The 86,159-nt window shown below is 56.2% G+C and carries 50 protein-coding genes, 1 tRNA gene and 23 pseudogenes; 35 read left to right on the forward strand and 39 right to left on the reverse strand.

Annotated elements, in window-relative coordinates; genetic code table 11:
- On the reverse strand, nucleotides 1-403 hold a 403-nt coding region (locus GM30_RS05990; protein WP_155483932.1), incomplete at its 3' end, for a YbfB/YjiJ family MFS transporter.
- A 139-nt stretch (nucleotides 404-542) separates the two neighbouring features.
- On the opposite strand from GM30_RS05990, the gene fghA reads away from it, so the two are divergent.
- Nucleotides 543-1,379, forward strand: coding sequence for an S-formylglutathione hydrolase (gene fghA, locus GM30_RS05995; RefSeq protein WP_049847884.1), 837 nt, complete (start codon nucleotides 543-545; stop codon nucleotides 1,377-1,379).
- Nucleotides 1,380-1,420: 41 nt separating this feature from the next.
- Here fghA and cirA read toward each other — a convergent pair.
- The 3 genes and pseudogenes from cirA to yieE all read right to left on the reverse strand — a co-directional run bounded on the left by cirA (nucleotide 1,421) and on the right by yieE (nucleotide 6,089).
- Nucleotides 1,421-3,347: pseudogene (gene cirA, locus GM30_RS06000) on the reverse strand (catecholate siderophore receptor CirA).
- A gap of 275 nt (nucleotides 3,348-3,622) precedes the next feature.
- Nucleotides 3,623-5,075, reverse strand: a pseudogene (locus tag GM30_RS06005) (amino acid permease).
- Nucleotides 5,076-5,222: 147 nt separating this feature from the next.
- Nucleotides 5,223-6,089 (reverse strand): DNA-binding transcriptional regulator YeiE, encoded by an 867-nt coding sequence (gene yieE / locus GM30_RS06010; protein ID WP_049847885.1) that lies wholly within the window; start codon nucleotides 6,087-6,089, stop codon nucleotides 5,223-5,225.
- Between the two features lie 102 nt (nucleotides 6,090-6,191).
- On the opposite strand from yieE, the pseudogene GM30_RS06015 reads away from it, so the two are divergent.
- Together GM30_RS06015 and nfo are read left to right on the forward strand one after the other, a co-directional pair.
- Nucleotides 6,192-7,219: pseudogene (locus GM30_RS06015) on the forward strand (YeiH family protein).
- A 72-nt stretch (nucleotides 7,220-7,291) separates the two neighbouring features.
- A pseudogene (nfo, locus tag GM30_RS06020) lies at nucleotides 7,292-8,139 on the forward strand (deoxyribonuclease IV).
- 87 nt (nucleotides 8,140-8,226) lie between these two features.
- On the opposite strand, the pseudogene fruA reads toward nfo, so the two are convergent.
- The 3 genes and pseudogenes from fruA to fruB form a co-directional block, all read right to left on the reverse strand.
- Nucleotides 8,227-9,660, reverse strand: a pseudogene (gene fruA, locus GM30_RS06025) (PTS fructose transporter subunit IIBC); the annotation flags it as partial.
- A gap of 16 nt (nucleotides 9,661-9,676) precedes the next feature.
- A complete protein-coding gene (gene fruK / locus GM30_RS06030; protein ID WP_049847886.1) occupies nucleotides 9,677-10,615 on the reverse strand; it encodes a 1-phosphofructokinase in 939 nt (312 codons plus the stop codon).
- Nucleotides 10,615-11,718, reverse strand: coding sequence for a fused PTS fructose transporter subunit IIA/HPr protein (fruB, locus tag GM30_RS06035; protein ID WP_049847887.1), 1,104 nt, complete (start codon nucleotides 11,716-11,718; stop codon nucleotides 10,615-10,617). Before fruB ends, fruK begins: the two co-directional genes overlap by 1 nt.
- 372 nt (nucleotides 11,719-12,090) lie before the next feature.
- On the opposite strand from fruB, the gene setB reads away from it, so the two are divergent.
- A complete protein-coding gene (setB, locus tag GM30_RS06040) occupies nucleotides 12,091-13,272 on the forward strand; it encodes a sugar efflux transporter SetB (protein WP_049847888.1) in 1,182 nt (393 codons plus the stop codon).
- A gap of 2 nt (nucleotides 13,273-13,274) precedes the next feature.
- Here setB and GM30_RS27075 read toward each other — a convergent pair whose 3' ends face one another.
- The 4 genes from GM30_RS27075 to GM30_RS06055 all read right to left on the reverse strand — a co-directional run bounded on the left by GM30_RS27075 (nucleotide 13,275) and on the right by GM30_RS06055 (nucleotide 15,910).
- Entirely contained in the window at nucleotides 13,275-13,685 is a 411-nt protein-coding gene (locus GM30_RS27075; RefSeq protein ID WP_238582610.1) for a sensor histidine kinase, read from the reverse strand.
- Between the two features lie 32 nt (nucleotides 13,686-13,717).
- Nucleotides 13,718-14,488, reverse strand: a complete 771-nt coding sequence (locus tag GM30_RS27080; RefSeq protein ID WP_238582611.1) for a HAMP domain-containing protein — start codon at nucleotides 14,486-14,488, stop codon at nucleotides 13,718-13,720.
- Nucleotides 14,457-15,143, reverse strand: a complete 687-nt coding sequence (locus GM30_RS06050; protein ID WP_049847889.1) for a response regulator transcription factor — start codon at nucleotides 15,141-15,143, stop codon at nucleotides 14,457-14,459. Before GM30_RS06050 ends, GM30_RS27080 begins: the two co-directional genes overlap by 32 nt.
- Nucleotides 15,143-15,910: a MipA/OmpV family protein gene (locus GM30_RS06055; protein WP_049847890.1), complete on the reverse strand. Its 768-nt coding sequence runs from the start codon at nucleotides 15,908-15,910 to the stop codon at nucleotides 15,143-15,145. The genes GM30_RS06050 and GM30_RS06055 overlap by 1 nt, the downstream gene beginning before the upstream one ends.
- Before the next feature lie 468 nt (nucleotides 15,911-16,378).
- On the opposite strand from GM30_RS06055, the gene GM30_RS06060 reads away from it, so the two are divergent.
- The gene (locus tag GM30_RS06060; RefSeq protein ID WP_049847891.1) at nucleotides 16,379-17,101 is read left to right on the forward strand and encodes a helix-turn-helix transcriptional regulator; all 723 of its coding nucleotides are present in this window, start codon (nucleotides 16,379-16,381) and stop codon (nucleotides 17,099-17,101) included.
- Here GM30_RS06060 and GM30_RS06065 read toward each other — a convergent pair whose 3' ends face one another.
- Nucleotides 17,102-17,746: an acyl-homoserine-lactone synthase gene (locus tag GM30_RS06065; protein WP_049847892.1), complete on the reverse strand. Its 645-nt coding sequence runs from the start codon at nucleotides 17,744-17,746 to the stop codon at nucleotides 17,102-17,104.
- A 169-nt stretch (nucleotides 17,747-17,915) separates the two neighbouring features.
- Nucleotides 17,916-18,170 carry a YkgJ family cysteine cluster protein gene (locus tag GM30_RS23885; RefSeq protein ID WP_072092071.1) on the reverse strand — a complete coding sequence of 85 codons (255 nt, stop codon included), beginning with the start codon at nucleotides 18,168-18,170 and terminating at the stop codon, nucleotides 17,916-17,918.
- Between the two features lie 135 nt (nucleotides 18,171-18,305).
- Here GM30_RS23885 and yeiP point away from each other — a divergent pair, with 135 nt between their 5' ends.
- On the forward strand, nucleotides 18,306-18,878 hold the full coding sequence (yeiP, locus tag GM30_RS06070) for an elongation factor P-like protein YeiP (protein ID WP_049847893.1): 573 nt from the start codon (nucleotides 18,306-18,308) through the stop codon (nucleotides 18,876-18,878).
- Nucleotides 18,879-18,933: 55 nt separating this feature from the next.
- On the opposite strand, the gene uxuA is transcribed toward yeiP, so the two are convergent.
- Nucleotides 18,934-20,124, reverse strand: a complete 1,191-nt coding sequence (gene uxuA / locus GM30_RS06075; RefSeq protein ID WP_049847894.1) for a mannonate dehydratase — start codon at nucleotides 20,122-20,124, stop codon at nucleotides 18,934-18,936.
- A gap of 206 nt (nucleotides 20,125-20,330) precedes the next feature.
- Between uxuA and GM30_RS06080 the strand changes: the two are divergent.
- The 9 genes and pseudogenes from GM30_RS06080 (at nucleotide 20,331) to yejF (ending at nucleotide 31,752) form a co-directional block, all read left to right on the forward strand.
- Nucleotides 20,331-21,657: pseudogene (locus GM30_RS06080) on the forward strand (mannitol dehydrogenase family protein).
- Between the two features lie 118 nt (nucleotides 21,658-21,775).
- A complete protein-coding gene (locus GM30_RS06085) occupies nucleotides 21,776-22,753 on the forward strand; it encodes a CobW family GTP-binding protein (RefSeq protein ID WP_049847895.1) in 978 nt (325 codons plus the stop codon).
- Nucleotides 22,754-22,796: 43 nt separating this feature from the next.
- Complete coding sequence (locus GM30_RS06090) at nucleotides 22,797-23,510, forward strand: phosphatase PAP2 family protein (protein ID WP_049847896.1); 714 nt, start codon at nucleotides 22,797-22,799, stop codon at nucleotides 23,508-23,510.
- 418 nt (nucleotides 23,511-23,928) lie between these two features.
- Nucleotides 23,929-24,498: a bifunctional murein DD-endopeptidase/murein LD-carboxypeptidase gene (gene mepS / locus GM30_RS06095; RefSeq protein ID WP_049847897.1), complete on the forward strand. Its 570-nt coding sequence runs from the start codon at nucleotides 23,929-23,931 to the stop codon at nucleotides 24,496-24,498.
- Nucleotides 24,499-24,662: 164 nt separating this feature from the next.
- Nucleotides 24,663-26,225, forward strand: coding sequence for a cyclic di-GMP phosphodiesterase (locus GM30_RS06100; RefSeq protein WP_049847898.1), 1,563 nt, complete (start codon nucleotides 24,663-24,665; stop codon nucleotides 26,223-26,225).
- Between the two features lie 55 nt (nucleotides 26,226-26,280).
- Nucleotides 26,281-28,086, forward strand: coding sequence for an extracellular solute-binding protein (locus GM30_RS06105; protein WP_049847899.1), 1,806 nt, complete (start codon nucleotides 26,281-26,283; stop codon nucleotides 28,084-28,086).
- Nucleotides 28,087-28,094: 8 nt separating this feature from the next.
- Nucleotides 28,095-29,183: a microcin C ABC transporter permease YejB gene (locus GM30_RS06110; RefSeq protein WP_049847900.1), complete on the forward strand. Its 1,089-nt coding sequence runs from the start codon at nucleotides 28,095-28,097 to the stop codon at nucleotides 29,181-29,183.
- Nucleotides 29,183-30,161 (forward strand): annotated as a pseudogene (locus tag GM30_RS06115) (microcin C ABC transporter permease). Before GM30_RS06110 ends, GM30_RS06115 begins: the two are co-directional and overlap by 1 nt.
- Nucleotide 30,162: 1 nt before the next feature.
- Nucleotides 30,163-31,752, forward strand: a complete 1,590-nt coding sequence (gene yejF, locus GM30_RS06120; RefSeq protein ID WP_049847901.1) for a microcin C ABC transporter ATP-binding protein YejF — start codon at nucleotides 30,163-30,165, stop codon at nucleotides 31,750-31,752.
- Nucleotides 31,753-31,755: 3 nt separating this feature from the next.
- On the opposite strand, the gene GM30_RS06125 is transcribed toward yejF, so the two are convergent.
- The 3 genes from GM30_RS06125 to rsuA form a co-directional block, all read right to left on the reverse strand.
- Nucleotides 31,756-32,100 carry a YejG family protein gene (locus GM30_RS06125; protein WP_049847902.1) on the reverse strand — a complete coding sequence of 115 codons (345 nt, stop codon included), beginning with the start codon at nucleotides 32,098-32,100 and terminating at the stop codon, nucleotides 31,756-31,758.
- A 335-nt stretch (nucleotides 32,101-32,435) separates the two neighbouring features.
- Nucleotides 32,436-33,632 carry a Bcr/CflA family multidrug efflux MFS transporter gene (locus GM30_RS06130; protein WP_049847903.1) on the reverse strand — a complete coding sequence of 399 codons (1,197 nt, stop codon included), beginning with the start codon at nucleotides 33,630-33,632 and terminating at the stop codon, nucleotides 32,436-32,438.
- Nucleotides 33,633-33,647: 15 nt separating this feature from the next.
- On the reverse strand, nucleotides 33,648-34,355 hold the full coding sequence (rsuA, locus tag GM30_RS06135) for a 16S rRNA pseudouridine(516) synthase RsuA (protein ID WP_049847904.1): 708 nt from the start codon (nucleotides 34,353-34,355) through the stop codon (nucleotides 33,648-33,650).
- 150 nt (nucleotides 34,356-34,505) lie between these two features.
- Between rsuA and radD the strand changes: the two are divergent.
- Nucleotides 34,506-36,250, forward strand: a pseudogene (radD, locus tag GM30_RS06140) (DNA repair helicase RadD).
- On the opposite strand, the gene GM30_RS06145 reads toward radD, so the two are convergent.
- Nucleotides 36,242-37,132 (reverse strand): SDR family oxidoreductase, encoded by an 891-nt coding sequence (locus tag GM30_RS06145; RefSeq protein ID WP_049847905.1) that lies wholly within the window; start codon nucleotides 37,130-37,132, stop codon nucleotides 36,242-36,244. The pseudogene radD and the gene GM30_RS06145 sit on opposite strands and share 9 nt — an antisense overlap.
- A 97-nt stretch (nucleotides 37,133-37,229) precedes the next feature.
- Between GM30_RS06145 and GM30_RS06150 the strand changes: the two genes are divergently transcribed.
- Both GM30_RS06150 and rplY read left to right on the forward strand, forming a co-directional pair.
- Complete coding sequence (locus GM30_RS06150; protein WP_049847906.1) at nucleotides 37,230-38,063, forward strand: helix-turn-helix transcriptional regulator; 834 nt, start codon at nucleotides 37,230-37,232, stop codon at nucleotides 38,061-38,063.
- Nucleotides 38,064-38,164: 101 nt separating this feature from the next.
- Complete coding sequence (rplY, locus tag GM30_RS06155) at nucleotides 38,165-38,449, forward strand: 50S ribosomal protein L25 (protein WP_049847907.1); 285 nt, start codon at nucleotides 38,165-38,167, stop codon at nucleotides 38,447-38,449.
- Nucleotides 38,450-38,500: 51 nt separating this feature from the next.
- Here rplY and yejK read toward each other — a convergent pair whose 3' ends face one another.
- Entirely contained in the window at nucleotides 38,501-39,508 is a 1,008-nt protein-coding gene (yejK, locus tag GM30_RS06160; protein WP_049847908.1) for a nucleoid-associated protein YejK, read from the reverse strand.
- Between the two features lie 133 nt (nucleotides 39,509-39,641).
- On the opposite strand from yejK, the gene GM30_RS06165 reads away from it, so the two are divergent.
- The 3 genes and pseudogenes from GM30_RS06165 (at nucleotide 39,642) to GM30_RS06175 (ending at nucleotide 41,749) form a co-directional block, all read left to right on the forward strand.
- The gene (locus GM30_RS06165; protein ID WP_049847909.1) at nucleotides 39,642-39,869 is read left to right on the forward strand and encodes a YejL family protein; all 228 of its coding nucleotides are present in this window, start codon (nucleotides 39,642-39,644) and stop codon (nucleotides 39,867-39,869) included.
- A 19-nt stretch (nucleotides 39,870-39,888) separates the two neighbouring features.
- Nucleotides 39,889-41,597 (forward strand): annotated as a pseudogene (gene yejM / locus GM30_RS06170) (LPS biosynthesis-modulating metalloenzyme YejM).
- A 75-nt stretch (nucleotides 41,598-41,672) separates the two neighbouring features.
- A tRNA-Pro gene (locus GM30_RS06175) sits at nucleotides 41,673-41,749 on the forward strand.
- 54 nt (nucleotides 41,750-41,803) lie between these two features.
- On the opposite strand, the gene GM30_RS06180 is transcribed toward GM30_RS06175, so the two are convergent.
- Nucleotides 41,804-43,372, reverse strand: a complete 1,569-nt coding sequence (locus GM30_RS06180) for a methyl-accepting chemotaxis protein (protein ID WP_049847910.1) — start codon at nucleotides 43,370-43,372, stop codon at nucleotides 41,804-41,806.
- Between the two features lie 234 nt (nucleotides 43,373-43,606).
- On the opposite strand from GM30_RS06180, the gene GM30_RS06185 reads away from it, so the two are divergent.
- The 3 genes and pseudogenes from GM30_RS06185 to eco all read left to right on the forward strand — a co-directional run.
- Nucleotides 43,607-43,846: a DinI family protein gene (locus GM30_RS06185; protein ID WP_049847911.1), complete on the forward strand. Its 240-nt coding sequence runs from the start codon at nucleotides 43,607-43,609 to the stop codon at nucleotides 43,844-43,846.
- A gap of 151 nt (nucleotides 43,847-43,997) precedes the next feature.
- Nucleotides 43,998-45,044, forward strand: a complete 1,047-nt coding sequence (gene ansB, locus GM30_RS06190; RefSeq protein ID WP_049847912.1) for an L-asparaginase 2 — start codon at nucleotides 43,998-44,000, stop codon at nucleotides 45,042-45,044.
- Nucleotides 45,045-45,170: 126 nt separating this feature from the next.
- A pseudogene (eco, locus tag GM30_RS23895) lies at nucleotides 45,171-45,674 on the forward strand (serine protease inhibitor ecotin); the annotation flags it as partial.
- On the opposite strand, the pseudogene mqo reads toward eco, so the two are convergent.
- Nucleotides 45,658-47,268: pseudogene (gene mqo, locus GM30_RS06195) on the reverse strand (malate dehydrogenase (quinone)); the annotation flags it as partial. The pseudogenes eco and mqo sit on opposite strands and share 17 nt — an antisense overlap.
- A gap of 255 nt (nucleotides 47,269-47,523) precedes the next feature.
- On the opposite strand from mqo, the gene GM30_RS06200 reads away from it, so the two are divergent.
- Nucleotides 47,524-48,771, forward strand: coding sequence for a SulP family inorganic anion transporter (locus GM30_RS06200; protein WP_049847913.1), 1,248 nt, complete (start codon nucleotides 47,524-47,526; stop codon nucleotides 48,769-48,771).
- Here GM30_RS06200 and GM30_RS06205 read toward each other — a convergent pair.
- The 6 genes and pseudogenes from GM30_RS06205 to GM30_RS06230 all read right to left on the reverse strand — a co-directional run bounded on the left by GM30_RS06205 (nucleotide 48,734) and on the right by GM30_RS06230 (nucleotide 55,836).
- Nucleotides 48,734-50,051, reverse strand: a pseudogene (locus GM30_RS06205) (magnesium transporter). The gene GM30_RS06200 and the pseudogene GM30_RS06205 sit on opposite strands and share 38 nt — an antisense overlap.
- Before the next feature lie 21 nt (nucleotides 50,052-50,072).
- A complete protein-coding gene (locus tag GM30_RS06210) occupies nucleotides 50,073-51,716 on the reverse strand; it encodes a multidrug ABC transporter permease/ATP-binding protein (protein WP_049847914.1) in 1,644 nt (547 codons plus the stop codon).
- Between the two features lie 74 nt (nucleotides 51,717-51,790).
- Nucleotides 51,791-52,441, reverse strand: a complete 651-nt coding sequence (gene alkB / locus GM30_RS06215; RefSeq protein ID WP_049847915.1) for a DNA oxidative demethylase AlkB — start codon at nucleotides 52,439-52,441, stop codon at nucleotides 51,791-51,793.
- Nucleotides 52,441-53,505 carry a bifunctional DNA-binding transcriptional regulator/O6-methylguanine-DNA methyltransferase Ada gene (ada, locus tag GM30_RS06220; RefSeq protein WP_049847916.1) on the reverse strand — a complete coding sequence of 355 codons (1,065 nt, stop codon included), beginning with the start codon at nucleotides 53,503-53,505 and terminating at the stop codon, nucleotides 52,441-52,443. Before ada ends, alkB begins: the two co-directional genes overlap by 1 nt.
- Before the next feature lie 74 nt (nucleotides 53,506-53,579).
- Nucleotides 53,580-54,632 (reverse strand): FAD:protein FMN transferase ApbE, encoded by a 1,053-nt coding sequence (gene apbE, locus GM30_RS06225; RefSeq protein WP_049847917.1) that lies wholly within the window; start codon nucleotides 54,630-54,632, stop codon nucleotides 53,580-53,582.
- Between the two features lie 103 nt (nucleotides 54,633-54,735).
- A complete protein-coding gene (locus GM30_RS06230; protein WP_049847918.1) occupies nucleotides 54,736-55,836 on the reverse strand; it encodes a porin OmpC in 1,101 nt (366 codons plus the stop codon).
- Nucleotides 55,837-56,630: 794 nt separating this feature from the next.
- Between GM30_RS06230 and rcsD the strand changes: the two genes are divergently transcribed.
- A complete protein-coding gene (gene rcsD, locus GM30_RS06235; protein ID WP_080993390.1) occupies nucleotides 56,631-59,159 on the forward strand; it encodes a phosphotransferase RcsD in 2,529 nt (842 codons plus the stop codon).
- 16 nt (nucleotides 59,160-59,175) lie between these two features.
- Complete coding sequence (rcsB, locus tag GM30_RS06240) at nucleotides 59,176-59,826, forward strand: response regulator transcription factor RcsB (protein ID WP_038156553.1); 651 nt, start codon at nucleotides 59,176-59,178, stop codon at nucleotides 59,824-59,826.
- A gap of 51 nt (nucleotides 59,827-59,877) precedes the next feature.
- On the opposite strand, the pseudogene rcsC reads toward rcsB, so the two are convergent.
- Together rcsC and gyrA are read right to left on the reverse strand one after the other, a co-directional pair.
- Nucleotides 59,878-62,677 (reverse strand): annotated as a pseudogene (gene rcsC / locus GM30_RS06245) (two-component system sensor histidine kinase RcsC).
- Nucleotides 62,678-62,795: 118 nt separating this feature from the next.
- Entirely contained in the window at nucleotides 62,796-65,429 is a 2,634-nt protein-coding gene (gene gyrA / locus GM30_RS06250) for a DNA topoisomerase (ATP-hydrolyzing) subunit A (protein ID WP_049847919.1), read from the reverse strand.
- A gap of 146 nt (nucleotides 65,430-65,575) precedes the next feature.
- On the opposite strand from gyrA, the gene ubiG reads away from it, so the two are divergent.
- The 4 genes and pseudogenes from ubiG to GM30_RS23905 all read left to right on the forward strand — a co-directional run.
- A complete protein-coding gene (ubiG, locus tag GM30_RS06255) occupies nucleotides 65,576-66,304 on the forward strand; it encodes a bifunctional 2-polyprenyl-6-hydroxyphenol methylase/3-demethylubiquinol 3-O-methyltransferase UbiG (RefSeq protein WP_049847920.1) in 729 nt (242 codons plus the stop codon).
- Between the two features lie 346 nt (nucleotides 66,305-66,650).
- Nucleotides 66,651-68,936 (forward strand): class 1a ribonucleoside-diphosphate reductase subunit alpha, encoded by a 2,286-nt coding sequence (gene nrdA, locus GM30_RS06260; protein WP_049847921.1) that lies wholly within the window; start codon nucleotides 66,651-66,653, stop codon nucleotides 68,934-68,936.
- A gap of 98 nt (nucleotides 68,937-69,034) precedes the next feature.
- Nucleotides 69,035-70,165 (forward strand): class Ia ribonucleoside-diphosphate reductase subunit beta, encoded by a 1,131-nt coding sequence (nrdB, locus tag GM30_RS06265; RefSeq protein WP_049847922.1) that lies wholly within the window; start codon nucleotides 69,035-69,037, stop codon nucleotides 70,163-70,165.
- Nucleotides 70,165-70,323 (forward strand): annotated as a pseudogene (locus tag GM30_RS23905) (2Fe-2S iron-sulfur cluster-binding protein); the annotation flags it as partial. The gene nrdB and the pseudogene GM30_RS23905, both read left to right, overlap by 1 nt.
- 97 nt (nucleotides 70,324-70,420) lie before the next feature.
- Here the strand turns inward: GM30_RS23905 and glpQ are convergent.
- Both glpQ and glpT read right to left on the reverse strand, forming a co-directional pair.
- Nucleotides 70,421-71,491, reverse strand: coding sequence for a glycerophosphodiester phosphodiesterase (gene glpQ, locus GM30_RS06270; protein WP_049847923.1), 1,071 nt, complete (start codon nucleotides 71,489-71,491; stop codon nucleotides 70,421-70,423).
- 9 nt (nucleotides 71,492-71,500) lie between these two features.
- Nucleotides 71,501-72,856, reverse strand: coding sequence for a glycerol-3-phosphate transporter (gene glpT / locus GM30_RS06275; protein WP_049847924.1), 1,356 nt, complete (start codon nucleotides 72,854-72,856; stop codon nucleotides 71,501-71,503).
- A 278-nt stretch (nucleotides 72,857-73,134) separates the two neighbouring features.
- Here glpT and glpA point away from each other — a divergent pair.
- From glpA to glpC, 3 genes and pseudogenes are all read left to right on the forward strand, one after another.
- Nucleotides 73,135-74,476: pseudogene (gene glpA, locus GM30_RS06280) on the forward strand (anaerobic glycerol-3-phosphate dehydrogenase subunit A).
- Nucleotides 74,466-75,677: a glycerol-3-phosphate dehydrogenase subunit GlpB gene (gene glpB / locus GM30_RS06285; protein WP_049847925.1), complete on the forward strand. Its 1,212-nt coding sequence runs from the start codon at nucleotides 74,466-74,468 to the stop codon at nucleotides 75,675-75,677. The pseudogene glpA and the gene glpB overlap by 11 nt, the downstream one beginning before the upstream one ends.
- A pseudogene (gene glpC / locus GM30_RS06290) lies at nucleotides 75,674-76,808 on the forward strand (anaerobic glycerol-3-phosphate dehydrogenase subunit GlpC). Before glpB ends, glpC begins: the two are co-directional and overlap by 4 nt.
- Nucleotides 76,809-76,848: 40 nt before the next feature.
- Here glpC and yfaU read toward each other — a convergent pair.
- The 6 genes and pseudogenes from yfaU to GM30_RS06320 form a co-directional block, all read right to left on the reverse strand.
- Nucleotides 76,849-77,547: pseudogene (gene yfaU / locus GM30_RS06295) on the reverse strand (2-keto-3-deoxy-L-rhamnonate aldolase); the annotation flags it as partial.
- Nucleotides 77,548-77,576: 29 nt separating this feature from the next.
- Nucleotides 77,577-78,763 (reverse strand): annotated as a pseudogene (locus GM30_RS06300) (MFS transporter).
- Nucleotides 78,764-78,808: 45 nt separating this feature from the next.
- A pseudogene (rhmD, locus tag GM30_RS06305) lies at nucleotides 78,809-80,006 on the reverse strand (L-rhamnonate dehydratase).
- A 13-nt stretch (nucleotides 80,007-80,019) separates the two neighbouring features.
- Nucleotides 80,020-80,802, reverse strand: a complete 783-nt coding sequence (locus tag GM30_RS06310) for an IclR family transcriptional regulator (protein ID WP_049847927.1) — start codon at nucleotides 80,800-80,802, stop codon at nucleotides 80,020-80,022.
- Between the two features lie 182 nt (nucleotides 80,803-80,984).
- A pseudogene (locus GM30_RS06315) lies at nucleotides 80,985-82,043 on the reverse strand (nicotinamide mononucleotide deamidase-related protein YfaY); the annotation flags it as partial.
- 93 nt (nucleotides 82,044-82,136) lie between these two features.
- Nucleotides 82,137-82,679 (reverse strand): YfaZ family outer membrane protein, encoded by a 543-nt coding sequence (locus GM30_RS06320; RefSeq protein WP_049847928.1) that lies wholly within the window; start codon nucleotides 82,677-82,679, stop codon nucleotides 82,137-82,139.
- Between the two features lie 284 nt (nucleotides 82,680-82,963).
- On the opposite strand from GM30_RS06320, the pseudogene GM30_RS06325 reads away from it, so the two are divergent.
- A pseudogene (locus tag GM30_RS06325) lies at nucleotides 82,964-84,371 on the forward strand (catalase).
- A 77-nt stretch (nucleotides 84,372-84,448) separates the two neighbouring features.
- On the opposite strand, the pseudogene menE reads toward GM30_RS06325, so the two are convergent.
- Nucleotides 84,449-85,484, reverse strand: a pseudogene (gene menE, locus GM30_RS23910) (o-succinylbenzoate--CoA ligase); the annotation flags it as partial.
- A 30-nt stretch (nucleotides 85,485-85,514) separates the two neighbouring features.
- Nucleotides 85,515-86,159: pseudogene (gene menC, locus GM30_RS06340) on the reverse strand (o-succinylbenzoate synthase); the annotation flags it as partial.

Consider the following 86,159-nt stretch of genomic DNA (forward strand, 5'->3'; position numbering starts at 1 on the left):
CGGCAAACACGGCGGCGCTGAGCCCCGGTTTCCCGGCGTGCGCCAGCCGTTCGTTGGTCCAGGCTGCCGTCAGCACCAGCGCCCAGCCGCTCATGCAGCCAATCACCAGACGCAGCGCGCCGTGCAGCCAGGCGTTGTCAATTAATGAAGAGAGCAGGGTTAGCGCGACCGCGCCGTAGATCCCGGCGTACAGGCGTCCTTCCACGCCGCGTTGAGCGCGCATTGCGTCCCACGCGCCAATCAGATAGCCGAGATAGTTCATCGCCGCCACCAGGCCCGCACTGGTCAGCGTCAGCTGTTCGTCGGCGATCATCAGCGGAACCTGAGGGGTAAAGGCAAAGCGCCCGATCCCCATCGCCACCACCAGCACAATAAAACCACTCAGGGCGATTCGCAGCGCCATGCACACTCCACTTGTTAATGTAAAGTTATGTTTATGATGCAACATATGAAGTTAATGCGGAAGTGAAAGTTACTCACCGCCGTTGAATTATCTGTATGATGGATATATTCATTTTCCCGATCCCCGAAAGGAGCCTCGCATGGAGATGCTAGAAGAGCACCGCTGTTTCGATGGCTGGCAACAGCGCTGGCGGCACGATTCCACCACCCTGAATTGCCCCATGACGTTCAGCATTTTTTTACCGCCTGCGCGTGAGACCACCCCGCCTCCGGTGCTTTACTGGCTGTCGGGGCTGACCTGTAACGATGAAAACTTCACCACCAAAGCGGGTGCGCAGCGGGTTGCCGCTGAGTTGGGCATCGTACTGGTGATGGCGGACACCAGCCCACGCGGTGACGCGGTGGCCGATGACGACGGTTATGATCTCGGCAAAGGCGCGGGTTTTTACCTCAATGCCCGTCAGGCCCCCTGGGCCAGTCATTACCGCATGTATGACTATATTCGCGACGAACTGCCGGCGCTTATCCAGTCGCAGTTTAAGGTCAGCGATCGCTGCGCCATCAGCGGTCATTCAATGGGCGGTCACGGGGCGCTGATCATGGCGCTGAAAAACCCGGGCAAATACACCAGCGTGTCGGCGTTTTCCCCGATTGTGAACCCGTGCCGCGTGCCGTGGGGCAAAAAAGCCTTCACCGCCTATCTCGGCGAGGACGAACAGCGGTGGCAGGAATGGGACAGCTGTCAGTTGATGCTCGCCAGCAACAGCAACGATGCTATCCCGACGCTCATCGATCAGGGCGATAACGATCAGTTCCTTGCCGATCAGTTGCAACCTGCGGTACTGGCGGAAGCCGCACGACAGAAGGCCTGGCCGCTGACGTTACGCATCCAGCCGGGTTACGATCACAGCTACTATTTTATTGCGTCCTTTATTGAGGACCATCTCCGCTTCCATGCGGCGCATTTGCTGAAATAAGCCCTTTACCCGGCGGCGTTCGCTGCCGGGTTCGTTGTGACTCAGAAGCGGTAATCCACCGCCATAAAGTAGCGACGCCCTTCTTCGTTGTAGCTGTAATCGTCACGCTGCAGATCTTTGTCACCCACGTTCAGCACACCCGCGCGCAGCTTGATGTCTTTGGTGGCCTGCCAGGCACCGCCGATGTCCCAGGTAGTGTAGCCGCCCGGTGTTTTCGACGTGGCGCTGACGGCGCGTTGTTCTCCGGTATAATTCGCCGCCACGTAGAACGACCAGTCCTGCCACGGTGCCCAGTCCACGCGGCCGTTTGCGGTATGGAACGGACGCTCTTTCAGCGGCTTATCGCCGCCGTTGCTGAGGTCACGACCGTCGGTATAGGTGTAATTCATCGTCAGTTTCCACGCGTCGCTGAACGGCACTTTCAGCTCGGTTTCCAGCCCGGTGATCCGCGCTTTATCAACATTGTAATAAGCAAATACCGGCACGCGCTTACCGCTGGCATTGGTGTACCAGCCGACGAAATTCGGATAGCCCGGCGCGTCGCTGGCGCTCGATGTGCGGTTAACATTGATCATGTCGTCGACGTTGTTCTGGAACGCGGTCACGCTGCCCTGTACGCCCTCAAGCCAGCCCTCTTCGCCGCTGTAGTACAGCCCCAGCTCGAAACTTTCACTGGTTTCCGGCTTCAGATCCTGGCTTCCCACGATGCGGCAGGCGCCCGCNNAAGGCGGTGGCCCAGCCGCCTTTCACTGTTACCGTGTCGGTGGCGGTATACACCAGATAAGCGCGCGGGCTCCAGTGGTCGCCGTAAGTTTCGTGGTCATCCATACGGATGCCGGTGGTGAGCGCCAGCGGTTCGAAAATGCGCCATTCATCTTCCAGAAACAGCGCGTACTGGTTTGCCGAGGTTGAGGCGCTGTTGCCGCCGGTCAGGTTAACCGGATCTTTCAGCTTGTCGTGACGCCACTCGCCGCCGACGGTCACCAGTTGGTTAATCATCCCCAACGGCAGCACGTATTTGCCGTCGAGAGTAGTGCTTTCGGAGGTGATTTCACCCGCATTGCCTGGGTTTTTGTTATCGACTTTTTCGCCGTACAGACGCAGTTCGCTGTTACCGGTGCCCCAGCGGCCATTGTGACTCAGGGCGTAGTTCTGCCGCTCGATGCGGTTCTGATCTAACGAATCTGAATCGCGATCCTGACGGTCGAAGCCGTACCCGGCGCTGAAGTCGTGATTCTCATCCGGCGTCCAGGCAAATTCGACGTTGGCATCGCGGCTGGTAAAGCCTTCGATGCGCGGCGTATCGGTGCCGCTGTCGGAGATCTGCTTGTCATCTTTTGCACGCTTCGCCACACTGCCGTAGGCTTTCATCCCCAGCAGCCCGTCGACCAGCGGACCGCTGGTGTAGAACTGCCCGTTGTATGTGTCGCCGCGATCACGATGCTCCTGCAGCGTGGTGTCGGCACTCAGCGTACCGTTCCACGTCTGCCCTACTTTTTTGGTGATGATGTTCACTACCCCACCCAGCGCGTCTGAACCGTACAGCGAAGACATCGGGCCGCGCACCACTTCGATGCGTTCGATGGCGTCGACCGGGATCCAGTTGAGGTCGAAATCGTTATGGCGGAAGACGACGTTGCGGGAATTGACGCGTTTGCCGTCGATCAGAATCAGCGTGTAGCTGCTGTCGAGCCCGCGCAGGCTGACGCCTTTGCGGTTATCCCCTTCGTTGGTCAACTGAACGCCAGGAACGTCTTTCAGCACATCTTTCAGGTTGTTCACCGGACGACGCTGCAAATCTTCCTGGGTAATGACGCTGATACTGGCAGGCGCATCTTTCACGCTCTGTTCCGTCGCGGCGGCAGTGACCACCAGCGTTTCGCCATCATCGGCAGCGATAACCGGTAACGCCAGTGACAGTGCGGACGCGCAGAGCCCGCCCCGGACGAAGGGGTTTAGCTTAAACATTCCAACTCTCCATGAGATAAACAGTCATAAAAACAAAAAGGTGTTGCTCACACGCTCAGAAGGCACCCGCTACACTGGCGAGTGCTGTTTAGCAGATGTGGCTGGCCGCTTATCGCCTGACGCGACAGGGAGGAATGGCTTCATCCTGAAATTGCGGGGAGATGATAAAGAGAATGATAACAATTATCAATTAAATTGTGAGAAAATGTGATCGGCACTAACGTATTGACGGGCATAAAAAAACCCTCCCGATGGGAGGGTTTCATACAGCAGGATTACTGCTTAAATCGTTCCGGGAACTGCATATCGCTGTAGTGAACGAAATGGGTGCCTTTCACCAGCTTATAGCCGAACCAGATCACGAGGAACAGCGGGATACCGATATAGGTTGCCGCAACGCCGCCCCAGTCAATGGTGTCTTTCAGGAACGCTTCGTAGTTCTGGCCCAGGGTGATGATCAGACACAGCACGAAGGCGAAGATCGGCCCCAGCGGGAAAAATCCAGAACGGTATGGCAGGGGGGTGGGCATAGCCGCGGCGGAAACGATAATGGCTTACCGCAATGCCCAGCCAGGCAATGAAACCGGTCATCCCGGAGGTGTTCAGCAGCCACAGGTAAACGGTCTGGTTACCGAACATCGACGTCAGGAAGCACAGCGCCGCAATCACGGTGGTGGCATACAGTGCGTTGCGCGGCACGCCGCCTTTGGAGAGCTTCGCGAAAATACGCGGAGCTTTACCGTCGCAGGCCAGGGTGTAGAGCATACGGGTAGAGGCGTACATGCCGGAGTTACCCGCCGACAGCACCGCCGTCAGGATCACCGCGTTCATCACCGCCGCCGCTGACAGCAGACCGGCATGCTGGAACACCAGGGTGAACGGGCTGACGCTGATGTCTTTCACATCGTTACGCAGCAGGCTCGGATCGGTGTACGGAATGATCAAGCTGATAATCAGAATCGCGAATACATAGAACAGCAGAATACGCCAGAACACCTGACGTACCGCGCGCGGAATGTTCTTCTCAGGATCCTCAGATTCACCCGCCGCGATACCAATCAGCTCGGTTCCCTGGAAGGAGAAGCCAACAATCATCGCCACGCCAATCATCGCCGCAAAGCCACCGGCAAACGGCGCATCCCCCGTCGTCCAGTTGCTCCAGCCGACCGGCTGCGCGCCTTTGAAAATACCGAGGATCATCGCCAGGCCGACGATGATAAAGATAATCACGGTGGCGACTTTGATCAGCGAGAACCAGTATTCTGATTCACCGAAACCGCGTACAGAGATGTAGTTCATGAGGAAGATCAGGCCGAGGAACAGCGCACTCCAGATCCAGCCTGGCGTGTCCGGGAACCACCAGCTCATCACCAGTTGCGCGGCGACCAGGTCGACGGCGATAGTCACCGCCCAGTTGTACCAATAGTTCCAGCCCAGCGCGAAGCCAAAGCCTTCTTCCACATAGTTCTGGCCATAAGTGGCGAACGAGCCGGAAACCGGCATAAAGGCCGCCAGTTCACCGAGGCTGGTCATCAGGAAATAGACCATCAGACCGATCAGAATGTAGGAGAACAGCGCACCGCCCGGGCCTGCCTGAGAAATCGTTGCCCCTGATGCAACAAACAACCCTGTACCGATAGAACCGCCGATGGCGATCATGGTCAGGTGACGCGCCTTCAGTTCACGGCGCAGGCCGGGCGCTTCTGTAGTTTTAGTTTCTGAAACCATGTGAAAAAACTGTCCATCCAAAAAATGAGGCGCGATTGTAGCAGAGGAAATCCGATCCTTCCGGCTCAAATGCGCAGTTATAAGAGACCTTCATGATGGGTCGGGGATTATTAGTAAAGTCCTTATCGACCAGTCCTGCCACCCCGATTAGCTGTTACAGTAACGCAAAAAACGGTTTAACGCATTTGAGATATGTTTCTGGCGGTGATGAATTCGCCATAATGTGCGTGTAAGCCGGGGTAACGGCACGGAAAGTTCCTTCAGTGAGCCGTTTTCCAGCTGTTCAGCAATGACCCGCCGGGAAAGGCAGCTGATACCAAGGCCATGACGCACCGCGTGCTTGATGGCCTCCGAGTTGCCCAGTTCCATGCCAAGATGAAATTCCGGCAGATGCGACAGCAGCAGGTAATCCACCAGCTCACGGGTGCCGGAGCCTTTTTCACGCAGGATCCACGGCGCCGACGCCAGCCGCGCCAGCGTGACCTTCCCTTCCAGCAGTGGCGAATCCGGAGCGGCAAACACCACCAGCTCATCTTCAAGCCAGGGCTCCGCCACAATTTCTGCCGCGTGGCACGGGCCTTCAATCAGGCCGATATCGACACGAAAATCGGCGACGGCGTTAATCACGTCCTGGCTGTTGCCAACGCTCAGCTCGAGCGGCAAATCAGGGAAGTCGCGACGATAGCGGGCAATCACTTCCGGCAAAATATAGTTGCCGATGGTGCTGCTCGCCGCCACGCGAATCGCGCCGTTATCTTCGCGAAACAGCTGTTCGATTTCCGTCGCCTGCTCCAGTAGCGCCAGCGCGCGCGGATACAGCAGCCGACCATGCTCATTCACTACCAGCCGTTTGCCGACGCGATCGAACAACTGCACGCCGAGCTGCCCCTCGAGATCGGTGAGCGCGGCGCTGACCGCCGACTGCGACAGCGCCAGCATCTGCGAGGCCTGAGTGGTAGAGCCGCTTTTCAGCACCTCGGCGAAGACGTCGAGCTGGCGTAATGTGATGTGCATAAAACCCTCATTACCAGATATTCCGATAGGTTATAAATATATAATCAATTTTATTTTTAAGCCAGCGGTGAGTAACCTTTTACCCAGATAAAGGAGAAGGATATGGCAGAACTCACCATTCATACGCATCGTCATACGTTATGGCATTTTATTCCCGGTCTGGCGCTGAGCGCCGTGATTACCGGTGCCGCACTGTGGGGCGGGAGCATTCCGGCGGTGGCCGGGGCGGGCTTCAGCGCGCTGACGCTGGCCATCCTGTTTGGTATGGTGCTTGGCAATACGGTTTACCCGAAAATCTGGCAGCGCTGCGATGGCGGCGTCCTGTTTGCCAAACAGCACCTTTTACGTCTCGGCATTATTCTTTATGGCTTTCGCCTGACGTTTTCGCAAATTGCTGACGTGGGCGTCAGCGGGATCGCCATCGATGTCCTGACGCTGTCCAGTACCTTCCTGCTGACCTGTTTTCTCGGTCAGAAAGTATTTGGTCTCGATAAGCACACCAGTTGGCTGATTGGCGCAGGCAGCAGCATTTGTGGCGCGGCGGCAGTGCTGGCGACCGAGCCGGTGGTGAAAGCGGAAGCCAGTAAAGTCACCGTGGCGGTACCATTGCCATTTTCCTCTACCCGGCTATGTACCCGCTTTTCGCCCACTGGTTCAGCCCGGAAACCTATGGCATTTACATCGGCTCAACGATGCACGAAGTGGCGCAGGTGGTGGCGGCCGGTCACGCCATCAGTCCGGAGGCCGAAAACGCGGCAGTGATAGCCAAAATGCTGCGCGTGATGATGCTGGCGCCATTCCTGCTGTTGCTGGCGGGTCGCGTGAAGCAACTGGCACCTGCGAGCCAGGGCCAGAACAGCAAAATCACCATTCCATGGTTTGCCATTCTGTTCATTGTGGTGGCGATTTTTAACTCGTTCCATCTGCTGCCGAAAGCGGTAGTAGATATGCTGGTGACGCTGGATACCGTCCTGCTGGCGATGGCGATGGCGGCGCTTGGGTTAACCACCCACGTCAGCGCGCTGAAAAAAGCTGGGGCGAAACCGCTGCTGATGGCGCTGTTGCTGTTCGTCTGGCTGATTGTTGGCGGCGGGATGATCAACCTGCTGGTGCAGGGCCTGATGGCATAAACCACTACATTCTGCCTCTGTTAACCCGCTATACTTGCCCTTTTCCCGTGGCGGGCTTAACAGGAGTCTTTTATGAAATACATCGGAGCGCACGTCAGCGCGGCTGGGGGGNGGCAATCCGCGCCGCCGAAATTGACGCGACCGCCTTCGCCCTGTTCACCAAAAATCAGCGCCAGTGGCGCGCCGCCCCGCTCACCGACGAGATCGTCAGTGAATTTAAAGCCGCCTGTGAAAAATATCACTACGGGCCGGGTCAAATTCTTCCACACGACAGTTACCTGATTAACCTCGGCCACCCGGCAGCTGAAGCGCTGGAAAAATCTCGCGACGCCTTTATTGATGAGATGTCCCGCTGCCAGCAACTGGGCTTAACGCTGTTGAACTTCCACCCCGGCAGCCATCTGGTGCAGATCCCGGAAGAGGAGTGTCTGGCGCGCATTGCTGAATCCATCAACATCGCGCTGGCGCAGACCGAAGGGGTCACGGCGGTGATTGAAAATACCGCCGGTCAGGGCAGCAATCTGGGCTTTAAGTTTGAGCATCTGGCGGCGATCATTGATGGCGTTGAGGATAAATCCCGCGTTGGCGTGTGCATCGATACCTGTCACGCTTTCGCTGCCGGGTATGACCTGCGCACCACCGCCGCCTGTGAAGAGACGTTTGCGGAATTTGAGCGCATCGTCGGGTTTCAGTATCTGCGTGGTATGCACCTGAACGATGCGAAAAGCGCGTTCGGCAGTCGCGTTGACCGTCACCACAGCCTCGGCGAAGGCAACATCGGTCACGATGCGTTCCGTTGGATCATGCAGGACAAACGCTTCGATGGCATTCCGTTAATTCTGGAAACCATTAACCCTGATATCTGGGCCGAAGAGATTGCCTGGTTGAAAGCGCAGCAAAACGCGGAAGCCGTGGCATAAAAAAACCGGGGTTATCCCCGGCCTGAATGCGGTTTCAAAAGCCCGGCACGCCATGTGCCGGGCTTTTTTATTATGCCGCTTTGGNNCCGGGATCAGCAGCACGAACAGCCCGCCGTGCGGTGCCATCAGCTTCGCGCCAATCGCCATCGAGATCGCGCCAGTGACCGCGCCGCCGACGATACAGCACGGCAGTACGCGCATCGGGTCACGCGCCGCGAACGGAATCGCCCCTTCAGTGATGAAGCACAGCCCCAGCACCAGCGCCGCTTTGCCGCCTTCCTGCTGCGCTTTGTCGAATTTACGCCGTGCGACAATGGTTGCCAGACCGAGTGCCAGCGGTGGCACCATACCGGCAGCCACCCCGAACGCGTACGCCGCTTTGTTCACCGGCCCGCCCATGTCGGTACACATCATGCCGCCAAGGATAGCGCCCAGCAGTACCGCATTCGCCGTGCCCATGGTTTGCAGCCAGTGGGTCAGGCCCGCCAGGATGCCGGCAACCGGTTTACCGATCAGGTAGATCATCGCCAGACCGACAATCAGGCTGGAAAGCAACGGAATGATCAGAATCGGTTTCAGCGCTTCCATACTCGGCGGCAGCTTCACTTTCGTGCTGATCAGTTTCGCGATATAACCGGCCAGGAAACCGGCGATGATCCCGCCGATAAAGCCAGAGCCGGTACTCACGGCGAGCATGCCGCCAATCAGACCCGGCGTCAGGCCAGGACGGTCAGCGATGGAAAACGCAATATAACCGGCCAACACCGGCACCATCAGAGCAAACGCCGAGCCGCCGCCGATTTGCATCAGCGCTGCCGCCAGCGTCCCCTCTTCTTTAAACGCCGTAATACCAAAGGCGAAGGAAAGCGCGATACAAAGACCGCCCGCCACCACCATCGGCAGCATGTAAGACACCCCGGTCAGCAGGTGACGATACGCGCCACCGCCNNCGCCACCGCCTTCTTTCTTCGCGTCTTTCACGGTGGTTTGCGCAGGCTGGAACGGCGTCGCTTCCGCCAGCGCCTTATCAAACTCCTGCGCGGTTTTCTTCAGCGCCAGCCCGGTGGAGGTGCGGTACATCGGTTTACCGGCAAACTTCGCCAGATCCACTTCGATATCCGCCGCCACCAGCACCAGATCCGCCTGTTCCACCTCTTCCGGCGTAATGGCGTTACCGGCACCTACGGAGCCGCGGGTTTCCACTTTCACCCACCAGCCGCGTTTTTTGGCTTCGGTTTCAATGGCTTCAGCGGCCATAAAGGTATGCGCGACGCCTNTCGCTTCACTGAGGAACAGTTCCGGATGGCCCACTGCGCGATTGATATCGCCCAGGTAAACCTGTTTTCCATTCAGCGCGCTGTCTTCCGGCAGAACGCTTCCCAGCACGATCGCCAGTTCAGCGTCGTTGGGGTTATCCGTTATTTCGAGGTGTGCTTTTTGCGCGGCCGCACTCAACAGGGTCTTCGCCATGTAAGCGCGGGCCTGTCCAAGTCCGGCATCAATAATCAGCAGCGTTTTCATTATGCCTCTCCTGCTGTTAATTAAAGGGTTTTAAGTCAACACGCGCCATCATCGCGGCTAACTGGGTACGATCGGTAATGCCAACATTACTTTGACTGACCGCCAGTGCTGCGACGGCGGTAGCCAGACGCAGGGTATGTTCGCTGGACTCACGCATCAGCAGGCCATAAATCAGACCGCCAACCATAGAATCCCCTGCACCAACGGTACTCACCACCTCAACAGACGGCGGTTTCGCGATCCATTCGCCAGAGGCGTTTACCCACAACGCCCCTTCTGCGCCCAGTGAAATCACCACGTGAGCGATACCCTGCTCGCGCAGCGCATGGGCCGCCTCGATAACATCTTTCATTTCCGGCAGCTTACGACCCGCCCAGATTTCCAGCTCGCGACGGTTCGGTTTAACCAGCCACGGCGCGGCTTTCAGACCGGCGACCAGCGCTTCACGGCTGCTGTCGAAGATAATGCACGGACACTGGCTGCGCAGGCGCGTCATCCAGTCGGTGAACGCTTCCGGGCTGACGCCGGTGGGCAGACTGCCGCTGACGCACACCATGTCGAACTGACCCAGCCAGCTCAGGGAATCATTCACAAAACGTTCCCAGTCTGCCGGGGTGACGTCGAAACCGGAGAAGTTAAAGTCGGTCACTTCGCCGTCTTTTTCCGTCAGCTTGACGTTGATGCGGGTACGGCCCTGCACGACCTGAAAACGGTTGGCGATGCCCAGCTCGCTGAACAGTTGCTGAAACCCGTCCTGGTTGTCTTTGCCGAGGAAGCCGCCGACCGTGACATCAATGCCCAGATCCTTCAGCACTTTCGCGACGTTAATGCCTTTTCCTGCGGCATGCAGGCCGGTGGTCCGAACCAGGTTCACTTCGCCACGTTCGATTTCCGGGGTAAATCCCACCAGGTCATAGGCCGGGTTCAGGGTAATGGTAGCAACACGTCTGCTCATTACGCGCCCTCCCCAAGACCAGACGCGATGGCTTCACCAATCGCCTCCAGCGCCTGTTGCGCATCCGCACCCTGTGCAGTGAAACGCAGGCGATGGCCTTTCTTCACGCCGAGGGCAACGACTTTCATCAGACTACGGCCGTTGGCCGGTTTACCGCTGCCATCCAGATTGGTGACAGTAATTTCGCTATTAAATTGTTTAATCGTATTCACCAGCATCGTCCCTGGGCGCGCATGCAAGCCATGTTCATTACGCACCACAAATTCCGCACTCAGAACATCATCAGCCACCGCATCGTCGCCGGTCAGCAGCGCCAGAAGCGTGGCGGCGTCTGCGTTCATCAGACGTTCAGCCTTATTATCCATCAGCAGGTTGCTCAGACGGTTCAGCACCGCTACCGGCTGCGCATCCGCCATTGCCCCCGNNACGCTGAATTCTTCTGCCGCGCGGCTCACTGCCACGGCGCTTTTCAGGTTGCCGTCAGCACTGTCGTTCAGCCAGATCCCCTGTCCGAGGTTCAGCGGTCGATCGCTGACCGCGCGGGAGACGAACGCGGTATCCACCGCTCCGGCTTCTTTCAGACGACCGGCATTCAGCGCCTGCAGCGTCACCAGATCGCTGGCAATCACGTCCAGCGTCAGGGTGTCGTTATCCAGCTTCAGCTCGTCACGCTGTTTTTCACCCATCAGCAGCGCACGCAGCTCTTCCGCCGTCGTGGCGGTTTTCAGCTGTTCAGCCACCGCGTCGTCGCTGAGAATATGTGTCAGCTGACGCAACAGGCCGAGGTGTTCATCAGAACTGGCGGCAATGCCGAGGGCGACGTATGCCACCTGATCGGTGCCCCAGGTGACGCCCTGCGGAAACTGATAAACCTGCACGCCGGTTTTTAAGACCTGATCGCGCGTATCGGTAGTGCCGTGCGGAATCGCAATCCCGTTGCCAAGAAACGTGGAGGTTTGCTGTTCTCGCGCCAGCATGCCGTCCACATAACCGTTAGCAACGTTGCCCGCCGCCACCAGCGCGGATGCAATCTGGCGAATCGCCTCTTCTTTACTTCCCGCCTGCTGGCCGGGATGAATATCCTGAACAGATAACTGGAACATGGTTCTCCTCTCCTGCTGATAGTGAATCGTTTCAGCTTGCATGAGAAAAAAGCGTCATCTGTTCTTACAGACATCCGTCAGATGACGCTGAAACGTTTCAAGGAGTGTGTGCCTTTCTGCGGGCGGCTGCAAGAAAAGCTGAATAATTGATCGCGGAAGTTAGAGGTACAGCACATTTTATTAGCAACCTCGCCACATTTGCTGAAAGCAAATTCGCTTTTTTGCCATCGCTTCAGCAGCGTTCAGCTTTATCGCAAATCAGAAGTGAAATAGCTTTTTGATTTTTTCGTGCGGAATTTGATTTAAGTGACTGTTTATTTTTTGATGACCGACGTAAACTCGCGCGTCCCCTTTTTTCACCGATCGAGAAACATGCAAAACAGTTCCGCTGCCGCACCCCGCCGTGGTTTTGATATCACCTCATCCTCATTTCTGTTTGTTGCGTTTTTAACCGGCATTGCTGGCGCACTGCAGACGCCGACGCTGAGCCTGTTCCTGACCAATGAGGTACACGTCCGTCCGGCGATGGTGGGCTTCTTCTTTACTGGCAGCGCGGTGATCGGCATCCTGGTCAGCCAGTTTCTCGCCGGTCGTTCCGACCGCAAAGGGGATCGCAAAACCCTGATCGTTTTTTGCTGTTTATTAGGCGTGCTGGCCTGTGTGCTGTTCGCCTGGAACCGCAACTATTTTATTCTGCTGTTTATAGGCGTCTTCCTGAGCAGTTTCGGCTCCACCGCCAACCCACAGATGTTTGCCCTCGCCCGCGAGCACGCCGACCACACCGGCCGTGAAGCGGTGATGTTCAGCTCAATTTTACGTGCACAGGTGTCGCTGGCCTGGGTGATCGGCCCGCCGCTGGCCTATGCGTTAGCAATGGGGTTTGGTTTCACGGTGATGTATCTCAGCGCCGCCGTGGCGTTCGTGGCCTGTGCGGCGATCGTGTGGATGTTTCTGCCGAGCATGCGCAAAGAGCCGAAAGCCGTCGCCAGCCACCTTGAAGCGCCGCGCCGCAACCGTCGGGATGCACTACTGCTGTTTGTGATATGCACCTTAATGTGGGGCACCAACAGCCTGTACATCATCAACATGCCGCTGTTTATCATTGACGAACTCCATCTGCCGGAGAAACTGGCGGGGCTGATGATGGGTACCGCCGCCGGGCTGGAAATCCCGACCATGCTGATTGCCGGTTATTACGCTAAACGCTTTGGTAAACGCTTTTTAATGCGCATCGCCGCCGTGGCGGGATTGCTGTTTTATGTCGGCATGCTGACCGTCCACACNNCGGTGCTGCTGCTGGCCATGCAGCTGCTGAACGCGATTTACATCGGCATTCTGGCGGGTATTGGCATGCTCTACTTTCAGGATCTGATGCCGGGCCAGGCCGGGTCGGCCACCACTCTGTACACCAATACCACCCGCGTGGGTTGGATTATTGCGGGTTCGATGGCTGGCGTGGTGGCGGAAATCTGGAACTACCATACGGTATTCTGGATTGCGCTGGGCATGTGCGTGCTGACGATAAGCTGTCTGTTACGGATTAAAGACGTTTAAGATCACGCCCTGTTACGATAAACGGTCATCGTCAGCCCCGTCAGGCCATTGCTGGCGGTCAGTGACCAGCCGTGCGCCGTACAAATCTCCTGACAAATCGCCAGCCCCAGCCCCGCGCCGGTATCCCGGCGATGCGCTCCGCGCCAGAAGCGTTCAAAGAGGTGCGACATCTGTTCAGGATCAACCCCAGCCCCCTGGTCGCGTACGCTCAGACTCTCTGCCCGCACGTCTATACTGACGACCGTCCCCACCGGCGCATGCTGAATGGCATTCTCAATCAGATTTTTCAGTAGCGTAAAGAATGCCCCGCGATCGGCATGCCATTTAGCCATGTCTTCGACGCTGTGAATATCGAGTCTGACGCTGGCGTCATCAGCAATTCTGCGCAGATAACCGACGGCATCGCGCGCCACCTCACCCGCATCCACATCACTGAAGCGATAGCTCAGCGGCTCCCNNTGGCGAGAAAATCCTGCTGGCTGCGAAAGCTGGTCTCCAGCCTGCCGAGTGCCTGATTAAAGCTGGTGATAAGCGGGATCAGCTCCGCAGGAACATGGTCTGTCGCAAGCCGATGGCTGAGCGATCGGGGCGAAATTTGCGTAGCGGCCTGCGATACTTTACGCAGTGGCCGCAGGGCATATTTCAGGCTGAGGCAGGCGCAGGCCGCGAAGATAACCAGTAGCACCAGGCTAAACGTAATCACGCCAAGACGAATAAACGGCAGCGCAAAACTCAGATGAAGGAAATCGACAATTCGCGAGCTGACCGTCAGCTCAACAAACCACGTATGGCCGTCATGCAGTCGCGTTTCCCGCGCCCCGTCGTACAGCACTCCCTCGCGAGTAAACGCAAAGCGTCGGTCGGGAAGTTCCCGTATTGCGTCGCTGTCCGGCCAGGTCGCAGCGCCTGGCGAAAGCAGTACCACGTGCCCCTTGCCGTTCAGCACCCGCCAGGCCGTTTCCTGACGCAGGCTGTCGTAGATCCACAGCGGATGATCGTTGCTGTCGGTAAATTCCGTCGGGTTACCCTGCGCGTCGAACTGTAGCCGTGCCGCCAGCGCCTGCGTGCGCTCGGGTAGCGCCATGCCCGGCAGACGGTCTTTCACCAGCGCACCAAACGCCACCAGCAGACCGATACTCAGTAACGCGCCGGCCACATAAGCCAGCAGGATGCGCAGCGACAGGCTATTCATCGCCATCGACATTGTGTAGCGCATAGCCCTGCCCCCTCAGATTAATGATATGCAGGCCGGAGCCCACGGCTGCCAGCTTGCGGCGCAGCCGGTACAGGGCGACATCAAGCGCGTTCGGTGTGACCGCATCACTCAACCCCCAACCAGCGGCTTCCATCGCACTACGGCGCACCACGCCGCCCTGTTTGTGGACGAGCGTCAGCATAATCTGCATTTCAGCCGGAGCGAGGGAAATGCGGTCATCACGACAGCGCATCTCGCCCGCATCAGGCAGTAGCGTGATATCGCCGAAGGTCGGCTCCAGCGTTTGACTAACGACCGGACGACGCAGCAGCGCCCGCACGCGAGCCACCAGCTCCGCCATGGCAAACGGTTTTGCCAGATAGTCATCCGCCCCTGCCTCCAGCCCTTCAACCCGATCGTGCAGGGCATCGCGGGCAGTGAGGATGAGGCAGGGCACGGTGATATTGCACTGGCGCAACTGCTGGAGCAGGAGCAGGCCGTCACCGTCCGGCAGACCACGGTCAAGCACCAGCGCCTGATAGGAAATCAGCTTCAGCGCACTTAATGCGGCTTCCCGACTGCCGACGACATCGACAGAAATTCCGGCGCTGGTCAGCCCTTTCCCGACCAGCTTCGCCAGATGACCGTGGTCTTCAATTAACAGTATTCTGCCCATCAGAAGCGGTACATATACCCCATAAAAAGGCGATCTTCGCGTGAAGCGTCAACCAGTGGACTCTCTTTCACTTCGCTGGAGAGCTGCGTAACTTGCAGATCGAGCATGACGGAATGGTGCGCGTTGAAGCGATAGACGCTCAGCAGGCCGAGTTCCGCGCTCAGCGCCGATGCGCCCTGATAAGCCGATCGCCCGTCGCGGGCTTCATCCGCGCGCACGCCATAGTAATAATCAACATATTTTTTATCATGCCAGCTGGCGACGATGCGCGGCGTGAAGGAAAAGTCGCCCCACTGCCAGCGTCGTTCGGCGCCCAATCGGGTGCGCTGCCCCTTGCTGTTGCCGGAGAGATCGTGCGTCCAGTCAGCGTAAAGCGTGACCCAGGGATTATGCCACTCCGCTTTCGCGCCGCCCCAGAAGCCGCCTTTACGCTTCGCCATGCCGTCAAGAATATCGGCATCGTCAGCATCATATCCCGAGCCGTCGTATCTGCCGATAAGACCCATATTCAACTGCTGAGTTTCACTCAACGTGACGTCTGGAAGTTTTATTTCCGCTTCGGTGCCAAAAAAGTGCAGGTACTGATTATCAAAATAGAGTAGCGGCAGCGGCGTGGTATCGCGCGACATGTCTTTATACGGTTTTTGCGAACTGGCCACACCCGCCCCGATTCCCCATTCGGCTGCAAGCGTGGAGGACGAAACCAGCGTTAATGCGCTGAAGAGTGCCGCTACGGTGATCCGTGCGGCCAGCAGGCGGTATTGCATGTCATTATTCCCCGGGTAATCAAGAAATCATGATTATCCGAAGACGAATCTTACAGAATACTTACTGGTACAGTGCTGGGCCTGAATAGTGACATTTCGTTGAGGGGCGTATCGATAAATAATACTGAACTGTCAGCCACAATAAAAAAGGCACAACCAAATGTGTTGTGCCTGCGAAATTTTGGATAACTATATGAGGAATAATATTCCCTGGTGTCTGGCCACTGGCCTCCCGAACTTTCTGTAAATGCACGTTCGGGTTTTTTATAGTACTAAGTGCTGTGCAGTCTTTACACTGCTGATAGTAATACAAATGTCGGGGGAAAATAATCTGTCTGTAGGTACAGTGTGTTGACTGTACCTCATGACTGTACCCTCACAGGCAAAGGGAAAGGATCGCAGGGAGCATCTTCCCAGGTATGTGTTATATTTATGTCACGCCCGACTCGTACAGACAAGGAGGACAAGATGTTAACGAGAGGTGAGGAAAATGTAGAGTTTGTTATAAGGGAAAAACTCGAAACGGCACTGAATGCGTTAGGGGAATTAACGTGGGCGTATGTCGTTTTATCCAAGAAGAATATGTCATGTATCTTTGGCGTAACAAACTACCCGGACGAATGGGTGACGCAGTACAGAGAGAAAGGACTACAATATACTGATCCGGTGGTGATTACCGCATTAAATAAACTCACTCCGTTCCCGTGGGATGAAACCCTGTTATCACATACCGATTTCAATTTCGGGAAATTATTTAATCAGGCGAGTCAGTTCGGTTTAATTAATGGATATACCTTTCCGTTGCATGATTATAATAATAACCTGGTGACATTATCTTTCATTGTGCCGTCGGTGAAAAGAGCCGAAATAATGCAAACCCTTGCTCAGCATAAAGGCGACATCGCCATATTGCTGGCCTCGGTACATGAGACATACCTGACGTTAATCTCATTATCTGAAAAGAATACGGAAACTACCGATGGCATGAATCAGTTTACCAGCAGGGAAAACGAAATTCTCTACTGGACGAGCGTGGGCAAAACCTATCAGGAAACAGGCATGATCCTGGGAATAAAAGTTCGCACCGTTAAATTTCACATGTCAAACATCGTAAAAAAAATGGGAGTTGCCAATGCCCGGCATGCTGTGCGTCTTGGCGTGGAGCTTCAGCTGATCAAACCGGTTGAATAATTACAAACAGGTATTAACCGGCAAAGGCCAATCATTCAGCCTGTTTTCATCCTCACTATGATACTGCCCGGCAATTCTGTCTTTCAGTGCTTTCTGACTTGCCGGGTCAGCATGACCCAGCAGCAGATAGACAGGTTCATTTTTTTCCGACATGCCGGTTTTCAGCACATCGACGTTCCAGCCTGACTTCCTGATAATTCGCATCATAGGATGGCTTGCCACAGCCAGTACACCATCATAATGATGGCGTTGCGCATAGTTAATTAATGAAAGGAATAAAACCAGCGTCACAGGATACCGCTTCCCCAGCAGCAGGCTGGTTCTTTCTTTATCCACGAAGAAACGTGTGGATTCAAGGAAATTTGCCGAAGGGAGTTCAATATCCTCAAAGAATGCTGAAAAGGTATCGTCCAGCATATTATGGTATTTCATATCGATAATCCTTGTACCACAAATTATCATTCCGTTTATAATTCCGCAAATATAATTCGCAGTTTCATTATCAAAACAATCGAACTCTTTTTCGTCAGTACAACTCACAGCCCATTGCAGGCGATCTTTGAATATGTTCTTCCTTAACATAAAAAACTCTTCTGACTTTTCCTGACTCAGTGATGAGAAATTGGCAATATAAACATTAAACATAATGTCACCTTAATTAATGTATTAAACAATTACATTCGGTAACATCAGTGAAACTTAGCCATCAGCATGCCGGAGCAGGGGAATAATAATTCTTTTTAGCGGAGGGGTGAAAGCAGCTATTAATATTGCGTGTTGAGTCTGGCAGCGTTTAAGCGGAAATATTTTCGCCTCAGGGGGCTGTCTCTTCCTCAAGATTGAGCAGCCAGGTTATCGCCTCATCGCGCGTTGTTGAACACATCTCGAAGGACGGTTGCAGGCTGCCACAGACCTCAGGACGTAATGACGAGCCGAAGATCTGGCACAGGTTGTCGTCCGACAGCTGGACACACCTGACGTTCGCAGGTTTTCCGTCGGGCATACCCGGGATAGGGCTGGAAATTGATGGCGCAATACAACAGGCGCCACAGTCAGGACGGCAATCCATAACGGCATCTCTTAAGAGTCAGGCTGCGCACCTTATCACCTTTTCACAAAACCCGCGAATTCCACTTGCCTGAAAGGCCCGGCACGAGTACTTTGACGCGATATTTTCGACATCTTTTAAGACAGGATTATTGCAATGCCAAGAGCGAACGAAATTAAGAAAGGTATGGTGCTGAATTACAACGGCAAACTGCTGATTGTGAAAGATATTGATATTCAGTCACCGAGCGCCCGTGGCGCCGCGACGCTGTATAAAATGCGCTTCTCCGACGTCCGCACTGGCCTGAAAGTTGAAGAGCGTTTTAAAGGTGACGATATTCTGGATACGGTCACGCTGACCCGTCGTTTCGTTGACTTCTCTTATGTCGATGGCAACGAGTATGTGTTCATGGATAAAGAAGACTATACGCCGTACACCTTTACCAAAGATCAGATTGAAGAAGAGCTGCAGTTTATTCCGGAAGGCGGGATGCCGGATATGCAGGTCCTGACCTGGGATGGCGTCCTGCTGGCGCTGGAACTGCCACAGACCGTCGATCTGGAGATCGTGGAAACGGCACCGGGTATTAAAGGCGCATCCGCTTCCGCACGTAACAAACCCGCGACCCTGACTACCGGTCTGGTGGTTCAGGTGCCGGAATACCTCACCACCGGCGAGAAGATCCGCATCCATATCGAAGAGAAGCGCTATATGGGTCGCGCTGACTAACACATAAAAAAGGACGGTTTTCACCGTCCTTTCTTCATTGCGCCATTGCGCCTGATTACAGCAAATCAGGGTATTTGGTCATTTTCAGCGCCAGCTCAACGCCGCGCACTTCCGCCATCCCTTTCAGTCGGCCAATCGCCGAATATCCCGGGTTCGTTTTCTTTTTCAGATCGTCGAGCATCTGATGCCCGTGGTCCGGGCGGAACGGAATCGGACGCAGATCGCCTGCCCTTTTACGGCGCTGCTCCTCGCGCAGCACCGCATCCACCACCGCCACCATGTTAACGTCGCCGTACAGGTGCGCGCCTTCGTGAAAGGTTTTCGGGTTGTCTTCGCGGCAGGTAGCCCGCAGATGGGTGAAGTGAATACGATCGCCGAAGGTGTCAATCATCTTCACCAGGTCGTTATCAGCGCGCACACCGTAAGAACCGGTGCACATGGTGAAGCCGTTGTTGATGCTGTCGACGGTCTCTTTCAGCCACTGCATATCTTCAATGGTCGAAACAATACGCGGCAGGCCGAGGATCGGGCGCGGCGGATCGTCCGGGTGCACCGCCAGGCGCACGCCCACCTCTTCCGCTACCGGCACAATCGCGCGCAGGAAGCGGGCCATGTTCTCACGTAATGTCTCTTTGCTGATGTGGTCATACTCCGCCAGGCGCGCGCGGAACTGGTCAATGGTGTAACCCTCTTCCGCTCCCGGCAGTCCGGCGATGATATTGCGCGTCAGCTTCTCAACGTCCGCATCGCTCATCGCATGAAAATAGTCCTGCGCCTGACGCTGCTCTTCAGCGCTATAGTCGGCAGCCGCGCCCTCACGCTTCAGGATGTGAAGTTCAAACGCAGCAAAGGCGATCTGATCAAAACGCAGGGCTTTTGAGCCGTCCGGCAACTGATATTCGAGATCGGTGCGGGTCCAGTCGAGGATCGGCATAAAGTTGTAGCACACGGTATCAATGCCGCAGGCCGCCAGGTTACGGATGCTCTGCTGGTAGTTAGCAATCCAGGTATCACACTGCCCGCTGTGGGTTTTGATATCTTCATGTACCGGAATGCTCTCAACCACCGACCAGGTAAGCCCTTTTTCTGCCAGCAGCGCCTGACGCGTCTTGATTTCCTCAACCGGCCAGACATGTCCATTCGGGATATGATGCAGCGCCGTCACGACGCCGGTCGCCCCCGCCTGACGCACATCATCAAGAGATACCGGATCGTTCGGTCCATACCAACGCCAGGTTTGCTCCATGGTCTCACCCTCTCAAGTTGTTATACCAATAATCGAAAGCTTAATGACGACTACCATACAGGCTTGCACGAGATGGTCAAACACCCCGGCAATATTGATTGATCCAGCTCACATTAACCACAGAAACAAGGCACACCAATTTAAATTGTTGTCATATAACTTTACACTAGCGCTTGTTAATTAATCGTTATTCAGGTGTATACAGAATGAAGAACATTGCCACCACCCGACTTCCTGACAGCGTGCAACTGCCCGCGTATGACCGGCAAAAACTGCGATCACGTATTGTGCATTTCGGCTTTGGCGCCTTTCACCGCGCCCATCAGGCGCTGCTGACCGACCGGGTGTTGAATGTTACGGGAGGCGACTGGGGCATTTGCGAGATAAGCCTGTTCAGCGGCGATCGATTAATGACGCAACTGCGTGAACAGGATCATCTTTATACGGTGCTGGAAAAAGGCGCGGCGGGAAATCAGGCTATCGTGGTGGGCGCGGTGCATGAGTGCCTGAACGCGAAGCTGGATTCACTGGCGGCGATTATTGAAAAATTCTGCGAGCCGCAGGTGGNGGCTACCGGTCGGCTCGACGTCACCCAACCGCGCATTATGCACGACCTGGAAAATCCGCACGCGCCCCACTCCGCGCCAGGTATTCTGGTGGAAGCCCTGCATCGCCGTCGCGAACGGGGTCTGTCGCCGTTTACCGTACTCTCCTGCGATAACATTCCGGATAACGGTCACGTCGTGAAGAATGCCGTGCTGGGCATGGCGGAAAGACGTTCCCCGGCGCTGGCGACGTGGATTGCTGAACAGGTCAGCTTCCCGGGCACCATGGTGGATCGCATTGTGCCCGCCGCCACGGACGCTTCGCTGAACGACATCGCCGCCCTGCTCGGCGTGCCCGATCCGTGCGCCATTAGCGGTGAGCCGTTTATTCAGTGGGTGATAGAAGACAATTTTGTTGCCGGTCGCCCGGAATGGGAAGTGGCGGGTGTGCAAATGGTCAGCGATGTGCAGCCGTGGGAGCAGATGAAACTGCGCATGCTGAACGGCAGCCATTCGTTTCTGGCGTATCTTGGCTATCTTGCCGGTTATCAGCACATTAGCGATTGCATGCAGGATGAGGATTTCCGCCAGGCGGCCAAACGCCTGATGCTCACAGAGCAGGCACCGACGCTGCGCATTACCGGCGTTGATCTGCCCGCCTATGCCGACAGCCTGATCGAACGTTTCTCTAACCCTGCGCTGCAGCACCGCACCTGGCAAATAGCGATGGACGGCAGCCAGAAACTGCCCCAGCGCATGCTGGACGGCATTCGCGTGCACCTGGCACGACACAGCGCATGGCNAAATTCGCCATATCGTCACACAGAGCCGCGATGAAGAGCGGGTGACGGCGTTGCTGACGCTGAGTGAAATCTTCGGCAACGACCTGCCCCGCGACGCCCGCTTTGTCGACGCCGTGCAACAGGCGTGGCAGCGCATTGCCGATCACGGCGCGCGGGAAGCGCTTGTCGCGACATTGCATAGTTAGCATTTACTGCGGTTTAGCGGACAAGTTAACCCTTTGTCCGCTTTATAACTTCTCATTTTGATAATTTTTCGCCAGGATAGTCAGCTATCTTATTAGCGTGATCCATTCTGGAGTCGTTGTGACCAAAACTAATCTGATTACCGGCTTCCTCGGTAGCGGAAAAACGACGTCGATTTTGCACCTGCTGGCGCATAAGCCTGCCGATGAAAAGTGGGCCGTGCTGGTCAACGAGTTTGGCGAAGTGGGCATCGATGGCGCGCTGCTGGCGGACAGCGGTGCGTTGCTGAAAGAGATCCCCGGTGGATGCATGTGTTGTGTGAATGGTTTGCCGATGCAGGTGGGGCTGAACACACTGCTGAGACAGGGCAAGCCTGACCGACTGCTGATTGAACCGACCGGGCTGGGCCATCCGAAACAGATCCTCGATATTCTTACCGCGCCGGTCTACGAGCCGTGGATCGATCTGCGCGCCACCCTGTGCGTACTTGATGCACGCCAGCTGCTGGACGACAAGGTGCTCACCAATCAAAACTTCCGCGATCAACTTGCCGCGGCGGATATAGTAATTGCCAATAAAGCCGACCGCGAAACACCGGAAAGCCGCCAGGCACTGGAAAACTGGTGGGCGCAGAATGGCGAAGGCCGTGAACTGCACCACGCCACCCAGGGCGCCATTTCGCCTTCCCTGCTGGATGCCACACGTAAAAATCTGGCGCCGTTGCCGGAAAGCGCCGAGCATTCCCATTCGCACGCCTCTACCAAAGGGCTGGCGGCACTGAGCCTTCCCGAGCACCAGCGCTGGCGTCGCAGCACCAATCACGGTCAGGGGTATCACGCCTGCGGCTGGATTTTTGATGCGGACACCCGCTTCGATACCATTGGTTTGCTGGAGTGGGCGCGGCTCGCACCGGTGACCCGCGTGAAGGGCGTGATGCGTATCCCGGAAGGGCTGGTGCGCATTAATCGCCAGGGTCTGGATCTGCATATTGAAACGCAGAACGTTGCGCCCCCGGACAGCCGCATTGAGCTTATCAATGACGCTGACGTCGACTGGAATCTTTTACAGGCCGCCTTGTTGAAGCTTCGTTTAGATTAACCTCGCTAAGGTTGCCACCATTATTATTGCCAATGATACAACAATGAAAACCCGACTTTCCCTTAACATCCTGCTGACCGTGGCAGGCGTGGCGCTTTTTCTGTCCTGGTATTTGCCGGTCAATCACGGCGTCTGGTCGACGCTGGATTCCGCAATTTTCCACTTTTTTAATCGCGGTCTCGGCGAAAGCCGCGCCTATGTCTGGTTGCTGGCGATCACCAATAACCGCGCTTTTGATGCCTGTTCGCTGCTGGCCATGGGCTGCCTGATGCTGAGTTTCTGGCTGAAGGCCGACGACAGCGGCCGTCGTCGTGTGATGATTATCGGCCTGACCATGCTGCTGGCGGCGGTGGTCATCAACCAGCTGGCACAGCATCTGATGCCGGTGAAGCGCGCCAGCCCGACGCTCTTTTTCACCGATATCTACCGGGTGAGCGATCTGCTGCATATTCCAACGAAAGATGCGTCGAAAGACAGCTTCCCTGGCGACCATGGCATGATGCTGCTCATTTTCGCCGGTTTTATGTGGCGCTATTTCGGCGCGAAAGCGTTCGTTATTTCCCTTGTTATTGTTGTGGTTTTCGCATTCCCTCGCGTAATGATCGGCGCGCACTGGTTTACCGATATTGCGGTGGGTTCAATGACCGCCATTCTGATCGGTTTACCGTGGGTGCTAATGACACCGCTTAGCGATCAGATTATTCATCAGTTTGATAAATATCTTCCGCACATTAAGAAACAAAAATTAAACAACTAAACGAAATTAATTAACATCCAATATCAGGGATCTCAATTGATCCCTGATCGTGACTGATGCTTTTTCATTCAATTCTGTCATCTTACCGTCACATGAAAGTGCCTTAGAAATGAATCAATTGGCTAATTAAGCAGCAAAAATGCCCCTATTTCTCGCTATGCCAATTTGTCACTTTCTGTATCACTTTTTCTTATAAAAAAAGCGCCAAAACCGCTCGCAATGCCACACCCGATCGGGTAACCTCAATCTCGTTTTGCCGTACAGGCGTTAATTATTCGCAATGTGAATAATTTTGTGCGTCAGCCCACAGTTCTGCGGATTTATAATTGTCTGATTGTCTGTCGGTATTTAGTCTCGGTACGTTTGGCATTTTTTATAACGATTTCTTCGTTAAGGACTTCAAGGGAAAATAAACGAAATGGTCAAATCTCAACCGATTTTGAGATATGTTCTGCGGGCGATTCCCGCTGTAGCAGTCGCGATACTGCTTTCTGCATGTAGCTCAACAAATACCGCTAAGAATATGCATCCTGAGACGCGTGTTGTGGGTATGGAAGATCCCTCTTCACTGCAAGCCTCTCAGGATGAATTTGAAACCATGGTGCGTAACCTCGACGTTAAATCACGTCTGATGGATCAATACGCAAGCTGGAAAGGCGTTCGTTACCGTCTGGGTGGCGACACCAAACGCGGCATCGACTGCTCTGCCTTCGTACAGCGCACCTTCCGCGAACAGTTTGGGTTAGAGCTGCCTCGCTCAACCTGGGAACAGCAGGAAACCGGTAAGTCCATTAAGCGCGGCCAGCTGCGCACCGGCGATCTCGTTCTGTTCCGTGCCGGGTCAACCGGTCGTCATGTGGGCATCTACATCGGCAATAATCAGTTCGTCCATGCTTCCACCAGCAGCGGCGTAACGATCTCCAGCATGAATGAGCCATACTGGAATAAGCGCTACAACGAAGCGCGCCGCGTCCTGAGCCGCTCGTAATTTCTTCTGTTGTCGGTTACCCTTGGCCGACGGCAGAACGTAGAAAAACACTGCTGCGGCGGTGTTTTTTTTTGCGCGAATGCGCTGAGCTCCTGTATTTACTGAATCTATACTTAGTGAGCCGTTTGCCCTTCACGACCCACCTTCAGGGAAAAGGTACGTTTATGATTACCCGCTATTTTTCTGTCGGCCGGAAGATTGTGTTATTCAGCTTCCTGGCGGGACTACTGGCTGCAGTGCTGGCCGGAAGTCTTCAGTACACGGTGATCCATCATAAACGTACCGAACAGTTCGATTCGATAATCAAAAACCTGCATAACTACCTGAATACCTACTTTAGCGAGCTGCTGACCACCATCGATTACCTGCAGCCGCTGACCATGAGCCCCTGTAATCAGATTCAACAGGAGCTGACCGCCCGCGCCGCGTTCAGTGTTAACGTCCGCGCCTTTTTACTGGTGATCGACAACCGCGCGGTGTGCTCGTCAGCAACAGGCCCAATGAATGTGCCACTTGACACTCTCTCCACTGATGTCGATGCCGGCAAAGCGTCAGATATGCAACTGCTGCCCGGCACACCGATGATGCCCTCCAGCCCCGCGTTTGCCATCTGGGTGCGCAACCCGCTGATGAAAAATCACGGTGTTTTTGCCTCCGTCAACGCCAACCTGACGCCGTTCCTGCTCTACTCAGCAAAGCAGAATAACTTTTCGGGCATTGCGCTGGTGGTGAACCATCGCGCGCTGACGACCTTCTCCAGCACGCTGGTGGATCCGGATAAACTCAACGTGAAGCCGGTGCGCATTGCGAAAATCGATAACCTGCCGCTGCAGATTTACCTCTACGGCACCATGTGGGGCGTACAGGACACGCAGTACGCGGTGCTGCTGATGATCGTAGTCGGCCTGCTCACCGGCCTGCTGTGCTTTTATATTCTCAGCATCGGCCATCGTCCCGGAAAAGAGATCCTCACCGCCATTAAGCGCAATCAGTTTTATGTGGTTTACCAGCCCGTGGTTGCCGCCAGCGACATGAAAATACGCGGCGTGGAAGTGCTGATGCGCTGGAAGCATCCGACGGCGGGCGAAATTCCCCCGGATGCGTTTATCCATTTTGCCGAAGCGCAAAATCTGATTGTGCCGCTGACGCGGCATCTGTTCGAACTGATCGCCCGCGATGCGGCAGCGCTGCAGAAAATCCTGCCGCCAGGGGCCAAACTTGGCATTAACATCGCACCGGGACACCTGCATACGCCGAGTTTTCAGGATGATATGCGCGCATTCAGCGCGACATTACCGCCGAATTATTTCCAGGTCGTGCTGGAAATTACCGAACGCGACACGCTCCAGCAGCAGGCAGCGATGCGCGTTTTTGAGTGGCTGCATCACGAAGGTTTCGAAATTGCGATTGACGATTTCGGCACCGGGCATAGCGCGCTGATTTATCTCGAACGCTACGCGTTTGACTATCTGAAAATCGATCGCGGGTTTATTAAGGCTATCGGGACGGAAACGGTGACTTCACCCGTGCTCGACGCCGTACTGACGCTGGCGAAACGGATGGATCTGGTCACCGTCGCCGAAGGCGTGGAGACGCAGGAGCAGGCAGAGTGGCTGCGCGATCACGGCGTCAATTTCCTGCAGGGTTACTGGATCAGCCGTCCGATCACCCTGGTCCGCTTTCTTGAGGCCTGGAACGAACCTGCGAAATATTTCACAACCGACTGAGTGTCACTTATTATCAGGGACAAAAGGTTAGCCCGCAAAAGGATGTTACCCGGTGATGATTCTGCGCCTGTGTCTCTTACTGATTGCCCTGTTCAGCCTGCCCGGCCAGGCGCAGACTATCAAAGAAAGCTTTGCGTTTGCCGTGATTGGCGAACCTAAATATGCCGTCAATTTTAGCCACTTTGATTACGTCAACCCGGCCGCGCCCAAAGGCGGTGCGGTGACGTTGTCGGAAATTGGCACCTTTGATAACTTCAACCGTTATGCCCTGCGCGGCAAAGCAGGCGTGCGCACCGAATCGCTGTACGATTCCCTGTTTACCACCTCGGACGATGAGCCAGGCAGCTATTACCCGCTGGTGGCGGAGATGGCCCGCTATGCGGATGATTATTCATGGGCCGAAATCACCCTTAATCCAAAAGCCCGTTTTCATGACGGCTCGCCGATCACCGCGAAAGACGTCGCGTTCACCTTCCAGAAGTTTATGACCGAAGGCGTGCCGCAGTTCCGCTTGTATTACAAAGGCACCACGGTTAAAGCCATCGCGCCGCTCACTGTGCGTATTGAGATGGGTCAGCCGGGCAAAGAGAACCTGCTCAGCCTGTTCACTCTGGCGATTTTCCCGGAATCCTTCTGGCGCAACCATAAGCTCAGCGACCCGCTCGCTATGCCGCCGCTTGCCAGCGGTCCCTATCGCATCACCAGCTGGAAAATGGGTCAGTACATTGTCTATTCCCGGGTGAAGGATTACTGGGGCGCCAACCTGCCGGTCAACCGAGGACGCTGGAACTTCGACACCATTCGCTACGACTATTACCTCGATGATAACGTCGCCTTCGAGGCTTTTAAGGCCGGCGCGTTTGATATGCGCATCGAGGGCAGCGCCAGGAACTGGGCAACCCGCTATATCGGCAAAAACTTTGACAATCACAACATCGTGAAAGATGAGCAGAAGAACACCTCGGCGCAGAATACGCGCTGGCTGGCGTTCAACATCCAGCGCCCGGTATTTGCCGATCGCAACGTGCGGGAAGCAATTACGCTGGCGTTCGATTTCGAGTGGATGAACAAAGCCCTGTTTTATTCGGCCTACAGCCGCGCGAACAGCTATTTCCAGAACACCGAATATGCGGCGCGCAACTACCCCGACGCCGATGAACTGGTCCTGCTGGCGCCTATGAAATCCGATCTGCCGCCAGAAGTGTTCACCAGTATCTACCAGCCGCCGGTATCAGACGGCGGTGGGTTCGACCGCGATAACCTGCTGAAAGCCAGCAAGTTGCTTGACGACGCAGGATGGCCGCTGAAAGGCCAGCAGCGCGTAAATGCGAAAACCGGCAAGCCGCTGCGTTTTGAGCTGTTGCTCGGCTCCGGCGGCAACAACCAGTGGGTGCTTCCCTTCCAGCACAGTCTCAGCCGCCTTGGCGTGACGCTGGAGATTCGTCAGGTGGATAACGCACAGCTCAATAACCGTCTGCGCAGCCGTGATTACGACATGATGCCAGTACTGTGGCCGGCAACGCCATGGCCGGGTTCCGATCTGCAAATCGCCTGGTCATCGCAGTACATCGATTCCACCTACAACGCCCCGGGCGTGCAGAACCCGGTTGTCGATAAACTCATCGCTGACATCATCCGCTGGCAGGGAAACAAAGAGAAACTTCTTCCGCTGGGTCGCGCGCTGGACCGCGTCCTCACATGGAATTACTATCAGTTACCCATGTGGTACATGGCAGAAGATCGCATCGCATACTGGGATAAGCTTTCTCACCCCGCCATGCGCCCCGTTTATTCGCTCGGCTTTGATACCTGGTGGTATGACGTGAACAAAGCCGCGAAGCTGCCCGCAGACAGACGTTAAGGAACCCTATGGGCGCATACCTGATCCGCCGACTATTACTGGTGATCCCGACGCTGTGGGCGATCATCACCATCAACTTTTTTATCGTGCAAATCGCCCCCGGCGGCCCGGTCGATCAGGCCATTGCGGCAATTCAGTCCGGCGACCGTAGCGCCCTGCCCGGCGCGGGCGGCGAAGGGATGGGCGCAACGCATGCGCGCACCGGCGTCGGTAACGTCAGCGATGGTCAGTACCGCGGCGCGCGCGGGCTGGATCCGGAAGTTATCGCTGAAATCACCCATCGCTACGGCTTCGATAAGCCCCTTCATGAACGCTATTTCAACATGCTGAGCGATTACCTGCGCTTTGACTTCGGCAACAGCCTGTTTCGCAGCGCCTCGGTGTTACAGCTGGTAAAAGACAGCCTGCCGGTCTCTATTTCACTCGGCATCTGGAGTACGCTGATTATCTATCTGGTCTCGATTCCACTCGGCATCCGCAAGGCGGTGCAAAACGGCAGCCGGTTCGACATCTGGAGCAGCGCGTTTATCATCATTGGCTACGCGATCCCCGCGTTCGCCATTTTGCTGATCGTCTTTTTCGCCGGTGGCAGCTATTACGATCTCTTCCCGCTGCGCGGGCTGACGTCGGCTAATTTCGATTCCCTGCCGTGGTATAAGCAGATTACCGATTATCTGTGGCACATCACCCTGCCGGTGCTGGCGACGGTGATTGGCGGCTTCGCGGCGCTGACCATGCTGACCAAAAACTCATTCCTTGATGAGATTCGCAAACAGTACGTGGTGACCGCCCGCGCCAAAGGGGTGAGCGAGCATAACATTCTGTGGAAGCACATTTTCCGTAACGCGATGCTGCTGGTGATCGCCGGTTTTCCCGCCACGTTTATCAGCATGTTCTTCACCGGTTCGCTGTTGATTGAGGTGATGTTCTCCCTCAACGGGCTGGGGCTGTTAGGCTACGAAGCCACGCTGTCGCGCGATTATCCGGTGATGTTTGGCACGCTTTATATTTTTACCCTGATTGGTCTGCTGCTGAATATCATCAGCGACATCAGCTACACGCTGGTGGACCCACGCATTGATTTTGAGGGCCGCTGATGCCGCGATTAAGTCCCGTCAACCAGGCCCGCTGGGCACGTTTTCGCCATAACCGTCGCGGTTACTGGTCCCTGTGGCTGTTTCTGATCCTCTTCACCTGCAGCCTGTTTTCAGAGTTACTGGCGAACGACAAGCCGCTGCTGGTGCAGTATCGCGGCAGTTTGTACGTGCCGTTCCTGAAGGACTATACCGAGCAACAGTTTGGCGGCACCTTTTCTACCAGTGCCGACTATCAGGATCCGTGGCTGCAGAAACAGCTGGAAGACAATGGCTGGGTTGTCTGGGCACCCGTGCGTTTTGGCGCTACCAGCATTAACTTCGCCACCGACCGCCCCTTCCCTTCACCGCCCTCGACCACTAACTGGTTGGGCACGGACGCTAACGGCGGCGACGTGCTGGCGCGCATCCTTTATGGCACGCGCATTTCCGTGCTGTTCGGCCTGATGCTGACGCTCTGCTCCAGCGTGATGGGCGTACTGGCGGGGGGGGNTTGAGGTCTGGTCCGGTATGCCGACGCTGTTTTTGATTATCCTGCTGTCGAGCGTGGTGCAGCCTAATTTCTGGTGGCTGCTCGGCATTACCGTGCTGTTTGGCTGGATGGCGCTGGTGGGCGTGGTGCGTGCCGAATTCCTGCGCACACGCAATTTCGACTACATCCGCGCGGCGCAGGCGCTGGGAGTCAACGATCGCGGCATTATCTTTCGCCATATGCTGCCGAATGCGATGGTCGCGACGCTCACCTTCCTGCCGTTTATTTTGTGCAGTTCCATTACCACGCTGACCTCGCTCGATTTCCTTGGCTTCGGGCTGCCGCTGGGCTCGCCGTCGTTGGGCGAGTTGCTGTTACAGGGGAAAAATAACCTGCAGGCCCCGTGGCTCGGCATTACGGCCTTTTTATCGGTAGCAGTGCTGCTGTCGCTGCTGATTTTTATTGGCGAAGCCGTGCGCGATGCCTTCGATCCCAATAAGGCGGTGTAGGATGACGTCTCCGTTACTGACCATTGAAAACCTGTCCATCGCCTTTACCGATCGCGGTGAACGCCGCACGGTGGTGAGCGATCTGTCGTTACAGGTTGCCGCCGGCGAAACGCTGGCACTGGTGGGCGAGTCCGGTTCCGGAAAGAGTGTTTCCGCACTCTCTGTGCTGCGCTTGCTCCCTTCCCCGCCGGTCAGCTACCCGAGCGGCGACATTTTCTTTCACGGCCAGTCATTACTGCATGCCGATGAGCGCACGCTGCGGGGCATTCGCGGCAACCGCATCGCGATGATTTTCCAGGAGCCGATGGTCTCTCTGAACCCGCTGCATACGCTGGAAAAACAGCTGTACGAGGTGCTGTCGCTGCACCGGGGCATGCGCAAAGAGGCCGCGCGGGGGGAAATCCTCGACTGTCTCGAACGCGTCGGCATCCGCAATGCGCCGAAGCGGCTGACGGATTATCCTCACCAGCTTTCCGGCGGCGAGCGCCAGCGCGTGATGATTGCCATGGCGCTGCTGACGCGGCCCGAGCTGCTAATTGCCGACGAACCCACTACTGCGCTGGATGTGTCAGTACAGGCACAAATCCTGCAACTTTTGCGGGAACTGCGCGACGAACTTAACATGGGTCTGCTGTTCATCACTCATAATCTGAGCATCGTGCGCAAGCTGGCCGATAACGTAGCGGTAATGCAGAACGGCCGCTGCGTCGAGCAGAACAGCGCCAGCGCTCTCTTTTCCGCACCGGCGCATCCCTACACCCGCAGGCTTATCGACAGCGAGCCGTCCGGCGATCCTGTCCCGCTCACCGACAATACCGGGCTGCTGCTGCAAATTGATAAACTGAGCGTGGCGTTTCCGGTGCGTAAAGGCGTGCTGCGCCGCGTGGTGGACAACAAGCGTGTGGTGAAAGAGATCAGCTTTTCGCTGCGTCCGGGAGAAACGCTGGGGCTGGTGGGCGAATCAGGTTCCGGTAAAAGCACCACCGGGCTGGCGCTGCTACGGCTGATTGCCTCCGAAGGCTCAATTGTCTTTGACGGACAGGCGTTGCAGGGGCGCAATCGCAAGCAGATGCTGCCGCTGCGTCATCGCATTCAGGTGGTATTTCAGGATCCAAACTCGTCGCTGAACCCGCGGCTTAACGTGCTGCAGATTATCGAAGAGGGATTGCGCGTTCATCAGCCGTCGTTGACGCCTGCGCAGCGCGAACAGGAGGTGATCCGCGTGATGCAGGAGGTGGGGCTGGATCCGGACACCCGTCAACGCTATCCTGCGGCGTTTTCCGGCGGCCAGCGCCAGCGCATTGCCATCGCCCGCGCGCTGATCCTCAAACCCGAGCTGATAGTGCTGGATGAACCGACGTCGTCGCTGGACAGAACCGTGCAGGCACAAATTCTCGCGCTGCTAAAAGCGTTACAGGAGAAGCATCGCCTGGCTTACATCTTCATCAGCCACGATCTGCACGTGGTCCGCTCGCTGTGCCATCAGGTGATTGTCTTGCGTCAGGGGGAAGTTGTGGAGCAGGGAGAGTGTCAGCGCGTCTTTGCCGCACCGCAGCAGGAGTATACCCGTCAACTACTGGCGTTGAGCTGACGGTCAGAAAGGATTGTTACCGGAAAACGGCTCCGCAATGGCCACGCCGAAATTCTTCAGGCGACAGGTCGCGGCATACTCATCCTGACGGTTCACGAACAGGCAGGGTTCGCCTTCGCATTCCAGCACGGAACACGCCACTTCAATATCCGTTAACGCCTGGCTGAGCTTATGCATCACCGGCCAGGCTTTTTCGCCGTCCGGACTCAGCAGTTTGAGGCCAACCAGGCTGTTATCGTTCAGCACGCCGTTTTGCGGAATCGGTTCAACTCTTGAACCTGCAAAACCGGCTAACCAACGATAGCTCTGTGGCAAACGATGTACGATGGAGAGCTGCATGGTATTCACGATTTTTCCCCAGGAAAAAACAAAATTTCACAATAATTTCACATTTATATTAACACATCGTTGACAGGTCGTCCTGCAAGGCGCATGGAAAACGTTTACATCTGCCCCTGGCAAGGTTTAACGATTTATTATCCTGCGCATTACAAAATTGCTACGGATGCATTTCGCGCTATATGTACCCGTTTCTGTGATCTAACACAACCTTTTTGTCTACAACGATGTGACTTTTTACATAAATTGATTTTACATAAAAGAAACATCTATCAGAACAACGAACCGAAACTCCGTTGATATGTGTCAAGAAAGGGGGCCAATTTACCCCCCTGGAGGTAGGATTAGTGAGGGTTTTTCCTGGGGCGACTGGCATACAGGTAGAAAAGCAGCGAGCAACTGGCGCACAGCGCGATGGAAATCAGCATCGGCCATCCGGTGGTAAACGTTGCCAGTGACAGCACCGCGCCGACAATCGCACCGATGCCGAAACGGAAGGTTCCTGCCAGCGATGAGGCGGTACCGGCCATATGCGGAAACTCATCCAGAATGACCGCCATCGCGTTTGACGACACCATCGCCACACAGCCGACAAACACGGCAACGCCCAGCACCAGCGACCAGAATCCCACGCCAAGCAGCGCGCAGACCACCATCCACACCGCCATGGCAAACTGAACCCACAACCCGGCACGGAACATATTCAGCGCCCCAATCCGACGCACGAAGCGGCCGTTAATGATGGTCATAATGAACAGAAAGACCACGTTCAGCGCAAAGTAGTAACCAAAGTGCTGCGGGGAAACATGGTTGAGTTCGATATAGACAAACGGACCGGCGCTCAGGAACGAGAACATTCCGGCGAAACTGAAGCCGCTGGCGAGCATGTAGCTCAGCACGCGTTTATGACGAAACAGCGCTGCGAAGTTGCCTATCGTGGTGCGAATATGAAATTTCTGCCGCCGCTCAACCGGCAGTGTTTCGCGAATAAAAAAGAACACCATAGCCGAGGCCAGCAGCGCGGCAACGGCAAGGATCCAGAAAATCGCATGCCAGCTGAACCACACCAGCACCGCGCCACCGACCATCGGTGCCACCAGCGGCGCAACCGTCGTCACCAGCATGACGAAGGACATCATGCGGGAGAATTCTTCTTTCGGGTAGATATCGCGCATCAGGGCATTAATCACCACGCTTGCCGCCGCCGCGGCGAGACCGTGGAAGAAACGCATCACGATCAGCTGATCGATGGTCTGTGACAGCGCGCAGGCCACCGCCGCCGCCGCGAACACCAGCGTGCCGCCGAGGATCACCGGTTTACGCCCGAGGCTATCCGCCATCGGGCCGTACAGCAACTGGCCCAGCGCAAAACCAAGAATATAGGTGCTGAGGGTCATCTGCGCGCTGCCCGCCGGCACGTTGAACTGCGAGGCAATCACCGGCAACGCGGGCAGATACATATCGATCGACAGCGGCATCAGCATGGCCAGCAGGCCAAGAATAAACACGATACCCAGTGAAGAATTCTGCCTGGATGTCACAAAAAGCTCCTCAGATTAGTGGGAAGGCATGCCGACACTGGCGATTTCTTCTTCGGTAAGCGGGCGATATTCCCCCGGCGCCAGGTGCGGATCGAGCGTAATGCCGCCGATCCGTTCACGATGCAGCGCGACAACGTGGTTGCCAACCGCGGCGAACATCCGCTTCACCTGATGGTAGCGCCCTTCGCTGATGGTTAGACGCACCTCCGTCGGGGTGATCACGTCCAGCTCAGCCGGTTTGGTGAGCGATTTTTCATTGTGAAGCTGAATGCCCTGGGCAAACTGTTCCGCGGTCTCTTCGCTGACCGGTGATTCCAGCGTCACGAGATAGGTTTTTTCGCAATGGTGTTTAGGCGAGGTGATGCGGTGCGACCACTGACCGTCGTCGGTCATCAGCACCAGTCCGGTGGTGTCGATATCCAGACGCCCTGCCGCATGCAGCTTGTGCGCCACCGGCTCGTCGAGAAAATAGAGCACAGTCGGGTGATCCGGATCGTCCGTGGAGCAGACGTAGCCTTCCGGTTTGTTCAGCATGAAATAGCGTGGCCCGTTCTGTTGGGTCAGCGGGTTGCCATCATAATCCACGACGTGCTCAGGAAGCAGTTTAAAAGCGGTGTTTTTAACAATGTCGCCATCCACGGTAACGCGGCTGGCGCGAATTTCACGCCCGGCAATAGCACGGCTGACGCCGAGTTGCTGAGCGATAAACTTATCAAGTCGCATGAAGTTTTTTTAGCCTGTAAGAATGCCGGGGGTCGGGAAAACATCCCGAAAAAGAAGCAATAACTGTGATCAGTATAACGGGCTCCTTTCGTCACTCAAGGAAAAAGATTCGTGGCATACTGTAGCGGTGATAATGACTACAGCAAACTTATGACTTTTACACTTCGCCCTTATCAGCAGGAAGCCGTCGACGCCACCCTCGCCCACTTTCGCCATCACCCTGAACCCGCCGTGATTGTGCTGCCCACCGGCGCCGGGAAAAGTCTGGTGATTGCCGAACTGGCGCGGCTGGCCCGCGGGCGCGTGCTGGTGCTGGCGCACGTCAAAGAACTGGTCGCGCAGAACCACGCCAAATACCGTGCGCTGGGGCTGGAAGCGGACATCTTTGCCGCCGGGCTGAAGCGCAAAGAGAGCCACGGCAAAGTGGTTTTCGGCAGCGTGCAGTCCGTTGCCCGCAATCTGGAAAGCTTTCAGGCTGAGTTTTCACTGCTGATTGTCGATGAGTGCCACCGCATCGGCGATGACGACGAGAGCCAGTATCAGCAAATACTCACACACCTGAAAACGGTCAATCCGCATATTCGGTTGCTGGGGCTGACTGCCACGCCGTTTCGCCTTGGTAAAGGCTGGATCTATCAGTTCCACTACCACGGCATGGTACGCGGTACGGAAAAAGCGCTGTTTCGCGACTGCATTTACGAACTGCCACTGCGCTATATGATTAAGCACGGCTACCTGACCCCGCCGGAACGGCTGGATATGCCGGTGGTGCAGTACGATTTCCGCAAAGCAACGGCCTGTTCAGCGAGGCGGATCTCAATCGCGAGCTGAAAAAACAGCAGCGCATCACGCCGCATATCATCAGCCAGATCGTTGAATTTGCCGAAACGCGCAACGGGGTGATGATTTTTGCCGCCACCGTTGAACATGCGCGGGAAATCACCGGCCTGTTGCCCGCCGACGACGCGCGGCTTATCACCGGCGACACGCCAGGCGCGCAGCGTGACGATTTAATCGAAGCCTTTAAGGCGCAGCAGTTTCGCTTCCTGGTGAACGTTGCGGTGCTGACCACCGGCTTTGATGCACCGCACGTCGATCTGATTGCCATTCTGCGACCGACCGAATCCGTCAGCCTGTATCAGCAGATCGTAGGCCGCGGGCTGCGTCTCGCGCCGGGTAAAACTGACTGTCTGATCCTCGATTACGCCGGGAACCCGCACGATCTCTACACGCCGGAAGTGGGGACGCCGAAGGGAAAAAGTGACAACGTCCCGGTGCAGGTTTTCTGCCCCGACTGCGGCTTTGCCAACACCTTCTGGGGGAAAACCACCGCCGACGGTACGCTGATTGAACACTTCGGTCGCCGCTGTCAGGGCTGGTTTGAAGATGATGATGGTCATCGCGCCCAGTGCGATTACCGTTTCCGCTTTAAAAACTGCCCGCAGTGCAACGCGGAAAATGACATCGCCGCCCGCCGCTGTCGTGAGTGCGACACCGTGCTGGTTGATCCCGACGATATGCTGAAAGCGGCACTGAAACTTAAAGATGCGCTGGTGTTACGCTGCGGCGGCATGGTGTTGCAACAGGGTGCGGACGAAAAAGGGGAATGGCTGAAAGTGACCTATTTTGATGAAGACGGTACCGACGTCAGCGAACGTTTTCGCCTGCAGACGCCTGCACAGCGCACCGCCTTTGAGCAACTGTTTATTCGCCCGCATACCCGCACCCCCGGCGTGCCGCTGCGCTGGATCACCGCCGCGGATATCCTGGCGCAGCAGGCATTGCTGCGCCATCCGGATTTCGTCGTCGCCCGCAAGAAAGGGCAGTTCTGGCAGGTGCGGGAAAAAGTCTTCGATTACGAAGGCCGATTCCGCCGGGCCAACGAATTACGCTGAGTAATCCATCGCGCGTAAGTCGTCTGTCAATGACGGGCCAACAGGCTGCCAGCCCAGGCGTTGCTGTGTCCAGTCTCCCGAGGCGCGTAAATCGAGCGTGGCGAAGGTGGAGAACCAGCCGAAATAGGCCTGCGCGTCGGTCGCCGCCAGCGATACCACCGGAACGCCCAACCCGGCACTCACTACGTCGGCAATCGCACGCGACGTCACCGCCTGCTCGGCAACGGCGTGGTAGCGTTCGCCGCGCGAACCGTTCTCCAGTGCCAGCCGGTAGAGTCGCGCCACGTCGGTCACATGTGCCGCCGACCAGCTGTTCACCCCCTCGCCGATGTACGCCGCGCTGCCCTTTTCCCGGCAGAGCGAAATATAGTACGAAATCAGCCCCTGACGGCGGGTGTCATGCACCTGCGGCAGGCGCAGTACCCGAACATCCACGCCCTGCTCCAGCAGCGCGTTACCTGCCAGTTCCGAGGCAATACGCGGGTTAGGATGCGCAGGGTTAAACACCTGTTCCACCGCCAGCTCGCCATGCCCCGGATCGCCCATCCCGGTGCCCGAGGTGATGATCAGCGGCCGCGAAGAGCCTTTCAGCGCCGTACCAAGCGCGGCGATCACCCGGCTGTCTTTCTGGCAGTTTTCCACAAAGCGGCTGAAGTCATGATCGAACGCGGTATGAATAACGGCGTCGGCCTGCGCCACGCCCGCCAGCAGTGAATCGGGCGCTTCCAGCGATCCGCGATGAACCTCAATTCCCGCGCGGGTCAGTGCGCTGGCGCTGGCGTCGGAACGCGCAAGACCGATGACCTGATGGCCGGCAGCGCGCAGCTCAGGAATAAGATGAGAACCGATAAACCCGGTTGCGCCGGTAAGAAATACTCGCATGAGAGACCTCCTGATAAGTCAGTCATGACATCTTACGCGCGGCGTTATACTATAAAAGTAGTGACTTTATCATGGTATAACGACTAACAGGATAAGCATGTCCGACGATAACATTAATGCCCTCGGTGGTTTTCTGAAGGCCTGCCGCGCACGGCTGGATCCCGTCTCTTTTGGTTTCCGCCCGGAGCGTCGCCGCACGCCAGGCTTGCGACGTGAAGAAGTGGCGCAACTGGCAAACATCAGCCCGACCTGGTACACCTGGCTTGAGCAGGGTCGCGGCGGAACGCCATCGAAAGAGGTATTGAATCGCATCGCCGCGGGTCTGCGACTCACGGCGCCGGAGCGCGATCATGTGTTTATTCTCGCGTTCGGCCATTTACCGGAATCGCATTATCACGGCACCGATGCGATCACCCCTCGCCTGCAACGGGTGCTGGATGCCCTCCCCTCGAGCCCGGCGATCGTGAAGAATATTTTCTGGGATGTGATCGCCTGGAATCCTGCCGCTGCCGTGGTGCTGACCGATTATGCAAAGCTGCCCCGCGACCAGCGCAACATCCTGCGGCGGCTGTTCAGCGACTCGCACACCCGGGCGGCGCAGAAAAACTGGTCCAGCGTGGCGGAAGCGGTGGTCGGCGCGTTTCGTGCAGATGTGGCGCGGGCGGGCGACTCGGCGGAGATGGCGCAGTTGGTCAGTGACCTGCGGCACACCAGCGTTGAGTTTGAGGCACTCTGGCGCCGTAACGACGTGGCAGGCCACGGCGAAGGCATCAAACAACTGCACCACCCGGCGATTGGCGATATCGATCTGGAGTTCTCGACCTTCGCGGTGGAAGGGCGCGCGGATCTTAACCTGATGATTTTTAATCCGGCGAACCGCGACAGCGAATTGCGCATTCAGCAGTGGATGGCTGCGCACCCGCCAGCCTGACGCGGCGGGTTTGATTGCCGNNCGCTTTTGCATTCGCAAAGCAGAATAACGGTCTGCTGCTGGGTCGCCTGTAGCAGAATTGAAATAACAGAGAGATATCAATGTTTACTATTAACGCAGAAGTACGTAAAGAGCAGGGTAAGGGTGCGAGCCGCCGCCTGCGCGCAACTAACAAGTTCCCGGCTATCGTTTACGGTGGCAAAGCTGATCCGGTCGCTATCGAACTGGACCAGGACCTGGTTGGGAACATGCAGACTAAAGCTGAGTTCTACAGCGAAGTGCTGACCCTGGTTATCGATGGCAAAGAAGAAAAAGTAAAAGTTCAGGCTGTTCAGCGTCACCCGTTCAAGCCGAAACTGTCTCACATCGACTTCGTTCGCGCGTAATCGCTGACGAGTTGAGAAAAAACCCCGCGCTGCGGGGTTTTTTTATACCGGTTATTTACCGCCGGAGGTGCGACGCTGAAGCTGATCGCGCAGATTTGGTGGCGTACCCTTAATGGTCAGGGTGTCGGTCGCCGGGTCCCAGAAAATACGTTCGCCGAGTAGCATGGCGTCGAAATTAATCGTCAGACCGCCGCCGCTTCCTGCGTATTTGGTTAGCTGGCGCAGCGTGCTGCGATCCGCCGGGAAACGCTCTTCCAGCTCATAGCCTTTCTCTGCCGTAAACTGCTGGAAACTCATTTCGCTGACACCACCAAGCTCGTTCGACAACGATGCCAGTTCAATCTCTTCCCCCGCCTGTAACTGCTCGTTGCAGTAGGTATACACCTGCTGACGCACGTTCTGACGCTCGGATTTGTCGAGCTGCGCTTCAGCGGTGAAATCATCCACGGCCTGCAGCAGCCCGCGGTTTTGCGCTTTGGCATTCAGCCCTTCGCTGGCACCGAGGAAATCCATAAAGAAGTCGGCCACTTTACGCCCGACACGCCCTTTCAGGAAGGTCAGGTAGCGGGTGGATTCCGGGTTAGTTTCCCATTCGGTCAGATCGATACGGGCGACGATGTCGGCATGGTTGATGTCGAGGTAGTGCGTCGCGCTGATATCCAGCTGTTCGTTAACACGCATGCTGCTCAGATTATTCAGCACGGTAACCAGAAGATATTCCACTGCCAGATAACGGTAGTGGCAAAACAGCACAATACCGCCTTCGGCAAACGGGTATTTCGCCAGCTCATCGCGCAGGCGCCCGGTGGCAGCGCGGCTGAAGGCCAGAAAATCTTCTTCGCCCTGACGGTGCAGACGCAGCGCCTGCGCCAGTTCGCTCTCGTCATTAAACATGCCGTAGGCTTTGTTTTTGGCGCTGTACACGCGGTTGAGCTCGGCCATCATCTCTTCGACGGTCGCCGTGGGCTCCAGCAAGGTATCGCGCAGCACCAGCTCCAGGGTTTGCTCATCGCGCTTGATAAGCTGATGCAAGGCAATCTGGTTGATATCCAGACTCATGTTAAACTCTCCTTTTAGACCGGGCGGTATTCAACCACCCGCGGCGCGACTGCGCAAGCGTAGAAAAAAAGCGGAAAAAAAGCTGGTGCTACGGTAATATGTTGCCCTTTCATGAACAAACAGATTTTGATTTATGCCGCAACTCTCCCGCTACAGTGATGAACACGTTGAACAATTGCTCAATGAGCTGGTCAACGTACTGGAAAAACATAAAGCCCCAACCGATCTTTCTCTGATGGTGCTGGGCAATATGGTGACGAATCTGATCAATACCAGCGTTGCGCCGGCACAACGTCAGGCCATTGTGCGTTCTTTTGCTCAGGCCCTGCAATCTTCCGTCAGCGACGACCAGGCTCACTAAGGAAAACGAACAACAGCATATGGTGACGCATCGTCAGTCCTACCGTGAAAAAGTCTCCCAGATGGTTAGCTGGGGGCACTGGTTCGCCCTGTTCAACATGCTGTTGGCCATGGTTCTCGGTAGCCGCTATCTGTTTGTCGCCGACTGGCCGACAACGCTGGCGGGGCGCCCCCTTTNNTGATCCTTTTCCCGCTGACGTTTATCGTCATGTCGCAGAGGCTGATGCGGTTTTTGTCCGCCATTTTTGCAACGGCGGGCATGACGCTGCTGTTAATCGACAGCGAAGTGTTCACTCGTTTCCACCTGCATCTCAACCCCATCGTCTGGGAACTGGTGATCAACCCGGACCAGAATGAAATGGCGCGCGACTGGCAACTGATGTTTATCAGCGTGCCGGTCATTTTGCTGATTGAGATGCTGTTCGCCACCTGGAGCTGGCAAAAGCTGCGCAGCCTGACCCGTCGTCGCCGTTATGCCCGGCCGGTCGCGTGGCTGTTCTTTATTTCGTTTATCGCCTCGCACGTGATGTACATCTGGGCAGACGCCAACTTCTATCGCCCGATCACCATGCAGCGAGCGAATCTCCCCCTCTCCTATCCAATGACCGCGCGTCGGTTTCTGGAAAAACATGGCCTGCTTGATGCGCAGGATTACCAGCGCCGTCTGATTGAACAGGGCGATCCGGAAGCGGTATCGGTGCAGTATCCGTTAAGCGACCTGCGCTTCCGCGATATGGGCGCGGGGCAAAACGTGCTGCTGATTACCGTTGATGGCCTGAACTATTCCCGCTATGAAAAACTGATGCCGGAACTGGCCGGGTTTGCGGAGAAAAACATCAGCTTTACTCAGCATATGAGCTCAGGCGATACCGTCGACAGCGGCATCTTCGGCCTGTTCTATGGCATTTCCGCAGGGTATATGGACGGCGTGCTGTCAACGCGTACGCCTGCCGCGCTGGTGACGGCGCTCAATCAGCAGGGCTATCAGTTAGGGCTTTTCTCTTCCGATGGCTTCAACAGCCCGATGTACCGTCAGGCGCTGCTCTCTGACTTCTCGCTGCCGCCAGCGAAAACGCAGACCGACGACCAGACCGCCACACAATGGGTCAACTGGCTGGAAGGCAATGCCCAGGAAGACAACCGCTGGTTCTCGTGGATCTCCTTTAACGGCACCAGCATTGACGACAGCCAGAAACAGGGCTTTACGCGCCGCTATTCCCGCGCGGCCTCAGACGTCGACAGCCAGATTGCCCGCGTACTGACGGCGCTGGAATCCTCCGGCAAGCTGGAAAATACGGTGGTGATTATTACCGCCGGTCACGGCGTGCCGCTGGGCGACAAACGTAACGGTTTTGAATGGTCGCGTGACGCGCTGCAGGTTCCGCTCATTATTCACTGGCCGGGCACGCCTGCGCAGCGCATTAACGCCCTGACCGATCACAAAGACGTAATGACCACCCTGATGCAGCGCCTGTTGCACGTCAGCACCCCGGCGAATGAATACTCGCAAGGTCAGGATCTGTTCTCTGCGGTACGCCGCCATGCCTGGGTGACGGCCGCCAACAACAGCACGCTGGCCATCACCACGCCGACAATCACCGTGGTGCTTGATCACAACGGGAAATACACCACATGGGATCGTGACGGCGAGAAACTGCGTGACCAGAAACCGCAGCTGAGTTTGCTGTTGCAGGTACTTACGGATGAAAAACGCTTTATCGCTAACTGATTGATTAATTATAAATCACTCAGCAGGCGGCTGGCTTGCAATCGACACTGAAACGGGTAGTATTACCGCACGTGTCGGCACGTAGCGCAGCCTGGTAGCGCACTGTCATGGGGTGTCAGGGGTCGGAGGTTCAAATCCTCTCGTGCCGACCAAAATTCCCAAAAAAACCAACCTGTTACGGTTGGTTTTTTTATGCCTGTCGTTTGTCACGCTGCCACAATAACGTCATTGTCAGCAAGACGGAACCGGGCAACCGCTTTTTGCAGCATTTCGGTTTGCCCTTCCAGCGCCACGGCCGCGGCGGAAATCTGCTCCACCAGCGCGGCGTTCTGCTGGGTTACGCTGTCCATTTCACTGACCGCCACACCGACCTGCGAAATCCCTTTGCTTTGTTCGTCAGTAGCAGAGGCGATTTGCTGCATAATTTCCGTCGTGTCGGACACCGCTTTCAGCACTTCTTTCATGGTACTGCCCGCCTCGCCGACCAGCTCCGTTCCGCTGCCCACGCGGCGAACCGAATCGGCAATCAGCGTTTCAATCTCTTTCGCTGCCTCGGCGCTGCGGCTGGCAAGATTACGGACTTCGCCGGCCACAACGGCAAAACCGCGTCCCTGCTCGCCAGCGCGGGCGGCTTCCACTGCCGCATTCAACGCCAGAATATTCGTCTGGAACGCGATACTGTTGATGACGCTGGTTATCTCGCTAATTTTCTTCGAGCTTTCAGAAATACCTTCCATGGTGATCACCACATCCCCCACCAGCTTGCCGCCACGGGTGGCAGTGACCGAGGCTTTTTCCGCCAGGCTACTGGCCTGACGCGCATTGTCGGCGTTGAACTTCACCGTCGCGGTCAGCTGTTCCATGCTGGCGGCCGTTTCTTCCAGCGCAGCGGCCTGTTCTTCGGTGCGGGAAGACAGATCGTTATTGCCGGAGGAGATTTCCGATGCCCCGCGATAAATATTCTCCGTACCGCTGCGAATGGTGCTCACCGCTTCGCGCAGGCTGCTCTGCATTTCAGCCAGCAGCGGGAACAGTCGCCCGACGCAGTTGTTGCCGAATAACTCCACTGGCTGGCTTAAATCCCCTTTCGCGATCACGGTAAAATGGTGGCGAATGCGATCCAGCGGCTTCACCAGCAGATTTGCCAGATAACGGTCAGTAAACAGCAGAATAAACAGACCGATGATAATCGCCGTCACCACCGTGACTTTCATTATCTGCGTCAGGCTATCCATCGCGACCCGGGTCTTGTCCAGCTTCTCCTCAGCGACCGAGGTGAATTTATTACTGCTGGCACCGAACGCGCGGCTCAGTTCCGGGGTCACCTTCGTGGCGTGCTGGCGGTAATCGCTGGCGCTGCCCTGCTGTGCGAGCTGCATCTGCACCACCACACCGTCATCCAGCAGCTTCAGCCATTTATTCACGACATCGGCGGAAACATCTGCATCCATCGGGCCGGGCGACACGCTTTTCAACCGTTCCAACTGGATTTTCATATTATCCAGCGCGTCCTGCACCGGTTTAAAATCAGTGGCCTCCCCCGCCGCTTTTGCCTCCATTACACGGGAAAGGCGGGTAACAAAGCGGAAATATTGATCGTTCCCCTTACTCAACATGGTCAGTTGCGCGACCAGTTCGCGATCAACGATATTGCCATCGCTCAGTTTCGTCAGTGAATATGCGGTAAATACCCCCACTGCGGACCAGAGCAGACAGAACAGCCCCAGTACCCAGAGCATAACGCTGCGAATAGTGAAATTTTTTAACAAGCCCATAGGTTGACCCTTACATGTGAATCGTGGTTGTTTTCCCGTTACTGCCGGGCTTTAAGGGTTATCGGCAAGTCAGCGAAGTGTAATTATCGGTTTATGATGAATTTTTTCGGAACGCTCACAAAATTAGCGTTTCCGCGCATGATTCGCTGTCCCTTTCCGCTCAGCGAAGCGGCTTGACTCTGCCTCGCGAAACGGGTTAAATACTGTATATTAATACAGTTAAAAGAGGCGGTTATGTTCGTTGAACTTGTTTATGACAAACGCAACGTGGAAGGCTTACCTGACGCAAATACCATCATCCTGAATGAACTGACTCACCGTGTGCACCGGATCTTCCCCGATGCAGAGGTCAAAGTGAAACCGATGCAGGCCAACGGCCTGAACAGCGATGCCAGCAAAAACGATCGTGAAAAGCTGAACCGTATGCTGGAAGAGATGTTTGAAGAAGCGGATATGTGGCTGGTTGCCGAGTGATCTTACGGATTTTATCCCATCGCCGTTTTTGTGCGCCAGCTCCGGCAATCGTACTTTTTATTCCGTCTTATCACATAAACATGGAATATCTCACTTTATTCCACCAGGACATAAGGATAATCCAGGCTAACACTTAATAAGGAGATTGATAATGTTGCGTATTAAACACCCTCTTCTGGCTCTTCTGGTTTTAGGTTGCAGCAGTTCGGCAATGGCACTCCCTCAAATCACGGTTCTGGCGACAGGCGGTACCATCGCCGGTGGCGGGGACTCTGCGACCAACTCTGCTTATACCGCCGGGAAGGTGGGTATTGAGAATCTGGTCAACGCCGTGCCGCAGCTGAAAGATATTGCAGTCATCAAAGGAGAGCAGGTTGTTAATATTGGCTCTCAGGACATGAATGACCAGGTCTGGCTGACGCTGGCGAAAAAAATCAACACCAGTTGCAACAACACCGACGGGTTCGTCATCACCCACGGTACGGACACCATGGAAGAGACCGCTTACTTCCTCGATTTAACAGTGAAATGCAATAAGCCGGTGGTGCTGACCGGGGCGATGCGCCCTTCCACCGCCATGAGCGCAGACGGTCCGTTTAACCTCTACAACGCCGTCGTTACTGCTGCCGATCCGGCCTCTGCCGGGCGTGGCGTGCTGGTGGCGATGAACGATACCGTGCTGGATGGTCGTGACGTCACCAAAACGAATACCACTGGCGTGCAGACCTTCCAGTCCGTGAACTACGGGCCGCTGGGCTACATCCATAACGGGAAAATTGATTATCAGCGTACCCCGGCGCGCAAACACACTACCGAGACGCCGTTTGACGTCAGCAACCTGACGACGCTGCCGAAAGTGGGCATCATCTATAACTACGCCAACGCCTCGGATTTACCGGCGAAAGCGTTCATTCAGGATGGCTATCAGGGTATTGTGAGTGCCGGTGTGGGTAACGGTAACCTGTATAAAACCATTTTTGATACGCTGGCCACCGCGGCGCATCAGGGTGTTGCCGTTGTGCGTGCCTCCCGCGTGCCAACAGGCTCCGCAACACGCGACGCGGAAATCGATGATGCGAAATATGGCTTTATCGCAGCAGAATCTCTGAACCCGCAAAAAGCCCGCGTACTGCTCCAGTTGGCGCTGACGCAGACCCGGGATCCGCAGAAAATTCAGGCGTTCTTTGAAGAGTATTAATCCTGCCTTCAGGTAAACAGAAAGCCAGTCCGTCCCGGCTGGCTTTTTTAGTGATACACACCATGATTTACGATACATCCAGTATATATATCTATACACTATGAAAAATTAAGTAAATTCAGCTTAATGAATGTCGTATTAGTGCTACGCTGCAGCGGTAATAACGGATATCAAGGATACACTGTGAAAAACTCTCGTTTACTTCTCGCTTCTTTACTGGCTGCAGCCTGTGTCTCTTCCAGCGCGTTTGCCAGCGATCAGCCGCTGGAAAAAAGCGCGCCCTGGCCGCAGGCGGAAAAGGGCATGAAGCGTCAGATGATTCAGTTGCCTGAACAAAAGGATGAAGCGGCTTATCAGGTCGAACTGCTGATTGGTCAGACGCTGGAAGTCGACTGTAACCACCATCGCTTAGGCGGCGAGCTGGAGAGCAAAACGCTGGAAGGCTGGGGTTATGACTACTATGTCTTTGATAAAGTGACCTCACCGGTGTCGACCATGATGGCCTGCCCGGATGGCAAAAAAGAGAAGAAATTCGTGACTGCGGGTCTGGGTGATAAAGGCATGCTGCGTTACAACAGCAAGCTGCCGATCGTAGTCTATACGCCTGCCAATGTGGATGTAAAATACCGCTCGGCACCGGGTCAAACCCGGCTGTTGGCGCATAATGCAGCTCCAGAACCTCACTGGTATACGCCAGCGCCTGTTCAATCAGCGCCGGGTTATCCTGCAAACGAACGCCCCAGGTTGGCGCAACCTCTTTGATTTTCGCCTGCCACGCCGCTGAATTTACTTTCTCTTTAAACACTTTCTCCAACAGGTGCAGCATGATCGGTGCGGCGGTAGACGCACCCGGCGAGGCGCCCAGCAGCGCTGCGACAGTCCCTTCATCATCGCTGACCACTTCCGTACCCAGACGCAGTACGCCGCCCTTCTGCGGATCGCGCTTGATTATCTGCACTCGCTGTCCGGCCTGCCACAGCCGCCAGTCCGCGCTGTTGGCCTGCGGATAATACGCCTGCAACGCGGCCAGACGATCGCTGTCTTTTTGCATCACCTGACTAATCAGGTACTTCACCAGATCGACATTATCCAGCCCAACGTTGATCATCGGCATGACATTAGACGGCGTGGTTGATGCCAGCAGATCCCATAGCGACCCGTTTTTGAGGAATTTTGTTGAGAAGGTAGCGAATGGCCCGAACAGTACCACCCGCTTGCCGTCAATAATGCGGGTGTCGATATGCGGCACCGACATCGGCGGCGCACCGACGGACGCCCGCCCGTACACTTTCGCCAGATGGTGATTGACCACCTCCGGGTTTTCGGTCACCAGGAACTGCCCGCCCACCGGAAAACCGGCGTAGTCATTGGCCTGTGGTATACCTGTTTTTTGCAACAGCTTAAGCGCAGCGCCACCGGCACCGATGAAAATGAATTTCGCCCTGATGGTCCGTTTCGCGTGATGATTGCTGGCATCGCAGACCGTCACGGTCCAGCTGTTATCGGCGTTGCGTTTAAAACGGCGCACCATCGTATTCAGTTGCAGGGAAAAGTTCTCCTGCCGCTGTAGCGCTCTGATGAGCTGACGGGTGATTTCACCGTAATTGACGTCGGTGCCCGTTTCCGTGCGCGTGGCGGCGACGTTCTGCTGTGGATCGCGTCCTTCCATCACCAGTGGCGCCCAGTCTTTGATTTGCGCATGATCTTCGGAATAGCGCATGCCGCGGAACAGTGCGGACTGTTGCAGGGCCTGATAACGCGCGCGCAGGAAATTGACGTTATCTTCGCCCCAGACGAAGCTCATGTGCGGCACGCTGTTGATAAAGCTGCCGGGCTGGCGCAGCACGCCGCGGGTGACCTGATGCGCCCAGAACTGGCGCGAAATCTGGAAGGATTCGTTAATGCTGATGGCTTTCTCAATGCTGATGGAACCGTCGGCGTTCTGCGGCGTGTAATTCAGCTCCATTAATGCAGCATGGCCGGTACCGGCGTTGTTCCAGCCGTTGGAACTCTCTTCAGCCACGCGCTCCATCTGTTCAACCATGGTGATGGACCAGTCCGGCTCCAGCTCCTGAAGCAAAGTGCCCAGCGTGGCGCTCATGATCCCGCCGCCGATCAGTAATACATCCGTCTCATGCTCAGTACGGGTGTGGGTTCGGGCGTCAGCGTTGGCAACGTCAGAAACAGACACCTGTGAGCGGAGTACGGCCATCTTTTTTTTCATTGTATGAAAGCCTTACATAAACTCGCGTTTGGTAGTAGCGCAGGTGAAACGATTCGGGGAAGCAACGTTATCACTGACGATGAAAAATTTAAATATTGTTTAAATTTTAAATTTAGTTTTGAGATCTGTTATGAAAATGTTGAATAAATGTGGCCGTTAAATGGGTTACGGGCTGGAAAAATGTGAGCTGAAGCGGTAATATTCCCCGTTTTGTGATGAAGCGCACGAAAGCGCTCACCTTACCAGCGAATATTTATGCCCGGCTCTGAAACCATTCTGCCACACGCACAACATGTCACTGTTAAATCAGTCCTGCGCTCACCGTCCCTGCTTACGCGCGAAACGCTGGCGGGCGTTATTACCGCGCTGGCGCTCATTCCTGAAGTTATCTCGTTCTCGGTTATTGCGGGCGTTGACCCAAAAGTCAGCCTGATCGCCTCTGTGGTGCTGTGTCTGGCGATGTCCGTGCTGGGCGGACGTCCGGCAATGGTGACGGCCGCTGCGGGCTCGGTGGCGCTGGTGATCGGGCCGATCGTCCATCAATATGGCGTAGCCTACATTTTGCCCGCCGTGGTGATGGCTGGTGTTATTCAGATCCTGTTTGGCGTGCTGGGCATGGCAATGCTGATGCGCTTCATTCCCCAGGCGGTCATGACCGGTTTCGTCAACGCGTTGGGGATCCTGATTTTCTTCGCCCAGGTACCGCATTTCTGGAGCAAAAGTCCGCTGATTCTGGCGCTGTTCGCCGCCACGCTGCTGATTGTGTTGTGGGCGCCGCGCATTATTAAAGGCGTCCCTTCTCCGCTTATCGCGATTGTTGTCCTGACGCTGTTTACCGTCACCAGCGGGCAGCTGTTGCCGACCGTGGGCGATGAAGGTTCGATGGGCGGCGGTCTGCCGGGTCTGAATGCGCTGCAGGTGCCGCTGACACTGGAGACGCTGCACATCATCTGGCCGTGCGCGCTGAGCATTGTGTTTGTTGGCCTGATGGAATCGTTGCTGACCGCCAAACTGGTCGATGATCTGACAGCCACTCCGTCCAGTAAAGGCCGCGAAAGCACCGGGCTGGGCATCGCCAATATTCTGGCCGGTTTTTATGGGGGTATCGCAGGCTGCGCAATGATTGGTCAGACGATCGTCAACGTTGAAATGGGCAAAGGCCGCAGCCGGGTTTCTACCGTGGCGGCTGGCATCGTGTTGCTGCTGTTAGTGACGGCGTTAAGCGACGTGATGGCCAACATCCCGATGTCGGTGCTGGCCGGGATTATGGTGATTGTGGCAGTGAAAACCTTTAGCTGGCACAGCGTTCAGCCTGCCGCGCTGAAAAACACGCCGTGGTCCGCCACGCTGGTGATGCTGGTCACCGTAGCGGGCACCATCACGACCAGCAATCTGGCCATTGGCGTCGCGGCGGGGATGACAGCGATGTGGCTGGTACCGCGCCACATTCGTAAACGACATGCCGCTAGAGCAGAAACAGCGTCGCCAGCCCAAGAAAGATAAAAAATCCGCCGGTGTCGGTGATAGCGGTGATCATCACGCTGGAGCCGACAGCGGGATCGCGACCGAGTTTAGTCATGATCATCGGAATCAGTACCCCCATTAGCGACGCCACCAGCAGGTTCAGCACCATCGCCAGCGTCATGACGCCGCCAAGATGCGGGTCGTCATACAGCCACCAGGTGACAAGCCCCATGATCCCGCCCCACACCAGGCCGTTGATCAACGCCACGCCNCATCAGCGAAGCCAGCGCCACCAGTTGGGAAATGGTGTGTTCGAAACCATCGATGACGCGCGAAGCGATAAACGCAGTACAAAGATTCACCGCCAGCCAGGCCCAGCGCGTCTTTACCGCACGGGTTACCGGGGCAAAAATATCTTCTTCATTGCTGAGACCGCTCATCTGACGGATGTCGTTGTCGGTCTCTTCATAGACCACATCCACGATCTCATCGATGGTCAGACGCCCCATCAGCTTGCCTTCGGCGTCAATCACCGCCGCACTCAGCAGGTTGTCACGCTCAAAGGTGCGCGCCACTTTTTCAGTCCCTTCCTGCGGATGAAAAGCAACGGGGTCGGCATCCATCACGTCCGTGACCTGCCGCTGTGCCGGGTTCAGCAGGATGGTCTGCAGCGCCAGTTCGCCCAGCAGGGTGTTTTCACGCGAGGTGACAAACAACTTATCGGTGTTATCCGGCATTCTGCCCAGCCGCCGCAGATAACGTTGTACCGCACCCAGTGTCACGTCCGGGCGAATGGTGATCACTTCAAACTCCATGATCGCGCCGACGCTGTTGCGGGCGTAGTTCATCACCTGATGAACGCGCGCCCGTTCGTTGGCAGGCAAAGAGGCCATCAGCCGCCCGGTCAGGTTACGCGGCAGATGCTGTACCAGGTAAATCTGTTCGTCGATGTCCAGCGTGGTCAGCGCATCGAGCAGCGCCTTATCGCTCATCTCATCAATGAGATCGTCCCAGACGTTTTCCGACGCTTCCAGCAGCACCTTGCCGCGCTTGTCGTCCCCCACGATCCGCCACAGCGCGTGACGCTCTTCCGACGGGAGCGCTTCGAGGGTATCCGCCAGATCCGGCGCCGGCAGATGCGCCACCAGCGCACTCACTTCGGCGAGATCCTCGGTCAGGGTGCCGTCGTCATACCGCTCGGCGAAGGTCAGTTTTCCCAGCAGAGTGGAAGTGACCGCTTTATCGGTGGTCAGCAGCCAGATCAGCCGTGCGCGCTCTTCGTCGCGCAGCCTGGCGCTGTTTTTGGTAAACACGGGCATCTGTCAGTCATCCTTACATCATCAGGCCGTGCGGGCGACCGCATCCCGCGACGCGGCGACACGCTCTTCGCCAGTCAGTTCCGTCAGCTGACCGTTGCGCATCTCCAGCAGACGGTCAGCATAAGTGAAGTAGTGGTCGTCATGGCTGATCGCAAAAATGGTTTTGCCCATTTGCTGCATCAGCGGCAGCAGCACCTGGTAAAATTCACGGCGGAAATGCGGATCCTGATCCGCCGCCCATTCATCCAGAAGAATAATGTCACGCTCTTCGGCCAGTGCCAGCAGCAGCGCCACCCGTTTTTTCTGCCCTTTCGACAGCTTAAGATCGAGGATTTTCCCGTTCTCAAGCTGCAGTTTGTGCCTCATTTTCAGCTGTTCAAGCCATTTGTCGACCAGCGCCGGATCGGCCTGTTTGCCTTCCGGCCCCAGCAGTTGATCGAACAGCCAGACGTCGGTAAACACGGCGGAAAAGAGCTTGCGATAATCCTCTGGTTTTCCCGCTGACAGCGGTTTGCCATCCAGCAGGATCTCACCGGAAACCGGCTGATACAGGCCGGTCAGCAGCATCGCCAGCGTCGATTTTCCGCTACCGTTACCGCCAATAAGAAACACCAGTTCGCCGCGTTTCAGCGTCAGATTCACCGGCCCTATCGCGAAGCTGTTGTCCTGATAGTGGAACGCGACGTCGCGCAACTCCAGCGTCTGCCAGTCAGGATGCGCGTCCGGGCGCGGGAATTCAGGCTCATACGGCGCCAGCGCGAACTTATTCAGCTTATTAAACGCCACCTGCGCGCTGAGCAGCGTCGGTAGCGCCCCTACGGCAGACAGCAGCGGCGTGCGCAGGAACAATAACGTCAATGAATAAGTTGCCGCCACGCTGGTATTGGCCCAGCCCAGGCTGTTCGCCATCCAGAACACCAGGCCAATCGCGCCCAGCATCATAATGTTAGACCAGTTCACGGCGCTGAGATGGAACGTATCGGCGCGAATAATATGGTGGCGATACTCGCGGGCATCAGGAATATAGAGATTCTGGTAGATGTACTCGGCGCGCTCGCGGTTGAGCGTCAACTCTTTGCGGCCTTCAAGCACCGTCTGGTAGTCGTTGTACAGCTTGTCTTCCGTTTCACGCAGCGTCGCCATGTGCTTATACACGCGCGCCACGAGGACAAATCCACCCCAGATGGTGACGGCCATCCATACCGCGGTCACCAGCAGCATTTTGCTCGACAGCCACGCCAGATACGCGGCGGAGCCAAAGGTCAGTATTATGCCCTGCACCAGTTCCGGCAGACGCACAAACGCGATGGTGATATTGCGTACGTCGCTGGTCAGCCCGGCCAACAGCGAGGCGCTGCCCAGCTTCTCGATGCGCTCAATTTGCGTATCCAGAATGCGCTTAATAAATTCGCTACGCAGACGATAGACGAAATGGTGCCCCAGCGCGGTGAGCGCCAGCTGCGACCCCAGCGTGACGGCCATTAACAGCAGCAGCAGGCCGAGAAATTCCGGCAACACGCTCAGCGAGGTATCCACGACAGTGATGAGTCGCAGGTTAATAAAGGCAATCAGCCCGATGCCCAGCGCGGCACTCAACAGACTTAACAGCATCACGGCGATAAAGGGCCAGCGGTACTGGCGCCAGACAAGGAGGAGAAGTTCCATAACACAACCCGAACAAGGAAACGCAGCCCGCAGTGTAAACTGCCTGCCGATTACATCAATAATAATTCTTATTTTTATTCGCTCTTACCCGCCTGGCGGAAGGTAAGGTTAAAACGATAACGACCGGTTGCCGGGTGGAAGCCCTCTTTCAAGGGCTGGACGCCATGGTAAAACAGGCGCGATTCCCCACCCCACACCACCACATCGCCATGTTCAAGCAGCACGCGATGGAGCGGATCGCTGCGGCTCAGGCCACCAAACTGGAAAATAGCCGGCAGACCCAGCGAAACAGAAACAATCGGCGCGCGGAGTTCGTGTTCGTCTTTATCCTGATGCAGGGAGAGTTTGCTGCCGACGCTATAGCGGTTGATAAGACAGGCGTCGGGGCGGAAATCCGGGTAACCCGCTTCCCGCGCCGCACTGTCGGCAAGCGCCCGGAAGCTCTCCGGCATCGCCGGCCAGCGCTGGCTGGTTTGCGGATCGTTAGGGGAATAGAGGTAACCATGCTGATCGGTGGTCCAGCCGAGCGTGCCGCAGTTGGTCATTGCCACCGACATGGTGTATCCCCCTGGCGTCACCATCTGGCGAAACGGCGAGACGGCGGCTACATTTGCGATGTCCGCCAGCAATGTTTCCGCACGGGCAACAGCGAAGCGCCGCAGGATCGCAGCGCCCGGCCCTAACGGCTCTTGCCAGGGATGTTCGTCGGCAAAAAGATCAAGCATTACGGCTCCTCACGCTGCGACTCACGATGCAGCAGCAGGGCTTTACGCGTGACGCCCCAGCGGTAGCCCGACAGCGCACCGTCATCGCGCACGACCCGGTGACAGGGGATCAGAATCGCCAGCGTGTTGGCGGCGCATGCCCCCGCTACGGCCCGTACCGCGTTGGGTTTACCGATGCTCTCCGCCACCTGACGGTAGCTGCGCGTCTCACCCGGTGGAATAGCGCGTAACGCCTGCCAGACCTGCTGTTGAAACGCGGTGCCGCGAATATCGAGCGGCAACATCAGCGGGTTATGCTGATTGTTCAGACTGGCAATCACCAGATTCACTCGCTCCTGAAAGGCCGCATCACCTGACTGCAGCTGTGCCCGGGGGAAAACCTGTTGCAGTTCGGCGAGCAATTCATCATCGCTGTCACCCAGCAATACAGCGCACACCCCGCGTGCGCTTTCGGCTACCAGACAGCGACCGATTTCACTATTACCAAGGGCAAAATGAATCACCGCATCTTCACCGCCGCGCCGATACTGGCGCGCGGTCATCCCCAGCGCCGCATCCGCTGCGCGATAGTAGCTGCTGCTGTCAGGAAAACCGGCAGCGAGTACGGATTCGGTGACAGTCTCGCCTTTTGCCAGCGATTCACGCAACCGACGCGCACGCCATGCCTGCTGCCAGGCTTTGGGCGTCATGCCGGTGGTGGCTTTAAACAGACGATGCAGATGAAACGGACTGACGCCGACCTCACGGGCAAGTTCATCCAGCGTGACGGGCATTTCCTGCTCCAGCAGTCGACAGGCCTGCGCCACGTTGTCGATTCGCCGCTGCTGCGGCTCTTGCTTGTCAGGCTGGCAGCGTTTGCAGGGGCGAAACCCGGCAGCCAGCGCGGCCTGCGCATCAGGGAAAAACTGTACGTTCTGCCGCAGCGCATGGCGCGCACGGCAGGAAGGACGGCAAAAAATGCCGGTGGTCTGTACGGCAAAAACGAACGCGCCGTCCGCCTGCGGATTGCGATCGAGCACCGCCTGCCAGCGAGTCTCATCAGTGCGTAGCGTATTACGTGTCATGGTTGGCTCCTTCATGTAAAGGTTAGCCTTACTTTGCCGGACAGACCGTGAGAAAAAACCCGCAATCTTGCTTTTTAATTTTTCCCGTTCACCAGAAATCCGCTGAACTGCGGCGACATCCAGGTGCGGAAGCCCTCACCCTCTTTGATGATCATATATACCGCCAGCCCCTGCTCGCGCACCACTTCTTTGGCTTTTTCTGGCCCGAGCACCATCAGGCCCGTATCCCAGCCGTCTGCTTCCAGCGCCGTTGGGGCGATCACGGTTACCGAGACCAGCTTATGATCGATCGGACGACCGGTTTGCGGATCGATAACGTGGGAGATGCGCTTGCCGTCCAGCTCATAATAGTTGCGATAGCTGCCCGAGGTACTGATCCCGTGCCCGTTGATGTCGACAATCGCCTGAACCGCGTTTTCGCGATCGGTGGGTTTCTGGATCGCCACGCGCCACGGTTGCCCTTCGGCGTTCATGCCCCGGCTGACCAGCGCACCGCCGACCGAGACCAGGTAGCGGGAGATCCCCTCCTGCTCCATCAGACGCGCCAGATGATCGGCGGCGTAGCCTTCGCCCACGGTGGAGAGATCAACAAACAGATCGGGAATGTCTTTTTGCAGGAACTGCTGCCCGGCGAGATTAATGACCGACAGATGTTTCAGGCCAGTGCGCGCCTTTGCCGCGTCGATCTGCGCCTGTTCCGGTGTTTTTACCGGCTGCTTGTCCGGGCCAAAGCCCCATAAATTCACCAGCGGCCCGACGGTGATATCCATCGCGCCATTTGTTTTTGCGCCAATGCGCAGCGATTCGGTGACGATATCGGCCATCGCTTCGTTGACCGGCCACGGGGTGGTGCTTTGCGACTGGTTAAAGCGCATCAGCGCCGAGTCATTTTTCCAGGTGGAAAGCAGCTGGTCGTCGGCGTCCAGCTGCGTCTGCACTTTCTGGCGCAGCGCCTGGGCGCGGGTTTCATCAAGGTCAATCACGCTCACCCGCCAGAAGGTGCCCATGGTCTTGCCTTCCAGCACAGTCGCGGCCGGTTTTGCCGTGTCAGTGGGTGTTGCGTTGTCGCAGCCTGCTATCAATACAAACGTCGCCAGTAATGCGGCGCGAAAAATGGTCATGTCCATTCGTTGTTATCCTCTTGCTGAAGGCGCAAGGGTACACCAGTTTTGGAAAAGTCAGACACAAAAAAAGGGGCCAGAGGCCCCTTTATCACGGTATGCAGTTGGATTAGAACTGGTAAACCAGACCCAGTGCTACGATGTCATCAGTACCGATGCCAGCAGCGCGGGTGAAGTCATTTTCATCCAGCAGGTTGATTTTGTAATCAACATAGGTGGACATGTTTTTGTTGAAGTAGTAAGTCGCACCTACGTCAACATATTTAACCAGATCCTGGTCGCCGTAACCGCCTTCGAGGTCTTTACCTTTAGACTGCAGGTAAGCCACGGACGGACGCAGACCGAAGTCGAACTGGTACTGTGCAACCACTTCGAAGTTCTGTGCTTTGTTAGCAAAACCACCGAAGCTGTCGCTGCCGAAACGGGTCGCGTTGTAGGTCTGGGTATACTGCGTTGCCAGGTACAGGTTGTTCGCGTCGTATTTCAGACCACCGCTGTAAGTGGTGGCTTTGTCGCCTTCACCGAAGAAGCGATCATTCTGCTCGTCAGTACGTTTGGAGCTGGCAATCGCAGTACCAACGCTGAAGCCTTCGCCCAGATCATAGGTCAGAGATCCGCCGAAGCCGTCACCGTTCTGTTTGTTCCAGCCACGGCTGTTGTTGGTTGCACCTTCATCGCCGCCGCCATTCTTGCCCTGATACTGCAGAGCAAAGTTCAGGCCATCAACCAGACCGAAGAAGTCGGTGTTACGGTAGGTTGCTACGCCGTTAGCACGCTGCTGCAGGAAGTTGTCAGAACCGTAGGTGTCGCCGCCGAATTCCGGCAGAACGTCGGTCCAGGAGGTCACGTCGTAAACCACGCCATAGTTACGACCGTAGTCGAAAGAACCGGCATCGCCAAAACGCAGACCGGCGAATGCCAGACGGGTCCATGCCTGGTCGCTGGAGGTTTCAGTGTTGTTCGCCTGAACGTTGTATTCCCACTGGCCGTAACCGGTCAGTTGGTCGTTGATCTGGGTTTCGCCTTTGAAACCAAAACGCAGGTAGGTCTGATCGCCGTCAGCACTCTTGTCATCAGAGAAATAGTGCAGACCATCAACTTTACCGTACAGATCTAATTTGTTGCCGTCTTTGTTGTAAATTTCAGCCGCATTTGCTGCGCCCGCTACCAGCAGAGCCGGTACCAGGAGGGACAGTACTTTAACTTTCATGTTATTAACCCTCTGTTATATGCCTTTTTATATGCCACTGCTTACTGATTAACCCTCTAATCAGTCGGCAAGTTCATTTTGCTGCAAAATGCAGAATAATCCAACAAGAAAATGATACTAAAACTTTTAAGGTGTTTCAGATCACTCACAAGGTGTTTCTAAATGTAAATTTAGGGGAACTTTTTATCACACGAAAAGCTAAAGAAATAAGCACAAATAATCAAAACTAATACGAAATACATTAAAAACCAACCAGTTACACGTTTTTAACCTTATAGCACTGAATGCCAAAACAAATTTCTCACCGGCAACTAAAATACACTCGCTATCATCATTAACTTTATTTATTACCGTCATTCAGTTCTGAATGTCTGTTTACCCCAATTTCTACCGAATGCTCTGCATTCGGTTTTTTTTTGCCTCTCTTTACACAACTTTAATTATCTTGTGCTACCGATCAGAAATAATAACGACTATTAACTAATTCGATCTGCAGGTAAAAATTATCATTAGGAGACTAAGCTAATTAATTGCTTGTTATTTCGTGCTATTTTTTAATGATCATTAGCAAATTTTTGTACAAAAAATGTAAAAATGTACAAATATTGCCGTTCTGACACGGTCATCAGAAATGGGTCGGAAAGGATGTTAAAAAATACGCTGGATTGTCCTGCGAGTCTGGAAATTGGCGTAACAGCCTTTATACTGCCAGCAGGACATTGCCCGGCGAGAACGCTTTTGCCACAGGCTCTGACAGCTTATGGCACCGTTGCCATAATGGGTTACACACAATAATGAGTCACTCCGACACGATGATCCCGAACAAATTCTCCTTGATACCAGGCAGCATCACGCGTTTCTTTCTATTAATGATCATCGTCCTGCTGGTGACGATGGGTGTCATGATTCAGAGCGCCGTCAACGCCTGGCTGAAGGACAGGAGCTATCAGATTGTTGATGTCACCCATGCGCTGCATAAGCGCATCGACACCTGGCGCTACGCTACCTGGCAGATCTACGACAACATTGCGGCCGGAGCCCCCTCCTCATCCGGTGACGGGTTACAGGAAACGCGTCTTAAGCAGGATGTCTACTATCTGGAAAAACCCCGCCGTAAAACCGAAGCGCTGATTTTTGGTTCCCATGACAGCGCCACCCTGGACATCACGCAAAAGATGTCCAGTTATCTGGATACGCTGTGGGGCGCGGAGACGGTACCGTGGTCGATGTATTATCTGAACGGTCAGGACAACAGCCTGATCCTGATTTCCACACTGCCGCTGAAAGATCTCTCGTCCGGCTTTAAAGAATCCACCATCGGTAACATTGTCGACTCCCGCCGTGCTGAGATGTTGCAGCAGGCCAATACGCTGGACGAGCGCGAAACCTTCTCGTCGCTGCGCCGCCTGGCGTGGCAGAACGGCCATTACTTTACGTTGCGCACAACCTTTAACCAGCCCGGCCACCTGGCGACGGTCGTGGCGTTTGATCTGCCGATTAACGATCTCATTCCGCCGGGCATGGCGCTGGACAGCTTCCGTCTGGAGCAGGATCTGACGCAAACTGCCGCGTCACGCAACCTGGATAAAGAAGCCGCCGACAGCGTAAGCATTAACTTCAACAGTTCACGCATTGAGATTTCGTCCTCAGTGAACACCACCGGCATGCGTCTGGTATGGCAGGTACCGTTCGGTACTCTGCTGCTGGACACGCTGCAAAACATCCTCTTACCGCTGCTGCTCAATATTGGCTTACTGGCGCTGGCACTGTTCGGCTATACCACCTTCCGCCACCAGCCGGGCCGTCAGAGTGATGCCACCACGCCAGTGGCGGGCAACCTGCTGCCGCACCTGAATCTGCAAAACATCACCAGCATGGCCGATCAGCATCAGGGCGTCATTCAGGCGACGGTAAACAACGAACTGTATGAAATTCGCCAGTTCCGCAGCCAGGTCGCGCCACGCACGCAGATTTTCATTATTCGCGATCAGGACCGTGAAGTGCTGGTGAATAAAAAGCTTAAGCAGGCGCAGCGTCTGTACGAGAAAAACCAGCAGGGTCGCGCTACTTTTATGCAGAATATTGGTGAAGCGCTGAAGCAGCCGGTACGCACGCTGGCGGCAGACGCGGCGGCTNCAAACCGCGCGGACGGGCTGGTTCGCCTGGTGGATGAGATCCAGCTTGCCAACATGCTGGAAAATGACAGCTGGAAAGGCAACGCGACGCTGTTCACGATTCAGGATCTGATTGATGAAGTGGTGCCGGAAGTGTTACCGGTGATCAAACGCAAAGGGTTGCAGTTGTTGATCAACAATGCGCTGCCCGCCAACGAGCAGCGCCATGGCGATCGCGACGCACTGCGCCGGATCCTGTTGCTGCTCATTCAGTATGCGGTTACCACCACGCAGATTGGCAAAATTACGCTTGAAGTGAATGCCGATGAATCAGCAGAAGACAGGCTGACCTTCAGGATCCTTGATACCGGCGATGGGATCAGCAATAGCGAAATTGATAACCTGCACTTTCCGTTCCTGAATGACACGCAGTCTGATCGCTACGGGAAAGCGAACGCGCTGACCTTCTGGCTGTGCGATCAGCTGGCGCGCAAGCTGGGCGGGCATTTGAACATAAAATCCAGAGAAACTCTCGGTACCCGCTATTCTGTACATGTTAAAATGGCGCCACGAGCTCAGGATGCGGAATCAGAAGAGCGCCTGCTGGATGACGTCGTGGTGATGACCGATATCACCTCGAACGAAATCCGGACGATTGTGGTACGGCAGCTCGAAAACTGGGGGGCGACCTGTATCTCGCCCGACGAGCGACTCGTAAGTCAAGATTATGATCTCTTTTTAACTGATAATCCGTCTAATCTTACTGCCTCTGGCTTGCTTTTAAGCGATGATGAGGCTGGCATTCGCAAAATCGGCCCTGGCCAGTTGCGCGTAAACTTTAATATGAGTAATGCCATGCAGGAAGCTGTACTACAACTTATCGAAGAGCAACTGGCTCAGGATGAGATCGTGGAAACCTCTCCGGGCGGCGCAAGTGAAAACGCCGAACTCCACGCCAGCGGCTATTACGCGCTGTTTGTCGATACGGTACCGGATGATGTGCGGAGGTTGTATACTGAATCGGCAGCGTTGGATTTTGCGGCGCTGGCGCAGACCGCACACCGCTTAAAAGGTGTGTTTGCCATGCTAAATCTGGTACCCGGCAAGCAGTTATGTGAAACGCTGGAACATCTGATCCGTGAAAAAGATGCTCCAGGAACAGAGAAATATATCAGCGACATTGACGTTTACGTCAAGAGCTTGCTGTAGCAAGGTAGCCTAATACATGAACAATATGAACGTAATTATTGCCGATGACCATCCGATTGTACTGTTCGGTATTCGCAAGTCACTTGAACAAATCGAGTGGGTGAATGTTGTTGGCGAATTTGAAGACTCCACTGCACTGATCAATAACCTGCCTAAGCTGGACGCGCATGTGCTGATCACCGACCTCTCCATGCCTGGAGACAAGTACGGTGATGGCATTACGTTGATCAAATACATCAAACGCCACTTCCCTGGCCTGTCCATTATTGTTCTGACCATGAACAACAACCCGGCTATCCTTAGCGCCGTGCTGGATCTGGATATCGAAGGTATCGTCCTGAAACAGGGCGCGCCGACCGATCTACCGAAAGCACTGGCGGCACTGCAGAAAGGGAAAAAATTTACCCCGGAAAGCGTTTCCCGCCTGCTGGAAAAAATCAGCGCCGGTGGTTACGGCGACAAGCGCCTGTCTCCGAAAGAGAGCGAAGTTCTGCGCCTGTTTGCTGAAGGTTTCCTGGTGACAGAAATCGCCAAGAAGCTGAACCGCAGCATCAAAACCATCAGTAGCCAGAAAAAATCGGCGATGATGAAGCTGGGTGTGGAAAACGACATTGCTCTGCTGAACTATCTTTCATCCGTGACGCTGACGCCAGCGGATAAAGAATAAGCTACATCTCTCAGGTCACCCCGGCAGACCGCTGTCGCCGGGGGCCTCTTCTTACGACTCCCTCGCCTTTCTGACTCGCGCGGCATAGACCGCCAGCGTTTGTCTCAGCACATCCAGCACGACCGGTTTTGACAGGCAGCTGTCCATCCCCGACTCAATACACCGCTGTTTCTCTTCCGCCAGCGCGTTCGCCGTCACGCCCACCACCGGCAGCGTCAGCCCCAGTTGACGGATGCGTTGCGTAAGGCGATAACCGTCCATGTTCGGCATGTTGACGTCGCTCAGCACGATATCGATATGGTTCTTGCTTAATACATTGAGGGCGTCGACGCCGTCGTTCGCCGTTTTACACTGATAGCCAAGCGATCCCAGCTGATCGGCCAGCAGGCGGCGGTTGATTGGATGGTCATCCACCACGAGGATCATCATGTCGTCGTTAACAGTGGCGGTTTCCGCCGAAGGCAGCGTGGTCGTGGACTCAGGGTTTTCGACGGCAATGCGGTAAATGCGGCCAAGCAGCGCGATCAGCTCATGCGGCGACGCCACGCTTTGTAGCCATTCGCCTGGCGCGCGCTCCAGCGGGATACCAATATGGCGGCGGCAGAAGATCACCGCGGCCCGGCCCGGCCACGGCCGCTCCAGCTCATCATCGGTGNNCGTATCGTCCGCGTCCGGCTGTTGGCCTTCATAACGGCTCACCGTCAGCCCGCGGTGAGCCAGCAACGATGCCAGATACTGATACAGTGACGCGTTACGCACCGCCAGCCAGCAGTGTTTATGTTCGAGTCCGTCCGGCGCCAGCATCGGCAGGGTTTTCACACCNAGTATCCACAGAAATGTCGCCATCCATCATGCTGATGAGTTTCTCACAGATTGCCAGCCCCAGCCCGGTGCCCTGGAAGTTGCGCTGTACGCCGGTGCCGACCTGGAAGAACGGGTCAAACAACCGCACCACTTCTTTCGCCGGGATCCCCACTCCGGTGTCACGTACGCTGATGCACAGATAATCGCCCGCACAGCGCACGTGCAGAATGATGCAACCCACATCGGTGAATTTAATGGCGTTGCTCAACAGATTGGAAATCACCTGTTGCAGACGCATCGGGTCGCCCGACATCTGCTGCGGCACATCCGGCTCAATAAAGCAGTACAGACCGAGCTGTTTGCGCACCACCAGCGGCAGATAGTTAGCGGTGATATGGTTCATCACTTCGCGCGGCGAAAACTCCCGTGGCTCAATTTTCAACTGCTCAGACTCAATTTTCGAGAAGTCGAGAATATCGCTGATGATCTTCAGCAGCAGGCTGGAGGAGTTGTTCATCGCCGTCACCAGCCGCCCCACCCCTTTCGGCAGCGCTTTGGTTTGCAGCAGATCGAGGTTACCGATAATTCCATACAGCGGCGTACGCAGCTCGTGGCTGACGGTCGCGAGGAACATGGATTTCGACTGGCTGGCCTGCTCGGCCGCCTGCGCCATCTCCTGCAGCGACTCCTCCATTTTGACGCGCGAGCTGACGTCCACCAGCACGCAAATCGCCACGTTCTCGTTGCGATAGCGCGAATGGACAAAGCTGATTTGCAGATTGGTGTTGTTGCTGGTGAGTACATCCACGAAATTGACCTGCTGGCCGCAGATGATTTGCGTCAGTCTCTGGCGATCCTCATGGGTCAGCATGTTGAGGTAATTATGCGCCAGTTCGTTACTGAGGATGTTGGTGCCATCCTGCGTGCGCAAAATACAGATCCCCACCGGCGCCGAGGCGACGATTTTACGGTTGAACTGCTCATGCTCTTCCAGCCGCTGGGCATCGTTTTCCGCCGGAATAAAAATACGCCGTTCATACATGCGCGCCAGGGTGAACAGACCAATGCCCACCAGCACGTTGAGCAGCACGGCGTTGAGGATCAGCATCCGGATGCGTTCGAGCACCTGATCGACCGGCACTGAGTAGACAATGCTCAGCGACGACGGCGGCAGACTCTTTTTCAGCACCAGTTCGCGGAAACCGGACGTATAGCCAAACCATGACCGCTCCTGCATCCAGTGCGGATCCACCTTCAGCTTGTTTTCCGGCCCTGCGAGCGAGATCAACGGCTCGCCATTTTCATCGAGCAGCGTGACGCCCATCGGCAGGCTGCCCGGCGTGAAGAAGTTTTCCATGCGAATGCTCTGCTCGGTGCCGAGCAGCGCCTGCAGACGGTTAGCCAGATAAACCGGCGTGAGCGCATAGAAATTCCCCACACCCGGACGCGGCCCCTGGCTCACCCAGAACAGATTGTTGCCGCGCTCATCCTGTGGCGCGTTGCGGTACTGCTCAATGCGCTCATGCAGCGTTTTCAGCACCCGATCACGCTCCATGGGGATATCGCGCAGGCCAAAGTTGGCCATGCAAAGGTTGTCGCTACCAATCAGGAAAACGCGGTTGAGATCGTAGGCAGAAGAGAAGTTGTCGCGCCAGTAGCGCATAAACCACGCCAGTGATTCCAGCGAACCGCGCCAGGTGTTGCCCATTGCGGCACAATCAGATTCTGAGAACAGCGGCACAAACTCGGGAACCTCGGCCTCCTGACCGTTAAGGCGCGGCAATGGCACGTTGTTGTTGCCAGTCAGGCGGTTTTCGGCGATGTATTTCAGCTCTTTCATGACGTCTGCGGTGCGCTGGATATAACGCTGCGCCTGATCGGAACTGAGGTTAAATTCCTGTCTGATTTCGGATTCTTTAGTGTGCAGCGCGTTGACGATATAGAACACCGACACAAAGGCAATAAGCAGCCAGAGCAGCAACGCCAGCGCCCGAAAAAGGTAGCGGGAAACTTTCAGAGTGGTGCGAAAAGAGACAAGATATTTCAACGTTTGGCCGTCTGCGTACAAAAAGATGAGCTTAAGGTAGCGGCAAAACGGACGTCCCGCAACGTCGAAACAAAAAGGGCCGGTATCAACCGGCCCTTTCGCAGCATTTTACAGACGATTACTCATCAGCATCGTCAGCGACATCGTCATCGGTGTCCGCTTCCGGCGCGATTTCATCATCACCTTCCGCCACGCTTCCGTCGATGGAATCCAGCTCTTCGTCATCCACCGGTTCGGCGACACGTTGCAGACCCACCACATTTTCGTCTTCCGCAGTACGGATGAGGATAACGCCCTGGGTGTTACGGCCAACAATGCTGATCTCAGACACGCGGGTACGCACCAGCGTTCCGGCGTCGGTGATCATCATGATCTGGTCGCAGTCGTCTACCTGCACCGCGCCCACTACAGAACCGTTACGCTCGGTGACTTTGATAGAGATTACACCCTGTGTCCCGCGAGACTTGGTCGGGTATTCCGTTTCGGCAGTACGTTTACCGTAACCGTTTTGTGTCACGGTCAGAATAGCGCCTTCGCCGCGCGGCACGATCAGCGAGACCACGCTGTCGCCGTTCGCCAGACGGATACCGCGAACGCCAGTGGCGGTACGGCCCATCGCACGCACGGCATTCTCTTTAAAGCGCACCACTTTACCGGCGGCAGAGAACAGCATCACTTCGTCGTTACCGGAGGTCAAATCCACACCAATCAGCTCGTCGCCCTCGTTGAGGTTAACGGCGATGATGCCCGCAGAACGCGGACGACTGAACTCGGTCAGCGCGGTTTTCTTCACGGTACCGCTGGCGGTGGCCATAAAGACGTTCACGCCCTCTTCGTACTCGCGCACCGGCAGGATAGCGGTGATACGTTCGTTCGCTTCCAGCGGCAGCAGGTTAACGATCGGACGTCCGCGGGCGCCACGGCTCGCTTCCGGCAACTGATAGACCTTCATCCAGTACAGACGACCACGGCTGGAGAAGCAGAGGATCGTGTCGTGGGTGTTGGCCACCAGCAGGCGGTCGATAAAGTCTTCTTCTTTAATACGCGCGGCAGATTTACCTTTACCGCCGCGACGCTGCGCTTCGTAATCCGTCAGCGGCTGATNNACGTAGCCCTGGTGAGACAGGGTGACGACAACATCTTCCTGGTTGATCAGATCTTCAATGTTGATATCCGCGCTGTTGGCGGTGATTTCGGTGCGGCGATTGTCGCCGAACTGATCGCGGATCAGTTCCAGCTCTTCGCGGATCACTTCCATCAGGCGATCGGCGCTGCCGAGGATATGCAGCAGTTCAGCGATCTGCTCCAGCAGCTCTTTGTACTCGTCGAGCAGTTTTTCGTGCTCAAGGCCGGTCAGTTTCTGCAGACGCAGATCCAGAATCGCCTGGGCCTGCTGTTCAGTCAGGTAATACTGACCGTCGCGCACGCCGAATTCAGGCTCCAGCCACTCCGGACGTGCAGCGTCATCGCCCGCACGTTCCAGCATCGCCGCCACGTTACCGAGATCCCACGGACGCGCAATCAGCGCCGCTTTCGCTTCGGCCGGGGTCGGCGCACGGCGGATCAGCTCGATAATCGGGTCGATGTTCGCCAGCGCCACAGCCAGTGCTTCAAGGATATGCGCACGATCGCGGGCTTTACGTAATTCGTAAATGGTACGACGGGTCACCACTTCACGACGGTGACGAACAAACGCTTCGAGGATCTCTTTCAGGTTCATGATCTTCGGCTGACCATGGTGCAGTGCCACCATGTTGATGCCGAAGGAAACCTGAAGCTGCGTCTGGGAGTAGAGGTTGTTCAGCACCACCTCGCCCACCGCATCGCGTTTCACTTCAATGACGATGCGCATACCGTCTTTGTCAGACTCGTCACGCAGCGCGCTGATGCCTTCCACGCGTTTGTCTTTCACCAGTTCGGCGATTTTTTCAATCAGACGCGCTTTGTTCACCTGATACGGAATTTCGTGAACGATGATGGTTTCGCGGCCGGATTTGGCGTCGGTTTCGACTTCCGCGCGGGCGCGAATGTAGATTTTACCGCGACCGGTACGATAAGCCTCTTCAATACCGCGACGGCCATTGATAATGGCGGCAGTGGGGAAGTCCGGCCCGGGGATGTGCTCCATCAGCCCTTCAACGCTGATGTTTTCATCTTCGATATACGCCAGGCAGCCGTTGATCACTTCCGTCAGGTTATGCGGCGGAATGTTGGTGGCCATCCCGACGGCGATCCCGGACGAACCGTTGACCAGCAGGTTAGGGATTTTGGTCGGCATGACGTCCGGAATTTGTTCCGTGCCGTCATAGTTATCCACGAAATCGACCGTCTCTTTATCCAGATCGGCCATCAGCTCGTGGGCTATTTTCGCCAGACGGATTTCCGTGTAACGCATCGCCGCCGCAGAGTCGCCGTCGATGGAACCGAAGTTACCCTGTCCATCCACCAGCATGTAACGCAGCGAAAACGGCTGCGCCATACGAACAATGGTGTCATACACCGCGGAATCACCGTGGGGATGGTATTTACCGATGACGTCACCCACGACACGGGCAGATTTTTTGTAGGCTTTATTCCAGTCATTGCCCAATACGTTCATGGCGTAAAGCACGCGACGGTGTACCGGCTTAAGGCCATCTCGGACGTCCGGCAGCGCACGGCCAACAATCACCGACATCGCATAATCCAGATAAGAGCTCTTCAGCTCTTCCTCGATGTTAACCGGTGTAATTTCTCTCGCAAGGTCGCTCATCTAACCGCTTTCCCTCTACTGTATCCCGGATTCAAAGGTCGCAAATTATAACACAGCCGTTGTGATAGAGGTAAACCAATCCGGTTTATTCATCTCCCTCACCTGATATACTCACGGGTCAGGATAAAAAAGGAGTAGAAGCGCCCATGAATGCCGAAAAATCGTCGGTCGCACACAACGTTGACCATCAGGAGATCGCCAAATTTGAAGCCGTTGCATCACGCTGGTGGGATCTCGATGGTGAATTTAAACCGCTGCACCGGATCAACCCGCTGCGTCTGGGATACATCGCCGAACGTTCCGGCGGCCTGTTCGGCAAAAAAGTGCTGGATGTGGGCTGCGGCGGCGGCATTCTGGCGGAGAGCATGGCGCGTGAAGGCGCCACGGTCACCGGGCTGGATATGGGCGCCGAGCCGCTGCAGGTCGCGCGCCTGCACGCGCTGGAAACCGGCATTGAGGTCGAATATGTCCAGGAAACCGTCGAAGAGCACGCCGCTACGCATGGGCAGCACTATGACGTCGTCACCTGCATGGAGATGCTGGAACACGTACCAGATCCGCAATCGGTAGTACGCGCCTGCGCACAACTGGTGAAACCGGGCGGCCATGTCTTTTTCTCGACCATCAACCGCAACGGCAAAGCGTGGCTGATGGCGGTCGTCGGCGCGGAATATGTGATGCGCATGGTGCCGAAAGGCACACATGATGCGAAGAAATTTATTAAGCCAGCGGAACTGTTAAGCTGGGTTGATGAAACGCCGCTGAAAGAACAGCACATCATCGGTCTGCATTACAACCCGCTCACTAATGCCTTTAAGTTAGCGCCGGGTGTGGATGTTAACTATATGTTGCATACAACGGCGAAATTCGACTAAGGGCATCAGTTTTTCTTATAGAAATTGCGCAGCGCCGGTTGCGCAATTTTGCCTTCTCGTTGAAGAAATCAGCACTCGATCAAATTTTCATTTTTTTTTGCAAAATATTGACATCACCGCCAGCCCTTATCTGGCGAGGACTTAGCGATTATTACCCTTTCGCAACCTCAATTTAACGTCAAAATCAACTCTTGTACTGAAAAGAATCCTTACTAGAATACTCACCATATAGCGTTTAATTATTCAAAGAACCCCTATATGTAGTATTTATCCACAGAGTTAGTCACAAAGGCTTTTTGTGGATAAACGGGGGATATTATTCATTTCACGGACAGGTAGAAACCACATGAATCAGAGTCTGCTGGTGACAAAGCGTGATGGCAGTACTGAACGCATCAATCTCGATAAAATCCATCGGGTACTGGATTGGGCGGCAGAAGGCCTAAATAACGTCTCGATTTCTCAGGTTGAACTGCGTTCACATATCCAGTTTTATGACGGCATTAAAACCGCCGACATTCATGAAACCATCATCAAAGCCGCTGCGGACCTGATTTCTCGCGAAGCGCCGGACTATCAATACCTTGCGGCGCGCCTGGCGATTTTCCACCTGCGCAAAAAAGCCTACGGTCAGTTTGAGCCGCCAGCGCTGTACGACCACATCGTGAAGATGGTTGAGCTTGGCAAATACGACCATCATCTGCTGGAAGACTACACCGTCGAAGAGTTCCAGCAGATGGACGGTTTTATCGATCACTGGCGCGACATGAACTTCTCTTACGCCGCAGTGAAACAGCTGGAAGGGAAATACCTGGTTCAGAACCGCGTTACCGGTGAAATCTACGAGAGCGCGCAGTTCCTGTACATTCTGGTGGCGGCCTGCCTGTTCTCTAACTATCCGCGCGAAACGCGTCTGGACTATGTGAAGCGTTTTTATGACGCGGTGTCCACCTTTAAAATTTCACTGCCGACGCCGATCATGTCCGGCGTGCGAACCCCGACCCGTCAGTTCAGCTCCTGCGTGCTGATCGAGTGCGGCGACAGTCTGGACTCCATCAACGCCACCTCCAGCGCCATCGTGAAATACGTATCCCAACGCGCCGGTATCGGCATCAACGCCGGTCGCATCCGTGCGCTGGGCAGCCCAATCCGCGGCGGTGAAGCGTTCCACACTGGCTGTATTCCGTTCTATAAGCACTTCCAGACCGCAGTGAAATCCTGCTCGCAGGGCGGCGTGCGTGGCGGTGCGGCCACCCTCTTCTACCCGATGTGGCATCTGGAAGTGGAAAGCCTGCTGGTGCTGAAAAACAACCGTGGCGTGGAAGGCAACCGCGTGCGTCACATGGACTACGGCGTGCAAATCAACAAGCTGATGTACACCCGTCTGCTGAAAGGGGAAGAGATCACCCTGTTCAGCCCGTCCGACGTCCCGGGCCTGTACGACGCGTTCTTCGCCGATCAGGACGAGTTCGAGCGTCTGTATACCCAATACGAGAAAGACGACAGCATCCGCAAACAACGCGTGAAAGCGGTCGATCTGTTCTCACTGATGATGCAGGAACGCGCCTCTACCGGCCGTATCTACATTCAGAACGTTGACCACTGCAACACCCACAGCCCGTTCGACCCGGTGGTCGCGCCGGTGCGCCAGTCCAACCTGTGTCTGGAAATCGCCCTGCCGACCAAACCGCTGGAAGATGTGAATGACGAAAGCGGCGAAATCGCACTCTGTACGCTGTCCGCGTTCAACCTTGGCGCGATTCATAATCTGGACGAGCTGGAAGAGCTGGCGATTCTGGCGGTACGTGCGCTGGATGCCCTGCTCGACTATCAGGATTACCCGATTCCTGCGGCAAAACGCGGCGCAATGGGTCGTCGTACGCTGGGCATTGGCGTGATCAACTTTGCTTACTGGCTGGCGAAAAACGGCAAACGTTATTCCGACGGCAGCGCCAACAACCTGACGCACAAAACGTTCGAAGCGATTCAGTACTATCTGCTGAAAGCCTCTAATGAACTGGCGATTGAGCAAGGCGCTTGCCCGTGGTTCAACGAAACCACGTATTCGCAGGGCATTCTGCCGATCGACACCTATAAGAAAGACCTGGACGCGATCGCTAACGAACCGCTGCATTACGACTGGGAAGCGCTGCGCGAGTCCATTAAGACGCACGGCCTGCGCAACTCCACGCTCTCTGCCCTGATGCCGTCTGAGACCTCATCGCAGATCTCGAACGCGACTAACGGCATCGAGCCGCCACGCGGCCACGTCAGCATCAAGGCGTCGAAAGACGGTATTCTGCGCCAGGTGGTGCCGGACTATGAGCATCTGAAAAATAACTACGAGCTGCTGTGGGAAATGCCGAACAACGACGGCTACCTGCAACTGGTAGGTATCATGCAGAAATTCATCGACCAGTCGATCTCTGCCAATACCAACTATGACCCGACGCGTTTCCCGTCAGGCAAAGTGCCGATGCAGCAGTTGCTGAAAGACCTGCTCACCGCCTATAAATTTGGCGTGAAAACGCTGTACTATCAGAACACCCGCGACGGTGCGGAAGATGCGCAGGACGATCTGGCACCCTCCATTCAGGACGATGGCTGCGAAAGCGGCGCGTGTAAGATTTAAGTCTTTTGCCGGGTGGCGCGATGCTTACCCGGCCTACGGTTTTGTAGGCCCGGCAAACGAAGCGCCGCCGGGCAATAAAATTCCAACAGGACACACCCATGGCATACACCACTTTTTCACAGACGAAAAATGACCAGCTTAAAGAGCCGATGTTCTTTGGTCAGCCGGTTAACGTGGCTCGCTACGATCAGCAAAAATATGACATTTTCGAAAAGCTGATTGAAAAGCAGCTCTCCTTCTTCTGGCGTCCGGAAGAGGTTGACGTGTCGCGCGACCGTATCGACTATCAGGCGCTGCCGGAACATGAAAAGCATATTTTTATCAGCAACCTGAAGTATCAGACCCTGCTCGATTCCATTCAGGGCCGCAGCCCGAACGTGGCGCTGCTGCCGCTGATCTCCATCCCGGAACTGGAAACCTGGGTAGAAACCTGGGCGTTTTCGGAAACCATCCACTCGCGCTCTTACACCCATATCATCCGCAACATCGTCAACGATCCGGCGATTGTGTTTGATGACATCGTCACCAACGAGCAGATCAAAAAGCGTGCCGAGGGCATCTCCTGCTACTACGACGACCTGATCGAAATGACCAGCTACTGGCATCTGCTGGGCGAAGGCACGCACACCGTGAACGGGAAAACCGTGACCGTGAATCTGCGCGAGCTGAAGAAAAAGCTGTACCTGTGCCTGATGAGCGTCAACGCGCTGGAAGCCATTCGCTTCTATGTCAGCTTCGCCTGTTCTTTCGCCTTTGCCGAGCGCGAGCTGATGGAAGGCAACGCCAAGATTATTCGCCTGATTGCCCGCGACGAAGCGCTGCACCTGACCGGCACGCAGCACATGCTGAACCTGCTGCGTTCCGGCACGGATGACCCGGAAATGGCGGATATCGCTGAAGAGTGTAAACAGGAGAGCTATAACCTGTTCGTGGAAGCGGCGCAGCAGGAAAAAGAGTGGGCAGACTACCTGTTCCGTGACGGCTCAATGATTGGCCTGAACAAAGACATTCTGTGTCAGTACGTTGAGTACATCACCAACATTCGTATGCAGGCGGTCGGGCTGGATCTGCCGTTCCAGACGCGTTCTAACCCGATTCCGTGGATCAACACCTGGCTGGTGTCTGATAACGTACAGGTGGCACCGCAGGAAGTGGAAGTCAGTTCATATCTGGTCGGTCAGATTGACTCTGAAGTTGATACTGACGATCTGAGCAGCTTCCAGCTCTGATGAGCCGCATTACCCTGAGCCGCTCCGGCACGCAACTGGTGTGTCAGGATGAGCATCCTTCGCTGCTGGCGACGCTGGAATCGCACCGGGTTGAGGTGGAATACCAGTGTCGTGAAGGCTACTGCGGCTCCTGCCGCTGCCGGTTGTTAGCCGGGCAANGATTGAGATGTGATTGTGTCGGGTGGCGCTTCGCTTACCCGACCTACAAAACCGCAGTTCGTAGGCCGGGTAAGGCGCAGCCGCCACCCGGCTTTTTTAGTGCTTATCTTTCAGAAACTGTACCGCTTTGTCCGGGAAGTCGGTGAACAGACCATCCACCTTCGCCTGGTTGTACAGCACGTCATACAACTGGTTCACGTTGGTGGCGTAATCCGGCAACTGGTCCGCCCGCACGGTGTACGGATGCACCTGCATCTTGCTGGCGTGCGCGTCTTTCGCCATCTCCGTCAGTTTCACATTCCCTGCCGTTGACCCTTCCGCCACCAGCATGTGGTAGTCCGGGCCAATGCCGTCCGCGTACGTTGCAATCTGCTGCATCGCACCTGGCTTGAACATCCAGTCGTAGCTGTAGTTAATCCATTTGCCGTCCGGCTGTTTTTGCTGCGTTTCGTTCCAGTCGGTATAGGCGATGAGCTGCACCAGTTTCAGGTTCATGCCCATTTTCGGCTCAAGCTCGTTTTTGATGCGTTTCAGTTCGTCGGCGTCAAAAGACTGCAGATAAACGTTGTCGTTCTTGCTGGTGTAGCCGTACTTTTTCAGCACCTCCAGCGTGGTCGCCGCAATATCTTTGCCTTCCTGATGGTGGAACCACGGTGCTTTGATTTCCGGATAGATACCGATGTTTTTGCCAGTGGAATGGTTCAGCCCCTGAACAAACTCAATCTCTTCTTCAAAGGTATGCACACGGAAATCCGATTTTCCCATCGGGAAACGGCCCGGGAAAGTCTGCACTTTCTTACCGTTTTCAAAATCAAACCCTTCGGTAAACTTCAGGGATTTGATTTCATCGAGCGTAAAGTCGATGGCGTAATAACGCCCGTCCTTACGGGCGCAATTCGGAAAACGTTCGGCAACATCGGTGACACGATCCAGATAGTGGTCATGCAGCACCACCAGACGGTCATCTTTCGTCATGACCAGATCCTGCTCGAGATAATCCGCACCCTGCGCGTAGGCCATCGCCTTCGCCGGCAGTGTATGTTCGGGCAGATAGCCGCTGGCACCGCGGTGCGCGATAACAATCGCATCCGCCGCCATTGCCGTGAAGCTGCTTACCGCACCCGCTAACAGCAGACCGACATTTAATAAACGTAGAGAGGTTTTCATGGAATCTCCTTATTCGCCGCGTTTCGCCAGCAGTTCCTGATGGTGACGTTTTTCGCCAAACATCACGACGATTAACAGCAGAACTGCCAGAACGCTGCCGCCGATCATCACATAGAAGCCCGCATCCCAGCCGAAGAAGTCAACGGTGTAACCGACGATGGCGCTGGCCGCAACCGAGCCCCCCAGGTAGCCAAACAGCCCGGTAAACCCGGCTGCCGTCCCGGCGGCTTTTTTCGGTGCCAGTTCAAGCGCATGCAGACCAATCAGCATGACCGGACCGTAAATCAGGAAACCGATGACAATCATACAAATCATATCGACGGTCGGGTTGCCCGCCGGGTTCATCCAGTAAACGATAGTCGCAATGGTCACCAGCGTCATGAAGAACACGCCTGTTGCACCACGGTTGCCTTTAAACACTTTGTCCGACATCCAACCGCAGATCAGCGTCCCCGGGATCCCTGCATATTCATAGAGGAAATAAGCCCATGACGATTTATCCAGCGCAAAGTGTTTCACTTCTTTCAGATAGGTCGGCGACCAGTCGAGAATGCCGTAACGCAGCAGATAAACGAACACGTTAGCGACTGCGATGTACCACAGCAGTTTGTTCGGCAGCACATACTGCATGAAGATTTGCTTCGCGGTCAGCTCTTCTTCGTGCTTCTCGCTATAGTCATCCGGGTAGTCGTTTTTATACTCTTCAATCGGCGGCAGGCCGCAGGATTGCGGCGTATCACGCATCATCGCAAAGGCGAACAACGCCACGATGATGGCGCCAAAAGCAGGCATATACAGCGCCGCACGCCAGTCGTTAAACCACGCCATCCCAAGCAGGAACAGCAGCGGTGGGATCCCGCCCCCGACGTTATGCGCGCAGTTCCACACCGACACGATACCGCCACGCTCCTTCTGCGACCACCAGTGCACCATGGTACGACCACACGGCGGCCACCCCATGCCCTGGAACCAGCCGCACAGGAACAGCAAAACGAACATGATCATAATGCTGGAGGTTGCCCAGGGCACAAAGCCCATCACCAGCATCACCGCAGCGGCAAGAATCAGCCCTGCCGGTAAGAAAATGCGCGGATTCGAACGGTCCGACACTGACCCCATGATGAATTTCGAAAATCCATAAGCGATTGAGATCCCTGACAGCGCAAAGCCGAGATCGCCGCGGGAAAACCCTTGTTCGACGAGGTAAGGCATTGCCAGGGCAAAGTTCTTACGAACCAGATAGTACGCGGCATAGCCGAAGAAAATTCCCAGGAAAATTTGCCAACGCAAGCGACGATAAAGCGGATCTACCTGCGCTTCCGGCACTCGCGCTTTGTGCGCGGCGGGTTTAAAAATGCTCAACATGATAGCCTCCGTGGCCCTTTTTGTTTGTGGTAATAACCTTCTAAAAACTAAGTAAATTCAGACGGTTAATTTTATAAGCGCGATAGTATGAGATTTGACTTAACGATACTGTGAAACATAGCACATATTGTTACAGATTTATGACGGCAAGTTCCATTATGCGCACGGAATCACGTTTCATTTTCGTTTATTGCTCGAATGTGCTCGAAATCAAACAATACGCACTTTTTTTGTGGCTAAATGAAACTCAGGAAAATCATGAGGGATGAAGAACAATGATGCCCGATACCCGTGAAAGCGATGTCATCATCATCGGCGGTGGCGCCACTGGCGCGGGCATTGCCCGCGATTGCGCTCTGCGCGGCCTGCGGGCGGTGCTGGTCGAACGATTTGATATCGCCACTGGCGCCACCGGACGCAACCATGGACTGCTGCACAGCGGTGCGCGATATGCCGTCACAGACAGCGAATCAGCGCGCGAATGTATTGCCGAAAACCAGATCCTGAAGCGCATCGCGCGCCACTGCATTGAACCCACCAACGGTCTGTTTATCACCCTGCCGGAAGACGATCTCGGCTTTCAGAGCACGTTTATTGCCGCCTGTCAGCGAGCTGGCATTGAGGCGGAAGCGTTGACTCCGGCACAAGCGCGGCGCGTGGAACCGTCGGTAAACCCGACGTTAACCGGCGCGGTCAGAGTGCCGGACGGCACCGTCGACCCGTTCCGTCTGACCGCCGCGAACATGCTTGATGCCCGCGAACATGGCGCTACGATCCTCACCGGGTGCGAAGTCACCGGTCTGGTGCGCGAAAACGACCGCGTGCGCGGCGTGACAGTGTGGAATCATAACAGTCGTGAATCTCTGACCCTGTACGCCGCCGTGGTGATCAACGCCGCGGGGATCTGGGGGCAGCGCATTGCCGAATATGCCGATCTCAAAATCCGCATGTTCCCGGCGAAAGGCTCGCTGCTGATCCTTGACCACCGTATTAACCAGCACGTTATCAACCGCTGCCGTAAACCGGCCGATGCCGACATTCTGGTGCCTGGCGATACCATTTCGCTGATCGGCACCACCTCGGTACATATTGATTATAAAGACATTGACGACAACCGTGTCACCCCTGCGGAAGTGGACATTCTGCTGCGCGAAGGCGAAAAACTGGCGCCGGTCATGGCGCAAACGCGCGTGCTGCGCGCCTATTCAGGCGTGCGTCCGCTGGTGGCCAGCGATGACGATCCGTCGGGGCGCAACGTCAGTCGCGGCATCGTGCTGCTCGATCACGCAAAACGCGACGGTCTGGAAGGCTTTATTACTATCACCGGCGGCAAGCTGATGACCTACCGTCTGATGGCGGAATGGGCCACCGATGCCATTTGCCGCAAGCTCGGCAATACCGCGACCTGTACCACCGCCGAACATCCGCTGCCCGGCTCGCAGGAGCCTGCAGAAACCACGCTGCGCAAAATTGTTTCCCTGNCTTTCGCAGTTCCTCAACGAGCGCTGGAAAGGCGTGCAGCCTGTAGCCTGGGGCGATGCGTTGCGTGAAAGTGAATTCACCCGCTGGGTTTACCTCGGTTTGTGCGGCCTGCAGAAGGAGCATCAGGATGAAATTTGATACGGTGATTATTGGCGGCGGCCTCGCCGGTTTGCTCTGCGGGCTGACGCTCAACCAGCACGGATTGCGCTGCGCCATCGTCAGCCGCGGGCAAAGCGCACTGCACTTTTCGTCCGGCTCGCTGGATCTGCTCTCGGCCCTGCCGGATGGCGAAGCCGTCACCGACACCCGCGTCGGGCTGGAAAAACTGGCGCTGATGATGCCGGAACACCCTTACGCCCGCATCGGCATTGATAACGTCATGGCCTACGCGCGGGAAACCGAGCAGCTATTGCGCCAGTGTGGTGTGACGATGCAGGGCGACGCAGCGCAACATCATCAGCGCATCACGCCGCTCGGTACACAACGCAGCGCCTGGCTCAGCCCTGCCGAAGTGCCGGTGATGCCGCTGCCGGGCAAACGTATCGGCGTTATTGGTATCAGCGGTTTTCTNGATTTTCAGCCGCATATTGCCGCTGCTTCGCTGAACCAGCGCGGTATGCAGACAGAAACATTAGAGATCGACCTGCCGGAACTGGACGTGCTGCGCGACAGTCCCACCGAATTCCGCGCCGCCAACATCGCCCGCGTGCTGGATGTCGAGTCCGCCTGGCCGGGGCTGCTGACCGCGCTCGAGCCGNAGAATTCACGCTTGTGGCAGTGGCTCAACGAACGGCTCCCCTGCCCGCTTCGCCTGCTGCCGACGCTTCCTCCGTCGGTGCCGGGCATGCGTCTGCACGGCGCGTTACAGCATCAGTTCATCCAGACCGGTGGCACCTGGCTTGCAGGCGATGAAGTGGTGAAAGTCAGTCATCAGGACGGCGTCGTGAGCGCCGTCTGGACACGCAATCACGACGATATTCCGCTGCGCGCGCGGTTTACCGTGCTGGCCAGCGGCAGCTTTTTCAGCAACGGTCTGGTCGCCACACGCACCGGCGTTCGCGAACCGATCCTCGGGCTGGACGTAAAACAGGCCGCGTCCCGCAGCGACTGGTATCAGCAGGATTTCTTTGCCTCTCAGCCCTGGCAACGTTTTGGCCTCGCAACGGACGATAACCTGCACCCGACGCAGAACGGTGCTGCCTTCAGCAACCTGTTCGCGGTAGGGTCGTTGATTGGCGGTTTCGACGCCATTCAGCTTGGCTGCGGCGGTGGCGTCTGCGCCATTACGGCTCAGCATGTTGCCCGGCAAATTCTTTCTCTGGCAGGAGACCCGTCATGAACGATACCCGCTTCGAAAGCTGCATTAAGTGTACCGTCTGCACCACAGCCTGCCCGGTAAGCCGGGTTAAACCGAGCTACCCGGGGCCTAAACAGGCGGGCCCGGACGGTGAACGCCTGCGCATTAAAGACGGCGCACTGTATGACGACGCGCTGAAATATTGCATCAACTGTAAGCGCTGCGAAGTCGCCTGCCCGTCTGACGTGAAAATCGGCGACATCATTCAGCGTGCGCGGGCGCAGTACAGCAAACAGAAACCCTCGCTGCGCGATACCATTCTCAGTCATACCGATTTGATGGGTACGCTTTCCACACCTTTTGCGCCCATCATCAACGCCACCACCGGCCTCAAACCGGTGCGTCAGCTGCTGGATATGGCGCTGAAAATCGATCACCGCCGCACATTGCCGAAATACGGCTTTNCAGGTGGCATTTTTCCACGGCTGCTACGTCAACTACAACCATCCACAGCTCGGCAAAGACATGATCCGCGTGTTAAACGCAATGGGTACTGGCGTGCAGTTGCTGAGTAAAGAGAAGTGCTGCGGCGTGCCGCTGATTGCCAACGGGTTTACCGATAAAGCCCGTAAGCAGGCGCTTACCAACGTGGCATCAATGCGGGAAGCGATTATCGACAAGCAGATCCCGGTGATTGCCACCTCCTCCACCTGTACCTTCACGCTGCGCGACGAATACCCGCATCTGCTGGACGTCGACAACAGCGGGCTGCGTCAGCACATTGAGCTGGCGACGCGCTGGATCTGGCGCAAGCTGGACGCCGGACAAACGCTGCCGTTGAAGCCGTTACCGCTGAAAGTGGTCTACCACACGCCGTGTCATATGGAGAAAATGGGCTGGTCGCTGTATACCCTGGAACTGCTGCGCCAGATCCCCGGTCTGGAACTGACGGTGCTGGATTCGCAGTGCTGCGGAATTGCCGGCACCTACGGCTTTAAATCGGAGAACTACCCCACGTCGCAGGCCATCGGCGCACCGCTGTTTCAGCAGATTGAAGAGAGCGATGCGGATCTGGTGATCACTGATTGTGAAACCTGTAAGTGGCAGATTGAGATGTCCACCAGCAAACGTTGCGAACATCCAATTACGTTGCTGGCGCAGGCGCTGGTCTGAACATCAACGTCCGCCAGCGCGAGGCTGGCGGACGGTCTCGTTAATAACTCTCCTTTTCCGTCACGTTCTGCATGCCGGGTCTGAACATCGCCAGACGGCTATCCAGCGCCTGGGTGTAGAGCAGTGTATCCACCCCCACGGCGACGAAATTCGCGCCCCATGCCAGGCATTTATGCGCCATTGCAGGCTCTACCGCCAGAAACCCGGCAGCCTTACCGGCAGCGCGGATCCGGCGAATCGACTGCTCAATGATCCGCTGCACCTCAGGGTGGCCGGGGTTATCCGGGTAGCCGAGCGAGGCCGAGAGATCTGCCGGGCCAATGAAAACGCCATCAATGCCGTCCACCGTCAGGATCTCGTCCAGGTTATCCAGCGCGGTTTTGCTTTCCACCTGAATCAGTAAACAGAGCTCGTCGTTGGCCTGCGCCATATAGTTTTCCACTCGTCCCCAGCGCGCTGCCCGGGCAACACCTGCGCCGACGCCGCGCACGCCAACGGGCGGATAACGGGTGGCCGAGACGATCTCCCGTGCCTGTTCGGCGCTGTCCACCATCGGGATCAGCAGCGTACGGGCGCCGATATCCAGCACCTGTTTGATCAGGCTGCGGTTGCCGTCCACCGGGCGGATCACTGCCTGACTGGCGTACGGCGCGATGGCCTGCAGCTGATGATAAAGATCCTGAATGGTGTTCGGCGCGTGTTCACCGTCAATCAACAGCCAGTCGTAACCCGACGTGGCGGGCATCTNNTCATAGTCATCCTTTTCCGTTAATGTTGTGCGCCGTTGGGCTGCGGCATGGCGCGGGTCACGCTCAGCGAGAAGATAATCGCCGTCCCGATAATGGCCACGCAGGCCAGCGTCAACAGCCCGGCGGCGCTGCAGGCAAAAAACGTCTCTGCCTGCACGCGCATAATCGGCGCCAGAAAACCGCCAAACGCGCCGAACAGGTTGATAAAGCCAATCCCACCCGCCAGCGCGGTGCCGGACAGCATTTGCGTGGGGATGGTCCAGAACACCGGCTGTACCGCAATCACNNGCGGCGTTCACCGGTACGGTCTGAGTAACGCGGGATAAACCAGGTGCCGAACAGCGCCGCCACCCACGGGATCGCCGTCACCACAGACGCCACAAACCCGACTTTGGTGCCCAGCAGCGCCGCGACCTGGGTTGGCAGGAAGAAGATCAGGCCGTACACCGCGACCTGAATCGTCAGGTAGATGATCGCCAGTTGCCAGACGCGTCCGTGGCGCACCGCGTCAGACAGCCGCGAGGTGACTTTTTTCTCCTCTTCGCTGGCGAGCTGCGTCATCAGCGCCTGCTTTTCTGCGGCGGTCAGGAAGCGCGCTTGCTGTGGCGTGTCGTCCAGCCAGAAAAACGTGAAGACGCCGGCACCCACCGCCAGCAGCCCTTCAATCACAAACATCCAGAACCAGCCGGGATTGCCCATAAAACCGTGCATCTCCAGCAGCGCGCCGGATAACGGCGACCCCAGCGTCAACGCCAGCGGCGCGCCCATGTAAAACAGCCCCATGATGCTGGCGCGGTTTTGCTGCGGGAACCACTGCGAGGTCAGGTAAATCATGCCCGGGAAAAAGCCTGCTTCGGCAGCACCGAGCAGAGTACGAACCAGCAAAAACTTGCTTTCCGTGTCGGCCCATGCCATGGCGGCGGATAAAAATCCCCACACCAGCGTCGTGCCGCCAATCCAGTATCGGGCGCCAAACTTGCGCATCAACAGGTTAGCGGGCACGCCGAGAAAGGCGTATACCACAAAGAAGATCCCGGCACCCAGCGCGTAGGCTTCGTTGCTTAGCCCGGTATCCAGCTGATAAGTTTCTTTAGCAAAACCAATGTTCGAGCGGTCAAGAAACGCCAGCACGTAAAGCGCCAGCATGAACGGGATCAACCGCGCACGGTTTTTCTTCACAACGCTGTCCAGTAAAGTGCTCATCACAATATCCTCAGAGGATGGCCGCGCGTGTTGCGCGGCATGACAGTATTAGTGGCTGTAAGGGCGCTTGAGATTGCAGTCGCGGTTCAGTTCAACGCCAAAACCGGGTTTATCCAGCACGCTTTTGTGAATGCGACCGTTGACCGGCACCGGCTCATCCACCAGCACCGGGTCAAACTGCGGACGCAGCGTTGAGCAGTCCGGGCTGGTCATCAGGAACTCACTGAACGGCGTATTGGTGAAGGTGATCACAGCATGGTGCGAATAGACCGACGAACCGTGCGGCACCACCAGCTGTCCGCGGGCTTTGGCGATGGCGGCAATTTCCACCAGCGTGGTCAGGCCGCNNGACATCCGGCTGCATAATATCGATGCCGGTTTCCGACAGCGTGCGGAAGGACTGCAGCGTGCCGTGGTGTTCGCCGCTGGTGACCATCATTCCGGCAGGCGCGTTGCGCTTGAGCTCGCGGTAGCCTTCAAACTGCTGCGGCGGCAGGCACTCTTCAATCCATTTTAGATTTGACGGCGCGCAGGCGTGGGCCAGTTTCGTGGCGTAATTGACGTCCTGGCTCATCCAGCAATCGAGCATCAGCCAGAAATCCGGGCCGCATTTTTCGCGGTATTCCGCCACCATCGCCGCATCTTTACGAATGCCTTCGTCACCGTCGTGTGGGCCCCAGTGTGTCGGCATTTTGCCGCCAATAAAGCCCATCGCTTTCGCCAGATCCGGGCGTGCGCCAGTGGCGTAGAACTGGATCTCATCGCGTACCGCGCCGCCGAGCAGTTTGTACACCGGCAGCCCGACCACTTTGCCGAACAGATCCCACAGCGCCAGATCGACGCAGGAGATGGTGTTCATCACCAGACCGCCGGAACCGGCGTAGTACATGGTTGCGCCGAGCATCTGATCGTGGATGAGCTTGATGTCGCTGACGCATTTGCCTTCGATAAAACGGTTGAGGTGTTTTTCGACGATAAAGCAGCCCATCTCCCCGGCGGTCGAGATAGCAAAACCCGTCTGTCCGTTGTCGGCTTCCACTTCCACGATCAGCGTCCCGAGCACGTTAATGCCGAACGACTGGCGCGACTGCTCATACTGTTTGTATTTGCTCATCGGCGTGGCGATGTGGTCGTCAATCCAGTGGTTGGCGCCCTGGTCGTGATAATCGCCGCCACCGGCCCCTTTCTCTGCGGTGGCACCGCCGAGAACCCAGGCACGAACATGTTTAATTTTGGGTAAGGTCATGATGTTTTCCTTCTTATGAGGCTTGTTGTTCAAAAGGGCTTTTCCATCCCAGCAGTCGGGAAATGTCTTTCGCGCAGGCAATCGCCTTACCGGCGAGGTAATCGCGATTGTCTTCGTTGATTTGTAATCGGGTACCAACGACGGAGATCGCCGCCGTGAGATCGTTGCTGGCGTTAAACACCGGGGCCGCCACGCAGCGCACGTCGGAGTAGTCTTCGCCGTTGTCATAGCTCCAGCCACGGGCGCGGATCCGCGCCAGTTCTTCTTTGAACTGATGCGCATCGGTGATGGTGGTCGGGGTGGTTTTTTCCCAGTCCAGTCCGGCGACGATCGCTTCCTGCACCGGAGCCGGTTGCCAGGCCAACAGGCATTTGCCGATCCCGGAGCGGTTGAGCGACAGGCTCTTGCCTTCGTGCGAGCGCACGCTGATGGTCGCCGGGGATTCGATTTTGAGGATGTAGTAGGCGTTATCGCGGTCGATAATGCCCAGATGGCAAAGCAGGCCACACTCGTCCATCAGCCGCGTCAGGCGCGGGCGCGCCAGCTCGCGGAGATCCATCCGGCTGACCGCGTGCCCTGCCAGCTCCACCAGTTTGGTCCACAGACAGTAGTTGTCCTGGATATCCAGGCTGAGGAAGCGCTGTTTTTTCAGTTCGCCCAGCAACAGATAGGCGGTACTTTTAGGAATCCCCAGCTCGTCAATGATGATTGCCGCACTGCACGGACCACGACGGGCAATGAGATCGAGAATTTCAATGGCGCGGGTGAGCGCCGGAACTTTGCTTGATTCCAACATACTGGACTCCAATCCCGAATACTGGAATCAGTGTTGCGATTGTCAGGCGAGTAATTTGTGAGCGATGTCAAACTGCTGGTCGGTTCCAGCAGGCCAGACGGTTCGCAGCGCTAAAGTGCGATCGTCAGCACAGAATTCTTTGTGGGAAGTACAAGGGGCTGGACTGAATGGGGCCNNTTGGTGTTGAACTTCACGCGCAACGCCCAGGTGCCCTCTGCCGTCGACAGCGCAAAATTGAGATGGTCGGTTTCCAGACCACTCACCGCCAGCGCAATCCCGGCAAAATGGTTCACGCGGCGCTCTGCCGTCCAGTGCGCCGTCTGCGCCAGGGTTTCTGGCTGCGGCGGCACCACTTCGCTCGCCAGCAGCGGCGCGCCTTCCCGGTTCAACTGAAGCGCGATTAGCCCGCCGGTAAACTGTTCGCTGAGCGTCAGGCTGAGCTGTTTTTCCTGCAGGCGGCGGGAAATCTGCGCCGCCAGCCCTTCCGTGCCTTCAAAAATCAGGCTCTCACCGGCAACTTTTTTGACTTCAGGCCACAGCGCCAGCATCGCTTCGCGCTCGCTCGCCGGGCCGGTCAGTTTCAGTTCGATGATCGGCATCGACGAACGGTAGCCCATCGTCACGCCAGCGGGCAGCACAAGCGGATCAAGCGCCTGGGCAAGGTCGCTCTCGGAGCGGCCAAAGGTGGTCAGGCGCAGGCAGAGCGGCGGTTCCGGCAGCGTAAAGCGCGCGCGCAGGCGCGGCAGAATTTCCTGCTCAACCATGACTTTGAATTCAGACGGCACGCCAGGGGTGAAGAACATCAGGCAGCGGTTCAGTTGCACCGCAAAACCACAGGCGGTACCGACAGGGTTATCGACCAGCTCCGCGCTGGCGGGAATTTCCGCCTGCTTGCGGTTGCTCGGCGCCATCACCCGCCCGCGCTCGGAAAAGAATTTTTCCATGTGCGTCAGCCACGCGTCATGCAGCACCAGCGATTCACCTTTTGCCTTTGCGGCGGCCAGTGCGCTTAAATCATCGCTGGTCGGCCCGAGGCCGCCGTTGACGATCAACACATCGGCGTGTTCGCTGCGCTCGCGCAGAATCGCTATCAGATCATCGAGGTTATCGCCCACCGTGTTGCGGCGCGTTAACGGTAATCCCTGATTAAAAAAGACATCAGCAAGCCAGGCGGCATTAGTATCAATAATTTGCCCGTGCAGCACTTCGTCGCCAGTGGACAGCATCTCCACGTTGATCATCGTTTTCTCCAGCAAAAGAGGACGATTAACTATAGCGCAATCAGCGGCTTGAAAAAAAAGAAAACTGGCGCGACAGAACGCCGCGCCGGAGGATCAGAACCCTGCGCTGACGCCCACGTACGGACCGTCGGCAACCGCGTTGTCCCGGTGACCGTCTTTACCGGCCAGATTCAGGTAGCGATAGCCTGCTTCAACGGTAATCGGACGCATGATAGTCCAGCGCGCACCGGCGTTGGCTTCCTGATAGCTGTCGATGCCGCTGGAGAGCGAATCCGGTGAATAGTAGTACTCACCAAACAGGCCAAAGCTGCTGCCGATTTTCCACTGCAGACCGCCACCGACCGCTGCCGCATAGCCTTCGTCACCCGCGTTCGGATTGGTGTAGATCCCTTTACCGCCGACGGTCGCCAGGAACGGACCGACCGGCACGTTCAGGCCAAGCCCCAGACCGGCGACATCACCGTCATCATCGTTATGCGTCCAGTTGCCGCTTAACGCCAGCCCGGACGTGTCGGTGCCAAACCCGACGCCGATGTTGGTGTAGTCTTTACCAGCCTGCCCGCTGATGCTGACCGCGTTAGCGGCGGCTGAAACACTCATCAGTGCAGCTAATCCAAGTAATGCTTTTTTATTCATTTTTTGTATTCCGGATGAGAAAGAAAGTTAACGTCCCAAAACGGCTGGATTGTACAACTGAAATGCGAAGAATCAATGAACTAATAAAGCGAAAAAACACCGCTATTGTAATTAGTTACTCACTTTTTTCGTTTTGTTTACCGTTTCGAAAGGAAACGGGAATGAATTTGATAGAGACAGACAGGTTGCCCGCGATCAATACCCTGCATAAGAATATTCCGTAGATTAATGACCGCGACTAAACGGAAATTAACATTTTTACTAACGTATGCCGGGAGATAAAGATGAGCAAGAAAGGACTAACCACAGCAGCTGGCGCGCCGGTCGCGCACAATAATAATGTCGCGACAGCCGGCCCGCGCGGGCCAATGTTATTGCAGGACGTCTGGTTCCTGGAAAAACTGGCCCATTTCGACCGTGAAGTGATCCCTGAACGTCGTATGCACGCCAAAGGTTCAGGCGCTTATGGCAAATTCACCGTCACCCATGACATCACACAGTACACCCGCGCAAAACTGTTCTCTGAGATTGGCAAAACCACCGACCTGTTTATCCGCTTCTCCACCGTGGCCGGTGAACGCGGTGCTGCCGACGCCGAGCGCGATATTCGCGGTTTCTCGATCAAGTTTTATACCGAAGAGGGCAACTGGGATCTGGTCGGTAACAACACGCCTGTGTTTTACCTCCGCGATCCGCTGAAATTCCCCGATCTGAACCACGTTGTGAAACGTGACCCGCGCACCAACCTGCGCAACCCAACCTATAAATGGGACTTCTTCTCCCATCTGCCGGAATCTCTGCACCAGCTCACTATTGACTTCAGCGACCGTGGTCTGCCGCGCTCTTATCGCAACATGCACGGTTTCGGTAGCCATACCTTCAGCTTTATCAATAGCAATAACGAACGGTTCTGGGTGAAATTCCACCTGAAATCGGTGGAAGGCATTGCCAACCTGATGGATGATGAAGCGAAGCGTCTGGTGGCGGAAGACCGCGAAAGCTCCCAGCGCGACCTGTTTGAGTCCATCGAAAAAGGTCAGTTCCCGCGCTGGAAATTCTACGTGCAGATCATGCCGGAAGCCGAAGCCTCTACGGTGCCGTACAACCCGTTCGATCTGACCAAAGTGTGGCCGCACGGCGATTATCCGCTGATTGAAGTGGGTGAGCTGGAGCTGAACCGCAATCCGGACAACTATTTTGCCGAAGTTGAGCAGGTAGCGATGTCACCGGCTAACGTGGTGCCGGGTATTGGTTTCTCCCCGGATCGCATGCTGCAGGGTCGCCTCTTCTCCTACGGCGACGCGCACCGCTACCGTCTGGGCGTGAACCATCATCAGATCCCGGTGAACGCGCCGCGCTGCCCGTTCCACAACTACCATCGTGACGGTGCGATGCGCATTGATGGCAACAGTGGCAACGGCCCGACTTATGAGCCGAACAGCTTTAACGTTTTCCAGGAACAACCCGATTTCAGCGAACCGCCGTTAAGCCTCGAAGGCGCCGCCGATCACTGGANTGTATGAACTGCTGAGCGAGGAAGAACATCAGCGCATGTTCGCGCGTATTGCGGGCGATATGAAAGACGTACCGGAATTCATTCAGCAGCGCCAGATTGGCCTGTTCAGTGAAGTGCATCCGGAATACGGTGCGGGTGTTGCTGCCGCACTGGCCGCCCTGAAAGCTGGTCAGTAAACCTCACGGGAGCCGTCGCTACGCGTTATGCTGCGACGCCACCCAGTGCTGTAACGCACGGCGGGGGATTTTAATNCGCCGCTGAAAAAAAGGTTATCCAGCCGCCCGGCAATCACCAGCCGCCCGTCGCGCCATTCGCCACGATCGCGGGTCGCGAACCAGCCCTGCTCATTCACCAGCGGTGTCAGTTGTCCGTCGCGCCAGTAGCCCGACGCCATGCTCTCTGCCCGTAACCAGACTTCGCCGTCAACAAGGCGCACTTCACGACCGGGCAACGGTACGCCGACATCATCCGCCCCGTCTGCCGCTTTGGCGCAGACCGTCGAGGCAAATTCCGTCAAACCGTAGCCGCAGAAGGTCGCAATGCCCTGACGGCTGGCCTGTTCAGTGAGATCGACCGGAATCGCTGCACCGCCCAACAGCACGGCGCGCAGCGACAACGTGGCATTCTCGTTGAGCAGTCGCCACAGCTGCGTCGGTACCAGCGACGCATGGCTGCAGCCGTCCAGCGCCTGCGCAAGCGGACGTTCGCTGACAGCAAGCTGTGCGCCAGACAGCAGCCAGCGCCAGACAATCCCCTGCCCGGAGACATGAAACAGCGGTAGCGACAGCAGCCAGCAATCCGCCTGACGGAACGGGATCAGCGACAATACGCCCTGCGCGCTCGCCAGATGCGCGGCGCAGGTATGCACCGTCGCTTTAGGCAGACCGGTCGATCCTGACGTTAACGTCATGGAAGCAAGACGCTGTGGCTGGCCGCAGCGGCGTGAGTGAGAAAGACGGCGCGCCGTTTTCCAGATCCAGCAAGAACGTCAGCGTCAGTCCGGGCGTCAGCGATGCCAGTAATTCCGCAGGCAATTTGGGATTGACCGGCAGGATGCGTGCGCCGCACTGCAACAGTGCCAGCCAGGCCAGCAGCGCCCGCTCGCTGTTGCGGGCGCGGAGCATAACGCCATCGCCCTCCACTACGCCCTGCTGCTGAAAACCGCTCGCCAGGCTGTCCACCCGCTGGCAGAGCTCCGCCCAGTTCAGCGTGGTGTCATCCAGGCGCAGCGCCGGACGGTTGCCCTGCGTTTCGCGCCAGTGTCGCCACGGCCAGTCGGAAAACGTCACAGCAGCGGCTCCAGCATGGTGCTGTCGAGGCACGGCAGGTCGCTGCCNGCCTGGCCAGCGGCGCAGCAGTTGCGCCTGCATCAGGTTGAGCGTATCCAGCCCCGGCAGGGTGTCAGGCGTCAGCCAGGCGGCAATGCGCGCCAGCTGCGTCAGCCCCAGGCTGGATTCGATAGACGAGCTGATCACCGCCGTCAGCCCACGCTGATGGGCGGCAGCAACCTGCGCGTTGACTTTCTCCAGACTGCCAGTGAGCATTGGTTTGATCACCACCGCTTTCACGCCGGGCTCGGCGGCGAATTCAAAATCCGCCTCCCGCAGGCTCTCATCCCAGGCAATGGCGATGCCGGTTTCACGGGCAAAGGCGCGGGAATCGTCGCGGGTTTTGCAGGGTTCTTCGAGGAAGGCGATGCGCGCGCGATGGTCCGGGTTGACGTATTTCGCAAACTGCTGCGCTTTCAGTGGCGTCCAGGCGCGGTTGGCATCCAGGCGCAACTGCAAATCCGGAATTGCTTCCAGCAGAAGATTCACCACCATGCCGTCGCGCACGGCTTCATACAGCCCCACTTTCACTTTGGCAATCTTCTCGCCCGGCATGTCAGCAAGCTGAATGACCAGGTCGTCAGGATCGCCGGTGCACAGCGGTGCGGCGCGGTAATCCGCCGCCTGCGGCAGTTC

Origin of the sequence: Trabulsiella odontotermitis, from assembly GCF_001188485.1 — a bacterium.
Taxonomy (GTDB): domain Bacteria; phylum Pseudomonadota; class Gammaproteobacteria; order Enterobacterales; family Enterobacteriaceae; genus Trabulsiella; species Trabulsiella odontotermitis_A.

Bases quoted from the DNA above. Each gene is read 5' to 3' on its own strand.
- fghA (WP_049847884.1), top strand. From the start codon at position 543: ATGGAGATGCTAGAAGAGCACCGCTGTTTCGATGGCTGGCAACAGCGC.
- GM30_RS06145 (WP_049847905.1), bottom strand. From the start codon at position 37,132: ATGCGAGTATTTCTTACCGGCGCAACCGGGTTTATCGGTTCTCATCTT.
- ada (WP_049847916.1), bottom strand. From the start codon at position 53,505: ATGACACGTAATACGCTACGCACTGATGAGACTCGCTGGCAGGCGGTG.
- GM30_RS06185 (WP_049847911.1), top strand. From the start codon at position 43,607: ATGTTCGTTGAACTTGTTTATGACAAACGCAACGTGGAAGGCTTACCT.
- GM30_RS06310 (WP_049847927.1), bottom strand. From the start codon at position 80,802: ATGTTGGAATCAAGCAAAGTTCCGGCGCTCACCCGCGCCATTGAAATT.
- yeiP (WP_049847893.1), top strand. From the start codon at position 18,306: ATGCCAAGAGCGAACGAAATTAAGAAAGGTATGGTGCTGAATTACAAC.
- GM30_RS06180 (WP_049847910.1), bottom strand. From the start codon at position 43,372: ATGGGCTTGTTAAAAAATTTCACTATTCGCAGCGTTATGCTCTGGGTA.
- uxuA (WP_049847894.1), bottom strand. From the start codon at position 20,124: ATGGAGCAAACCTGGCGTTGGTATGGACCGAACGATCCGGTATCTCTT.
- rsuA (WP_049847904.1), bottom strand. From the start codon at position 34,355: ATGCGACTTGATAAGTTTATCGCTCAGCAACTCGGCGTCAGCCGTGCT.
- glpQ (WP_049847923.1), bottom strand. From the start codon at position 71,491: ATGAAAACCTCTCTACGTTTATTAAATGTCGGTCTGCTGTTAGCGGGT.
- GM30_RS06150 (WP_049847906.1), top strand. From the start codon at position 37,230: ATGTCCGACGATAACATTAATGCCCTCGGTGGTTTTCTGAAGGCCTGC.
- GM30_RS23885 (WP_072092071.1), bottom strand. From the start codon at position 18,170: ATGGATTGCCGTCCTGACTGTGGCGCCTGTTGTATTGCGCCATCAATT.
- fruK (WP_049847886.1), bottom strand. From the start codon at position 10,615: ATGAGCAGACGTGTTGCTACCATTACCCTGAACCCGGCCTATGACCTG.
- ubiG (WP_049847920.1), top strand. From the start codon at position 65,576: ATGAATGCCGAAAAATCGTCGGTCGCACACAACGTTGACCATCAGGAG.
- GM30_RS06090 (WP_049847896.1), top strand. From the start codon at position 22,797: ATGAAAACCCGACTTTCCCTTAACATCCTGCTGACCGTGGCAGGCGTG.
- nrdB (WP_049847922.1), top strand. From the start codon at position 69,035: ATGGCATACACCACTTTTTCACAGACGAAAAATGACCAGCTTAAAGAG.
- GM30_RS06060 (WP_049847891.1), top strand. From the start codon at position 16,379: ATGTTAACGAGAGGTGAGGAAAATGTAGAGTTTGTTATAAGGGAAAAA.
- GM30_RS06210 (WP_049847914.1), bottom strand. From the start codon at position 51,716: ATGGAACTTCTCCTCCTTGTCTGGCGCCAGTACCGCTGGCCCTTTATC.
- yieE (WP_049847885.1), bottom strand. From the start codon at position 6,089: ATGCACATCACATTACGCCAGCTCGACGTCTTCGCCGAGGTGCTGAAA.
- yejK (WP_049847908.1), bottom strand. From the start codon at position 39,508: ATGAGTCTGGATATCAACCAGATTGCCTTGCATCAGCTTATCAAGCGC.
- GM30_RS06105 (WP_049847899.1), top strand. From the start codon at position 26,281: ATGATTCTGCGCCTGTGTCTCTTACTGATTGCCCTGTTCAGCCTGCCC.
- GM30_RS06230 (WP_049847918.1), bottom strand. From the start codon at position 55,836: ATGAAAGTTAAAGTACTGTCCCTCCTGGTACCGGCTCTGCTGGTAGCG.
- GM30_RS06050 (WP_049847889.1), bottom strand. From the start codon at position 15,143: ATGGGCAGAATACTGTTAATTGAAGACCACGGTCATCTGGCGAAGCTG.
- GM30_RS06100 (WP_049847898.1), top strand. From the start codon at position 24,663: ATGATTACCCGCTATTTTTCTGTCGGCCGGAAGATTGTGTTATTCAGC.
- GM30_RS06200 (WP_049847913.1), top strand. From the start codon at position 47,524: ATGCCCGGCTCTGAAACCATTCTGCCACACGCACAACATGTCACTGTT.
- GM30_RS06110 (WP_049847900.1), top strand. From the start codon at position 28,095: ATGGGCGCATACCTGATCCGCCGACTATTACTGGTGATCCCGACGCTG.
- GM30_RS06065 (WP_049847892.1), bottom strand. From the start codon at position 17,746: ATGTTTAATGTTTATATTGCCAATTTCTCATCACTGAGTCAGGAAAAG.
- GM30_RS06055 (WP_049847890.1), bottom strand. From the start codon at position 15,910: ATGCAATACCGCCTGCTGGCCGCACGGATCACCGTAGCGGCACTCTTC.
- mepS (WP_049847897.1), top strand. From the start codon at position 23,929: ATGGTCAAATCTCAACCGATTTTGAGATATGTTCTGCGGGCGATTCCC.
- yejF (WP_049847901.1), top strand. From the start codon at position 30,163: ATGACGTCTCCGTTACTGACCATTGAAAACCTGTCCATCGCCTTTACC.
- ansB (WP_049847912.1), top strand. From the start codon at position 43,998: ATGTTGCGTATTAAACACCCTCTTCTGGCTCTTCTGGTTTTAGGTTGC.
- rplY (WP_049847907.1), top strand. From the start codon at position 38,165: ATGTTTACTATTAACGCAGAAGTACGTAAAGAGCAGGGTAAGGGTGCG.
- glpT (WP_049847924.1), bottom strand. From the start codon at position 72,856: ATGTTGAGCATTTTTAAACCCGCCGCGCACAAAGCGCGAGTGCCGGAA.
- nrdA (WP_049847921.1), top strand. From the start codon at position 66,651: ATGAATCAGAGTCTGCTGGTGACAAAGCGTGATGGCAGTACTGAACGC.
- apbE (WP_049847917.1), bottom strand. From the start codon at position 54,632: ATGGACATGACCATTTTTCGCGCCGCATTACTGGCGACGTTTGTATTG.
- alkB (WP_049847915.1), bottom strand. From the start codon at position 52,441: ATGCTTGATCTTTTTGCCGACGAACATCCCTGGCAAGAGCCGTTAGGG.
- GM30_RS06165 (WP_049847909.1), top strand. From the start codon at position 39,642: ATGCCGCAACTCTCCCGCTACAGTGATGAACACGTTGAACAATTGCTC.
- rcsB (WP_038156553.1), top strand. From the start codon at position 59,176: ATGAACAATATGAACGTAATTATTGCCGATGACCATCCGATTGTACTG.
- GM30_RS06320 (WP_049847928.1), bottom strand. From the start codon at position 82,679: ATGAATAAAAAAGCATTACTTGGATTAGCTGCACTGATGAGTGTTTCA.